This is a genomic window from Achromobacter sp. UBA5777 (assembly GCF_002418565.1).
Taxonomy (GTDB): domain Bacteria; phylum Pseudomonadota; class Gammaproteobacteria; order Burkholderiales; family Burkholderiaceae_B; genus Achromobacter; species Achromobacter animicus.
The window spans coordinates 4,245-119,587 of sequence record NZ_DIEJ01000135.1 but is presented as its reverse complement, the minus strand read 5'-3'; the positions used below and the strand labels follow the sequence as shown (position 1 = coordinate 119,587).

92 protein-coding genes, 2 tRNA genes and 1 pseudogene (2 of these 95 cut by a window edge) are annotated in these 115,343 nt (G+C 62.8%); 41 read left to right on the top strand and 54 right to left on the bottom strand.

Annotation, left to right across the window (positions count from 1 at the left end; all coding sequences use genetic code 11):
* From B3446_RS10505 to B3446_RS10475, 7 genes are all read left to right on the top strand, one after another.
* Positions 1-342, top strand: partial view of an aromatic ring-hydroxylating oxygenase subunit alpha gene (locus B3446_RS10505; RefSeq protein WP_175137953.1) — the 3' portion only. 1,017 nt of this gene lie to the left of the window's left edge; only the last 342 of its 1,359 coding nucleotides appear in the window; its start codon lies beyond the left edge, outside the window; the stop codon is at positions 340-342.
* Positions 339-908, top strand: coding sequence for a 3-phenylpropionate/cinnamic acid dioxygenase subunit beta (locus tag B3446_RS10500; protein ID WP_291380720.1), 570 nt, complete (start codon positions 339-341; stop codon positions 906-908). The genes B3446_RS10505 and B3446_RS10500 overlap by 4 nt, the downstream gene beginning before the upstream one ends.
* A gap of 105 nt (positions 909-1,013) precedes the next feature.
* Entirely contained in the window at positions 1,014-2,006 is a 993-nt protein-coding gene (locus B3446_RS10495) for a Bug family tripartite tricarboxylate transporter substrate binding protein (protein WP_291380718.1), read from the top strand.
* Positions 2,007-2,011: 5 nt separating this feature from the next.
* Positions 2,012-3,205, top strand: coding sequence for an FAD-dependent oxidoreductase (locus B3446_RS10490; RefSeq protein WP_291380716.1), 1,194 nt, complete (start codon positions 2,012-2,014; stop codon positions 3,203-3,205).
* 19 nt (positions 3,206-3,224) lie between these two features.
* On the top strand, positions 3,225-3,551 hold the full coding sequence (locus B3446_RS10485; RefSeq protein ID WP_056324760.1) for a 2Fe-2S iron-sulfur cluster-binding protein: 327 nt from the start codon (positions 3,225-3,227) through the stop codon (positions 3,549-3,551).
* A gap of 45 nt (positions 3,552-3,596) precedes the next feature.
* Positions 3,597-3,806, top strand: coding sequence for a hypothetical protein (locus tag B3446_RS10480; RefSeq protein WP_056324762.1), 210 nt, complete (start codon positions 3,597-3,599; stop codon positions 3,804-3,806).
* 17 nt (positions 3,807-3,823) lie between these two features.
* Positions 3,824-4,801: a 2-hydroxyacid dehydrogenase gene (locus B3446_RS10475; protein WP_291380710.1), complete on the top strand. Its 978-nt coding sequence runs from the start codon at positions 3,824-3,826 to the stop codon at positions 4,799-4,801.
* Between the two features lie 82 nt (positions 4,802-4,883).
* Here the strand turns inward: B3446_RS10475 and B3446_RS10470 are convergent, their stop codons facing one another.
* Positions 4,884-5,876 (bottom strand): Bug family tripartite tricarboxylate transporter substrate binding protein, encoded by a 993-nt coding sequence (locus tag B3446_RS10470; RefSeq protein ID WP_291380709.1) that lies wholly within the window; start codon positions 5,874-5,876, stop codon positions 4,884-4,886.
* Positions 5,877-6,041: 165 nt separating this feature from the next.
* Positions 6,042-7,058, bottom strand: a complete 1,017-nt coding sequence (locus tag B3446_RS10465) for an amino acid ABC transporter substrate-binding protein (RefSeq protein WP_191578642.1) — start codon at positions 7,056-7,058, stop codon at positions 6,042-6,044.
* Between the two features lie 219 nt (positions 7,059-7,277).
* Between B3446_RS10465 and B3446_RS10460 the strand changes: the two genes are divergently transcribed.
* Both B3446_RS10460 and B3446_RS10455 read left to right on the top strand, forming a co-directional pair.
* Positions 7,278-8,402 (top strand): FUSC family protein, encoded by a 1,125-nt coding sequence (locus tag B3446_RS10460; protein WP_291380706.1) that lies wholly within the window; start codon positions 7,278-7,280, stop codon positions 8,400-8,402.
* 52 nt (positions 8,403-8,454) lie between these two features.
* Entirely contained in the window at positions 8,455-8,676 is a 222-nt protein-coding gene (locus B3446_RS10455) for a hypothetical protein (protein WP_191578640.1), read from the top strand.
* Between the two features lie 49 nt (positions 8,677-8,725).
* Here the strand turns inward: B3446_RS10455 and B3446_RS10450 are convergent, their stop codons facing one another.
* A complete protein-coding gene (locus B3446_RS10450; protein ID WP_191578639.1) occupies positions 8,726-9,658 on the bottom strand; it encodes a LysR family transcriptional regulator in 933 nt (310 codons plus the stop codon).
* Between the two features lie 167 nt (positions 9,659-9,825).
* On the opposite strand from B3446_RS10450, the gene B3446_RS10445 reads away from it, so the two are divergent.
* The 3 genes from B3446_RS10445 to B3446_RS10435 all read left to right on the top strand — a co-directional run bounded on the left by B3446_RS10445 (position 9,826) and on the right by B3446_RS10435 (position 13,685).
* Positions 9,826-10,830: a Bug family tripartite tricarboxylate transporter substrate binding protein gene (locus tag B3446_RS10445; RefSeq protein ID WP_291380703.1), complete on the top strand. Its 1,005-nt coding sequence runs from the start codon at positions 9,826-9,828 to the stop codon at positions 10,828-10,830.
* Positions 10,831-10,863: 33 nt separating this feature from the next.
* Entirely contained in the window at positions 10,864-12,579 is a 1,716-nt protein-coding gene (locus B3446_RS10440) for an N-acyl-D-amino-acid deacylase family protein (protein WP_191578637.1), read from the top strand.
* Positions 12,580-12,710: 131 nt separating this feature from the next.
* Positions 12,711-13,685, top strand: a complete 975-nt coding sequence (locus B3446_RS10435) for a Bug family tripartite tricarboxylate transporter substrate binding protein (RefSeq protein WP_291380700.1) — start codon at positions 12,711-12,713, stop codon at positions 13,683-13,685.
* Positions 13,686-13,763: 78 nt separating this feature from the next.
* Here the strand turns inward: B3446_RS10435 and B3446_RS10430 are convergent, their stop codons facing one another.
* A complete protein-coding gene (locus B3446_RS10430; RefSeq protein WP_291380698.1) occupies positions 13,764-14,759 on the bottom strand; it encodes a LysR family transcriptional regulator in 996 nt (331 codons plus the stop codon).
* A 142-nt stretch (positions 14,760-14,901) separates the two neighbouring features.
* On the opposite strand from B3446_RS10430, the gene B3446_RS10425 reads away from it, so the two are divergent.
* The 3 genes from B3446_RS10425 to B3446_RS10415 are packed head-to-tail and all read left to right on the top strand — an operon-like array spanning position 14,902 to position 17,938.
* A complete protein-coding gene (locus tag B3446_RS10425) occupies positions 14,902-15,690 on the top strand; it encodes a class II aldolase/adducin family protein (RefSeq protein WP_291380696.1) in 789 nt (262 codons plus the stop codon).
* Between the two features lie 10 nt (positions 15,691-15,700).
* Positions 15,701-16,675: a D-2-hydroxyacid dehydrogenase gene (locus tag B3446_RS10420; RefSeq protein ID WP_191578634.1), complete on the top strand. Its 975-nt coding sequence runs from the start codon at positions 15,701-15,703 to the stop codon at positions 16,673-16,675.
* 60 nt (positions 16,676-16,735) lie between these two features.
* Positions 16,736-17,938: a pyridoxal phosphate-dependent aminotransferase gene (locus B3446_RS10415; RefSeq protein ID WP_291380693.1), complete on the top strand. Its 1,203-nt coding sequence runs from the start codon at positions 16,736-16,738 to the stop codon at positions 17,936-17,938.
* Positions 17,939-17,968: 30 nt separating this feature from the next.
* Here the strand turns inward: B3446_RS10415 and B3446_RS10410 are convergent, their stop codons facing one another.
* Positions 17,969-18,961, bottom strand: coding sequence for a LysR substrate-binding domain-containing protein (locus B3446_RS10410; RefSeq protein WP_409558250.1), 993 nt, complete (start codon positions 18,959-18,961; stop codon positions 17,969-17,971).
* A gap of 176 nt (positions 18,962-19,137) precedes the next feature.
* Here B3446_RS10410 and B3446_RS10405 point away from each other — a divergent pair, with 176 nt between their 5' ends.
* The 4 genes from B3446_RS10405 to B3446_RS10390 all read left to right on the top strand — a co-directional run bounded on the left by B3446_RS10405 (position 19,138) and on the right by B3446_RS10390 (position 26,149).
* Positions 19,138-20,367: a metal-dependent hydrolase family protein gene (locus B3446_RS10405; protein WP_175184796.1), complete on the top strand. Its 1,230-nt coding sequence runs from the start codon at positions 19,138-19,140 to the stop codon at positions 20,365-20,367.
* Positions 20,368-20,416: 49 nt separating this feature from the next.
* Positions 20,417-21,772, top strand: coding sequence for an MFS transporter (locus B3446_RS10400; protein WP_291380688.1), 1,356 nt, complete (start codon positions 20,417-20,419; stop codon positions 21,770-21,772).
* Positions 21,769-22,314: a GAF domain-containing protein gene (locus B3446_RS10395; protein WP_239216170.1), complete on the top strand. Its 546-nt coding sequence runs from the start codon at positions 21,769-21,771 to the stop codon at positions 22,312-22,314. Before B3446_RS10400 ends, B3446_RS10395 begins: the two co-directional genes overlap by 4 nt.
* A 313-nt stretch (positions 22,315-22,627) precedes the next feature.
* Positions 22,628-26,149: an autotransporter outer membrane beta-barrel domain-containing protein gene (locus B3446_RS10390; RefSeq protein WP_291380684.1), complete on the top strand. Its 3,522-nt coding sequence runs from the start codon at positions 22,628-22,630 to the stop codon at positions 26,147-26,149.
* A gap of 82 nt (positions 26,150-26,231) precedes the next feature.
* Here the strand turns inward: B3446_RS10390 and B3446_RS10385 are convergent, their stop codons facing one another.
* A complete protein-coding gene (locus B3446_RS10385; RefSeq protein WP_291380682.1) occupies positions 26,232-27,077 on the bottom strand; it encodes a DMT family transporter in 846 nt (281 codons plus the stop codon).
* A gap of 45 nt (positions 27,078-27,122) precedes the next feature.
* Complete coding sequence (locus tag B3446_RS10380; protein ID WP_291380680.1) at positions 27,123-28,016, bottom strand: LysR family transcriptional regulator; 894 nt, start codon at positions 28,014-28,016, stop codon at positions 27,123-27,125.
* Positions 28,017-28,126: 110 nt separating this feature from the next.
* Between B3446_RS10380 and B3446_RS10375 the strand changes: the two genes are divergently transcribed.
* The 3 genes from B3446_RS10375 (at position 28,127) to B3446_RS10365 (ending at position 30,603) form a co-directional block, all read left to right on the top strand.
* Entirely contained in the window at positions 28,127-29,131 is a 1,005-nt protein-coding gene (locus tag B3446_RS10375; RefSeq protein WP_291380678.1) for a Bug family tripartite tricarboxylate transporter substrate binding protein, read from the top strand.
* Between the two features lie 66 nt (positions 29,132-29,197).
* Positions 29,198-29,917 carry a PIG-L deacetylase family protein gene (locus tag B3446_RS10370; RefSeq protein WP_175184790.1) on the top strand — a complete coding sequence of 240 codons (720 nt, stop codon included), beginning with the start codon at positions 29,198-29,200 and terminating at the stop codon, positions 29,915-29,917.
* Entirely contained in the window at positions 29,914-30,603 is a 690-nt protein-coding gene (locus B3446_RS10365; RefSeq protein WP_291380676.1) for a 4-carboxy-4-hydroxy-2-oxoadipate aldolase/oxaloacetate decarboxylase, read from the top strand. The genes B3446_RS10370 and B3446_RS10365 overlap by 4 nt, the downstream gene beginning before the upstream one ends.
* A 14-nt stretch (positions 30,604-30,617) precedes the next feature.
* On the opposite strand, the gene B3446_RS10360 is transcribed toward B3446_RS10365, so the two are convergent.
* A complete protein-coding gene (locus tag B3446_RS10360) occupies positions 30,618-31,268 on the bottom strand; it encodes a hypothetical protein (RefSeq protein ID WP_291380674.1) in 651 nt (216 codons plus the stop codon).
* Between the two features lie 339 nt (positions 31,269-31,607).
* On the opposite strand from B3446_RS10360, the gene B3446_RS10355 reads away from it, so the two are divergent.
* The 3 genes from B3446_RS10355 to B3446_RS10345 are packed head-to-tail and all read left to right on the top strand — an operon-like array spanning position 31,608 to position 35,138.
* Positions 31,608-33,749 carry a TonB-dependent receptor gene (locus B3446_RS10355; RefSeq protein ID WP_291380672.1) on the top strand — a complete coding sequence of 714 codons (2,142 nt, stop codon included), beginning with the start codon at positions 31,608-31,610 and terminating at the stop codon, positions 33,747-33,749.
* A 10-nt stretch (positions 33,750-33,759) separates the two neighbouring features.
* Positions 33,760-34,929 carry a PepSY-associated TM helix domain-containing protein gene (locus tag B3446_RS10350; protein WP_291380670.1) on the top strand — a complete coding sequence of 390 codons (1,170 nt, stop codon included), beginning with the start codon at positions 33,760-33,762 and terminating at the stop codon, positions 34,927-34,929.
* A complete protein-coding gene (locus tag B3446_RS10345) occupies positions 34,926-35,138 on the top strand; it encodes a hypothetical protein (RefSeq protein ID WP_291380668.1) in 213 nt (70 codons plus the stop codon). Before B3446_RS10350 ends, B3446_RS10345 begins: the two co-directional genes overlap by 4 nt.
* 30 nt (positions 35,139-35,168) lie before the next feature.
* Here the strand turns inward: B3446_RS10345 and B3446_RS10340 are convergent, their stop codons facing one another.
* The 3 genes from B3446_RS10340 to B3446_RS10330 form a co-directional block, all read right to left on the bottom strand.
* On the bottom strand, positions 35,169-35,798 hold the full coding sequence (locus B3446_RS10340) for an HAD family hydrolase (protein ID WP_291380666.1): 630 nt from the start codon (positions 35,796-35,798) through the stop codon (positions 35,169-35,171).
* A gap of 151 nt (positions 35,799-35,949) precedes the next feature.
* Positions 35,950-36,705 (bottom strand): hypothetical protein, encoded by a 756-nt coding sequence (locus tag B3446_RS10335; protein ID WP_291380664.1) that lies wholly within the window; start codon positions 36,703-36,705, stop codon positions 35,950-35,952.
* Between the two features lie 405 nt (positions 36,706-37,110).
* A complete protein-coding gene (locus B3446_RS10330) occupies positions 37,111-39,273 on the bottom strand; it encodes a LamG-like jellyroll fold domain-containing protein (protein ID WP_291380662.1) in 2,163 nt (720 codons plus the stop codon).
* Between the two features lie 4,401 nt (positions 39,274-43,674).
* Here B3446_RS10330 and B3446_RS10325 point away from each other — a divergent pair.
* Positions 43,675-44,321, top strand: a pseudogene (locus tag B3446_RS10325) (TraI domain-containing protein); the annotation flags it as partial.
* Positions 44,322-44,324: 3 nt separating this feature from the next.
* Here the strand turns inward: B3446_RS10325 and B3446_RS10320 are convergent.
* The 19 genes from B3446_RS10320 to B3446_RS10230 all read right to left on the bottom strand — a co-directional run bounded on the left by B3446_RS10320 (position 44,325) and on the right by B3446_RS10230 (position 74,816).
* The gene (locus B3446_RS10320) at positions 44,325-47,330 is read right to left on the bottom strand and encodes a type III restriction-modification system endonuclease (RefSeq protein WP_291380660.1); all 3,006 of its coding nucleotides are present in this window, start codon (positions 47,328-47,330) and stop codon (positions 44,325-44,327) included.
* Positions 47,331-47,340: 10 nt separating this feature from the next.
* Complete coding sequence (locus tag B3446_RS10315; protein WP_291380658.1) at positions 47,341-49,305, bottom strand: site-specific DNA-methyltransferase; 1,965 nt, start codon at positions 49,303-49,305, stop codon at positions 47,341-47,343.
* A 26-nt stretch (positions 49,306-49,331) separates the two neighbouring features.
* Positions 49,332-50,141: a DUF4391 domain-containing protein gene (locus B3446_RS10310; RefSeq protein WP_291380796.1), complete on the bottom strand. Its 810-nt coding sequence runs from the start codon at positions 50,139-50,141 to the stop codon at positions 49,332-49,334.
* Positions 50,141-51,925 carry a DUF262 domain-containing protein gene (locus B3446_RS10305; RefSeq protein WP_291380656.1) on the bottom strand — a complete coding sequence of 595 codons (1,785 nt, stop codon included), beginning with the start codon at positions 51,923-51,925 and terminating at the stop codon, positions 50,141-50,143. Before B3446_RS10305 ends, B3446_RS10310 begins: the two co-directional genes overlap by 1 nt.
* 14 nt (positions 51,926-51,939) lie before the next feature.
* Complete coding sequence (locus B3446_RS10300) at positions 51,940-55,173, bottom strand: helicase-related protein (RefSeq protein WP_291380654.1); 3,234 nt, start codon at positions 55,171-55,173, stop codon at positions 51,940-51,942.
* A 718-nt stretch (positions 55,174-55,891) separates the two neighbouring features.
* On the bottom strand, positions 55,892-56,842 hold the full coding sequence (locus tag B3446_RS10295) for a hypothetical protein (protein ID WP_291380652.1): 951 nt from the start codon (positions 56,840-56,842) through the stop codon (positions 55,892-55,894).
* A gap of 94 nt (positions 56,843-56,936) precedes the next feature.
* Positions 56,937-57,884: a hypothetical protein gene (locus B3446_RS10290; RefSeq protein ID WP_291380650.1), complete on the bottom strand. Its 948-nt coding sequence runs from the start codon at positions 57,882-57,884 to the stop codon at positions 56,937-56,939.
* Positions 57,877-61,080, bottom strand: a complete 3,204-nt coding sequence (locus tag B3446_RS10285) for a UvrD-helicase domain-containing protein (RefSeq protein ID WP_291380648.1) — start codon at positions 61,078-61,080, stop codon at positions 57,877-57,879. The genes B3446_RS10290 and B3446_RS10285 overlap by 8 nt, the downstream gene beginning before the upstream one ends.
* Positions 61,081-61,082: 2 nt before the next feature.
* Positions 61,083-63,776 (bottom strand): PD-(D/E)XK nuclease family protein, encoded by a 2,694-nt coding sequence (locus B3446_RS10280; protein WP_291380646.1) that lies wholly within the window; start codon positions 63,774-63,776, stop codon positions 61,083-61,085.
* 73 nt (positions 63,777-63,849) lie between these two features.
* Entirely contained in the window at positions 63,850-65,505 is a 1,656-nt protein-coding gene (locus B3446_RS10275; RefSeq protein ID WP_291380644.1) for an ATP-binding domain-containing protein, read from the bottom strand.
* A gap of 532 nt (positions 65,506-66,037) precedes the next feature.
* Positions 66,038-66,187, bottom strand: coding sequence for a hypothetical protein (locus B3446_RS10270; protein ID WP_291380642.1), 150 nt, complete (start codon positions 66,185-66,187; stop codon positions 66,038-66,040).
* A 100-nt stretch (positions 66,188-66,287) separates the two neighbouring features.
* A complete protein-coding gene (locus tag B3446_RS10265) occupies positions 66,288-67,313 on the bottom strand; it encodes a helix-turn-helix transcriptional regulator (RefSeq protein ID WP_291380640.1) in 1,026 nt (341 codons plus the stop codon).
* A gap of 133 nt (positions 67,314-67,446) precedes the next feature.
* On the bottom strand, positions 67,447-68,175 hold the full coding sequence (locus B3446_RS10260; protein ID WP_291380638.1) for a hypothetical protein: 729 nt from the start codon (positions 68,173-68,175) through the stop codon (positions 67,447-67,449).
* Positions 68,176-68,682: 507 nt separating this feature from the next.
* A complete protein-coding gene (locus B3446_RS10255) occupies positions 68,683-70,254 on the bottom strand; it encodes a GTPase (RefSeq protein ID WP_291380636.1) in 1,572 nt (523 codons plus the stop codon).
* On the bottom strand, positions 70,232-72,007 hold the full coding sequence (locus B3446_RS10250) for a GTPase (RefSeq protein ID WP_291380634.1): 1,776 nt from the start codon (positions 72,005-72,007) through the stop codon (positions 70,232-70,234). The genes B3446_RS10255 and B3446_RS10250 overlap by 23 nt, the downstream gene beginning before the upstream one ends.
* A 24-nt stretch (positions 72,008-72,031) precedes the next feature.
* On the bottom strand, positions 72,032-72,538 hold the full coding sequence (locus B3446_RS10245) for a hypothetical protein (protein ID WP_291380632.1): 507 nt from the start codon (positions 72,536-72,538) through the stop codon (positions 72,032-72,034).
* Between the two features lies 1 nt (position 72,539).
* On the bottom strand, positions 72,540-73,376 hold the full coding sequence (locus tag B3446_RS10240) for a GTPase (protein ID WP_291380630.1): 837 nt from the start codon (positions 73,374-73,376) through the stop codon (positions 72,540-72,542).
* A gap of 116 nt (positions 73,377-73,492) precedes the next feature.
* The gene (locus B3446_RS10235; RefSeq protein ID WP_291380628.1) at positions 73,493-74,236 is read right to left on the bottom strand and encodes a ubiquinol-cytochrome C chaperone family protein; all 744 of its coding nucleotides are present in this window, start codon (positions 74,234-74,236) and stop codon (positions 73,493-73,495) included.
* 49 nt (positions 74,237-74,285) lie between these two features.
* Positions 74,286-74,816: a helix-turn-helix domain-containing protein gene (locus B3446_RS10230; protein ID WP_291380627.1), complete on the bottom strand. Its 531-nt coding sequence runs from the start codon at positions 74,814-74,816 to the stop codon at positions 74,286-74,288.
* A 555-nt stretch (positions 74,817-75,371) separates the two neighbouring features.
* On the opposite strand from B3446_RS10230, the gene B3446_RS10225 reads away from it, so the two are divergent.
* Positions 75,372-75,497 (top strand): hypothetical protein, encoded by a 126-nt coding sequence (locus tag B3446_RS10225; protein WP_291380625.1) that lies wholly within the window; start codon positions 75,372-75,374, stop codon positions 75,495-75,497.
* A gap of 495 nt (positions 75,498-75,992) precedes the next feature.
* On the opposite strand, the gene B3446_RS10215 is transcribed toward B3446_RS10225, so the two are convergent.
* The 4 genes from B3446_RS10215 to B3446_RS10200 all read right to left on the bottom strand — a co-directional run bounded on the left by B3446_RS10215 (position 75,993) and on the right by B3446_RS10200 (position 81,867).
* On the bottom strand, positions 75,993-77,231 hold the full coding sequence (locus B3446_RS10215; protein ID WP_291380623.1) for a type II toxin-antitoxin system HipA family toxin: 1,239 nt from the start codon (positions 77,229-77,231) through the stop codon (positions 75,993-75,995).
* A 1,526-nt stretch (positions 77,232-78,757) separates the two neighbouring features.
* Complete coding sequence (locus B3446_RS10210; RefSeq protein ID WP_291380622.1) at positions 78,758-80,044, bottom strand: tyrosine-type recombinase/integrase; 1,287 nt, start codon at positions 80,042-80,044, stop codon at positions 78,758-78,760.
* 191 nt (positions 80,045-80,235) lie between these two features.
* A tRNA-Leu gene (locus tag B3446_RS10205) sits at positions 80,236-80,320 on the bottom strand.
* 155 nt (positions 80,321-80,475) lie between these two features.
* Entirely contained in the window at positions 80,476-81,867 is a 1,392-nt protein-coding gene (locus B3446_RS10200; RefSeq protein WP_191578656.1) for a uracil-xanthine permease family protein, read from the bottom strand.
* Positions 81,868-82,076: 209 nt separating this feature from the next.
* On the opposite strand from B3446_RS10200, the gene htpG reads away from it, so the two are divergent.
* The 4 genes from htpG to B3446_RS10180 all read left to right on the top strand — a co-directional run bounded on the left by htpG (position 82,077) and on the right by B3446_RS10180 (position 87,111).
* Positions 82,077-83,975 carry a molecular chaperone HtpG gene (gene htpG, locus B3446_RS10195; RefSeq protein WP_291380621.1) on the top strand — a complete coding sequence of 633 codons (1,899 nt, stop codon included), beginning with the start codon at positions 82,077-82,079 and terminating at the stop codon, positions 83,973-83,975.
* Between the two features lie 232 nt (positions 83,976-84,207).
* Entirely contained in the window at positions 84,208-84,459 is a 252-nt protein-coding gene (locus B3446_RS10190; RefSeq protein WP_291380620.1) for a type II toxin-antitoxin system Y4mF family antitoxin, read from the top strand.
* Positions 84,456-85,721, top strand: a complete 1,266-nt coding sequence (locus tag B3446_RS10185) for a type II toxin-antitoxin system HipA family toxin (protein ID WP_291380619.1) — start codon at positions 84,456-84,458, stop codon at positions 85,719-85,721. Before B3446_RS10190 ends, B3446_RS10185 begins: the two co-directional genes overlap by 4 nt.
* 190 nt (positions 85,722-85,911) lie before the next feature.
* The gene (locus B3446_RS10180) at positions 85,912-87,111 is read left to right on the top strand and encodes an MFS transporter (RefSeq protein WP_291380617.1); all 1,200 of its coding nucleotides are present in this window, start codon (positions 85,912-85,914) and stop codon (positions 87,109-87,111) included.
* Positions 87,112-87,324: 213 nt separating this feature from the next.
* On the opposite strand, the gene B3446_RS10175 is transcribed toward B3446_RS10180, so the two are convergent.
* From B3446_RS10175 to B3446_RS10160, 4 genes are read right to left on the bottom strand one after another with little or no spacing between them, the layout of a single operon-like run.
* Positions 87,325-88,635, bottom strand: a complete 1,311-nt coding sequence (locus B3446_RS10175; protein WP_105240757.1) for an MFS transporter — start codon at positions 88,633-88,635, stop codon at positions 87,325-87,327.
* 28 nt (positions 88,636-88,663) lie between these two features.
* Positions 88,664-89,812: a galactonate dehydratase gene (gene dgoD / locus B3446_RS10170; RefSeq protein WP_056559450.1), complete on the bottom strand. Its 1,149-nt coding sequence runs from the start codon at positions 89,810-89,812 to the stop codon at positions 88,664-88,666.
* Positions 89,809-90,462 carry a 2-dehydro-3-deoxy-6-phosphogalactonate aldolase gene (locus B3446_RS10165; RefSeq protein WP_056324859.1) on the bottom strand — a complete coding sequence of 218 codons (654 nt, stop codon included), beginning with the start codon at positions 90,460-90,462 and terminating at the stop codon, positions 89,809-89,811. Before B3446_RS10165 ends, dgoD begins: the two co-directional genes overlap by 4 nt.
* Positions 90,463-90,471: 9 nt before the next feature.
* The gene (locus tag B3446_RS10160; protein ID WP_291380610.1) at positions 90,472-91,479 is read right to left on the bottom strand and encodes a 2-dehydro-3-deoxygalactonokinase; all 1,008 of its coding nucleotides are present in this window, start codon (positions 91,477-91,479) and stop codon (positions 90,472-90,474) included.
* Positions 91,480-91,841: 362 nt separating this feature from the next.
* On the opposite strand from B3446_RS10160, the gene B3446_RS10155 reads away from it, so the two are divergent.
* The gene (locus B3446_RS10155) at positions 91,842-92,663 is read left to right on the top strand and encodes an IclR family transcriptional regulator (protein WP_291380607.1); all 822 of its coding nucleotides are present in this window, start codon (positions 91,842-91,844) and stop codon (positions 92,661-92,663) included.
* A gap of 3 nt (positions 92,664-92,666) precedes the next feature.
* Here the strand turns inward: B3446_RS10155 and B3446_RS28505 are convergent, their stop codons facing one another.
* The 6 genes from B3446_RS28505 to B3446_RS10130 all read right to left on the bottom strand — a co-directional run bounded on the left by B3446_RS28505 (position 92,667) and on the right by B3446_RS10130 (position 97,610).
* Positions 92,667-92,954 carry a PAAR domain-containing protein gene (locus tag B3446_RS28505; protein WP_349680033.1) on the bottom strand — a complete coding sequence of 96 codons (288 nt, stop codon included), beginning with the start codon at positions 92,952-92,954 and terminating at the stop codon, positions 92,667-92,669.
* Positions 92,896-94,917, bottom strand: coding sequence for a hybrid sensor histidine kinase/response regulator (locus tag B3446_RS10150; protein WP_291380606.1), 2,022 nt, complete (start codon positions 94,915-94,917; stop codon positions 92,896-92,898). The genes B3446_RS28505 and B3446_RS10150 overlap by 59 nt, the downstream gene beginning before the upstream one ends.
* Positions 94,918-95,262: 345 nt before the next feature.
* Positions 95,263-95,886 (bottom strand): glutathione S-transferase family protein, encoded by a 624-nt coding sequence (locus B3446_RS10145; RefSeq protein ID WP_175122355.1) that lies wholly within the window; start codon positions 95,884-95,886, stop codon positions 95,263-95,265.
* A gap of 18 nt (positions 95,887-95,904) precedes the next feature.
* A complete protein-coding gene (gene ampD / locus B3446_RS10140; RefSeq protein WP_291380603.1) occupies positions 95,905-96,483 on the bottom strand; it encodes a 1,6-anhydro-N-acetylmuramyl-L-alanine amidase AmpD in 579 nt (192 codons plus the stop codon).
* 16 nt (positions 96,484-96,499) lie between these two features.
* A complete protein-coding gene (locus B3446_RS10135) occupies positions 96,500-96,766 on the bottom strand; it encodes a PP0621 family protein (protein ID WP_291380601.1) in 267 nt (88 codons plus the stop codon).
* Position 96,767: 1 nt separating this feature from the next.
* Entirely contained in the window at positions 96,768-97,610 is an 843-nt protein-coding gene (locus B3446_RS10130) for a cytochrome C assembly family protein (RefSeq protein ID WP_191579035.1), read from the bottom strand.
* A 106-nt stretch (positions 97,611-97,716) separates the two neighbouring features.
* Here B3446_RS10130 and ffh point away from each other — a divergent pair, with 106 nt between their 5' ends.
* Positions 97,717-99,123 (top strand): signal recognition particle protein, encoded by a 1,407-nt coding sequence (gene ffh / locus B3446_RS10125; protein WP_056559422.1) that lies wholly within the window; start codon positions 97,717-97,719, stop codon positions 99,121-99,123.
* A gap of 237 nt (positions 99,124-99,360) precedes the next feature.
* On the opposite strand, the gene lysM is transcribed toward ffh, so the two are convergent.
* The 4 genes from lysM to trmB all read right to left on the bottom strand — a co-directional run bounded on the left by lysM (position 99,361) and on the right by trmB (position 102,100).
* Positions 99,361-99,807 carry a peptidoglycan-binding protein LysM gene (gene lysM, locus B3446_RS10120; RefSeq protein ID WP_175137914.1) on the bottom strand — a complete coding sequence of 149 codons (447 nt, stop codon included), beginning with the start codon at positions 99,805-99,807 and terminating at the stop codon, positions 99,361-99,363.
* A 303-nt stretch (positions 99,808-100,110) separates the two neighbouring features.
* The gene (thiS, locus tag B3446_RS10115) at positions 100,111-100,311 is read right to left on the bottom strand and encodes a sulfur carrier protein ThiS (RefSeq protein ID WP_056559414.1); all 201 of its coding nucleotides are present in this window, start codon (positions 100,309-100,311) and stop codon (positions 100,111-100,113) included.
* A gap of 11 nt (positions 100,312-100,322) precedes the next feature.
* The gene (gene pip / locus B3446_RS10110) at positions 100,323-101,264 is read right to left on the bottom strand and encodes a prolyl aminopeptidase (protein WP_191579036.1); all 942 of its coding nucleotides are present in this window, start codon (positions 101,262-101,264) and stop codon (positions 100,323-100,325) included.
* Positions 101,264-102,100 carry a tRNA (guanosine(46)-N7)-methyltransferase TrmB gene (gene trmB, locus B3446_RS10105; protein WP_224776963.1) on the bottom strand — a complete coding sequence of 279 codons (837 nt, stop codon included), beginning with the start codon at positions 102,098-102,100 and terminating at the stop codon, positions 101,264-101,266. Before trmB ends, pip begins: the two co-directional genes overlap by 1 nt.
* 127 nt (positions 102,101-102,227) lie before the next feature.
* Here trmB and B3446_RS10100 point away from each other — a divergent pair, with 127 nt between their 5' ends.
* The 5 genes from B3446_RS10100 to B3446_RS10080 all read left to right on the top strand — a co-directional run bounded on the left by B3446_RS10100 (position 102,228) and on the right by B3446_RS10080 (position 106,637).
* Positions 102,228-103,124: a LysR substrate-binding domain-containing protein gene (locus tag B3446_RS10100; RefSeq protein WP_175122360.1), complete on the top strand. Its 897-nt coding sequence runs from the start codon at positions 102,228-102,230 to the stop codon at positions 103,122-103,124.
* Between the two features lie 121 nt (positions 103,125-103,245).
* Positions 103,246-104,439, top strand: a complete 1,194-nt coding sequence (locus B3446_RS10095) for a CaiB/BaiF CoA transferase family protein (protein WP_291380588.1) — start codon at positions 103,246-103,248, stop codon at positions 104,437-104,439.
* Positions 104,436-105,389: a hydroxymethylglutaryl-CoA lyase gene (locus B3446_RS10090; protein ID WP_291380586.1), complete on the top strand. Its 954-nt coding sequence runs from the start codon at positions 104,436-104,438 to the stop codon at positions 105,387-105,389. Before B3446_RS10095 ends, B3446_RS10090 begins: the two co-directional genes overlap by 4 nt.
* Before the next feature lie 75 nt (positions 105,390-105,464).
* Positions 105,465-106,451 (top strand): Bug family tripartite tricarboxylate transporter substrate binding protein, encoded by a 987-nt coding sequence (locus B3446_RS10085; RefSeq protein WP_291380584.1) that lies wholly within the window; start codon positions 105,465-105,467, stop codon positions 106,449-106,451.
* A 112-nt stretch (positions 106,452-106,563) separates the two neighbouring features.
* Positions 106,564-106,637, top strand: a tRNA-Gly gene (locus B3446_RS10080).
* Positions 106,638-106,777: 140 nt separating this feature from the next.
* Here B3446_RS10080 and B3446_RS10075 read toward each other — a convergent pair.
* Positions 106,778-107,164: a VOC family protein gene (locus tag B3446_RS10075; RefSeq protein WP_175137908.1), complete on the bottom strand. Its 387-nt coding sequence runs from the start codon at positions 107,162-107,164 to the stop codon at positions 106,778-106,780.
* Between the two features lie 270 nt (positions 107,165-107,434).
* Between B3446_RS10075 and B3446_RS10070 the strand changes: the two genes are divergently transcribed.
* Positions 107,435-108,340, top strand: coding sequence for a LysR family transcriptional regulator (locus B3446_RS10070; protein ID WP_291380581.1), 906 nt, complete (start codon positions 107,435-107,437; stop codon positions 108,338-108,340).
* 103 nt (positions 108,341-108,443) lie between these two features.
* Here the strand turns inward: B3446_RS10070 and B3446_RS10065 are convergent, their stop codons facing one another.
* The 4 genes from B3446_RS10065 to B3446_RS10050 all read right to left on the bottom strand — a co-directional run bounded on the left by B3446_RS10065 (position 108,444) and on the right by B3446_RS10050 (position 112,180).
* Positions 108,444-109,046 carry a hypothetical protein gene (locus B3446_RS10065; protein WP_291380579.1) on the bottom strand — a complete coding sequence of 201 codons (603 nt, stop codon included), beginning with the start codon at positions 109,044-109,046 and terminating at the stop codon, positions 108,444-108,446.
* Between the two features lie 97 nt (positions 109,047-109,143).
* Complete coding sequence (locus B3446_RS10060) at positions 109,144-109,329, bottom strand: hypothetical protein (RefSeq protein ID WP_191579046.1); 186 nt, start codon at positions 109,327-109,329, stop codon at positions 109,144-109,146.
* 49 nt (positions 109,330-109,378) lie between these two features.
* On the bottom strand, positions 109,379-111,223 hold the full coding sequence (locus tag B3446_RS10055) for an ABC transporter ATP-binding protein (RefSeq protein WP_191579047.1): 1,845 nt from the start codon (positions 111,221-111,223) through the stop codon (positions 109,379-109,381).
* A gap of 66 nt (positions 111,224-111,289) precedes the next feature.
* Positions 111,290-112,180, bottom strand: a complete 891-nt coding sequence (locus B3446_RS10050) for a LysR family transcriptional regulator (RefSeq protein WP_291380575.1) — start codon at positions 112,178-112,180, stop codon at positions 111,290-111,292.
* A gap of 100 nt (positions 112,181-112,280) precedes the next feature.
* Between B3446_RS10050 and B3446_RS10045 the strand changes: the two genes are divergently transcribed.
* Together B3446_RS10045 and B3446_RS10040 are read left to right on the top strand one after the other, a co-directional pair.
* A complete protein-coding gene (locus tag B3446_RS10045) occupies positions 112,281-113,441 on the top strand; it encodes an alpha/beta hydrolase (RefSeq protein WP_291380573.1) in 1,161 nt (386 codons plus the stop codon).
* A 188-nt stretch (positions 113,442-113,629) separates the two neighbouring features.
* A complete protein-coding gene (locus B3446_RS10040) occupies positions 113,630-114,769 on the top strand; it encodes an MFS transporter (RefSeq protein ID WP_291380794.1) in 1,140 nt (379 codons plus the stop codon).
* Positions 114,770-114,818: 49 nt separating this feature from the next.
* On the opposite strand, the gene B3446_RS10035 is transcribed toward B3446_RS10040, so the two are convergent.
* On the bottom strand, positions 114,819-115,343 hold the 3' portion of the coding sequence (locus tag B3446_RS10035; RefSeq protein ID WP_422652842.1) for an NAD(P)-dependent oxidoreductase. It continues 141 nt past the right edge of the window; 525 of the gene's 666 nt are visible here — the last part of the coding sequence; its start codon lies beyond the right edge, outside the window — the gene reads right to left on this strand; the stop codon is at positions 114,819-114,821.

The following is a 115,343-nucleotide window of genomic DNA, read 5'->3' as shown; positions in this document are numbered from 1 at the left end:
TACCTGGTGGACAAGGATGCGCCGGAGGCGGTCAAGGAGGCGGCTCGCCATTATTTCCTGCGCTACTCCGGCCCGGGCGGCATGACGGAATCGGACGACATGGAGAACTGGACGGGCGCCACCGAGGCCAGCATGGGCGCGATGTCGCGCGAGCTCTTCTTCAACTACCAGATGGGCGTGGGCCACCGGCAGGACGTGCCCGAGATTCCCGGCTGTGCGGTCAACGGCGAATACACCGAGGAGAACGCCCGAATCTACTACCGGCGTTGGGCGCAGTTCATGAACGGCCTGTCCTGGGATCAACTCATGGCAGGCGCGGTGCGCCTTGAGGAGGCGGCATGAACGCACCCATCGAGAACGCGCCGCCCGTGGAGCAGGACGACAGCGTGGACGACATGCTGCTGTGGTGGGAAGCGCACCGCTTCCTGCACTACGAGGCCGATCTGCTGGACCACCGCGAGTTCGACAAGTGGCTCAGCCTGTTGGACGAGGCCATCACCTATCGCATGCCGCTCACGCGCAACGTTCGCCGCGACGCGATGGCGCAGGAATACTCCGGTAAACAGGATGCCGCGTGGTTCGACGAAGGCATCGACACACTGCGCCAGCGCGTCGCGCAGATCAAGACGGGCATTCACTGGGCCGAAGAGCCGGCCTCACGCGTGTCCCATCTGGTGACCAACATCCGCGTGCTGGACGTGACCCCAGACGAAAACGGAGGCGACCTGGTGCGCGTGCGGTCGCGCTTTTTGATCTATCAGAACCGCCTGCAATCCGAAGTGAATCTGTTCGTGGGCAAGCGCGAGGACGTGCTGCGCAGGCGCGACGGGCGCTTCACGATTCTGTCGCGCGAGATCCACCTGGACCAGAACGTTCTCTTATCGAAGGCGCTGACGATCTTCTTCTAGCGCGCCATTGCCGGAGCCGGCCCGTCTGCCGGCATTCGATGGTTTTCCTTCCACTCGGGGCCTGACCGCCGACAGGACGCGCTCGCCCATACCTGGAGTTGCAGCATGCAAAGACGTACTGTACTGAAGGCCATTGCCGGCGCGGCCGCGATGACGGCGACGGGAATTTCATGGGGCGCCGACGCGGCGTATCCCAGCAAGCCGATCCGCCTGATCGTGCCGTATCCGCCGGGCGGCGTCACGGACGTGGCCGGTCGCCTGGCCGGCGAGATCCTCACCCGCACGTTCGGCCAACCGGTGGTGGTGGAAAACCGGCCGGGCGCGAACGGCATGATCGGCAGCCAGCAGGTGGCGTCCGCACCGGCGGACGGCTACACGCTGCTGCTCAACGGCCTGGGCGGCATGGTGTTGCCGATGGCCACGGTGACCGGCCTGCCGCTGGACACGGCGCGCGCCTTCACGCCGATTGCGCAGATGGCCGAATTCATCAACGTGCTGATCGTGCGGGCGGACTCGCCGATCCGCAGCGTCGACGACCTGATCGCCACGGCGCGCAAGCGCAGCAAGGACGGCCTGAACTATGGGTCCAACGGCATCGGCTCGTCGGTGCATCTGACCACTGCGTTTTTCGCGCAGCACACGGGCACCAACCTGCTGCACGTGCCGTACAAGGGCAGCGGCGAGATGCTGGTGGACGTGGTGAACGGCAACCTGGACTTCAGCTTCAGCAACCTGCCGCCGGTGATGGGCCTGATCCGCAAGGGATCGATTCGCCCGATTGCGGTGACCAGCAGCTATCGCAGCAAGCAGCTGCCCGACGTGCCGACGATGGCCGAGCAGGGCGTGGCGGACTTCGACGTGACGAGCTGGCTGGGCGTGTACGGCCCCGCCGGGATGCCGCCCGATATCGTGCAGAAGATCAGCGCCGCCTTGCAGGAAGGTATGGCGCAACCCCAGTCGGTGGAAACCTTGACCGCCGCCGGCTTTGAGCCCAAGCCGAGAGGGGCGGATGCTTTTGCTGAGCTGAACCGGGCCGAGCTGACGCGCTGGAAGCAGGTGGCGACAAAAGCCAGCATTTCCCTGAAATTCGGAGCGTGATCATCATGGAAACCTCATCTGCCCCGCACCGTGTCCACACGGCGATCATCGGCGCGGGGCATGCGGGCGTCGAATGCGCGTGGGCGTTGCGCGCCGCGGGCGTTGAAGGCGATATCGCGCTCTTCGGCGCGGAAACGCATGCGCCTTACGAACGGCCGCCGCTTTCCAAAGCCCTGCTGACCGGCTCGACCAGCGCCGAGCGCATCGCGTTGCGCGCGGGCAGCGCGTACGAGAAGTCGCGAGTGATCGTGGCGGCAGGCGATCCGGTGGCCGCCATCGACACGGCGGCGCACATGTTGCGCACGGCGTCGGGCCGCGTAGTGGCCTATGAACACTGCGTGCTTGCCACCGGCGCCAGCGCGCGTGGCATTGCCGAGGTGGCAGGCGAGCAGGTGTTTGCGGTGCGCGGCCTGGACGACGCGCATCGGCTGCGCGAGGCGCTGCGGCCTGGCGTCCGCCTGCTCGTCGTGGGCGCGGGCTATCTGGGACTGGAGGCTGCGTGTTCAGCGCGCAAGCTGGGCGCCGAGGTATTGGTGCTGGAACAGGGCGGCAACGTGATGGCGGGCAAGGTGTCCGAATCCACTGCCACGCGCATCGGCGACCTGCACCGCGAGGCCGGCATCGAAATCCGCCACGGCGCGGCGGTGCGGCGCTGGGAACGCACGGCGACGGGTTGGCGCGCCCATCTGGCCAGCGGAGAGTCCATCGACGCTGAACTCGTGCTGGTGTCCATCGGCGCGGTTGCCGAGACGGCGCTTGCCGAAGCCGCGGGCCTGATCTGCCTGGACGGCGTGGTCGTGGATGAATGCTGCCGGACCTCGGCGCCCGACGTCTACGCCATTGGCGATTGCGCCAGCGCCTTTCGCGGAGAGTTGCAGCGTTATGCCCGCATCGAAAGCGTGCAGAACGCGCTGGCGCAGGCGCGCACGGCGGCGGCGACCATTGCCGGCAAGGCCCCGCCAGCGGCGCGTCCGCCCACCTTCTGGTCCGAACAGCAGGGCCGCCGCCTGCAGATGGCCGGCCTGATTGATCCGGCCGCGCCTTGCCGTGACGTCCTGCTGCCCACCGCCAAAGGCTGGCTGGTCGAGCGATACCAGCATGGCCGACTGGCCGCGATCGAAGCGGTCGACAGCCCCGTGGAATTCATCAAGGGCGTGCCGCGCATCGGCGCGCCCGAAGCGGTTGCGGCCGCTGTGTAAACGAACCCCTGGAGACAACATGCCCGTAGCGATATTTGAATTGCCAGATGGCGCCGAACAGGTGCTGGACGTGCCCGATGACTGGTCGCTGATGGAAGCCGCGCGGCGCGATGGCCTGGAAGGCATCGTCGCCGAATGCGGTGGCGGCGCCATCTGCGGCACCTGCCACGTGCAGGTGGACGCGGATTGGCACGCGCGGCTGGAGCCGCCCGGCATGGCCGAGGAAGCGCTGCTGGAAGTCGTGCCCGAGCGCTGCCCGACCAGCCGACTGTCCTGTCAGGTCATCATGACGCCCGAGCTGGACGGCATCCGCGTGCGCGTGCCGTCATCGCAGCTTGAACTGTAGCCGCGGCGGCGGAACCCCAAGGAGCGACCTTCAAGGAGCCACGGCATGGCCGACAACAAATCCATCAACCTCGTCGATCTGCAACCCGGCGTGCGCGTGCGCATGGCGGGCGGCGCGTTGGCCGAGATCGTCGAGAACCCGCAAGACGGCTTCTGGCTGATCGTCCGTTACCTGGACCATCCTGCCGAGCCCGCGCTGGTCGACGCCGGAGAGCAACAGGTGTTTGCCACCGACGTCGAAGCAATCGAACCCTGACCCCACTGGAGCCCCCCATGAATCAAAAGCCCAAAGTCATCGTCTCCGCGCCCGTGCCGCCGGACCTGCGCGAACGCCTCGCCGAGCAATGCGAAATCGTTGAAGTGCCCACCGGACAGAATCCGGCCGAGGTGCTGGGTGCAGACGAGCGCGCGCAGATCGAAGGCATGGTGTGCACCGTGCGCACCAAGGTCGATCAGGCGTTGCTGGATGCGTTGCCCGCGCTGAAGGTCAGCTCGAACTTCGCCGTGGGGTTCGATAACGTCGACCTGGCGGCAGCGACGCGGCGCAAGGTGCTGATCTGCAATACGCCGGGTGTGCTGGATGGCGCGGTGGCTGATGTGACCATCGGCCTGATGCTGTGCCTGTCGCGCAACCTGGTGGCGGGCGATGCCTTCGTGCGCAGCGGCGCGTGGACCAAGGGCGCCTTTCCGCTGACGCGCGACATCCGCGGCAAGACGCTGGGCCTCTTGGGCATGGGCCGCATCGGCCGTGTCGTGGCGCGCGCGGCGCAGGCCTTCGACATGAAGGTGATCTATCACAACCGCCGCGAGGATCCGCAGGCCGAAGGCCTGGCCACCTATGTGGATCGCGATGAACTTTTCAAGACGTCTGACGTGTTGAGCGTACACATTCCGCTGTCCGCCGAGACGCGCCATTCCATCGGCAAGCGGGAGCTTGAACTGATGAAGCCCACGGCGTACCTCATCAACACCGCGCGCGGACCCGTTATCGACGAAGCCGCACTGGTCGAAGCGCTGCGCGCCGGCACCATTGCGGGCGCGGGGCTGGACGTGATGGAGCAGGAACCGCTGCCGGCAGACAGCCCGTTGTGCGCCTTGCCGAACGTGGTGCTGCAGGCCCACGTGGGCAGCGCCACGCACGAAACGCGTCGCGCGATGATCGATCTGGCGGTGGCCAATCTGATGGATGCGCTGGGCGGCCAGAAGCCGCAGGCCATGGTCAACGCCGAGGTCTGGCAGGCGCGCGCCTGACGGCACTGCGCCGATAGACGCGGCCCCGCCAGGATGGGGCTGACGAGGCGGGACCCGCGCATGCGGCCGGTCCCGCCTTTTCCTATTTCCCGCCGTAATCCACCACGATTCCCGCCTGCTGCGCGACCTCGCTCCAGCGCTTGAACTCCGCCTTGGAGAACGCCTGGAACTGCGCGGCGTCGCGCAACTTGGGTTCAAAACCGGCGTTGATGATGCGGTTCTGGTATTCCGGCGCGGCCAGCCCGGTGACGATGGTGTTCGACAACTGCGCGATGATTGCCGGGTCGACCTGTGCGGGCGCATACATGCCCAACCAGCTCGTCACGTCGAAATCCTTCATGCCCTGTTCCTGCATCGTCGGCACGTTGGGCAACTGCCGCGCGCGGTAGGCGCTGGTCACCGCCAGCGCCTTCAGACGCTTGCCGTCCACCATCGGCAGCGTGGGCGGCAGATTCATGAAACAGAGGTCCAGATCGCCGTTGGCCGTACCCACCAGCGCCTCGCTGGCGCCCTTGTACGGCACGTGATCGAACTTCAGGCCCGTGCGCATGGCAAAGAGTTCGGCCGTCATCTGTGACGAACTGCCGACGCCGTTGCTGCCGTAAAGCGGCTTGCGCTTCGTGGCGCGCAGGTAGTCGATCAGCTCCGGCACCGTATTGGCGGGATGGTCCACGCGCACGACGAGCGCGTTGACGAACTCGGCCACCTGGGCGATGGGAAGCAGTGCGGTGGGGATGTCGATGGGCAGCCCGCGCAGGGTGGCGGGGGGCAGCACGTTGTGGCCCAGGCCCCCGGTGGTCAGGGTGTAGCCGTCAGGCTTGGAGGCGGCGGCGGCCTGCATGCCGATGACGCCACCGGCGCCGGCGCGGTTTTCGATGACCACGCTCTGGCCGTACTTGGCATAGAGCAGGTCGCCGACCAGCCGTCCCGCAAGATCGGTGGCGCTGCCTGGGGTGGATGAGACGATGATCTTGATGACGCGGGACGGATACGCCCCGTTCTGTGCCCAGCTTGCGCCGGTCAGGTGCAGGCCGGCGGCGGCCCCCATCAGCTTCAACGCACTGCGACGTTTCATGACGACTTCCCCTTGGGTTATAGACCTACTGCTTCACGTGCTGCTCCAAAAATGTGATCCGGACTTTGTACGATAAACATATTTCTCGTACGGTACGGGGCACACAAGCGCACGCAAATTGCGGCTAACCCTAGGGGAGTCGTTGCGGGCCTTGCGGCCCGTTTTTTAGCGCACCGGCCAGCCGTACATCAGGCCGCCGTTGCGGTACGAGGCGTTAAGCCCGCGTTCCAGTTTCAGCGGGCTGTTGGGGCCCAGGTTCTTCTCGAAGCTTTCGCCGTAATTGCCGACGGTCTTGATGATGTTGTAGGCCCACTTGTCGTCCACGCCCAGGTTCTTGCCCATGCCCGGCGTCACGCCCAGCAGGCGCTGGATGTTCGGGTTGGTGCTTTTCAGCATCTCGTCCACGTTCTTGGACGTGACGCCGTATTCCTCGGCTTCCAGCATGGCGTTCATGGTCCAGCGGACCAGGTTGAACCACTGCTCGTCACCCTGGCGGACCATGGGGCCGAGCGGTTCCTTCGAAAAGTTCTCCGGCAGGATGTCGTACTTTTCCGGGTTTTCCAGGTTGCTGCGCGCCGCGGCGAGCTGCGACTTGTCGCCGGTGAACGCATCGCAACGGCCGACGGCGAAGGCGCGGATGATCTCGTCCAGGCGCTCGACGACGACCGGCTTGAAGTTGACGTTCTGCGAGCGGAACCAGTCGGCCAGGTTCAGTTCGGTGGTGGTGCCCGGCTGCACGCACACGGTGGCGCCTTCCAGTTCCTTGGCGCTTTTCACGCCCAGGGACTTGTTCACCATGATGCCCTGGCTGTCGTAGTAGTTGACGCCCACGCCGATCAGGCCCAGCGTCGTGTCGCGCGTCAGCGTCAGGGTGGTGTTGCGGGTCAGCACGTCGACTTCGCCGGATTGCAGGGCAGTGAAGCGCTGCACGGCGCTGATCGCCTGGATCTTGGCCTTGGACGCGTCGCCGAACAGGGCGATGGCCAGCGCGCGGCACAGGTCCACGTCCAGGCCGATCCAGCCGCCCTTGCTGTCGTTCACGGAAAAGCCCGCGACGCCCGTGGATACGCCGCAATGGACAAAGCCCTTGCTCTTGACCGCGTCGAAGGTCGCGCCGGCATGGGCGGTCCAGGACGAGATGAACAAGGCGGTTCCTGCCGCAGCCAGTTTGAGTGCTTTCATGGTGTCTCCGCGCAGCGTTGCGCATGTTTATCGCTCAGCCGAAGGCTGAAGTGCGGCGCATAGTACCAGTGGGTCCGGGAGGGAGAATCGGGGAATTCCCCTTAAATCCGAGTGGCGGAATTTGATGCGGAATAGAATCGGGCATGCGCGGCCCATCGCGCCGCGATTGCCCGCGGCCGTCGGCGGGCCGAATACGCCAGACCGCAACCACGCCCGCCTATGAAACAACACGACGATTCCGCTGCGCCGGACGACCGCCCGAGGCGCCCGTTCGCCTTCGTCAAGGACCAGCTGCACGGCACGTGGACCGAGCTGACCCGGGTGAACGCCAGCGACCGTCCCTGGGAAATGCCGCTGGCCGCGGCGCTGTCGTCGGGCCTGCCGCTGATGGTGGGCGCGTACTTCGGCCGCATGGACTACGGGCTGATGTCCAGCCTGGGCGGCATGGTGTTCCTGAGCCTGCCCAACGCCTCGCTGCAGATCCGCATGATGATGCTGCTGGCCGCGTCGTTCGGCATGGTGGCCTGCTACGCGCTGGGCGCGTTGACGCAGTTCTGGCCGACCGCCACCATCGCGGCGCTGACGGTGATAGCCATGGTGGTGAACATGGTGTGCCGTTGCTATCGCCTGGGACCGCCGGGCAGCCTGTTCTTCATCATGGCCACGGCGATTGCCGCGTACACGCCAGGCACCGTCCACGACGTGCCGCTGCGCGTGGGCATGGTGGCGCTGGGCTGCCTGGTTGCGTGCCTGGTGGCTTTTGCGTATTCGCTGCACATGACGCGCGTCGCGCCGCCGCCCGCGCCCATGGATCTGCCCAAGCCGACCTTCGATTTCGTGGTCTACGACTCGGTGATCATCGGCCTTTTCGTCGGTATCTCTTTGCTGGTGGCCGAACTGCTGCAGCTTCAACGGCCCTATTGGGTGCCGGTGAGCTGCCTGGCGATCATCCAGGGCGCCAGCCTTCGCGCGGCGTGGAGCCGGCAGATGCACCGCATCCTGGGCACGGCGGTCGGCCTGTGCGTGGCGTGGGCGCTGCTCAGCCTGCCGCTCAACGTCTGGACGCTGAGCCTGGTGATGATGGCGCTGTCCTTCGGCATCGAGACGCTGGTGGTGCGGCACTACGCCAGTGCGGTGGTGCTGATCACGCCCTTGACCATCTTCCTGGCCGAGGCGCCGCATCTGGGGCAGGGCTATCCCATCGACGTCATTGAGGCGCGCTTTGTGGACACGGTGCTCGGCGCCCTCATCGGCGTGCTGGGCGCGGTGCTGCTGCACAACCAGCGCATCCGTCCCGTGCTGTCGCGATGGATGCGGGCGGTGCTGCCCCGCCGGGTGAATTGACGCCGCCGCGTCAACGCGGCAGCATGGGCTTTCCGAAACCCTGGAGGCACTCATGGATTGTTCTGTCGAAGGTAAGGTCGCGTTCGCCGACGGCCAGTCGTATCACTTCGCGACCGTGGACGCGGCGCTCGCATTCGCGGAATGCGTCAAAACCAGCCAAAATCCAGCGCAGTGCGCCGCCACGCACGGCAGCACCAGTCAGGTCAAGCTTGAGGACGTAGCCGCGCAGGAAGACGCCGAGCGGCGCGAGCAGGATCCGGGGGCGGGTGTGTGAATCGCCTGGTGCGGCGCGGGTGAATGACATCCGCGCCGTCGCGCAGGGGTCAGTCCGCCGCCCCGTCAGCCCCTTCGCCCGCCAGATACGCCTGCACCAATGTGATGATCCGTTCCGCGGTTGGCGACAAGCTGCGGCGGGCGCGGTGGATAACGCTGTAGGTCAGGGGGCCGGACGCCGGATACGGCAGCGGCAAGGGCACGAGCGTCCCTTGCGCCAGCTCGGCGACGATGGCCTCGCGCGTGCAGAACAGCACCACATCGCTCCCCACGGCCACGTCGCGCAGCGCGCTGACGCTATCGCACTCGAAGGCAATCGGCAGTTCATCCACGCCGGCCACTTGATATAGCTTTGCCAGATACTCTCGCGCGCGTTGCGGCAGGTCGGTGGCAGCCAGCCGATATTGCGCCAGGGCGGCACGTAACTTTGGTTTTCGTACCGATTGCAGCGGATGCCCGGCCCGCACGAAAAGACCGCCGTGCTGCGGTGGCAGCGCACGCACGATGAAGTCCGCCGGCGGCGGCAGGCTGTGCGTCACGGCCACGGCAAAGTCCAGCTTGTCCTGCAACAGCTTGTCCAGCAGACGCTGCCAGCTTTCGATTTCCACATGCACGCTCAAACCCGGATGATCGCGTGCCAGGCGGACCAGCAGCGGCGACAGAAACCCCGCCGCCGGAAAGGCCCCGACCCCGAAGCTGACGCGTCCCGTGTCGTGGCCCCTCATCAATTCGGCCTCGCGCCGAAGGGCGAGAACATCGCCCAGGATGCGGCGCGAACGATCGAGCACCATTTTTCCCGCCTGCGTTGGCGTCACGCCGATCGACGCGCGATCCACCAGCACCAGGCCCAACGTCTCTTCAAGGGACTGGATGCTGCGCGTCAGCGCCGACTGCGTCAGATGCAGCCGCTGGGCCGCCCGCGAGAAGTGCCGCTCTTCGGCAAGGACGGAAAAGTGCTGGAGCGAACGTATCGTCAGGCCCATGTATTTTTCTCATCGGAATTGCGCCAAATATGCAATTGATTCGGGTCAGCTGCAAGACTAAAACAGCTTGACCACGGGCCGGCAGCAAATGTTGCAAGCACCCGGGAAAACACCATACAGAGCGATGCGCGGCCCCGCGACACGCCAACCTCGCAGGAGGAGACAACATGAACCGCAAGCCGATATTCCATCTGGCGGGCTGGGCCGCCGCGCTGAGCATGCTGGCCTGTACGGCGGCCGTCGCGGCGCCGTCGCCGCAACCCGACGCCTGGCCTGCTTCGGGCAAGCCGATACGCATGGTCGTGCCGTTTCCGGCGGGGTCAGGGTCGGATTCGCTGGCGCGCATGCTGGCGGCCAAGGTGTCGCAGCAGACCGGCGCTTCAGTCATCATCGACAACAAGCCGGGTGCGGGCACGATGATCGGAGCGCAGGACGTGGCGCGCGCCAAGCCGGACGGCTATACGCTGCTGTACACCATCGTGGTCACGCACACGCAGAATCCGCATCTCTACAAAAAGCTGCCGTACGACCCGGTCAAGGACTTCACACCGGTCCTGCAGGCGGTCAGGTCGGCCACCGTGCTGGTCGCCAACAACAACGCGCCGTTCTCCACAACCGCCGAGCTGATTGCCTACGCCAAAGCGAACCCCGGAAAACTGAACTACGCCTCGTACAGCGCCGGATCGACCTCGCACCTGAATGGCGAGATTCTCAAGATGAAGACGGGCACCGACATCGTCCACGTGCCTTACAAGGGCACCGCCGACGCCAGCCGTGCGCTCTTGGCGGGTGACGTGCAGGTCTACTTCGACGGCACCGCCACGGCGGTCGAGAACGCCCGCGCGGGCAAGGTCAAGCTGCTGGGGCCGGCGACGGACCGGCGCCTGAGCGTGCTGCCCGAACTGCCGACGCTGGAAGAGCAGGGGATCGAGGGCCTGAACATCGTGGGCTGGCAAGGCATCTTCGGTCCGGGCGACATGCCGCCCGCCCTGGCCGAGCGCGTGGCCCAGGTGTTTCGCGCGGCGCTGGAAACCCCGGAAATCACCCAGACCATCCTGTCGCAAGGCAACGAGGTCAGCGGCGCCGGGCCGAAGGAGTTCTCGGCCATCGTGCAGCGCGACAGCGCACGGTGGGGCGACGTGATCCGCCGGATCGGACTGGTATTGGAATAAGGCAGACGGGCCCGTGGGTCCCAGGAGACGACAATGCACGATGTAGTGATACGCGGCGGCACGCTGGTCGACGGTTCGGGCGCCAGCGCCCAGGTGGGCGACCTTGCCATCGACGGCGGCAGGATCGTACAGGCCGGCGGCAAGGCGGGCGCCGCGCGGCGAGAGATCGACGCGGCGGGCGCGCTGGTGACGCCGGGCTGGGTCGACATCCACACCCATTACGACGGCCAGGCGACATGGGACCCGTACCTCAGCCCGTCGACATGGCATGGCGTCACCACCGCCATCATGGGCAACTGCGGGGTGGGCTTTGCGCCGGTGAAGCCCGACCGGCGCGAATGGCTGATCAAGGTGATGGAGGGCGTCGAGGACATTCCGGGCTCGGTGCTGTCGGAAGGCATCGAATGGGATTGGGAAACCTTCCCCGAGTACCTGGATGCGCTGGATCGGCGGCCGAAGGCGCTGGACATCGGGGCGCAGATTCCGCATAGCGCGGTGCGCGCGTACGTGATGGGCGATCGCGCCATTCATCACGATGAGGCCTCGCCCGCCGATCTGCTGGCCATGCGCGAGGTCGTGCGCGCCGCATTGCAGGCGGGCGCGGTCGGCTTCTCGACATCGCGGACCTTCCTGCACAAGTACGACGAGCGCAAGTATCCCCCCGGCACGTTCGCCACCGGCGAAGAAATCAGCGCGCTGGGATCCGTTATGGGCGAGGTCGGCCACGGCGTGTTCCAGATGACGGCCAACCATCCCGCGATGGAGGGCGAGATCCCCTGGCTGGAACAGCTTGCCCGCCACAATCGTCTGCCGGTGCTGTTCAACCTGCAGCAGACTGACGGCGCGCCGGACGTCTGGAAGCAGATCGTGCGCACGCTGGACAAGGCGCGCGATGAAGGCGTGCCGCTCATGGCGGGCATCAGCGGCCGGCCGCTGGGCATCCTGTTCTCCTGGCAGAGCTCGTTGCATCCCTTCATCGCCCATCCGACCTATCAGGCGCTGCACGCGCTGCCCCTGCCGGAAAAGCTCGCGCAGCTGCGCGATCCGCAGGTGCGCCAGAAAATCATGAGCGAGCAGCGCGGCCTGCTGGACCGCCGGGCCGAGACCTTGTTCAGCAGCTTTCACAAAATCTACCGGCTGGGCCAGGATCCCGATTACGAGCCGCTGCCCGAAGACAGCGTCGCGGCCATGGCGGCGCGCACCGGGCGCCCGCCGTTGGAACTGGTGTACGACCTGATGCTGGAGAACGAGGGCCGGGCGATTCTCTACTATCCGTCCTTCAACTACTCATACGAAAACCTCGATCACCTGCACCAGCTGATGCAGCACGCCAACACGGTGAACAGCCTGTCCGACGGCGGCGCGCATTGCGGCTACATCTGCGATGTCAGCATGCCGACCTTCATGCTCAGCCACTGGACCCGAGACCGCCGCCGAGGTCCGCTCCTGCCGCTTGAACACGTGGTACGGCGGCAGACGCGCGACACTGCGCTGGTGTACGGGTTGCACGATCGCGGGCTGTTGCAGCCGGGATTCAAGGCCGACATCAACGTCATCGACCCGGATGCGCTGAAGGTGCATTGCCCGGAAATGGTGTTCGACCTGCCTGGGGGCGGGCGCAGGCTGGTGCAGCGTGCCGATGGCTACGCGGCCACGCTGGTCAATGGCCTGCCTATCTTCGCGCACGGCCAGGCGACGGGCGAGTTGCCGGGCAAGCTGCTGCGGGGCGCCGCTACACAACGGACCTGAGCATCCGGGCATTCCCGAATATATTGGTTGCTCCGATTAATCCACTGGAATTTCTCATTTGTGGCGCAGGATTGCGCTCCCTATGATCGGCAGGGTTGCTTCACCGGCAACACGAGAATCAAGGGGAAAAAATGAAAAAGTGGAAACTGGCCGGCGCGGCGCTGGCCGTCATGTCTTGCGCGGCCACGGCGTCAGCCGCTGAGCCCGCCTATCCGAAAGGCCCGGTCACGCTGGTTGTTCCGTTCGCGCCGGGCGGGTCGACCGACGTGATCGGACGGCTGCTGGCCGAGCGGCTGGCGGTGGCGCTCAAGCAGCCGGTGGTGGTTGAAAACCGCTCCGGTGCGGGCGGCAACATCGGCGCGGCCATGGTGGCCAAGTCCGCACCCGATGGCCAGACACTGCTTTTTGGCACGACGGGCATCCTGGCCATCAACGAGTTCCTGTACAGCAACCCGGGCTACAAAGCCGACCGGGACCTCAAGCCGGTGGCGTACACCGCGTCCATCAGCAATGTGCTGATCGTGAACAACGACCTGCCGGTGTCCAGCGTGGACGACCTGATCAAGCTGGCCAAGGCCAACCCCGGCAAGTATTCCTTCGCGTCGTCGGGCGCGGGCAGCTCCACCCACCTGTCCGGCGAACTGTTCAAGAACATGGCGGGCGTCGACCTGATGCACGTGCCCTACAAGGGCAGCGGCCAGGCGCTGGTGGATCTGGTGGGCGGCCAGATCAACATGATCTTCGACAATGCCCCGTCGGCCGTGCCGCTGGCGCAATCCGGCAAGGTCAAGGCGCTGGCCGTGACCAGCACCAAGCCGCTGTCGGTCTTGCCGGGCGTGCCGCCGCTGACCGAGGCGGGCCTGAAAGGGTACGAGTCCTTGTCCTGGACCGGCGTGGTCGTGCCCGCCGGCACGCCGCAGTCCGTGGTGGACCGGCTCAACAAGGAAGTCAACGCGATCCTGGCCGACGAGGGCGTGCGCAAGAAGCTCACCGAATTGGGCGCGCAGGCCACGGGCGGCTCGCCCCAGGACTTCAGCGCGCACATCGAAGCCGAGCGCGCCAAATGGGGCAAGCTGGTGAAGGAAGCGAAGATCGCCGCGCAGTAGCCACCGGCTTTGGGTGTCCACCACCCGTGCACAAGGAGTCAGACACCGGTGGTGGATTTCGTAGGACTGTTTCCGGTGTCAGACACCAGCAGACGCGGTCTTCCTGGTCCTTTTTCCCGACACCTTTACCCCCGCCGGAACGGGCTTTTCGTTGATCACGTCCCGCATGTACTGCAGGAACAGCTCGGAACTCGCCGACAGCGACCGCAATCGGCGCGTGATCAAACAGACCTCGCGCGATAACCGGGGCGAACTCAATTCCCGAAACACGAACGTCCCCGGTTCGCACCCGCGCATCTGCGGCGGCGCGATGGAGCTGGCCGCCAGCGCCGGCAGGATCGAATAGCGGCCGCCGCCGCGCAGGATGGCGTGCAATGACGAGGTGCGCGACACCTCGTCATGCTGCTGCTCGAAAAATCCCGGCTTGCCCGCGTGTGCGCGCAGGAATGCGCCGATGCCCGTGTCTTCAGTGAAACCGACGTACTCGGCCGGGTCCAGGTCTGCCCACTTCAGCGGCCGGGCGCCTTGCGCGTACGGATACGACGCCGCGCAGATCACGCCGTAGCGGTCCTCGAACAGTGGCGTGTAGACCAGCTCGTCAAAGCCATGGTGCGAGGTCGAAATCGCAAAATCGATGTCGCCGTTGGCGATCATCTTTTCCACCTGTTCCGAGCCGGCATCGTGCAGCGAGAACGTGATCTTGGGATAGGCCTGCCGGAACGCCGCGATGGCGTCGCCGAGGAAATAGTTGGTGACCGACGCCACCACCGCGATACGCACATGCCCCTGACGGCCTTGCGACAGGGCTTCCAGGTCGCTCAGCGCGCCGTCGAACTGGCTGAGGATGCGTTCGGCCTCGGCCTTGAAGCGAGCGGCCTCTGGCGTCATCGCCACGCGCCGCGTGCTGCGGTCGAACAGCTTGACCCCCACTGCGTCCTCGAACTGCTGAATCGTCGCTGTCAGCGATGACTGCGTAAGGAACAGTTGCGACGCGGCCACGGTGAACGAACCCGTGTTGGCCACTGCCACGAAGCTGCGGAAGTGCCGCAGGGTGATGCTGCGTTTGGTCGTCATGCTCCGCACCGATCGATATATTGGTGAAACCGAATAATAAGCAAAAACCAACAATTTGTAGTGAAGAAAACCGCGCTCTAGAATTTCTGTCGACCTGGCGCGTTGCGCCGTCGTCACGGCACGAAACAGGGAGCGAAGTGAAATGAACACGGCGGGCGTATTGCAGATCGAATCGATGCGGGACCGGTGTTCCGACGCGGAGTGGCAGGCGCGGGTCGACCTGGCCGCCTGCTATCGGCTGGTGCACCTGTATGGCATGTCCGACATGATGGCCAACCACATCTCGGCGCGGGTGCCTGGGGAAGACGGCGCGTTCCTGATCAACGCCTACGGCATGATGTACGAAGAAATCACCGCGTCCAGCCTGATCAAGGTGGACCATGCCGGCGCGGTGCTGTCCAAACCCGATTTCGGCACGCTAGGCTACGGCGTGAACAAGGCCGGCTACGTGATTCATAGCGCGATCCATGCCGCGCGACCCGAGGTGGCGTGCGTGATCCACACCCATAGTTGGGCGTCGATGGCGGTGTCGGCGCTGGAGTGCGGCCTTTTGCCGCTCACCCAGACCGCCATGCGTTTTCTGAAGATCGGCTACCACGACTACCAGGGCGTCGTTCTGGACCTGGCCGAACAGGAATCCCTGACCGCCGACCTGGGCGGCGGCGAAGCGCTCATCCTGCGTAACCATGGCGCGCTGACGGTGGGCAACAGCGTGGGCGAAGCCTTCAATTGGATGCACCGGCTGGAACTGGCCTGCCGCACGCAGCTTGCGGCGATGGCCGCCAACTCGCCGCTGGCTCGCGTGGCCGAACCGGTGCTGCAGGAGACCTGGAACAACTATCAGCCCGGCACGCGGCGCCCATATGGCGTCATGGAGTGGCCCGCGTTGCTACGCAAGCTGTACCGCATGGATCCGTCGTTCCGAACCTGAGACCGCCCACATGAGCACACAACACCCCTTGCGCATCCTCATGTCCGCATCGACCCGGGACCGGATCGGCGACGCCGTTGCCCAGGCCTTGGAAGGCCGCCCGTTCGAACCCGTCGTTGCGGCGCAGACGCACGGCAAAGAGCCGGTGGACGTGGACGTCGCGTTCATCTCGCGCGACGTGACCGGCCTGTCGACGAAGCATCGCGTCCTGGAACCCCTTGAGGCTTTCTACGTCACGCTGCGCCGGTCGCCCAAGCTGGCCTGGGTGCACGTGCATTCGGCAGGCGCCGACCGGCCGATCTTTGGGGAATTGACGTCGCGCGGCGTGCGCGTCACCACCTCGACCGGCGCCAACGCGCAGGTGGTGGCCCAGACCGCGCTGGCCGCGATCCTGTCGTTGGCGCGCGAGTTTCCGCGTCTGTTCGACGCCCAGCGCGCGCGGACCTGGACGCCGCTGATCGGGGGGCTGCTGCCGCGCGACCTGGCCGGCCAGACCGCCGTGATCGTGGGCTGGGGGCCGATCGGCCAGACACTTGCCGGGTATCTGCGGATGCTGGGCCTGAACGTCATCGCCGTGCGCAGCGCGGCCACGCCGTCCGCCGATGGCGTCGAGACCTATGCCTTCGAGGACCTGGCGCGCATTGCCGGCCGCGCCGACTGGCTGGTGCTGGCCTGCCCCTTGAGCGATCGCACACGCGGTCTGGTAAGCGCCCGTGTGCTCGCCGCCATGGCGCCGCACGCGCGTCTGGTCAACGTGGCGCGCGGCGAGATCGTGGCTGAAGCCGATCTGATCGAAGCCCTGCGCGCCAAGACGCTGGCCGGCGCCTATCTGGACGTGTTCGAACACGAACCGCTGGATGCCGAGTCGCCCTTATGGACGCTTCCGAATGTCTTCGCCACGCCGCATTCGGCGGGCCACTCGGATGGCAACGAGGCGCGCGTCGACCGGATATTTCTTGATCATCTGCGGCAATGGCGGCAGTGACGCCCGCCTGATTCCGTTCGCAGTCCACCGCTTGCGACCCCCCAACATCCAGGACCCTTCATGATCCAGACCGCCGCGCGCATCCAGCGCATCAAACCTTCGCCCAGTTCCATGGCGGGCCAGCGCGCCCGCGAGCTGCGCGCCACCGGCCGCGACATCGTCGCGCTGACGGCCGGCGAGCCTGACTTCGATACGCCCGACAACGTCACGCAGGCCGTCGTGCGCGCGATGGCGCAGTCGCGCACCAAGTACACCGACGTGGGCGGCACGCCTGAACTGAAAGCCGCGATCCGCGAGAAGTTCCGCCGCGACAATGGCCTGGACTACGCCACCGGCGAAATCATTGTCGGCAACGGCGGCAAGCAGATCATCTTCAACGCGCTGCTCGCCACCGTCGAAGAGGGCGACGAGGTCATCGTACCCACGCCGTACTGGGTGTCGTACCCCGATATCGTGCTGCTTGCGGGCGGCACGCCGGTCTTCGTGGCCTGCCCGCCCGCGAAGGGGTTCAAGCTGCAGCCTGCCGACCTGGACAAGGCGATCACGCCGCGCACGCGCTGGGTGATCCTGAACGGGCCCAACAACCCGAGCGGCGCGGCGTATTCGCGCGAAGAGCTGCTGGCGCTGGCCGAAGTGCTGCGACGCCATCCGCACGTCTGGCTGATGACCGACGACATCTACGAGCACATCCTGTATGACGGCCGGCAGTTCGCCACCATGGCGCAGGCGGCCTCCGACCTCAAGGCGCGCACGCTGACCATCAACGGCGTGTCCAAGGCCTATGCGATGACCGGCTGGCGCATCGGTTACGGGGCGGCGCCGGCCGACCTGATCAAAGCGATGACCAAGCTGCAGTCGCAGAGCACATCCAATCCCTCTTCGATCAGCCAGGCGGCCGCGCAGGAAGCGTTGTCGGGGCCGCAGGATTTCATGGCCGAACGAACCCGCATCTTCCAAGCGCGCCGCGACATGATCGTGGCCAGCCTGAACCGCATCGATGGCATCGACTGCCATGTGCCGGAAGGCGCGTTCTACGTGTTTCCGTCGTGCGAAGGGTTGCTGGGCAGGACGACGCCCGCGGGCAGGCAGCTAAAGACCGACGAGGACTTCATCATGTACCTGCTGGACGAGGAGAACCTGGCGGTGCTGCAAGGCGCGGCGTACGGCGTGTCCCCGTTCTTCCGGATCTCGTACGCGGCGTCGATGGAACAGTTGGAAGAGGGTTGCGCGCGCATCAAGCGCGCCTGCGCGAAGCTGGGATAAGCCGTGGGCGCGGGCGTTGACCCCCGGTGACTAGGCAGCCGCCCCGCAATACGGGCAGTCGGACTCGCCGGGCGGTACAGGGGCCGTCCGCCCGGGGGCCGGCTTTCCCGCAGCGGGCCGCGCGTGAGCGGGCATGGCGGTCGAGGCCTCCCCGCCGTGCTCGCCATGAAAACACTCGTGCGCCAGCCACTGGCTCAGCCGCTCGTAGCTTTCCATGTTGCTGCGCCAGTTCGGCGCGCAAAGATAATAGCCAAGCGGGCTTTCAAAGGTGCGATCGAAAATGTCCACCAGTTGCCCGGTGGCCAATTCCTTTTCGATCAGGCAGTGCGGCATCAGCGCCACGCCAAAGCCGGACGACGCGGCCTGGATAATCATCGAAAACAGATTGAAGCCGGGGCCAAAACGGGCGCGGTCATAATCGCCCAGGTACGTCGAAAACCAGTATTCCCAGGACAGCGGAATCTCGATGTGCTGCAGCAGCGTGCACTGCTTGATGTCTTCCAGGCTGCTGATCGGATGCTGGTCCAGGTATTCCCGCGAGCACACCAGGCGGGTTTCGCGTCCAGTCAGGTACTTGGCGGCGCCGTCGTGCCAGTCGCCGTATCCATACTGAATGGAGGCATCGAAATCCAGCTCGGTGCTTTTGTAATCCGCGACGCTGTAACGCACGAAATTGATGGAGATGTCCGGGTTGACCTCGCGAAACGTCTTCAATCGCGGAAACAGCCATTGCGCCGCAAAGGTGGGCGCGGCCGAGACGTTCAGGGATTTTGCGGACTGCTGCGTCGCCATGACCTGCGACGTGGCGCTTTCCAGCGTATGCAACGCCGGCCGGATCAAGCTGAGATACGTGGCGCCCATGCGCGTCAGCTGCAACCCGTTCGTACCCCGAATGAACAGCGCGTGGCCCAGATAGCTTTCCAGCGTGGCGATATGCCGGCTGATGGCGCTTTGCGTGACGAACAGTTCCTTGCCCGCCTTCGAGAAAGACAGATGCCGTGCGGCCGCGGAAAACGCGTTCAATTCGGACAGGGTGGGGCAGCGGCGTCTCATAGGGGGGTATGAGTAAAGCTCATAAGGCTCTTCAAATTTGTGTCGAACGCATAGGGGGAGACCCGGTATCGGACCCCGGAATTGTACCGGTAGAGTTCGGCATGCCGCGATTTCCCGGCGTTTTGAACTGTTTACGTGGTCGATTTATGAATCCGGTTGTCATCAAGAATTGCAGGATCCTCAATACCCGAACCTTGGCCCTCGAAGCCGCCTCGACCGTGCTGGTCGAGGATGGGGTCATCACCCGCATCGCCGCCGACGCAACGGCGCCGGCCGATGCGCAGGTGGTGGATGCCAAGGGCATGACCTTGATGCCCGGCATGATCGACTGCCACGTGCACGTGGTGGCATCGTCGTTCAACCTGGGCCGCGTCGCGGCCCTGCCCAACGCGCTGGCGCTGCTGCGCGCGCTGCCCATCATGCAGGGCATGCTGGACCGCGGCTTCACCTCGGTGCGTGACGCCGGCGGCGCGGACTGGGCGCTGGCGCAGGCCGTGCTGGACGGCACCATCGATGGCCCGCGTCTCTTCTGCTCGGGCAAGGCCCTGTCGCAGACCGGCGGCCACGGCGACTTCCGCCAGCGTAACGACGAACTGGATCCCTGCCCGTGCTCGGTCAAGATCGGCAACATCGGCCGCGTGGTCGACGGCGTCGACAACTGCCGCCTGGCCGTACGCGAGGAAATCCTCAAGGGCGCCACGCAGATCAAGGTCATGGCGTCCGGCGGCGTGGCTTCGCCCAACGATCCCATCCAGAACCTGGGCTTCTCCGAAGCCGAGCTGATCGCCATTGTGGAAGAGGCCAGCAACGCCAACACCTACGTGATGGCCCACGCCTACACCCCGCGCGCCATCACGCGTGCCGTGCGCTGCGGCGTGCGCACCATCGAGCACGGCAACCTCGTCGACCGCGAGGCGGCCGAGGTCATGAAGGAACACGGCGCCTACATGGTGCCCACGCTGATCACCTACGAAGGCCTGGCCAATGACGGCGAGCGCTATGGCCTGCCGCTGGACTCGGTCAAGAAGATCGCCACCGTGCGCACGCAAGGCCTGACCGCGCTGGAGATCCTGGACGAAGTGGGCGTGAAGATGGGCTACGGCAGCGACCTGCTGGGCGAAACCCACTACATGCAGTCCGATGAACTTGTGCTGCGCAGCCGCGTGCTGGGCAACGCCAAGGTCATCCAGCAAGCCACGCTGATCGGCGCCGAGATCCTGAACCAGGAAGGCCTGCTGGGCGAAGTCTGCGAAGGCGCCTACGCCGACCTGCTGCTGATCGACGGCAATCCGCTGGACGACATCGAACTGCTGACCAAGCCAGACTCGATCAAGCTCATCATGAACCGCGGCCTGCTGCACAAGAACGCCTGCTGACGTTCGCCCGCTTCGTTCCCCTCTTCTTTACTCCGGAATTTCCCCCATCATGTTTTCCGTATCCGACCGCCTGGAGCGGTTGCCCTTCAGCAGCTTTCATTTCCGGCTGCTGATGATCGGCGGCCTCGGGCTCGCCTTCGAAGCGCTGGACGCCGGCATCATCGCCTTCATCATTCCCTCGCTGCGCACGCAGTGGGGCCTGACCACCGGCCAGATCGGCTGGATCGCCAGCAGCACCTATGTCGGCTTCCTGGTCGGGGCGCTGTTCTCCGGCATCCTGGGCGACCGCTACGGCCGCAAGAAGATCATGATGTGGGCGCTGCTGCTGTTCTGCGTCGCCACGTTCTTCAACGCCTTTGCCCGCAACTATCACGAGTTCTACATCCTGCGCATGATTGCCGGCATCGGCATGGGCGCTGAAGGCGCCATCATCGCGCCGTACCTGGCCGAATTCGTCAGCAGTAAGTATCGCGGCCGCTTCACCGGCGCGCTGGCAGGCTTCTTCTCGTTTGGTTTCGTGATGTCGGCGCTCTTGGGCTACTTCATCGTGCCGATGAGCGACGACGGCTGGCGCTGGATCATGATCATCGCCTCCGTGCCTGTCGTGTTCCTGCTGTGGTGGCGCAAGTCGCTGTTCGAATCGCCGCGCTGGCTTGAACACACCGGCCAGACCGCTGAGGCCAATCGCATCTGCGAAGCCATCGAAGCCAAAGTCTTGAAAAGCACCGGCCGCCCGCTGCCCACGCCCGTGGCCACGCGCAAAGCCGCGGCCACTAGCGCGCCGCAGCAGACCGCGATGGCCAAGCTGGCGCAGCTGTTCTCGCAGGAATACCTGGGCACGACCGTGCTGGTGTGGGTGTTCTGGATCACGGTGCTGTTCTGCTACTACGCCTTCCTGGTGTGGATTCCCAGCTTGCTGGTCGAGCGCGGTTTCACCATCACCAAGAGCTTTTCGTACACCATCCTGATCTACCTGTCGCAGATCCCCGGCTATTTCTCGGCCGCGTATTTCAACGACAAGATCGGCCGCAAGTACACCATCCTGGCCTACATGCTGCTGTCGTGCCTGTCCGCGCTGGGCCTGGCGCTGGCCAGCGGCGAACAACAGATCATCATGCTGAGCATGCTGCTGTCCTTCGGCATGAATGGCGTGATCGCCGGCCAGTACACGTACACCGCCGAGATCTATCCCACGTCGATCCGTGCGACCGGCATGGGCGCGGCCTCGGCCTTTGCCCGCATCGGCTCCATCGCATCGCCGACCATCGTCGGCGTCGCGTACCCGGTCCTGGGTTTTGCCGGCGTGTTCGCGATGATGACCGCCATTCTGCTGGTCGGCGGCCTGGGCATCCTGTTCTACGGCAAGAACACGCGTGGCGTCGTGCTCGAGGAGATCAACGCATGACGAAGGCCTCCGCATTCCGGCCGCTGGCCGGGCACGCGCGCGATCTGGCGCTGGCTGCGGACCGGCAGGCGCAGTGGAGCGTGATCTCCAACCTGCTTCACGCCTGCTTTGGCCACAAGCTGTTCACCGCGTTGCTGTACCTGCAGGACCACCGGCTGATGAAGCGTCTGCATACGTCGGACGAATCGATCAGCCCGCTCGGCGGCTTCAAAGCCACGGGAAACGGTCCTTGGTCGCGGCTGGTGCTGGAAGAAGGGCGGCTGTATGTCGCCAGCAATGAAGACGATGTGCGCACCGTGTTCTCCGAGGCGCCGATGCTGATCGAACGCGGGCTGCAATCGGCGTTCAACATTCCAGTGCGGCATGAAGGGCGTGTGATCGGCTCGCTGAACATGCTGGCTGGGCGCCATGCCTATGACGACATCGATCCGGACCTTGCGGCGGTTGTTGCCGGGCTGTGCGCGCCGGTCTTCATCGAAGAGATGAAGGACGCGGCGTCCGCGGCAGCAAGCGTGGACCGGTCTGCACTGGACAGCGTGTGATGGTTTGAATTGAGTATCCGTCCCGGTGCGGGACTGGGTTTGCGGGCTGCTTGCCGGAGCGGCCCGTTTTTTTTGGGATTGCCTCGCGTGGCAATCCCTTTTTTTTGCGCATTGTTGCGGTATTGGTCCGAATTGTTGCGTGCTACTGCATTTTTGCAAGGGGGGGACCGAGTTTTAGAAATTGTTCGATGGGCGAGGTTGCGTAGCGTCAAGAGAATGGTCGCTTTTTTCCGTGGCGGTTGTGCGGTGCTGCAATTGGCCAGCATCTGGCTGTTCGCATCTCCAAAGCCGCGCACGGTTTACGGAGCTCGCAATGCACTTCCCCCTTTCCCCGATTGTCGCGGCGATTCTCGCCGCTACGATCCCGGCCTTTCCCTTGATGGCGTCGGCGGCGCCGACAGCGCCCATCGTTGTCGATGACCCGTTGGGCAACACGTCATTGTTGTTGTTTCCCGGCTGGAGCGCCACGGTCAGCACCGGAGAGGCAATCCGCGTCAACGGACCGGGCAATAGCGTGGAGGCAAATGGCGTCACGCTGATCGGAGAAGCCGACGGCCGGGGTGCGCACGCCCAGGGCGGCGGGATGATCACGCTCACGGATAGTTCGGTTCATACGCAAGACGGCGCCGCATTGTCCGCGTCCGGGGCCAGTAGTCTGGCGAGCGCGACCAACTCCCAGCTCTCCTCGATGGCAACCACGGTTCGCGCGGTGGATGGCGGCCGCATCGAGCTGAACGGCACAAGCGTGTCCGGGTCAGGCGGGTTCGAAGCGACGACGCATGTGAGCGGAGGGCGCCTCATCGCAAAGAATCTTGAGATCACCAGCGTGGCTCGCAATGGGATCGAAAGCTATGTGGTGCGCGCGCAATCGGGCGCGAACGTCCAGTTTAAAGATGTCATTTTTTCCAGCGTGGACGAAGTTGGCGCCGCAAGGACCGCGCTCATCTCGGTGCAGGACGCTGACTTCTCGATGACCAATAGCCACACCAAGGCAGGAATCGTACAGGGCGGTGCCTCGTCTCTGCATGTGTCAGGCAACTCCGTGGCGACCGTGAAGGGAAGCGTCATCGAGGGCGCCATTACCGCATCTGACGGTGCAACCCTGGACATCTTCGACACGGTCTTGGCAGGGCCCAACAGCGTCTTCATTGGGGTGTACTTGTTGGGCAACGTGGCATCCACCGCGTTACTCGATAACGTGACGATTGGTAGCGAGGCCGTCGCAGTCACTGACGGTGTCGTCGCGCGGGCCAACCATGTGATCAACGCTAAGGACGTGGATATTCACGCCAGCCGGTTCGGGGTTCGCACTGTCAACGGATCGGCGCAGGTTCAAGGGGGCACGCTGCGTGCAGGACAAGCCGGCCTGTATGCGCTTTCGGAGGATGACACGGCGCCATCGACGATTGCCGCCGTCAGCACGCATGTGCTGGCCGAAGCCACCAATGCGGTAGGGGCGAGCGCCGCCCAACGCGGTGCCCACGTTTCGCTGGATGGCGTCACGGTGGACGTGTCCGGCACAGGGGGAATGGCGCTCCGGGCCACCGACGGGGCGCGCATCGACGCTGTCCATTCCCAATTGAATGGCCAGTCCACAAACGCGACCGGCGTGCAGTTGCTTGGAAGCATTGGCGCCGGCGACACGGCTGTTTCGCTGAGCGACACGCAAGTCATGATGACGGGTCAAAACGCAAACGGCGTGCAGAGCGTGCGCTACGAGCCGCAGGGCGCCAACTCGCTCGTGCTGTCGAACGGCAGCGACCTTCAGACCCACGATGGTGTGGGGTTTCTCGTCAGGGGTGGAGATCACGACATCACCGTTCAGAACGCGACCGTGGTGGCCCGAGCCGGGGGCGACGACGCCAGCGGCATCCTGCTTAGAACGCAGGCGACTCCCAACGCGGGAATCATCCCCGGGCAACCGTACCAGACGCAACGCGTCACCCTGAACGCCACGGACGCGCTCCTGACGGGCGACGTGCTGACTTCCGACAGCGGCCGCGTCGACATCGGTCTGGCGAGCAGCAGTGAGTGGACCGGCGCGGTGCGCGCGGGGCAGGGTTCGGTCGACAGTGTCTCGATAGACGGCAGCAGCGTCTGGAACATGCGCGGCGATTCCGCCGTGAAGACTCTGACCAACGCGGGCGTCGTGCGGTTCGTGTCTCCCGATGCGCAATCTGGATTCAAGACGCTTACCGTCTCCGACTACATCGGCGGCGGCACCTTGGTCATGAACACCCATTTGGGTGACGATACGTCCCTGACCGACCGGCTCGTCGTGGACGGCGGGGCCGTGACGGGAGCCACCGGTCTGCGTATCTTGAACGCCGGCGGCGCAGGCGCGTTGACTACTCAAGGCATCCGGCTTGTGCAGGCCGTCAACGGCGCAACGATTGCAGGTGATGCCTTTCATCTGGACGCGGACTCGACTGGCTTCCGGGACACGACCAATAGCCTGGCTATGAACGGCTACGACTATTTTCTGGTGCAGGGTGGGACGGGCGGCGTTGCGTCCGATTGGTATTTGACCTCCACGACGTCGCCGGGAAGTGGCGTTGAGACGCCTCCCGGCAGCGGTACCGAAACGCCGCCGGGCAGCGGTACTGAGACGCCTCCTGGCAGCGGTACTGAGACGCCTCCTGGCAGCGGAACCGAAACGCCGCCGGGCAGCGGTACGGAAACGCCGCCGGGCAGCGGCACTGAGACGCCTCCTGGTAGCGGAACCGAAACGCCGCCGGGCAGCGGCACCGAGACGCCTCCTGGCAGCGGCACTGAGACGCCTCCCGGGAGCGGTACGGAATCGCCTCCCGGCAGCGGTGGTGGTTCCCCCGGGTCTGGCGCGGGCAATATGAAGAACGTCTCACCGGAGAACGGCGTGCATATCGGCAACCAGTTCGCGGCGACACGGATGTTCGTACATCGCCTGGCGGATCGGACCGTGGCGCAATCGTCGGCGGGCCAAGTAACACCCGTCGGTGCATCCCGCCAGTTGTGGGCACGTACCGAGGGCGCGCGGCACACCGGCATGAAACTTCAGCAAGGCCAGGTAAGCATCGACACCGACACCGCCATGCTGCAGATGGGCGCCGACCTGTTGAGCACGCGCCTGGGTCATCAAGGCGTCCTCAAGGCAGGCGTCATGGCGGGCGCGGGCGATGCGCGGACACACGCCACGTCCCAACTCATCCATCCGGGCACTGGCATGTCGACGCGTGTCGATGCCCGCGGCAAGGTCACGGGGTATTCCGTGGGCATCTATGCCACCGCCTACGCCGACGACGCGACCCGACTGGGCGCCTATGCCGATTCATGGTTGCAGTTCGGCCGCTACTCTAACCAGATCAATAGTGAACTGGGCTCGGCCCGATACCGTTCGAACACCTGGACCGCGTCGGTGGAAGCCGGATACGCCCTCAAGCCCTTCGCCGCCGACTCGGCATTGAGTTCGATGGTGGTGGTGCCGCAGGCACAACTGGCCTACACGCGTTACACCGCCCAGGACGCCGACCTGCCCAGCATGACCCTGAAAAACTCGCCCGCCAGTTCAGTCACGTCGCGCGTGGGTGTCCGGGCGTACCCGCTTGGCAACGACGCCGCCACCCCGGTGCGGCCTTACGTCGAAGCAAATTGGCTGCACAACTCGGGCACCGCGAAGGCCAACGTGGGCGCATCGACCTTCCACGCAACGCCGATGCGCGACGCGGCGGAACTGCGAATGGGCGTGACAGGCAATGTGCGGGAGTCGCTGCAGGTCACCGGAGAACTGTTCGGCCAAGCCGGTAACGGCGGTCAGCGTGGCTACGGCGGCATGCTGAACGTCGGGTATCGCTGGTAGCCTTGCACGGGGAAGGGCGGACTGCAATGCGGGCCGTTGATGGCCGCGGCGGTCCGCCTTTCATGTCGACGGGCAAGGCGATTCAAGCCACGCGCTTGTTGAGAATCACCAGCGACACGCCCGCCAGCACGAGCGCGGACGCGGCCACTAGCAAAGCCGTCAGCGGCTCATCCAGAAACAGCGTTCCGCCCAACGCCGCCAGCACCGGGACACTGAGTTGCACGGTGGCGGCGCGCGTCACGTTCAACTGTTTCAGCGCGGCGTACCAGAGGATGTACCCCAGGCCCGACGTCACCGCGCCCGACGCCACGGCATAGGCGGCGCCCGCGGCGTCGAGCCGAACGTGCGACATGACGAACTGCGCAAGCAACAACGCCAGCGCAACCGGCGCCGCACGGATGAAATTCCCCGCTGTTGCCGCCACCGGATTTCGTGCGCCCCGTCCCAGCAGCGAATAAATGCTCCACGCCACGCCGGAAAGAATCATCAGAAATCCGTAGATCATGGGCGGCGCGTCCGTACCGGGCAGCATCAATGCGACAAGCCCGGCAATCGCCAACGCCATGCCAACGCATTGCAGCGGCGCCAATCGTTCGCCAATCGCCAGGCCGTACAGGATCATGCTGATCTGGATCGCCCCAAACAGCAGCAGCGCGCCCGTGCCGGCGGGAATATGCGTGTACGCAAAGGAGAACGCCAGTGCGTACGCCAGCAGCGCCAACGCGCCCGCCCAGGACCCTTCCAGACGCTCGGACTGCCGGCGAAGTGCCAGCACCAGCCATAGCATCAGCGCACCCGACACAACGCGGATGGCGACGAAGGTGGCGGGATCGATCGTCGTCTGTTTGAGCGCGAGGCGGCAAAGCAGGGAATTGCCGGCAAAGGCCAGCATGGCGAAAAGGGTGAGCGCGAAGAGGCGGAGGGTCATGGCGGAGGCCTTTGAATCACCACTGCGATCCGCGGCCCGTGCCGTCTACTGCACGGCCGAAGCGGTCTCGCGGAACCGCTGCACCAGCGGGGAGCCGTCTTCCGAACGATACGCCAGCAGGACCTGGCTTTGGGCGTCTGGCGTATCAAGCTCGCGATAAGCCACGCCCGGAATGCCCGTTTTCATGTAGGTATCGGGGAGGATCGAAATGCCCATCCCCGCCGCGACCAGACCGATGATGGTTGCGCCTTCGCGCGCCTCCTGGCCGACTTGCGGGGCGAAGCCCGCCCGGTTGGCCAGTACGCTCACGTGGTCGAACAGGCCGCAGCCCAGCCCGCGCGGGAACAGGATGAAGGATTCGTCCGCCAGGTCCGTCATCGACAGCGGCGTGTCGCGGCGCGCCAGCGGATGCGATTGCGGGAGGGCGGCCATCAGCCGGTCGGTCCACAGCGGCAGTGTGGCGATGTTGGGCGGGGGCACGAACAGGATGGATGGCCGCAGAAACCCCACGTCGATGTCCTTGGACGCCAGCGCACGCAATTGCTGGCCCGTCGACTGATGGCTCAAGTCCACGCCCACGCCGGGAAAGTCCGTGCGAAAGGCATGCACGATGCGGGGAAAGGCGTCGAACATCGGCACCGATGCCGTGAACGCCACGCGGATTTCCCCGGTTTCTCCCAGCGCCGACTGCCGCACGACTTCGCCGGCGCGTTCCAGATGCGCCAGCGCGCGGCGCGCCTGATCCAGAAACAGCGCGCCCGCCTGCGTCAGTTCCACGCTGCGGCTCGTTCGCGTCAAGAGCGGCGCCCCGAGTTCTTCTTCCAGCGCCTTGATCTGCAGGCTGAGCGGCGGCTGGCTGACGTGCAGCCGGCGCGCGGCCTGGCTGAAGCTCAGTTCCTCGGCGACGGCGACGAAGTAACGCAGTTGGCGGAAATCCATATTGATTTGGAAAGCAAATAGATGGTCTTGAGAAACGGTATTGGACGATATGAGTGTACGCCGCGCATCATTCGGCCATACCAACACGTATAACGACACAGGAGACAACCATGAAGGCTTTTCAGCCCTCCCGGTCCCGCCGCACGTTTGCCGCCGCCGCAGGCGTGGGCGCATTGATCGCCGCCATGCTGGCGCCGCTGCCGGCTGCCGCGCAGGCCAATTTCCCCGACAAGCCGATCCGTATTGTGGTGCCGTACGCCGCCGGCGGTGGCGTGGACATCGTCACCCGCCTCGTCAGCCAAAAAATGGGTGATGCGCTGAAGCAGACGATCATCGTCGAAAACAAACCTGGCGCGGCCACCAATATCGGCATGGACACCGTGGCGCGCGCCCCGGCGGACGGCTACACGCTGCTGACCGCGTCGAACACGCTGGCCGCGAATGGCGCGCTGTTCTCCAAGCTGACCTTCGATCCCGCGCACGACTTCACTCCTGTGGGCGCCATCGGTTATGCACCGCTGGCCGTGGTGGTGCCGGTCGAGTCGTCGTTCAAGACCTTGAAGGATCTGACGGACTATGGTCGTGCGCATCCCGACAAGCTGACCTACGCGTCGGCCGGCAACGGCAGCTCCGGCCATCTGGCAAGCGAACTGCTCAAGCGCGAGAGCGGCATGAAGGCGCTGCATGTGCCGTACAAAGGGGGCTCGCCTGCGGTCACCGACCTGTTGGGGCAGCGGATTTCCTTCATGTCCATCAATCCGCTGGAAGTCGTCTCGCACGTGAAGGCGGGCAAACTGCGCGCACTGGCCGTGCTGGACGATGAGCCGGCAAGCATGCTGCCCGAGGTGCCCACGGTGGTGTCGCAAGGCCTGCCGGGCGCGATGGCCACGGTGTGGTGGGGCTTGATCGGCCCCAAGGATTTGCCGCCCGAGGTCACGGAAAAGCTGAATGCCGCGCTGCAATCCGCATTGAAGGACCCTGCCGTGAAGCAGCGCTTCGGCGAGATGGGCGCGGTTGTCACGCCCGGCACGGACAAGCAGTTTGGCCAGTTCGTCGCGGCGGAAACCACCAAGTGGACCAAGGTCATCAAGGACGCGGGCATCAAGGCTGATTGACCGCGCTCGCGCTGGTACGGGTCCGCAGCGAGGGTCCGGCCGGCAACCATGCATAGAGGAACTGAAATGGAACGGCAAAAGAACGGGCTGGTGGTCAGCGCGCACTCCGCGGATTTCGTCTGGCGCGCGGGCGGCGCCATCGCCCTGTACGCCAAACGCGGCTGGAAAATGACCGTGGTCTGCCTGTCGTTCGGCGAACGCGGCGAATCCGCCAAGCTGTGGAAGCAGCCAGGCATGACGCTGGAGCGCGTGAAGGCCGACCGCCGCGACGAAGCACGTCTGGCGGCCGACATCCTGGGCGCGGATATCCGGTTCATGGACTGCGGCGACTATCCGCTGCGCGTCTCAGACGAGGCGCTTTTTGAACTGGTGGACGTGTACCGCGAACTGCAGCCGGAATTCGTGCTGACGCATTCGCAAAAAGACCCCTACAACTTCGACCATCCGCTTGCCACGCACGTCGCACAGGAAGCTCGCGTGATTGCGCAGGCGCACGGGCACCATCCCGAGCAGGCGGTGCTGGGCGCGCCGCCCGTGTTCCTGTTCGAGCCGCACCAGCCCGAGCAGTGCGAGTGGAAGCCCGAAGTGCTGCTGGATATCTCCGAGGTCTGGGACCAGAAGCGCCGGGCCTTCGAGACCATGGCCGCGCAGGAACACCTGTGGGAGTACTACACCCGCGTTGCCTTGCAGCGCGGCGTGCAGGCTTCGCGCAACTCGAACCTGAAGATCAAGTACGCCGAAGGCTATCAGCGCGTGTTCCCGCAAGTCACCGGAGAGCTGGCATGAGCATCGCCGTCAGGAACATCGACCGCGCCGACAGCACCGTCATCGCACGTCTGGCGTCGGCAGGCGTGGCCACTGCACACGAAGCGCAGCAGCGCACCGGCCTGCTGCAACCCTACCTGCGGCCCGTGTACGCAGGCGCATCCATCGCAGGCAGCGCCGTGACGGTGTTGGCGCAGCCGGGCGACAACTGGATGCTGCACGTTGCGATCGAACTCTGCCGGCCGGGCGATATCGTCGTCGTGGCCTGCGCGTCGTCGAGCGAGGACGGCATGTTCGGAGAACTGCTTGCCACCTCGATGCGCGCACGCGGCGTACAGGGGCTTGTCATCGACGCGGGCTGCCGTGATGTCGCGGCGCTGAAGGACATGCAGTTTCCCGTGTGGTCGAAGTGCATCTCCGCCAAGGGCACGGTCAAGGCGACGCCCGGGTCGGTGAACGTCCCGGTCGTGTGCGCGGGAGCGCTCGTGCAGCCAGGAGATGTCGTCATTGCCGACGACGACGGCGTGTGCATCGTACCGCGCGAGCGTGCGGCGCAGGTTGCCGACGCCTGCGATGCGCGGCTGATCAACGAGACGGCCAAACGCAAGCGCTTGGCCGCCGGGGAACTGGGGCTGGATATCTACGGCATGCGGGAAAAGCTGGCCGCTGCGGGGCTGGTGTACGTGGACCGCAATCCCGGGAGCTGAAACGCCGACGCTGCTTACCGGGTGGTGCAGCTCACCGCATTGCCATACCGGTAGCAGTCCGTGGTGGTGGGCCGCGGATTCATATACGGCATCATCAGCATCATGTTCTGGTCGCGCTGCGCCTGCTGCTGCGCGGCAATCTGCCGGGCCTTGTCCAGCTCTGCCTGCACGGTCTTCTGCGACTCGGTCAGCAGTTTCGCGGCCTTCGTGTTGTAGTCGCCGAAGGTGATCTTCCTTGCCCACAACTGCGCCCGGAGCGACTTGCTGTCGGCCTGCAGGATGTCGAAGATCGCGACAACGCCGCCGGTCGTATAGGCCTTCAGATACGCGCGGCGCATCTCGAAGCACTGCGCCATCACCGGGTCGAAATCGCTGATGGCCTGCTGCTGTGCCGGCGTGGCCAGGCTGGAGTCGGCCAACTGCGCCAACGTCGCGTCCGGCGCCTTCACCGGCAGTTTCGAACGAAGGGGGTCGAGCCGGGTATCGGCCCACGCATTGACGCAAAAGGCCTCAACGTTATCGGAATCCGCTTTCTGCTGGTTGACGCGTTGCCCTTCAGGAAACGCGCACCCGCCCAGAATGCCAGCCATGAACAGCGCGGCAATTGCTCTCATTCTTACCAGTCCGTTAAATACCTTGCGCCTGTCGAACACGCCCTTGCGCAAGTGCCTTGGTGACATCGCAAAGGGGATTCACATCATCACGTCATCCGGGCGCCCGGATGGCACAACGGGGTGGATCATAGGCGATCTCTCCAGAACGGCTGGGCAAAAGCTTGAAACGCCGGCCTCGAGCGACGGATGAGCCCATTTGGATGATGTTTGCGGCGTCCCTGTGCGCCGGAGCCCCATCTGATGCGCCCGCGCCACATCCAGACAAACCCCGTAGCGATGTCGAATAAGAATGCTTATCATGCGCGTTTTACATAAAAGAACGCATGGGGTGGGGCTGTGGGTAAAGCATCGAAAGGCCGTCAAGGCAGGCAGAAGGGCGTCGCTCTAGCCGTGAAGCAGGCATTGGCGGGCAGCGCCGCGCTCTATGCCGCGTCGGTATCGGCGCAGACGCAGGCCCCGGCTCCCGCCGCGATCACCGTTTTGCCCACCGTCACCGTGACCAGTGCGCCGATTGCCCTGGGCGAGGCGCCCGCGCCCATCGCTGGCGGCCTGATCGGCGGCGGCGCCCGCATGGGCATCCTGGGCAACACGTCCGTCATGGACACGCCGTTCAGCGTCACCAGCTATACCGCGCAGACCATCGAGAACGAGCAGGCCCGTTCCGTGGCCGACGTCGCCACCATGGATCCGTCCGTGCGCATGAGCAGCGCGCGTTCCAACATCAACGAAGACCTCACCATCCGCGGCTTCAATGTCCCGACCGCGGACTTCGCGTTCAACGGCATGTTCGGGCTGACGCCGTATTGGCGCGCACCGGTCGAGACCCTGGAACGCGTGGAGATCATCAAGGGCCCGTCCGCGGCGCTTTTCGGCATGACGCCGGGCGGCAGCGTGGGCGGCGTGGTCAACCTGGTGCCCAAGCGCGCGACCGATGAGCCCATCACCCGGCTCACGGGCTCGGTCATGTCCGACTCCGTCTTTGGCGTGCATGCCGACGTCGGCCGCCGCTTCGGCGATGGCAATGCGTTCGGCATCCGCGTGAACGGGATGCTGCGCGACGGCGACACGCCGATCAAGGACCAATCCACGCGCGAAGCGCTCGGCTCGGTTGCACTGGACTATCGCGGTGAACGACTGCGGTCGTCCCTGGACCTGATCTGGCAGAAGGAACGCATCGACAACGTCGTGCGCCAGTTCCAGCTTGGCGACGACCTGACCTCGATTCCCGGGGCGCCCAGTAACAAGAATCCGTATCCCGGCCTGGGCTGGAGCGACGGCCGCAATACCGCGGGCGTCTTCAAGATCGAATACGACATCACCGACAACCTCACCGCCTACGCCGGGTATGGCCAGCGCAAGCTGGACTGGGACGCCTTCGCCGCGAATCCCGTGCTGCAGAACTCGCAGGGCGATTACTCCTTTTTCGGCGGCTGGCAGCGTATGACGGTGGACAGCAAGTCCACCGAGGCCGGCCTGCGCAGCAACTTCAAGACGGGCCCCGTGAGCCACAAGGTCGCCTTCAGCTATACGCTGCTGGACCAGAAGTCCGACCTCGGCTTCAACACCGGTTTCCCGCCCGGCACCTCCAACATCTATGCGGGCAACGTCTTCGACACGCCGTCCATTTCCGGCGTCAGCAATCCGCTGAACCGTTATCAGAGCGTCAAACTGACCAGCTACGCGCTGGCCGACACCCTGGGTTTCATGGACGACCGTCTGCAACTCACTCTGGGGGCGCGCCGCCAGAACGTGCAGGGGCAGAACTACAACTTCACCAATGGCGAGCCCAGCGGCCCGCGCTATGACAAGAGTGCGACCACGCCGCTGGCCGGCGTCGTCTTCAAGGTCCGGCCGGACCTGTCGGTCTATGCCAGCTACGTCGAAGGCCTGTCCCAGGGCGACACCGCGCCCACCAGCGCGGCCATCACCAACCCGGGCGAGACGCTGTCGCCGTTCAAGTCCAAGCAGAAGGAAATCGGCGTCAAGTACAACCTGAACGACACCATGCTGGCCACCGTCGCGCTGTTTGAGCTGACGCGGCCCAGCTCCGGCATCTCTGGCAACACCTTCGGGGAGTTCGGCGAACAGCGCAACCGCGGCGTCGAAGCCAGCTTTGCCGGCGAAGTCACCAAGGGCGTGCGCCTGTTGGGCGGCATCAGCTATATCGACGCCGTCATCAATAAGGCCACCACGCCCGACCTGCAGGGCAACAAGGCCATCGGTGTGCCTGACTGGCAATTCAACCTGGGCGCCGAGTGGGATACCCCCTTCGTCCCCGGCTTGACGGTGTTGGGCCGCGTCATCTACACGGACAGGACGTATGCCAACGCCGACAACAGCCTGTCGGTGCCAAGCTGGACCCGCGTCGACGCCGGCGCCCGCTACGAAACCAAGATCAGCGGCACCCCCGTCACCTTCCGCTTCAACGTCGAGAATCTGTTCAACCGGAACTACTGGGGCACCGCCACGGCCGGTTATCTGTTCGTAGGCTCGCCGCGCACCTACACGTTCTCGACCAGCATCGCCTTCTAAGGAGGACGATATGTCCACGCAAGCCTGGTCATGGATACACAAGTGGAGCAGTCTGATCTGCACGGTCTTCATGCTGCTGCTGTGTCTGACCGGGCTGCCCCTGATCTTTCACGAAGAGATCGAGCACCTGTCGGGCGTGGTCGAAGCGCCGCCCATGCCCGCCGGCACCCCCAACGCCAGCATGGACCAGATCGCCCAGACCGCGCTGGAACGCCGGCCGGGCGAAGTCATCCGCTACATGTTCTGGGACCAGGACGAGCATCCCGACATTACGTATGTCTCGATGGCCAGCGCCGTCGACGCCCCGCCCGAGGAGAACAACGCGGTCGTCATCGATTCGCGCACGGCCAAGGTCCTGGAGGAGCCGGCCACCGACGAAGGCTTCATGTACGTCATGCTCAAGCTGCATACGGACATGTTCGCCGGCCTGCCGGGCATGCTGTTCCTGGGCGCAATGGGCCTCTTGATGGTGGTCGCCATCGTGTCCGGGGTGGTGCTGTATTACCCCTTCATGCGACGCCTGAAGTTCGGCGCGCTGCGCATCCAGCGCAGCTCCCGCGTCAAATGGCTGGACTGGCACAACCTGCTGGGCATCGTCACCGTGGTGTGGCTGCTGGTTGTTGGCATCACGGGCAGCATCAATACATTGAATCGCGTTGTGCTGAGCCTATGGCAGATGGACCAGATGGCGGAAATGACCGCGCCATTTCGCGGCCTGCCGCCGGTTACGCAACCCGCACACCTGGAAGACTCCATCCGCACCGCGCGTGCCGCGGTGCCCGACATGGCGGTGAGCCTGGTGGCGTTTCCCGGGACGATGTTCTCCAGTCCGCACCATTACACGTTCTTCATGAAGGGCAACACGCCTGTGACCTCGCGCCTGCTCAAGCCGGCGCTGGTGGATGCGACGAATGGAGAGTTGACCGACACGCGCGAGATGCCTTGGTATGTAAAGACTCTGTTCCTCTCGCAGCCGCTGCATTTTGGGGATTACGGCGGCTTGCCGTTGAAGATCCTCTGGGCGGTGCTGGATCTGTTTGCGATCGTGGTGCTGGGTAGCGGTTTGTACTTGTGGCTGCGCAAGCCCAAGGCTGCGACGGCTGCCAAGCCCTTAACCGATGATGCTGCCGAAGCCGCCAATGCGCTGCGTCAGAGTGACCGTCAGGAGGCCGCGCAATGAACAGGACGAGCAAAGCGCGCGGCGCGCGCACCGAACACCTGCAGTCGGCTGGCGAGGTGTTCCGCGCGCCCATCTGGCTGGGCGTGGCGTCGGTGGTGGGGCTGGTGTCTGCGCTGCTGGGCGATGGGGTGTGGGATGGCGTGTCGTGGTTGGCGATCTTTGCGCCGATCGGGGCGGTGTGGTGGGCCTGGCGGGGGCGGGGCGGGTGAAGTCTCCTTCATCTGGCCGCCGGCCGCTCGTCAGTGGCGCGCGGCCATCAGCGTAAGCACGTCGCTTAGCGATTGAACGGCGTCCGCTGACTTTGACGTGGCCGTGTGCCGGTCAAGGTGATAGCCGTGAATGCCGAATTTTCGTGGCCCGATCATGTCGGCCTCGATGGTGTCGCCGATCATCAGAACTTCATCGGGCCGGCACGCAATGCCATCACAAAGGTATTGGTAGATCTCGGCTTGCGGCTTCACGGCGCCGGCTTCGTACGACCACGCGCAGAAGTCCGGCCGAATGGGCAGCAAGTCCAGCACCGGCGGCCCATACGGCGCCGCCAGGTTTGAGCAGAGCGCGACCTTGATGCCGCGTTCCTGCAATGCAAGCAACGTCGGCGTGGCATCCGCGAAAAGCGAGATGGATTGAATCTCTTCACGCAATTCGGCTTCAAGCGCGTTCAGGTCTGCATCGCTGACCACTCCGCCAAACAGGCTGGCGGCCTGTCGCAGGTCGATCGGATTGCTCATCGCGCGGACCCCGTCGTCGCGCTGGCGCGGACGACCCGCTTCATGCAGCAATCGGACGAGCTTGCGGAACGGTCGGGTCGGCCGTTCGATGTGGACCAAGGTTCCAAATACGTCGAATGCCACGGCCTTGATTGCCATTGAACCTCCTACGCCAATGAGGCTTTCCGGTGATTGGCCGGACCGTGATGTCCGACCTGTCTGCGACGGATTCTAGCGGCAAAACTTCCGGCGGCTTGCTGGATACCTTGGTCTTCGGAGGAGCAGGGAGACAGGAGCACCGGGTAAGGGGCTACCCGTCACGCCCGATCGTGACGAATATGCCGTCGGCTTCGTTCAGTCGGGAACCCGCCGGCAGGATCATTACCGACACGTCATCAGGCAGGTGAGACGCCAGCGCTTTCAGGCGTTCGCTGACGACGCTCTCCAACGAATCGCGGCGTGACTCTGCGGACACCGCAAGGCTTACCCCAACCTTGTTCCAGCTTTCCCAGGATTCCGGCGCTTGCCGGTATGCCACTGTCGTCCATTCCGATGGGTTGATGACGGTGCCGTCCGCCAACCGTGGGGGCGCATCGCTCCAGGCTTCCAGCTTCTCACGTGTCGCGCCGGAGTAGATCCACGCATGGGGCGGGCGAATTCCCTGGGTGGGCCGGGCGGAAATATCCAGTTTGGCGGCCAGCGCCTCCAATGCCTGATCGGTGGACAGCTTGGCTTCCTTAAGTCGGGCGGGATCGATCGACAGCCATAGCTGGATGGGTTCCGGCACATTGCTCCAGACCTGGGTGATGGTTTGGCTATCGCCAACAACACGACCGATCTTGTCAGCCACCAGTTGTTGCAGCTCGGGCTTGCTGAGACGCGGACTGGCAACCAGCAGGTAGAGATCCGCGCTGGGAACGGCGCCCCACACGAGGGCCGGCGGCTGGACGGCGTCTGATGGCGTTGCCTGCGCGGCATTTGCGGGCACGTGGAGGCAGAGGGCCAATGCGGCAAGCCAATTGCAGCGCATGGGACGAAAACGGTACATCCAGGTCATCAGAGGCATAGGTTTTTAGTTATTCGAATGGCGGCAAATCCCACACGCGATGGTCACGAGTAGAGATTTAACGGACATGATCATTGTCTCGACCGGTCCACCGAAGCGCCATGTCGCGCTCCTGACGGATCTGACGGTTGAGGTTCGGGATTATCCCAGACGGCAAAAACCCGCAGAGCGCGAGCTGGTGCGGGTTTGAGGTACTACCTGATATCAGTCCAGGCAGGTGTCTGGTGCCCGGCGGCCGGAATCGACTAGGCACGCCTGTCTTGCGCCTGGGTTACTCGCCTTTCTCTGCGCGAACAAAATGATCAAGGCAAGAATGATGATGAGCATAAACGAACCGACGTCGATATCTAACGCGCTCACTCGCTCACGCGCCGCGGCAAAGGCCGGCCGCGGCGCGTGCGCCTATCAACGCCGACGCGCGGTCAGCCAGTCGATCGGCTGTAGCGCCTGGCCGACGATACGGATCTCGCCGACGCTGCCAAAGAAGCCATCAGCCCGCGCACCGTCCCACGAACCGGCGCCGACGATCCACGGCATATTGGCCGCCAACGTCGCCAGGCCGCGAGCGCCTGAGGTGTTGCGCAGAACCGGCGCGCCTTCCACGTACAGGATGGTTTCGTGCGTGGTGTCATCGTTCACCACGGCAACGTGCATCCACTTGTCGGGGATGATCTCGCCAGACCAGTTTGCCTTGGGACTACGCGTTCCGGTATCGTCCGGCACCACTTCCCACTGGATTTCGCGCAGGCTCGACACGGCAAACAGCAGCGGCGGGGATTCGGGGTCTCCGCCCGAAAAGCCCGCCAGATCGCCGCGCTTGCCGTCACGCGTCATGATGTTCATCCACGCGTGCTTGGACGCGACCCAGTCGCGGTCGATCTTGATGAAGGCTTCCACCGTGTAGCCGTCGGTCGCGGTTTCACCGTTGATGATGGCCGCGGCATCCGTCGTGAAGTAGCTCATGCGAGCCGTGTTCTTGTCGGTGTTCAGGAAGCGCACCGAGCCGGGCGCGGCCGACAGGTAATGGTGATCGTCGGACCAGACCACATCGCCCACCTGCGCACCGGCCACCCCGTCGATATTCAGCGGCGCGCGCCGCATCGGGTTCAGACCTGCGCGGTCCGCGATCACCTCGCCCACCGGCACCGGCTGCCCATTGGTGCCGCCAAAGAAGCGCCAGTGCGCCAGCGTGCCTTGCACCTGCGGATAATCATCCGGATCGGCGGCGGGCTTCTGCTCGGCGGCGATGGGATCCGTGTAGTTCGCCAGAATCAATGCGCGCGCCTGGTCGATCAGCGCGGTGTGCGACGGCGTAGCCGCCTTGAATTCCTTGTTGAAGCCGCCAAAGCGCTTCGCAAAATCCATCTTGATGGTGAACTGCTCGTTCGCGCCGGTCAGAATGGCCTGGTCAAACGTGTTGAGCGTGTTCTTCGGCTTCTGCGGCACCCAAGGCGAGAACGACAGCACCCGGATCTCGTTGTTGCTGAGGTCGAATTCGTACAGCCGCATCAGGCCATTGCCGCCCTGATAAGCCATCTGATAATCCACCACCATTTCCTCGACCGCGTTTCCAAACGCATTGGTCTTGGTCAGATGCGCGGCGCCGTGATAGTGGCCGTTCAGCGTCATGAAGATCTGATCGTTGTCGCGGATCAGCTTGTCCCACAGCATCAGGCCGTAGGGCACTTCCAAGGGCGTGACGCCATCCTTGTCGATGTTCAGCAACTGGTGATTGACCAGAATCACCGGCAGCGTCGGGTTCGTGCGAATGACCTGGTTGGCCCAGTTCAATGCGTCATCGGAGATGCGCCACGACAGCGACAGCACCATGAACTTTTGGCCCTCGGCTTCGAACACGTGATACTCGTGGAAGCCGCTAGGATCGCGGCCGCCAAACGTCGCCTGGTTCTTGGCGCGATCGGCACTGAAGGTTTTCAAATAGGGCTCGTTGGCCAGATTGCGCTGCGCGTCCGTGGCGCTGGCCTGGCTGCTGGCGTCGACGTAGTCGCGGTCCAGGATCACGTCGTGGTTGCCGGCCAGAATCGAGTACGGGACCTTGGCGTCTTCCAAAATCGCCATGGCGGCATCGGCCACTTTCCATTGATCCGGTTTGCCCTGTTGATCGACGACGTCGCCCAAGTGGATCAGGAACGGAATGCCCAGCGACTTCGAATGATCGGCCACCCACTGCGTCTGCGCCTTGAACGGCTCGCTGCCGTATTTGCGCATGAACTGCTGGTTTTCGGCGTCGGTTGCGTAGCGCGAGTAGAACTGGGTGTCCGGCAGCACTGCTACTGCGAAGCTGGAGATGTTGACGGGTTGGGGTTGCGGTTCGGGTTGGGGCTGCGGTTGGGGTTGCGGTTGCGTGCCAGGCGTGTCGGGCGACGTGATGTCGTCCTCATCGTCGTCGCTGGAGCAGGCAGACAGCAGCAGCGATCCGCCTACGGGCAGCAGCGTGGCACCAAAGCCGGCCTTGAGCAGACTGCGACGACGCGGATCGGCGTCGGTCGGCAGTGCCGCGAGTTTATTGGCAACCTCAAGTTTGCCGTCGTGCTTGTCGTTCGCCATCTGTGCTGCCCTTCAGAAAAAGCGGGAAGCTTAGGTAGGGCGGATGACGGGATGATGAATGTTGGCGGGGGATTTTTTTGAATGGTTTGGGGGGCGTGCGGACTCTTGTCGACACCACTGTTTAGAGGCTGACGCGCGACTGAAAGCGATCAGGGTTGTCTGGTCACCAAGACCAAGTCCAACGAGAAACTGGAGGGCAAGCTCACTGCGGCTTCTTTAAAGCTCAGTGTGGACTTTGGCGCGGTGCCCGCATGCGCCACGTCGGCTTAGCGATATACGCGACCGTGGCTCTGACCCAGACGGCGAGCGAAACTCAGCTGGCAGCTAGGGGGCTACTTTCGTGGAGAACAACGCTTTGAAGGGGAATTTGCAGAGATAAGCGCTTTTGCAGCGCCACACGCATGGAATTCGTGGTGCCCGGGGCCTGCACACCAAAATGCTCTCAGGGCCTTATTCTAAGCGGGTCTCGGGGAAGGCGCCAGTCTGAGGGAACGTGCTGGGGACATCCTTCTTCCAAATTTCTGACGCTCTATCTCGACGAGGCAGGTTTCTTCCAGATGTGATCGGTTTTGCCTTGAGCACTCATGGGGTGCATGGTTTCATTGACTCATCGCAACTCACCCAGTCAGACCATGTCATCCACCAAGCGCCCCGCCCCTCGCAAACCCCGGACGTTCCCTGATGCCGAGCTACTGAACCGGGCCGACTTGATGTGCGGCTTGGATATCACTAAGTCTACGCTGCACCGTTGGGTGGACGATGGATACTTGCCCGCGCCGCACAAGCTCGGCACTACGCCGTACTGGCGCAGGGAAACAATCATGTCTTGGATCGACGCCAAGTGCCCTGCAATGACATTCACCGTCGAGTAACAGTCACCCTAAAACGAAAGGCCCGCTCTGGCAGGAGTGGGCCTTTCTTCGCATGGCAGCTAAGTCATGCTGGTGCGGACTCAGAAGACGGGAGCTTTTATGTCGTATGGCAATTCTACCGATGGCGATTGGCCGCTCGCAAGCAGTTCTGGTCGAAGCTTGCGACCTATCGCAGCCAAGAGGTTGGCTGCCAACTCGGCGCCAGCATGGGCTAAATCCTGGGGGGCAGCCGCCATCGAGATGGTTGCCGAAATCTCGCGCAAGGCCCACGCCGATCATGTGCAAGCTGCAGCAGAGAGGAGGGCGGCCACCGAAAGCCAGGCAGTAGTCCATGCTCAACGTACTAGCAAGCAAACAGGACGCAGAGAGAAATCCGAGCGGTCAGATTCGGTCTTCGCGCTGCATCGGTGTCTGACGGCGCTCGGACGCAGTAGGAAGATGGTCGACACGGCGCGAGCCGTTATGGCCTTTCACGACAGCATTCGCGCGAGCGGATTCAGGACAGCAGTGCTTAAGTCCTTCGATACCGAGGGCAATCCTATGTTCGGCCGTACCCGTCGCTACTGCAACACGCACCATCGCCTACGTTGCGTGAGAGCGGTTCAACGGAACGACGCCCTGGCGCGCGATGCCTTTGCCAAAAGTCGCGGCATCAAAGTAGACCTCAACGCCGCCTTTCGCCGGCAGCTACAAAGCAGAGTGGCAGCCTACTACTCCCGAGCTCTAGCCGGGATCGTTGCGGGCCAATGTGCCGGGCTGAAGGTCTACACAATGACGCTGACGCTTGATCGGAAGTGGCACGGTCGACCGCTAGCGGACCAGTTCAAAGAACTGAAGCGGGCCTGCAAGGCGCTGGCCGATCGGCTGCGCCGTGCAGGTATCCATTGGGAGTATGTGAAGGCTGTCGGCACCCATAGGGCCACTCTTTGCCCGCACTTGCACTTGATTGTCTCCTTGCGGCCAGGCACATACAGAACGTTTCGTCGGCATGTGCGGGAGTGCTTTCCAGGACTCCGCGGCGTCCATATGAGGCAGGTTTACGACGCTGCTGGGGCCGCGAGCTATCTGCCACGAGTTGCAGGATCTAGATGGATCCGTGACTCGTACGGTTTGCCGTGAAGCCAGAAGCAGATCGGTGAGTTTCTCTGTCGGTTGGCCTGCCGCTGCAGAACGCAACGGGCCCGCTTTTCGCGCGCACGTTGCGTTGAAAACCAACCAAGGGGACGCAAACAACCGTCCACGGTTGCGGCGGTGGGTATTTGCTCCGATACCGCCACTTAAGGCGGAAAAGAGTTGCTCCGAATTGATTTCGCGTCAATCTGAATTCTCTGGGTGAAGTATTTCGACAGGCTGGGCCTGCTTACGTGCCACCTGAATCGCCCCAGGAGGCCCTCGCATCCGATCCGCTCGGAGCGGTTTCACGCGTGAAACTCCGACCTCAGTCACAAGAGTCGGTGTTTTCGCGGAGTCGCGCGATAACGCCATATCGAACCGGCCAGTAGTTAGGTTCTACCTGGGGGCGATGGGTTTCACGCATCAAACCGCCCGACAGGCCATATCGATTCGACCGGTAGTTTGCTCTTTGCTGTAGCGGATGAGTTTCACGCGTGAAACTTCAGAGCACCAAGGAAGTCCGATCAACTTACCTGGTTTCACGCGTGAAATTGGCCTGTGGTCACGGCACGTAGATGCGCTCGATACCCTATCCTTCGCTGTCCGGAATGAACAAATCATCGTCGTCCGGCGGCCGAATGGCGGAATGTGCGCAAATGTCCTCTAAGGCTGCACGGGGCGTCAGGCTGTCTAGGTAAAGCAAGCCTCGCTGGGTGCATTCCTTCCGGGCTGCGGCTACCGTAATGCTGTCTCAACACGCGACTGGTCTAAGTGGATTGCGCCGCCAAATCCTTTTATCCGGAGTCCGCGGAGTTGTTCCGGGGGGCAGAGTGATTGGCGAGCAAACGCAGTATGGCAAGGTCGACTCTGAGTATCGAGCAGTCGGCCGTGCGGGAAATGTACGGGTGATCTGAGATGGCCCGAGCATCGGCGCCAATTTGCTCAGGTAGGGTGACGGCGGCATGACGACGATCCGGGCAATCTAGTGGACGGTGCGATGCGAGTCATCGAGCGCATCTTCATTGCAGAACGGAAGACCTGTTTAGTTTCCCCTAGACGGACGGGAGGGCGGTGCAGCGGCTGTGCGGTGGGGCTTGGCCTCGCCTCTTCCTCCTTCCGGGACACTTCAGCCATCGCTTGATCGTGTGGAATGGAAGGCCAAGGGTCATCAACAATCGCTTAGAACTTGGCGCGGAACCAGCGGCCGTAGCGGCGCGCCGACTCTTCACTCTCGAATTCAGAGATGATCGGGGAGAAGGCAGTGCTCATGGCATGCTTTAAATGATGTTGCATTCCAAGCGATAGATACAAGGCCAATCAATATGGCCTCAATCGGGTGCAGCGTGCCCTTGACCCTCGGCATGGTCACCTGCTTGAAGAATAGTGCGGCAAATTGCATCGCGAGCAATCTGCGGTGGCACCGAGCCCACGGGTGAGAAAACATTAAAAGTGCCTACTGTTGCTTTCCCTTGCTTTTGCGTGCGGCCTGCGATCCCATTGGCAAACTGATAAAAGCCAATTCGGCTAGTTTGAACAATGTAATTAACAGGGCAAACTTGGAAAATTGACTACTTTCATTCGGGAGCTGTAATCCAGTTTTCACCCGCGACATTACGTTTTCTTCCAGAATTAAACACGCAACCGCTAGCGAGGACGAACACAAGGCTCCGGCGGAATTTGATGGACATTCAAGGGAATCTCTGGGGAGCGGTAAGGAAACAGCTGTAATCGCGCTCTCACATTGAATATAGTTGATCCATCGGCAATCTCGCTTGTGTGTTCAGGCCGTTGGGGTTGCCAGCTTTGCTCCTCGGGGTGCACTGGTTCTGACGAGCGCGAGCTCGACCCCTGTTGGGTCGCCCGACCGGAGCCATGTGGACTACGAAGTCGATCCGTCCGATTAAGACGAAGTGCCAGCCCGTCAAATTGTCTGGAATCGGCGCACTAGCCTCACAGCTGTGAGAGACGTCAGAACATAATAAATCCGAAAATTAATTTCGCTGTCGGTTCAAAATTCAGCAGAGGCGGTTGGTTTACATTTGTTGTCTAGATTAATTATGGCTACATTACACTGGTGGTACCACAAGTGGAGTTGCGGTCCCAAGCAGAGAGGCGAACCGTAAACGTAGTAAATCAGCTGAATCAAACGCACAACCAACCTGAAAATTCAGACGCTATCGAACGCGATTCGGAAGGGGATGAGGATGAAAGCTATACCACGTCGCTGACCCTTGCAACGCCGTCCCAGCACCCCGCCAGATCAAGAACAAGACGCGAGATTTGTACCGCTCTTACGTTAAAACTCTGCGCAAGAAATTCCTCCCGGTGTTGCCCTATGCTCATTTGATGGATGTGCAGCCCATTGATCTCGTTGGCTACTCTCAATAGGCGTAGCGCACGGGGTGCTGATCGCTGCAACGGCCAGGTGCACCAGCCTTACCGCTTCCGCTACCGCGAAGATCGCGAATATCAGCTCCACAGCGCCGCGACAGGACTGCTGTATCGGTAACTGCTCGACCGCGATCTGCTGGACTGGCTCAGTGGCTATCCGTCCCTGTGGCCACCGCTGCTCTACCTACTGGCCGGGCAGTGCGAGTACGCCGGGGCGCTGGGCGAGCTGGTCGTACGGGCAGACCGCGCCTCTGTCGCCCAGGAGCTGGGCGGCGATTCCGCGCGCGCGATGGCCGCGCCCAAGCACTCGCTCCAACACAAGCTGGTCAAGGGGCTGCGCTACCTGCTCAAAGACGAGCTGAAACTGAACCAGCCCGAAGCCTCCGACGGCTGGCTCACCGAGGATGCAATATGGCTGGTGGGCAAGACAATCTCGGGCAAGCTGCGAGCGCACCAGGTGTCCCAAGGCGTCGATGGCATCCCAGCGAACAACATCGTCGTGCAACGTGCTCCAGGGCCACGGCATGTTGTAACCGACGCCCGATGGGAAAGCGATCTGGCGCGCGACCGTGACCAGTTTGACCGGCTGGCCCCACTCGCTCACCCTGTTGCGGCTTGCACCTGCGCTGATTTGGGAGCCTGGAGAGCGGCCAGCGTCGTTCGCCGGGTCGGGACCTACCCCTTTGCCGCCTCGGTCAAAAGATCGTCAACCGAGCGCGCAACCACATACCGGGCAGGGTTCTCACCGACCCCCAGTGCAGTGAAATGCGCCTTGCCGCATTCGATCTTGGCGCTTTCCTTGTCGCGCAGGTCATCGGTGAACAGGCTGCTCTTGGTTTCCACCAAAAAGTACAGGTGCTGAGTGCCGTCTTCTTCCACCAATACGGCCCAGTCGGGGTTGTAGGTGCCCAGCGGCGTAGGCACTTTGAACCAGCCTGGCAGCTTGGCGTAGAGCTTGATGGCGTCGTTCTTCTCCAGCCCATCGGCGAAGTCCCGCTCGGTGGTCGAGTCGTACACCACGTGCTCGTAGATCGACTTCTGCGTATCCAGCAGCATGTTTTTGAGATAGCCGGTGAGCTCTTCCTTCTCGAACAGCTCTTGCGCATAGACGTGTTGGTCGCCGAGCTTTTGGTACTTGATGCCATCGACCAGGGCCAAACGCTTGCAGCGGTTGATGATTTCGGCGGTCAATTCGATGAACTGCTGCGGATTGCGCTTGAAGTCGTCCAAGCGTCCGCTTCTCGTCAGGATGCTGACGATGGTGCGCCTGGTGAGTTGGGTGCGATTTTGCAGGTCGGTCAGCAAATCCGGCAGCTCGATATCAGCCTCGTCCAGCACCACAGTCGCCGCGCCCACTTTCTCCGTCGCGGCGACACCCGCCTTGCCGATAGAGATGTCGGCCTTGCGCCATTGCAGCCGTGCCTTGGCGATCACCGGGGCCTTCTGCAAGGCTGCGATGCAATCCATCACCAGCTTGGCGTTATCGAACTGCACGCGGTACGTTGTCTGGTGCTTGATGCGGTCCCACAGTGCCTTGAACTCGTCGCTCAGATAAACGGCCTTGCCATCTTTGCCCTTGCGCAGCGGCACTTGCCTGCGCTCATCGGCATTCTTGATGTCGAGCCGGCCCGACACCTTGCGCAGCACTTCGGCAATCTGGCTCTTTTGCGCATCGAACTCAGCTGGCAGTTCCAAGGTGCCGTTCTTCAGCGCCGTTTTCAGTGAATCCTGTACCTTGCCCTTGGCATCGATATGGCCGGCGGCTTTCAGGTGCTCCCACAGTGCCTTCGATTGCTCCATGCCCAGCGGTGCGGCATGCCCATCAGCGCCGGTCACGGCAATGGCGGCAAATTGGTGCTGCTCCACGATGCCAAAGCGGATGCCCGTGTCTTTCTCGATTTCCTTCTGCAGGTTCTCGGCAAACTGTTCATAGTTTTCCGTGGCCACCACAGTCAGGGTGTTGACCTCGAAGCCGCGTACCCGCTCGCCATCCTGGTTGACGCACAAGCGCAGGCCGCGGCCAATGGTCTGGCGGCGCTCGCGCTCGGTCTGAATGTCGCGCAAGGTGCAAATCTGGAACACGTTGGGGTTGTCCCAGCCTTCCTTGAGCGCGGAGTGGGAGAAGATGAACTTCAGCGGCGTGCGGAAGGACAGCAGCTTCTCCTTCTCCTTCATGATCAGGTTGAAGGCCCGCTCGGCGTTCTCCCGGTTGCCCGCATTGTTCTCGGCGGTGTCGGTCCAGCCACCCTTCTTGTCGATGGAGAAATAGCCGTTGTGCACCTCCTCGGCGGCGGACGCCAGGTCGATCTCGGCAAACAGGCTCTGGTAGGCCGGCAACTTGGCGGCACGGCGATATTCCTCCTCGAACATCTGTGCATACACGCCCTTGACCGGCTGGCCGTCCGCATCGTATTGACGGTACTTGTCCACCGCGTCGATGAAGAACAGGCTCAACACCTTGATCCCCAATGGGCGCAGGTGCTTTTCCTTGTCCAGGTGTTCCTTGATCGTGCGGCGAATCATCTCGCGTTGCACGGCCAGCGCATCCACATCACCGTGGGCCTGGCCAGGCTGCAAGAACACTTCGCCACCGGGGTAGCGCAGCTCCATGAACTCTTCGCCCTTCGCCGTATTGATCTCGCCCACCCGAAAATCGGCGTAGATCGCGCGGCCATCGGCGCTCTGCTGGAGGTCGTCGCCATCGCTGACCGTCACCTCAACCCGCTGCACGCAAGTGGCGGCCCGTTTATCCAGCTCGACCTTGGCGCTGATGCGGCCACGCTTGTTTTCCACCTTCACCAGGCGCACGAAAGGCGTGTTGTGCGCATCCTCAACCGTGGCCGATGCCACCTCGATCTGCTTGACCAGCTTGCGCTCATAGGCATCCACGGCATCCAGGCGGAACACCATGTGGTGCTTGTCCACATGGGTGGCGGAATAGCGCAGCGTGCAGAGCGGGTTCATGGCGTCCAGTGCTTCCTTGCCACGGCCTTCCAGGCCGCCGTCCACGCTTTGCGGTTCATCCACGATGATGATCGGCCGGGTTGCCTTGATCAGGTCGATGGGCTTCTCGCCGCCGGTTTTCTCGCTCTCTTTGTAGAGGTTGTTCACATCCTTCTTGTTGATGGCGCCCACCGTCACCACCATGATCTGGATGTTGGCGCTAGTGGCGAAGTTGCGCGCCGGCCCGGGCTTGGCCGAGTCGTACAGGAAGTAATCGAAAGGCACGCCCGCATACAACCCCTTGAAGTGATCCTCGGTGATTTGCAGGGTTTTGTAAACGCCTTCCTTGATCGCCACTGAAGGGACCACGATTACGAACTTGGTGAAGCCGTAACGCTTGTTCAGCTCGAAAATCGAGCGCAGGTACACATAGGTCTTGCCGGTGCCGGTCTCCATTTCCACCGTGAAGTCGCCGGACGTCAGAGAGCCAGAAGGCGGCAGGCCACCACGCAACTGAATGTCAGCCAGATTCTTGAGCAGCTCGTCGTCGAGCAGGGTCAATCGGTTGCCGATGCCAAGGTCGGACTGCGCCACGCCCAGTGACATCTGAGCTTCATCGGGCAGCTTCATGGTCACCGTGAATTCGGTGCGGCAGACCTCCTGACCACGGAAAAGATCGCATACGGCGTCAATGGCCTGCATCTGGTAGTCGAGGTTGGGCTCGAAGTGCAGTTTCATGGCAAGCCCCTTACAAACTGCGCACGTTCTGGATGCCGTGCTGCTCCAGAATGGCGGCGAGGTTGGTTTTGGCCACGTCATCGGCAAAGGCGCTGTCGCGGAACACGCATGTGGTGTCACCGGCGGGGGCAAGCTCCTTGTGCCAGGCGATGATGCCTTGGGCGAGTGACTCCACCTGCTCACGGGTGATTTTTTCAGCCAAACAAGCCAGCAGCACGCCGCCGCCCACGGCATGCACGTCAAGCCCTTCGATACTGCGCCTTTCGATGGGCACGCACAGGTCGAGGCCAAGTTTGAGCAGCAATTCATAAAGCACATCAGCCTCGCTGCGGCCTTCAAGTAGGTGATCCTGATGATCGAACAGCGTGGCTTCCAGATCATCAGGCTTCGGATTCCAAGCGCGGATGTTGGAAGTACCTAGTTTGAAGACGCGGAAGCCGGTGTCGCCTTGCCAGTCGGGGTTGTCAGCTTTGACTTTGGCTCCGGCACGACGCAACCGTTCCTTAGTCAATTCGGCAATGTTGCGAGGTTTTCCGAGTTGGTCGCAAAGCTCAGCAGCCACTTTTTGATCTTTGTTCCCCCGATCAAGTGGCTCTGGTAGTTGCACCAGCACACAACGACGATTGCCACCATCAGCAGCGTTTTGTGCCATAACAGCATGACCAGTCGAACCAGAACCAGAAAAGAAATCGCAAACAATATCACTTCCCCGCGATGCCAAACGAGTGATCGCTGCTAACAGCTTAGTGGGCTTAGGAAACGAAAATGGTGACTCACCTTCAAAAAGACGTTGCAACTCTTGAGTTCCGAGAGTTGCTGTACCGTACGTCGGACCGTCAAACCAAGACGTCGATACTTCTCCTAAATCCTTTTTTTCTTCATAAAAAACCTTCAGCTGTGGCCTGGACTCTCCTGTCCGTCCAAAAACGATCCGGTTATCTGCCAAAAGTTCTAGAAACCTTCTTTCTTCCATCCGCCAACAGCGCCCACGGGGCGGCCAAAATTCCTCACCCGTCACCGGATTTTTGATCGCGTAGGTAAGATTTTCCCTAATATTCGGAGCATCAAATGGGTCAGCCTTCCACTTACCTCGCGAATCATTATCCGGATTATCATATCTCGATACATCCAGTGGCAGCGGATAGGCGGCAAAACTATCCATGTCAAACCACCTATCGGCATTGCTTTCCTTCAATCGCCGCTCTGTATGCCGCCGATTACGTGCATAAGCTACTAAATACTCATGCTGAACACTAAGATCAGTATCATTTTGAACTGATGTCCGGGATTGCCATGGAATCTGAGCGAAGAAATTCTCCTCACCGAAAATATCATTGCAGATAATTTTCAATGCCTGCACCTCAGAGTCATCAATACTAATAAATACAATCCCATCTTTCTTAAGTAAGTCTCTCGCCAAAATTAGTCTTGGATAGATCATATTCAGCCAGTCCGTATGAAACCGCCCACTGGCTTCGGTATTGCTGCTGATCTTCTGCCCGCCCTCGACTTGGCCGGTCAATTCCAGATAGTTTTTGATGTTGTCCTGAAAATTATCCGGATACACAAAGTCCTTGCCAGTGTTGTACGGTGGGTCGATATAGATCAGCTTGACCTTGCCGGCATAGCTTTTTTGCAGGAGCTTGAGCACTTCGAGGTTGTCGCCCTCAATCATCAGGTTCCGGGTGGACTCCCAGTCCACACTGTCTTCCGGGCAGGGGCGCAGGGTGCCGGTGCTGGGCGTGAGCGCCAGTTGCCGCGCGCGGCGCTTGCCATGCCAGTTGAGGCCGTACTTCTCATCAGCATCGGTGACGCTGGCATCACCCACCAGCGCCTTGAGCACGTCCACATTCACGGCCACGCCGTTCGCGCCTTCGGTAATCAATTCCGGGAACAGCGCCTTGAGCTGTTCGATATTGCCCGCCACCAGGTCGGCGGATTGGGCTTCTGGGCTGGCGGCCGTGATTTTCTCCATGGTCTTCTCCATCACTCGTTCAATCTTCAAAGCTGTTGTTGTGCAGCGGCCAGTTCGGCCTGGATGCGCTTGAGCGTCAGGTTCAGTTCCACCTGACGCGCCAGTTGTTTTTCTTTGGCCGCCTCGGCCCGCAGGCGACTGATTTCGCCTGCCAGCCGCTGGCAATAAGCCAATGCTTGCCGCCGCGCGGCGGCCTGTTCCGGGGTTGCTGCGGCTCGATAAATCCGTGTCCGCCGCGCGGCGTGCAGGGCCTGCACGCATACGATCCAGCCCTCATAGAGGGCATGTAGCGATGCTTGGGGCTGACGCGAAACTGCAAGCGACTGCATGAAATCCCGCTCGATGTGGGAAGCCACCTTCGCATCAAATCCAGGTGTGCCATCGGCTGCTTGAAACAGCGAGGCCGACACCAGATCGCCATCGAGCACGATCTTGCCCGCTTCGTTCTGCGCCCAGCGCTTATGCGCCAGCGAGAGGGTCATTGTTGGCCCTTCAGCCCGTTTTTCTTCCAGCAGCAACAGCACCGGATAAGGCACGGCCCGGTGCACCAGTTCTGCAAGGCGTGAAAGGCGGGCTGGCTTGTTGGCTCCGCGCAAGTTGACAGCCAGAACCGCGACCTCTAGATATTCGCGCTGCGTATCGCGGTACTCGGGCACGCCGATGGTGTTGGGCTTGAGGGCGGCCAGCCACTGGATGTCTTCAATCGCATCGGAGATCAAGCGCTTGTCAGACGCCGTGGGCGCACCGTTCTCCAGCAACAGTTTCTTGGGCACGCGCTGATCCACCCGCGCGCTATCCGGGAGACTCAGGGCGCTGACGACATCCGACCCGTTCATCACGAGAGTGCCGCTCCAAATGCCTTGACCGTTTCCTCGCTGTCGCGCCCGGCAATGGCTTTGCCCATGGCCTGCTCGATCAGCTTCAACAGTGCGGTGGCGCGTTGGCGGACAAACGCATCGAAGTCGTCCGAGCGCAGCGCAGGCACCGGAATCACGTGGGAGAGTAGAAACTCGTCCAGGCTATCGGGGGCCACCTGCTTGGCTTTCTGGATGCGGGCGAGGTACACGCTGGGCGCATCCCCGCTGATGAAACGATTGGTGCCAGCGGCCAGAGGGGCCTTGTTGACCACGTTGTTCCATTTCTCCTTGGGCAATTTCTGCTTTTCGCACCAGGCACGGGGGAACACATGGTGAATGTCGATGGCGTTGTTGAAGTAGCTGTTGAGGTCTATCGGCGTACCGCTGACGAAATCCCGACCACCGTGTTTCATGAGCAAGGCGGCCAGCCCCTTGTAGGCGGCTGCGAGGCGGCTTTGCAGGGACAGCAGGCGCGTCGGCGCAAAGTTGGCGTCGCGCACCGTGCGCGGTTCGCTGCCGCCTTCGACCCAGGCAATCACATCCTGGATGTCCATGCCAAAACGGGTTTCGTTGGCGCCGCCGTACAGCTCGCCCAGAACACCGCTCCAGTACCAGCGCAGCAGCTTTTGCTTGACGCCATGTTGCGTCGTGCGGTCTGCCAGGTGCGCGCAGATGGCCGACAACGGGACAAGCTGCGTGGCATAAGGCAGGCTTCGGTCGTCGAAGATTTTTTCCTCTGCCAGCAACTCGGCAGCCCGCTTGAAGCCTTTCTCCAAATCGGATTCCAGCGCCTTGAAGTCCGCCAGCGGCAACTTCAGCACGTCGGCACGCTTGCAACTGACGGATGTGCCAAGCGCTTTGTGCCGCCGATAGCTGGCCAGCAGCGTGACTGCGGTGAGAAAGCTGGTGCCATCCACCGCCGTGAGCACATCGTGCTTGGCGGTCAGTCGCTCCTGCCGCGCATCCCAGTCATCGCGCAGGTTGAATTCATCCGCTGCGAAGGTGGCGGTCATCAACTCAAACACCGTCAGCGTGACACCACCGGTATTGACCTTCTCGAAGACTTGGCACACGGCTTCACGTGGCGTGTCCTGGGTCAGTTCGATGGCGGGCACCTTGAACTGTTGGAAGCGCAGCCAGATTTCGTTGCGAAACCTCTGCATGAACTGCATGGCTTCCGCTGCGAACTGATGGTGCGCGCTGAAGCCGCTTTCCCAGGCCATGAACCCTTGGATGTCGAATAACAATGCCACGGGAAAGAGCCGCTGGCTGTACTGCTGGTCTGGCGTACTGACGTCCAGATCGACCTTTCGGCCGAAATCCGACGTGACTTGCAGCGTCTCTGGCACCGAGAGTACGGCATCTTCACGGTCCGCCGATTCATCCAGGCATTTGCTCATGTCGAGGAAATAAAGGCGACGAATATCCGCGCCTTTCTCCGTGCGTGTCGGCACCGGCTGGCCGCTGCGCAGCGCCAGGTACATGGAGGTCAGGCGTTGCTGACCATCAAGCACGAGGGTCTTTGGAGCAGGCGCAGGCTGCAGGTTTACACCGGCAAACAAGCGGGGCTTGAATGGCACGCCGCCTGCTTCCAGAAACATGACCGCGCCAATCGGGTAGGAGAGCGAGAGGCTCGCGATCAACGACCGAATATGGTTGTCGTCCCACACCCAGCCGCGTTGGAAGTCAGGAAGCTGGATTTGCCCCGATGCAATTCCATCGAGGACATCTTTCAATGCAGGTTCGGCGGTGCGAAAGCTCATGCTGGTCCTCGTAATCAAATACTTTGCTGATCGGGCAGCACAACGAGGAATGCGACCACCTCAAAATCGCCGCTGCCGGCGAACTCGCCTTTCATGGCGTGGGTGCTACCGGGCGTGAACAGGCTGGCCACGGCCCGTTCCTCTTGCTTCCCGGCGACGGAGGCCACCGCCGCCGCGAGCAGCTTCTGGGCGTGGCGCATGTCCTCGCCGCCTTTGGTTGCTTTGTCGAAACGTGCGCAGGCACTGTCATCTGGCCGTTCGCGCCCCAGTGCCAAGCGCTTGAGGCGATCCAGGATGCGCTTGGCCTGCGGGTACGGCAGCAACACGGTGCCGTCATCGCTGACATGCACCAGGTAGTGCGGTGCGAGCGGGTAGTCGGACGTCGTGGCGGGCTTTGCTGCCGGGCCGCAGGCTTGCAGGCAGAAGATCACGCCGGGCGGAATGTCGGCATCCAGCGTGGTGGTGACCGCATAAGCACCCAACGGCTGGGTGTCCAGCTTGCCGGGGTGCGCTTTCAGGTACTGCGCCAGGTCGATGCGGAAGTCAGTCAGGGTAAGGTCGGTGATAGCCACGCCAGTCGACAGGTCTTCCATGTCGATCACCGTGTCCTGCAGCTTGAGCAGTTGCTTGCGCCGGTACTCCAGGTCGTTCATGGCGTTGCCGGACTGCTGCACGATCAGGTTTTCTTCGCCTGTGGCCGAGACATCGAGCAGCACCATGCGGCCGCTGACGCGCTGCTCCAGGTTGATGTATTCCTCCAGCTCCATGTTGGGCCAGAAGTTCACGAGCTGGATGCGCTGGTTGGGCGAGCCGATGCGGTCGATACGCCCAAAGCGCTGGATGATGCGCACCGGGTTCCAATGGATGTCGTAGTTGATCAGCCAGTCGCAATCTTGGAGGTTCTGCCCCTCGGAGATGCAGTCGGTGGCGATCAGCAGGTCGATTTCGCCTTCATCCGCCAGGTCTTGCGGGCGCTCCTTGGAGCGCGGCGCGAAGGCCGACAGCACGTCGCCCATGCGCTTACTTAAGCCCGGCATGGTGGTTTGAATGCCGGCGCTGCCTGTGACGACCGCCGAATGCACACCCAGCGTGTCCCTGGCCCAGGGGGCAAGTTGGGCGTAGAGATAGTGCGCCGTGTCCGAGAAGGCGGTGAACACGATGATCTTGCGGTTTGCTTTGCCATCGTGTGTGTTGATGGGTTGGGCGCATTTGCGGGCAATCATGTCGCGCAGCGCTGCCAGCTTGGCATCACGCCCGGCATCCACTTGGCGCGCTGCTGCCAGCAGGGTCGCCAGGCGGTTACGGTCTTCCAGTAGATCCTGCTTCCAGCGAATCAGATCTACATCCCCCAGCAGCACTTTGACCTTGCGCCCGACCAGCAAGGCCTCGAACGCCGGGTCGTCGATATCGACGTCGGCAATGTCGATTTCCTCCAGCGCTTCGGCATGGGATTCGATGCGTGCCAGTGTGTTCTCTACATCCTTGAGTTGGCGCTGCACGGTGAGGGTGAAGGCCGACACACAACTTTCCATGCGTTTGAGCACGTTCACGCGCAGAAGGTGGATCAGGCTTTCTTCACGATCCGCCTGGCGGAAGAAACTTTCGCCGCCACGCACCTGAGTGCTGTACTTGGCGTCGTAGGCGGCCTGCTTGTGGGGCACCACATAGCGCAGCGGCGCGTAGCTGGCGAGGGTGAGCCGACGGATTTCCTGGTTGATGTCGCGGATAGCACGGAACTCGCCCGCAAGGTCCACGTCAGCCTTGATGTTGATGGGCGGCAGTCGGTCGGGGAAGCGGCCGGTCTCGCTGGTGCCGTAATACTTCTCCACATGCCGCCTGGAGCGGGCAATGGTGAGATGGTCCAATAGGGTGAAGTAGTCGAACCCCAGCATTTCTACCAACTGACTGGGGGTCTTATCAGCTTCGTCCAGCGCCAGCCAGCGATTGAATTGCGCCTGTGCCTTGCGGGTCGTGGCTTCGATGCTGGGGATGCCATGTTCCATCAGGGCGGCGTCGTCGCCTTCGGTGGCAAAGGAAATCTGATTGCGCAGGTCGGCCAGGCGGTTGTTCACCGGTGTGGCGGAGAGCATTAGCACGCGGGTCTTGACGCCTTCACGGATGATGCGTCGCATCAAGCGGTCGTAGCGTGATTCCTTACCCTTGTGCGTAGCCTTGTTGCGGAAGTTGTGCGACTCGTCGATCACTACCAGGTCGTAGTTGCCCCAGTTCACATGAGACAGGTCGATGTCACCCGACAGGCCACCATCACGAGACAGATCGGTGTGGTTGAGCACGTCGTAGTTGAACCGATCAGCCGCAAGGATGTTGCGTTTGTCGTTGGCCTTGTAGAGCGTCCAGTTGTCGCGCAGGCGTTTGGGCGCCAGCACCAGCACGCGGTCGTTGCGCAGCTCGTGATATTTGATGATGGCCAGGGCTTCGAAGGTTTTGCCCAGCCCCACGCTGTCGGCGATGATGCAACCACCGAAGCGACTCAGCTTGTCGATGGCACCCACCACACCATCGCGCTGAAACTTGAAGAGCTTCTTCCACACTACGGTATTGCGAATGCCGGTGGCGGACTTGACGATGCGCTCTTCGTCCATCTCGTCACCGCTGCCCTGAAACAGGTGGTGCAACATCAAGGTGTAGATGGTGAAGGGATCGCGATGCTCACCCAGGGCCTGCAGTGCTTGAAGAACGGACGCGCTCTCGTTGCGCTGGCCTTTGGAGTCGGTGGCAGCAGCACTTTGCAAGCCCGACCACTGATGATCAAACCATTGGGCGAGCTGCGCGGCTTCGTCGGCCGTTTCTGATGCCTGGATCAGGTTCAGCGGGTTGCCCGGCGTCAGGCCAAGGCCAGACGTGTTGAAGGCAAAAGAACCCAGAATCACTTGCGCAGGCGCGCCGTCCGGTCCGCGCATAACGGCAGCCCCTTGCGGCACCGATTTCGATGCCCGCCGAAGCTCCACTTTGTCATTGATCCATTTCGCGCATTGATTGGCTAACCAACGTGCCTGCAGACGATTGCGCGCAGCGCGGTCACCCTCCGTACCCAAGAGTTCAAGCGCCTCGTTATCAGGAGGCACGATCAATTGGATTCGATCCAGAGCGGACAACGCCTCCCGGACTTCTGCAAAGGCGTAGAGAGAAACAGAAGGCGTTACACAGTCGAGTCGGTTGCCGTGCTTGAGGTGGGGCCTTATCAAGTCGATGACGCGCTGTGTTCCGGTGTTTTTGATTAGCTTCATGAACGCCTTCGCTCACTTCTGACTATTTTTGCGCGAGGCTTAAACACCTCTGCATACTCGTAGTTCGTGGTGCGAGAGATTTCGTGCCGACGCGCCACTTCCGAGACCTGCATGTCAGGATCGCGTAAACGGGCTTTGATCTCTCTCACTTAATTCTCGCCCTGCGTTGGCTTGTGTCTACCGACCCGATCTCGGGAACGAGCGGTATCCAACCTGCTTAAGCGCGTCGTTGCGATCCAGATGCTAATCATCGTAGACACGCAAACGTACCCTACATGTTGATTCTTGGGCGCAATCAGGACGTTGAAAATTGACGGAGATATTAACACTCGTTGATGAATCTTCACGATGGCAAAATTCGGTGTTCAGCTGTCCAGAAAACCGCTGCTTGATGGTCAAATTTCGAGCTGAATGTCATTCTGCAGGTAAATAACAGGAGGGAGATCGTGGGTAGAGAGAAACTCGAGCTCGTGTTTGCGAACAGCACGCAGCCGTGCCTCCGCACGGCTCGCCTGAGGCGAGAGTGGAAGTTGGTTTGCGGCCAAACCCTAGGCCGGTAGGGTTTCGTCCGCCGTCATATGCATCGGCTCCGGAACGTAAACCGCGGTTGTCTTGCAAGCCTGAAACTCAGGACACGCCTATTCTCTACGCATCCATCAAAGATGGCGCGGATATATCGCCTCGATTTTTGCAGCGACTCGCGGCATCGCTTTTTCTTTCAAGCCGCCTCAGCCACTGCAGCGACCTCTGGTAGCTGCCCAAATCGCGCCAGCATCTCTGCGATGAAGTCTTGTGCAATTTCAGTGATCGAGATTTTGAACAGCAACATCTCCGTTTGCACCAGGGGACGATCATCTTGCCAGAGCTGCCGGTGGGCCTCGGCCATTAGTTCGAGGTAATAGGCATAGGCATCCTGGCCGGGTACCACCGCCGTGTTCAACCAAGCCCTGAGGGGATCATCCTTGCTTGTGTTACCTACGCTCACGGCCATTAGCTCATCCCGTGCAGGACACGCGCTTCCGTAACGTCCCAACCAGGCAAAGGCGGCTGCGCTCTCAGCGTCGAGACTCGCAAGCAACCCGTTTCTACCCGGTGGCACGGGCAACACCGGAGCATTCACGGCTCGGATAAAGTGGATCGCGTCCAAAGCAAAAGCGATGCGCGCGTCGTAAATCAATGCCCAATCGTTCCACACGAATGAAAGCCATTTTGACCAGCTAGCGATTCCACCGAATTTGTACAACCCGCGCCTGATTCGCGGCCGAACCGCCGAACGAAGGCTTTCGTGATCAACAACCGCGTCGAATCCGGTTTCGATATCGGTGAACCGAGAGGCGTACTCTTCAATCGTTTCCTCATCATTTCCATTCAACCCACCCCAGTCGGAAATCACGAATTTGGCAAGATCGGCCAGTTCCTGAACACGGGGTGCCCCTTTCTTCCCGGCCTGGATCTCGCGCGATCGCTGGGCGACCGCCTGTCGCAACTCCAAGGTTTCAGCGAAACCTCCGCCAAATTCACGGTCGGAGAGCAAGCCGCGGGCCCGCGCCGCAGCTATGCAGCTCTCCGTCATACCCCAGTTATAGTCGTCCAGGCGATGACGGTAAGCCGATAAGTACGTAGCCACTTCATGGCCAAATGCGACTGCTTGCGAGGTTGTAGGCTTCATTTTCCTTTTCATCCGTTCATCACTATCTCGTTCCCGAAACACGTCGGCGATCGTCCTTTGCTTACGCTTGCAGCCCGACTAAGCGGGTGCCGGCCTAACCCGGCATGACGCTGAACACCGGCACCAGGCTGCTCATCTCATGGGGCGCGCTTGCCTTGCATACGGACATGTGGTGATTCTTGTCATGCAGCTTGATACTCGCGCTTATCGTGTCTCGACCGACCGCGGCTATGAGCGTGTTGTGTACGAGCATGTCGAGCTGCCGCGACGCCAAATCCACACGAGCGCCGCGACCCAATCCGGGGAGTACCCAGATCAGACGGTTATTGCTGACTTCAACGCTCCCACCGCGTATCTCCATCTCTGCAGCGAGTAGCTCCTCCAACAGCAACGCGGTGCTCGTACCGTGCTTCACATGCTTCAAGGCGGCGCGAACCGCTTCGCCTAGGTTGTCGAACTGCAGCTTCTCTGCGAATTCTCGGGAGCCCGTTGCCTTGTTCATGTACCAGATCTCAGGGCTCTCCACCGCAGCGATTCCCTTCCAGTCCTCGCGCCAACCATCCTCCAGACCGAAGGCCTCGTCTTCGCTGATGCAAGCCAGCATCCGTATGACGATGGCGCGGACCGCAGCATCAACTTGACCGTCTGGCTGCACCATGGGGCCGTACACGACGTGCTTTCCGCGCACGAGAAAGATCCAGTGGTTGCCGTTGGTGACGGCCCCCATCATCCCGGGCTTGAGATAACAATCGATAAGGTCCGGATGCAGTTTCCTAGCGAACTTTTTTGCCTCAATCAACCAGACAGGACGGGATCCCTGCACGATGGCGATGTCCGCCGACAACCGTTTATTCGGGCCGTTCGGCTGGGAGTATTCATAGAAGGCTTCCAGGCCGCTGATTTCCAATGCGGCATCCGTCACCGGACAGATCAACCGATACATCGCCCACCGTTCGGATGGCTGCGGTCGAATCGGCTTCTCGCCGAACGACGTATCGAGCTCTTGCTGGCCCGAGGCACTGCTTTTTATGAACTTATTCATGAGCTGCAGAAATCTGCACAGCGCGAGCGGCAACGGGCAAAAATAGCCAGCACTCACGCACGGCCTCTCCTGACGCGGCCTCGACGGCGCGAGCGTAGGCCTCCAGTTGTCCGCCGTGCGTCGCGGCCAGGCGCTCGCCGTCCGCGACGCCGCGCGGGTCGGCCTTGTGATCGATTAGGATCCGGCCAGCTCCCACACGGATCAGCAGATCGATCTGGCCGCGTATAACGGTGCCGTCCGGACGCGGCACCTGAATCGGCAGTTCCGCCTGGGCAGTGCCGTCGGGCCACTTCGACTGCCACCAGTTCTGAAAGGCCTCCACCTGGAAGCGGACTGCCTCCGGCGTCACGGCGCCATGGACGCCCCAGCGGATCAGGACCTCCCTGATGTGTTCATCGCTGATGGGACGCGACGGATCCGCCACCGAGCAAGCGATGCAGCCATGCAGCGCCGAACCCAGCGCAGCCATGTCGGTGTCGGACTGCACAACGATCCGTTTGCCTACGTCCTCCACCTTCACCGCCCGATGCTGTCCTGTCTGGGCGGCGCTGGGCGCAAACCAGAGCCGTTCAAAAGACTGGGGCTGGCGCGCGTCGAAGTAAAGCATGGCCCGTGCAGCCGGCGCGGGCGGTGCGTCGAGTGACTCGTCGAAGTCCCAGGCTTTCGTTTCGCGGACGACCGTCTGGTCGTCCGCCACGAATGCGCCCGCCGGCCCCCAGAGCTTGGCCGCCGCGTCGATCTCATCGAGCCACTGGCAGGGCGGGGTATCGCCCGCCGCCTTGGTCTCGCCGACAAGAGCGAGCAAGTCGCGCGCGCGGGTGAGGGCGACATACAGCAGGCGTGTGTTCTCCGAGCGCGCCTGCTCGGCCACGAGCTTGCCGGTTTCTGAGGCCTCTGCATCGGCGATGACCTGCACGGCAGACCTAAAGGGATTGACCCAATGATGGATGTAGCGGTTGGCCAGAGGGTTTGTCGCGTCAAAAGTACCGATCGTCCGGGAACGCACGTTCCATAGATCCGTGCGGTAGCCGTGATCCAGGCCGATCACGATCACCATCGGCCATTCCAGGCCCTTGGCCGCATGGAAGGTCATGACTTCGACCGCCCCATGGGCGGCGGCCGCGCGCCCGTCCGCCCCATCGGCCACCAGTTCCTGGAACCAAAGCAACATCCCGTTGATCGTCGCCGGTTGTCGCGAGCCCAGACAAGCCTCCTCGTACTGTTGTGCCAACGCCAACAGCGCTTCAATGTTGGCGATACGAACCTGCGCCTCGCGCTCCGCCGCCGACCACTGGTGTGCCAAGCGCGCAACGCCGGACTCGGCTTTTGCCAGCCGCAGCGCTTCACGCGGCGTGAGCGACACCAGGGACGGCCGCAAGCTGGCCAGCCTGGCGATCAGCGGATGAGCGTCCGCTCTCTCCGCCTTCCATGCCGACACCGAGGGGGAAGTCTCGCCGTCTCCGTCCGCAGCTATCCCGGCAAGGAACTGCAAGCGGTCCTGCAGCCAGTCTTCCGGCCTGACCGAACCCGTCAGCCCGAAAATCATGGCCGTGGCCACCGTATCCGAGGCGTCCTGCAAACGGCGCAGGCAGGCCAGTACCAACTGAACCTCGGGAGTCGAGATCAAGCCGGGCCGAGTCGCCGCCGCGGCAATGCCCCAGCGGCTCAGTGCATCGACCGCGGACTTGATATGGTCATTCTTGCGGCACAGCACGGCGATATCGCTGGCTTGCAACGGACGCTCCTGGCCCGTGGCCTTGTCGGCAATCAGGATGCCGCGCCCCAGCAGCTCCGACACCGCGGGTCCCAAGGCTTTCAGCGAAATTGAACGTTTCCCGGGTTCCGTCACGAATGACCAGTTCAAAAGCTGAGGCTGTCCGACAAGCGGCTTGCGCATCGGCCTGAGCGCGGTTTCGGAGGCCGGTGCGGGGCGGAAGGCCGGCACGAACACCTCGTTGGCCAGGCCCACCAACCCCGGGGTGGACCGGTACGAATCCGACAACGGTGTACCCATCGTGCCGCCCCAGCCTTCCACGGAATCGAGGATCTGCTGAATGAGTGTCGAATCCGTGCCGCGAAAGCCATAGATGGCTTGCTTGGGGTCGCCTACCCATATCGAGCTTTTGGCCAGCTTCGCCAACTCTACGAAGATGGCCAATTGAAGCGGATTCGTGTCCTGGAACTCGTCGACCAGCACGAGATCGAGTTCCCCTGCGAGCGCTTCACGCACCAGGGTGCTGCTTTGCAAGGCTCGCAGCAGCAAGACCTCTTGATCCGTGAAGTCGACCACGCCAAGTTCCCGCTTGGCATCGGCAAAGGCTTGCAAGGCACGTCCCGCCAGGTCGAACACCGTACAAAGATAGTTCCGCACATCATCGTGAAACCGGTCATGGGTAGGATGGCGTGCCGCGATATCTTGAAGGTCCTCCACGATATTGGCCTGCTTGGCGCCAGCTTTCAGTTTCGACAGCTGCTGCCAGGCGTTCCAGGAAAGCTGCCCGCGAGCGAGCCCGCTGCGAGCAGTCGTGATGCTCTCGATCGCGTCGTTCAGAACCTTGGTATTGACGCCCGCGTCTTGCGCCTGCTTGAGTTCGCGCTCCGCGTGTTCAAGCGCCGCACTCAGGACGGCATCGTGATCGCCCTGCGGGCGCGGCCAGCACGCCAGCATGGCGTCCGCGTTGCGCGGCCCCATCGCGGCCAGTTCTTTCGGACTGAGGTTGTTGGAGCGCGCCGCGTTCATGATCGCGTGCAGCGTGGCCGTCACCGCGTCATCCTTCAGGTCCAGTCGCGCGCCCAGCTGCGCCAGATTCTCGACGTCGCTCGCATCCTGAACGCCTTCCACAGCCACGCGCACAAGGCGGCGGCCTTCGTCTTCGGTCAGCACCGCCTGATCCGGCGAGATGCCGAGTTCAAAGCAGAATCGCTGAATCAAGCGCCCGCAGACGCTATTGACTGTACCGATGCTCGCCTGCCCCAGCGCGGCGGCCAGATCGAGCCGCCGCCGGTTCAACAACGTCGACCTCGCGCGCTCGCGCAACTCCGAGGCAGCCTTGACCGTGAAGGTGGTGGCCAGGATCGCTGCTGGCCGCGCAGCGCCGCTTCGCAGACGGTCCGCCAGCAAGTGAGTCAGGTAATAGGTCTTTCCGCTGCCCGCCCCGGCGCGGACGAATTCCACATTCATATTCTTCTGATCCATGGTTATTCCCTGGTGCCGAACAGCGCCGTGTAATCGCCATGCCACGGCGCGGTTTCGCCCAGCGGCAGGCAATCTTCCGGAGATGGTTCCGGTTCTGGATAGAGTCCCTTTTCGATCACGTCAACACGGCCTTCCTGCCACTGCCGCACCCGCCAAGCCCAGGTGGCTCTGGCCTGCATGACGAGCTCCGACGCATTGATGCCGTTCTTTGCACTGATGACACGGGCTTGTGGGCCGAAGACGTCTGGCGTAGCGGTCAACAGCAGAGCCTCACGGAACGTGAAATAGCCCACCGCGGCAGGCAGCGCGCCGAGTTCCTGCCGGATCATTTCGCCATACAATGCCAGTTGCAGGTAGGTGCCGTCGGACAGCGCTTGCCGATAGCGCTTCGCGCCCGTCCATTTGAGATCGAGCGCGGCGGTCCTGCCATCGGCAAGATGCAACAACAGGTCGGTAGCGCCGTTGAGACGCAACGCACCGAGCATGCCAGCCAGCGGCCGCTCGGCCTCGACGCGGACGACGCCGGCATGCGCCATATGCTGCAGCAACACCCACAGGCCGTGACGCATGGTGTTCTTGAACTGAAAGAGCGCGGCGCTGTTGCCCGGCGCAAGCAACGGCATGCCTTCCTGTTCAAGCAATCTTGCCAACTCCGGCTCCAGCCACGCTTCCAATTGGGCCTGGCTCCAGGATGGCGCATCATCGTTGACGAAGAGGGTCTCCATCAAGCGGTGCGAGAGGTTGCCGAGCAAGCGGCCATCCTTCGCGACCACCGTAGCCCGCCCAGTACGCAGACCGGCCGCATACTTCAACACGGCGATCGCCGGGTTGTTGAAATGAAGATCCAATGACGTGTAAGACTGCGAGGGCAGGCGTGTCGGAAGCGGATAGGTGGCCCGCCATGGCGCATCCGTGTCCAACTCCCAGACGCCTTGCGCGCGTTGCAATGGCAGAGGCGCGACCTGCCTCAACTGGTCGCGCACCATTGGATGCTCTTCGAGCTGCGATGCGACCAACGCAGGCGCGAGCAAGGCGATAAGCTGCCATGCCGGATGGTATTCCGCCGGTGCCGGCGGCAAGACCATAATCAGGCGATCCGCAGCAGTCAGCAGCGGCCGCATCCACAACGCGGCCAGGCTGCCCATGGCGAACGCCTGGTCCACAAGCTCGACCCCGCCCGCTTCCAGCGCCTCGATTTCAGGACGGCTCCACGGATGTCCCGCAGGCAGCTTCGGAGCGGAAGGCATCCACCAAATGACTTCGGCGACCGGCCCCAGGGCGCAGGCTTCGGGCGCCGTGGCGCTGAGCATGCAAGCCGCCTCGGCCACGGCCAGGCTATTGCCGCAGGCCGTGGTCGCCTGAGCGCATAGCTGTTCGAGCAACCGGGGCTTGACGTGCTTTACCCCGTCCCGCTGCAGCGACTGGAGGCCGCTAAGTGTCCCCGCGCATTGGCTCAGGGCCGCGCCAAGATCGCGCGCCACCGCGTCGGTAGGCATGAGGTGCAGCAAACGGCCGCGCAGCGCCTGCGCCAGCAGTTTGACCCGTTCGATTGGATAGTCAATGGGCGCGCCGAGGGCTCGCGGATGGCGGGGCGACTCAAGCCAGACGCGGATGTGTTGCTCCAGTTCCTCACGAAGTTCGGTCGGAGTCTCGGCCAGCAGGCTTTCGCGCGCTTTGACCCACTCGGTCCCACCGATACCCGGATGCTCTGAAAAGACCGCGCCGAACGCGCGACGCGCCGAAGCCCGGAACGGGCCGATCGGATGCATGAGGAAATCCAGCACGCGCGCAGGTTCGAGAGGATCCCAGAAGGTCTCGAAGATCAGCGGCAACGCCAGCAAAGCTGGGCGCAAAGCACTGGACTCGTCAAAACCGCAGGCCGGTGCGCCGTTGACACGCAAGGTATCGTCGACTGAAGCGCCGTGCTGCTCACTGACCAAGAGCATCTGTGCCTGCCCGGCATGATAGTGATGAGCTAGCCATTGCTCCGCGGTTTCGCACGTGTGGGGACGAAGCACGACAATCGAGCCATCGCTACCGTCGATATCCGGCTGCGCCGTGAACGATTGGTTAAGCGACACCGCATCCGACACGGCGCGTTGCAGACGCCCCAGTTGCGTATGCGGCTCGGCCGCAGGAACCAAGACGCTTCCATTGACAACCGGAAATCGGGCCAGCAGCCTACGCCACAAGGGCGGAAAGAGCTTGCAGTCCTCCAACAGTACGATCTCGCCGACCGGTACGCTGCGCTCATCGAGCCGGCGCCGGACAGCGAGCAGGCGATCGCCTTCTCCGGGGGGCAACAAGCCGGCCGCCGCGGCTTCGACGACGGCCATGTCCGACAAGCGAGACGGCCATCCGGCTGCCGCTGCGCCCGTCCATCCCCCAAGAATCCATTCGTCGCGCCATTGCAGGAGCCGGGCCGCGGTGCCGATCTCATCGGCCGCCAAACTGTCGTGAAAAAACCTGTCCGGCCCATCGGATTGACGCAACGCCAGCAGGAAAGCCGCAGTCCGTTCTGCCACACTGACTGGCAATGACGACAGGCCGAGCCAGGTTTCCAACATCGCAAGAAAAGCCTGGCGCCCCACGGTTGCGCGTCCGAGCGACGCCCCGGGGTGAGGGCCTTGCCACTGCTCGATATGCAGGCCCAGGGTAATTCTCAACGCTGCCGTAGTGCCTTGTTGCTCTTGCATTTCGTTCGCTCTTTGGTCATAGGTGCGGATTGGGGGTAACTGGCTACCTCCACGGAAGCCGCCACGGGATTGATCACGCCGGAGTCGGGCAGACGTCGAGGCGTTCGAGCAATCTCGCCGCCGCCCGCTCGGACATGACCAAGACCAGCTTCATCGAGGCGCGCGTCGCGCCTACGAACAAGCGGCGAACTTCGTCATCGCCCAGCATTTCGAAATCGATTTCCGCCATCACGACTGCTGGCGCGGACTGCCCCTTGAAACGGTGCACGGTATCCGTCACCAGCGTGCCTTCGGAATACTGCGGCCTGCCTTCACCGTCGTAGGTGCCAAGAAATTTTCTCAACGCATAGGAACCCAATTGATCATAGGAAAGGATGCGAGAGCTCTCCCTTCCCCGATAACTGAGAAGCGCAATATCCGTCGTCGCGAACCCGGCCGATTGGCACAGGCGCACACCTTCTTTGACTTGGTCGAGCAATTGCGCGCCAGTCTCGTAGGTAAGGAATTCCACGTCGTGGCCCGCGACGGGCGATGCCGGCACGACCTCCACGCCGTCCGGGACCAATGCTTGAAGCAATTGGACGACAGGGCGTGGACTGCGGAAATTCATGTCTGCTCGCAGGCGTATCCAACCCGGCAGTTCCACGCCGGCATGGCGATAGAGCTTCTGCATCGGATCTTCGAGCCACAGAATGCGGGCATCATCGCGGGCATGGCGCAGAATCAGCTCAAACCATTCGGCCTTGATGTCCTGCCCCTCATCGATGATGACCGTGTCGAAGATCAAATCCGCCGAGACCGCCAGTTCCCGGCAGGCGTTGACCAATTGCTCGAAGGCCATGGCCGCATTGAAGTCAGGCACAGACCCCGACTGTCTTACCATGCGTACGCACAGCATGTGGAACGTGCACACCACGCCGCCAGCCGGCACGATCGCGGCAATGTGATCTGCCAGGGGCCGATTGAAGCAGAGATATAGCGGCCTGCGTCCGGCTTCGATTGCGGCGCGGTACTCGGCCAGCGCCAACTGCGTCTTTCCAGAGCCGGCCGTGCCGCTCACGTGCAGTCGAAAGGGCGTCATGTCGATCTGCCGGGCCCAATACGCCAGGCCGCTGGACACGCGGGTGACCAGGGCCTTGGCCTGCCCCACCAAGGCGCTGGCATCCGCCTCCAGTTGTATGACGTCGCAGAGAAACCGATGCACCTGCGCGTACAGCTGACCCGCGATGCCTGCAGGGAGAATCTGCTGAATCACTGTACACAATGCGTCGCGTCGACTTGCGTCAACGATACGCTCGGACATCACGCCCACCGTTTGCGGCGTCTTGCACAAATAGTCGGGGCAATAGAGCAGATGCTCAATCTCGATGTAAGCACCATTCAAGACCCGTGCCAGCTTGCCTCGCAGGCTGTTCACCGTGCGGCCCATCTGTGCGGGTACCGATTTCAGTTTGCCGCCGCCATAGTTCTTGGCCAGCCCATCAGGCGTCTCTTCCAATAGCCCGCATTTCTGCTCGATGAGCATCATGTGTCCGGCCTGGTTGACGATGACGAAATCGACTTCGCCGTGGATGGCGTGGGATCGTTCGATATTGGTCCAATGCACGGCGTGATACACCGTATATTCATCCGGCAAACCCCGCGCCAACGACTCCAGCGTCTCGAATTCCCGACGCATCGCGCCAATGGCGTCCATGGTCTGCCAACCATCCGGTACGATACGCGCCATGTTGCGAAGCTCCTTTGCAGGCGAAATTGGCGGGCAGGGTCCGGGAAAAAGTACAGGGCGTCAGCCTGAAGAACGGGCCGCCTCATTGCCAGAAGGATCTGCCCAGCCAAAATCAACATGTTGATTTAATTGTACGCATTTGAATACATATGCGTCAGCATACCCTATCCCGCATTTTTTTTGATTGCGGTCTGATTGCCGCTTTAACGGATAGTGGGCCACGGCCCGGGACCGAGTCGAGAAGCGTGGCGAAATCCTTCCGCTTTATCCTGAACTAAGGAGGCGTTTCAGCCGGCTCGCAATCAGCGCTGGCGTCGAAGGCGCGATGCATCGCAATTGCGTTGATTGGCATTTTGGACAGTAGGCCGCAGCATCCCTCCCAACGACAAGCGCGTCACTGGTGGGCGCAAATGTCTGTGCCCAATTGCATTCGGTGCAGATCAGGTTGAACGACCGGGGACGGACAGGCATGCTGCGATTGCAGGAAAAAATAGGGTGAAATACTTAGGAAAATGCGAGCTTGCACCTAGGCTCAATCATTTCTCGCGCAGGCGCCTTCTGCCGCATCTCGCCTGACAGCCTCAATATATCTGCCCAGGATTGTCGTGCTTAACACACCCGTCACGAAAACGATAGCGAATGCAGCCAAGTGTTCCAGGGGCGTGGCGTTGCTGTTGATCATGTGAATTCCAGGATAGGCAAAATCGGCAGCCCGATGACTGCCGCACCGTGACCAGAATAAAAAGCGATCGGGACATTACGTGTCTCGATTACCCACTCGTTCACGCACCCGCTGCATAAAGCGCCGCAAGCGTTTCGGCTTCGTCGGCCATTTCCTCGCGCAGCTTTGCCGGCCCCAATACCTCGACATTCGGGCCAAACGCTCTCAGCCACCAACGCAGGCGCTTGCTGAGCAAGACCGTCCCCCTGACCCGCAGTTCCGATCCGACGTATTCCGCCACTTGATCATCGGACAGGGGAGATTCGATCAGGTGATTGCCAGCGCCGCTGAGAAATCGCAACTCGAGTTTGATGGTGCCCTCCACCATGAAGTCGAACTGCCGCTGATGTTTCACATACTCGGCCAAGCTGAATCCCCGGGGATAGGCGAATATCTCTGGCAGCATGTTTGCACTGACCACTCTGTCAAGCCGGTACATGGCAGGCTTGGAATAGCCGACAATGGCGGCGACCAGATAAATCACCCCGCCCACCTCGACCAATCCCAACGGGTCGATAGTCTTCGTCGTTTCCTGATCTCCTTTGGACCGAACGCGATAAACCACTTCGAGTCTCTGCTCGAAAAATAGCGCACGGGAAACGGTAGAAAAGGTGTTTGAGTCTATGGCCGGATGCTGCAAGGCAAAGGCTCCGCTCTCTACCTCGACCTTATCCACCCATTTTCGATAGCGGCGCTCACTGTCGCTCTGAGATGCGCCCAGCCGTTTCTCGGCAGTGTCGAACAAGGAGGAAAGCGACTCGGAAACCAGCGACGGAATCTGGCGGGATGAAAAGCGTTTCAAAGTTTGCAGCGCCAGCGCTTGTTCATGCGTCATCAAGCCGGCCGACCTGGCGGCCAGACCGCTGGCGCCGGCCCGCCGGCGCCAGACCAGCGCCGTGCCACGCTTTTCGGACTCCACCAGCTGTTGGTCAAGCATCTTCTGCAATGTGCGCAGAACGGTCTTGACGACGGGAGGCTCGGGATATGACCGGCACAACTCCCGGTGTATTTCCGGCGTACTCATGAAGTGCCCGTCTTGCTCGGCGTCCTTCAAGACGTGAAATATATTGGCGACCAGCGCGGGCATGTGGAAACTCACTTGCTTCGATATGAAGTTGCTACGATAACAAACTGCGATTTACCAGAAGTGTCATCGCCCTGCGCGGGCCGACGCGTGAACTCCCGGATGCAGAAGTCGCGGTGAAAATAATCAGCCAGATTTAATCGAGCGCTGGCCAGGAGAAACCCAGCAAGGCATCCACGCGCATCGCCCCATCCAGAGTCATGGGCACGCCAACCATAGGCTGCACCTCGTGCAAACCCGCTTCGACTATCGTGCGCTGCAACTTATGCTCAGGAACGCCGGCGACGGCGAGCGCTGCGGGTTGCATCAACAGCGCATTCAAGGCTTCGCGCAGCACCTCGGAAAAGCCCTCGGTGGTCTCCTCAAAACCAAGAACGGCAAGAAGATTGGCCTCGGCGAACTTGCGCGTCGCGCGCCACGCAGGCACTGTCTTGTAGCCCTCTGCACGGGTCCACTCCAGCGCCGCCAGCGCCCGTACTGCCGTTTGTACGGCGCACGCCAACGGCTTGTCCGCCGCCATGACCCACACACCCTTGCGAACAGCGGGCAACTGACTGACCCGGCCACGGCACAATGCCAAGGCCGTCACGCCTTGCTCACGGGCCTGACGCATGGCCTCGATCGGGCCAAAAGCATTCCAGACGGCCAGCCCTTTTCCCGTCAATGCGGCAAAGTCCACGAGATGCAGCGACAGCGCGCCGTGCGGCGCGTCCGTGTCCGCGTGCCAATCAAAGACTGGCATTTCCTCGGCAAGCTGCCGCCCAAGCAAGGCAACATCCTCCGCAGGTATCCCCCAGCCGTGCAGGGCGACAACGGGGCGATTGGATACGGTATGAATTCCACGGATTGCTGTCGAGTCCGACACTGCGCCTCCATTTGAGTTGGGAGTACGCAGTTTGGATGGAGGTCAGGACTTTAGCTGTCCCGAAGGCCGAATTGGGAGGGATTTACTTGTCAGGCCCATTGAGGCGCGCGGGATAGTGCGCAGAAATAGATATTCGCGGTGCGTGTCTCAATGGGGCATCGTGGTCTTCGAGATGATCCGAACGTGATCGGCATCGAAGGCGATTGCAGTCAGCCGGCCGAACGCGCGCCGCTAATCGAAGAGTTTGGCTGTCCGCGTACTGTGGAGGTATCCTGACTTTGTCCGACCACCATGAAGTTTCGGCGAACGCGCTACCCGGGCGGCCGCTTTGCCAGATTAGCAAGGAGGAACGTCCGGACAACTTCTACCGTTGTCAAACGGGCCGCTAACGGCTAGCGCCGCCCTGGGCCGCGCTGTTGTTAGGTTTCAAATTACAAGTAAGGTAGAAGGACAATTACAGAGGTTTACGGCAGAAATGGCGCCAGAACGGCACCCTGGCGCCGCCGCTTATTGCGATGCGACGACCGGATCAAAGCGAACGGATCGAAATTGCCGGGTCAAGTCATCCCAGAGTCCCCGATCCTGTGCAATGGCACCGCCTTGTCTGGCAAGTTCATCGCGTTGCTTCTGCAGAGGTTGTAGCACCTCAACTTCGATTGCGGTCAATACTTCGTCCAGATTGGCCTGCAAACCGGCCGCGATTTGAGCGTGAACCTCGTTGACCCATTGATTGCGCTGCAGGGCTGCATTCTCCGCCCCTGCGTTGTTCCGTTGCTCCTCGTGGTGTGCGACACCGATTTCCAGAAGACCTATCGCTACCTGAATCCACGGTCCTGCCTTGCCTGCCCACTTGTCCAGCGTCTTACCCCACCGACCTTTCAAGCCTGGGATTTTGAGCTTGCGGCCGTACTCCATCATCAAGCGTAAGTTTTTTTCGTTGGCCGTTCTCTTGACGCCATCGATCAGCGATTGCTTGATCCTTTCCTGGAACGCCGATGAGTCGCCTTTGTCTTTGCCTACTTCAGGCGCGGCAATACCTGCGACTCGCAGGGATTCTTTCAGGGCGCGATCCAGACTTTCTCGGATGTCGCGCTGCAACCGTTGCTGGACTTTGTCGGCTACGGCATCGGCAATCTTCGTGACGCCGGAGATAATTGCCTGCTCGTCCCTTGCATCGTCGAACACAGCAGCGATTTCGGTTCGCCGCAGATCCAATTCAGCGCGAACGCCTGCATCGGTGTTGTTGCGTAGGATACGGAACTCGCGCCGCAGATGCTCCAATTGCAGGGCTACCTGCTTGGCATCGTCCAGATCTGCGGTCTGTGCGTCGATGCTTTGGTTAACGGGTTCCAGCAATGTTCGCTCGATAATGCCCAGGGTGCTTTCGAGACGCTTTTCATCTTGGTCGAATTGATAGAGCCAATTGGCAAACCGCACGGTGAAGTCGTCATAGCCGGAGTATGCCTGCAACGCGAGCTTGCCCGCCAGGCGGGCCCGCATCGCGACGTCCGCGTTGATGAATACGACCGGCACCCTTGCCAGATCATTTGATGCGATGCCGCGCTTTTTGGCGTAGGCGAGCAAAGTGCTGTTTAAACTTGCCCGGATGTTGTTTATCGCTTCCGGTGCGTCGTCCTGGTAGTTGACCAGTAGGAACAGCGGGCGTTGCTGTTCCAGCAGGTCGAAGATGCGGCGCATGACATCGTCGGCATCTTGGTCTTCCTGCCGCAGTAGGAATAGCACCAGGTCGACGCGTTGCAATTGTGCGAGGCTGACTTCCTCATGTTCGATGGGCGCATTGACGCCTGGGGTGTCGAGCAGAACATGACCGTCCCAATCGTAGGGGTCGACATGGTCCGTCGTGGGAACGTCCCCGACCTTGGCCAACTCGCTACCCAACAGTGCGTTAATCAGCGTGCTTTTTCCGGCGTTGTAGGCGCCGAACAGCATGACATGTATTTTGTGTTCGGCGACCTTGCCCAACAGGCCGTTGGTGATTTGTTCGGAGTCGGAAAGATATTTGCGGGCGATGGGCTGCGCTTGTAGCAGCAACGCCTCATATTGCTTGAACGGAGTCATGCTGGAGAGTTTCCTTCAATGTAACCAGGGTTTTCGTGTGCGTAGTGACGATATCTTCAAGGCGGGCCGCTTCACGTTCCACGGCCTTGATGGACGACCTGCACTCCTCCACGACCCCCGCAATCAACGGGGGTAACCTTTTTTTGATGTCGGTATTCAGAGCGTCAAGCAAGCTTGCATAACTACTGCCGACTTTGCGACGCTGGATTTCGGTCTCCTCGAAATATTCGCCGCCCTTGCTTCCTGCCCAGGCGCCGAGCAAACCGCCCAAAAGGGCGCCGACGCCCGCGCCGACGACCGTGCCAACGCCGGGGAGAACGGCGCTACCAATGAGGGCCCCGAGTTCGCCGCCGCCCCAGCCACCCGCGCCGCCGGCCGCGACGCTGGCTGCCGTTTTCTTCGCAGCCCCTTTGTGCACGGTGAAGTCGATGGATACATCCTCATATCCGGCCTTTCCGTCCGGTTGCATGTCGGCGATCACGTCGTTCATCGCGGCACTGTAGTCACTTAGGGCTGGCTGGAGATGTTCCGCCATTACCTTAGCCGACAGTTCCGAAACCCCACGATAGACCGCCTTGATGTCCTGGGTTGTCTTGTGCGCTTCAAGTATGCCCGGCAACCCGCTGGCTACCTCCGCCAAGATGCTGGAATTCAGCCTTGGCAGGTCGGTCTCTAGACTCCAAGCGGCGTCGCGGGCCAAGCGCCGCAGGGTTTCAAGTTGCGGCAAGACCTTCTCGCGCAATGAACCAAGGACATTCTCGTCCAGGTAATGAACCATCAATTGGCCGGCTTTTTTGCGCTTGTAGGCCAGCGCCTCCCGCGTTAGGGCAATCAGATTCTCGTAGAGGCGTTCGAAACCGGCCTGCGCCAAAGCACCGTCTTCCCGCGCATCCTGCCGCGCGGCGTAAACCGAGATGGAAGCCGGCTCACGCAGCAATACCCCGTCGAACCCAGACTGTGCCAACTTTTGCAGCGTACGCTTCTTGACGTCCGACTCTTGTTCTGCGCGGTTCGCAGGGCTTTTGTTGCAGAGAATACTAACGATCTGGTCGTCGACCTGATCCACGACGTAACGGTCGCTGCGGGTAATGACGGGCAGCAAAGGCTTGCCACTTTGTAACTCGCGGTTCAGCGCATCGAGTTCCTGCACTTGCCCAGGCGAGGTGGAGCTGGTCAGCCACAGCACAGCATCGGCACTGTCCGTAAAGTGCCTTGTCAGATCGCCGTTTTCCACAGTCACGGAATGCAGGCCAGGGGTGTCCAGCACGATCAGTTTTTCGCCCAGGCGTACCCCCTGTATGCGCGCGGTTGTCTCCGTGGCACCTTCCTTGAAGCGCTCCGAGGTATCGACGACGTGGTTTTCTTCCAAGAAGAAGTACTGTACAGCCTGCTCCCGTTCGAGGAAACGGTCGGCCAGGAAGTTTGCGAACGAGCTCTTGCCTGCATTGACCTTGCCAAACACCAGAAAAATGGCCTTATCGCCGAAGGAGGCGCTCAGTCTTTCCATAGGGCCACGCTCACCCCATTTACGCGACCACTCGTCCATGCAAGCCTGGACCTGGACGTGCAAGGCTTCGACCTCACGGGCCAACGCGCTCGCTTGCTTTAGGCCTTCGATGGTGGCGGGCTTTGCATTCAGGGCCTGAAATAAGTCGTCCCGCCAGTCGGCCAATTGGGCGAGATAGCCTTCCATGTCTTCAACGAGGTAGTCGTATTTGGCGATTTCCTCGATGAACTGTTGTTCTTTGCTCATGCTGTGCTGCGCTTTTTGTAGGTATCAGGCGAACTTCGCTAACTTGGCAACCTCAATATCGACGGAGATGGCGCACTGTAGCGTCGAAGTGGTCTCGTCGATTTCGGCAGCCAAGGATTCCATGGCTGCAGTTTTCATGTAGCGATCCATCAGGGTTTTCTCGATTGAGCCAATGACCTCGGCCTCTGAGCCACCCACTTTGCTTTCTTCGGTCGCAGACATCCCGACCGGAAATGTCCAACCGGCTAAGAGGCTCGCCCAAGCTCTAGGCGACAAAGCCTCAACGATGGATTCCAACTCGCTCTCTTCGAGAATGACGCCTTTTTTTTCCAAGAACAATTTCAGGGTGGCTGCGGCTTCCTCTCGGGCCAGCTTCCGACGGGCACGCAGTTCCCTGGCCCGGATCGCGGCAGCGCTTTCGGCATTCGAATTGGATAGGGGGGCTGAACTGCTGGAGTCCTCAGTAACCGTGTCGTAGATTTTTTTACCAACCCAAACCACTCCTACACCGAGCAAATATGGCCAAACCATATCAAGCCTCCGCCAATTTCTTGGACAGTGATTGGATGAGCGCGCCGAGCTCATATTTAAAGGCGTCTTGTGCGGCCGACTGCTGTCTGTGTAAAGCGGAGGACTTCGTTTCCTGTTTTTGCCGTACTAAGGCGACGTCCGCTGAAAATGACTGAGCCGCGGCGGCGATCTCGTGTGACCGGCGTTGCGCGATTTTGGCGATGGTCACAGTCAAAATTTCTCGAAAAAATGGAACACCACTAGTGTTCACCAACAAGCTCTTAGCGCCTTTTTGCCCCTGTTGATAAAGCGAAGACGAAACCGGGAAAATCTCCATACCTGGGGTTTGACTCTGAATCCGGCTCATGACCTCCTCAACATCTTTCTGGCTTGCCAATTGGTCGGTTTGGGTCAGCACGAAAAGGGTCTGGCGTTGCGAAGCAGCATCGTCTTCACGCAACTGCTGCAGAAAACTCAACTCGGATTGATCCAGTTCCCCTTCCTTGGCAGCGTGAACGAAAAGGCGCGCATCCGATTCCAGCCAAGCACCCTGTAAGGCCAGCCTGTCGTCTTCCGAGGCCACGTCGGCGTCCAGCCCCGGAGTATCCACCCAGCGCACTTCACTGTGGACAACATCGTCCAACTTCACTGTCTGCCGGCTATCGGACACCACAAAGATGTCCTGGCCGATCAGAGCGTTAAGCAATTGGCTTTTGCCATGGTTGTACTTGCCAATCACAGCAACAGTGGGTAAGCGCGCTGCGTCCATCAAAACCGTGAATCGATCTATGTCCTGCCTTCGCTCAGGCAGCATGAGTGATAGACCTTTTATCAGCGTTGCTTGTCTGCTGGTTTTCATCGTCACATTTCAAAGTTTGTTTCACAATTGGTAAAAATCATACTGTTAGTTACTGTGTGACTCAATGTGCATCGCGGTAGTGACCCCACTTGCATAGGTATTTATAAGCCGTGACGTCAGCCCAGCGATGTACCGCATTCGCTGCAGAATTTCGCGCCCTTTTTGGTCACTGTGTTGCATGTGGGGCAGGCTGTAGTGGTGCGCGCAAGAATTGCTTTCTGACGCATGTAGGCGATCTGTACTACGCACGGCACGGTGACGCGATAGGCGGGGCTGCCTAGGTCCGCCATGGTCCAAATCCCAGTCAGCACCCAGCCCACGGGCCCAAGCATCAACCCCATGGTTCGTGTCAACATGACATTTGCGGCGAGTGGCAAGCCGCGGCCAAGTACGGCACGCGCAATCGCATTGGCCACGATGAGGGCCATTTGGTAGGCGGCAAATCCCGCTAGACGACTCGCTGCCAAGGCGGCGGCAACCGCAGCGGGTGCCATGCCAGACATTTCGCCGATGCCCATATCGCTCAAGACTTTTTGGCGTTCTTCCGCAGTCATGCGTTCCAGGGCCTGAGTGAACAACTTCTGCATGATGTCGGTTTCGATAGTGACCACAGGAGTGGACTTCTCGGTGCGAATCTTCAAGTGGTCTGCGACGTCGCGTACCAGTTCGGAGTATTCGACGCCGCCGCCCCGGAAAAGGTTGACAAACGTGTTGCCGCCGAAAGCGCGAATCTCTTGCGCAATAACAGATCGATCAGAGTTGCTGTAGTCGCCTTTCCGCTTGCAGGCAACCAAGCGCTTGCAGACGTCACCATCCAGCATGAGGCGGCCCTCGCCCTTGTCAGTGAGGTAGTCCGTCAAGACATCGAGGTCTCCTACGTCTGCAATCTGCAAAAGGTCGTTCAGTCCATTAGTTACGTTCATTGTCATCAACTTGTTGATTGTTGGCGCTGAGCCCAGCGCAAAGGTAGAGTAGGAATTGGTGGGATTCGGTTGGAAGGTGCCTTAGCGGGGGGAGGGCACACGTCGTTCGGATGCTACGGCGCATGTCTGCCTGCAGTTCTTCTACTTCATGTGCGTTCCTCTCGTCGCTCTCGTTATTGTTCTCGAGATACATAGGTACGGGAGTGACGCCCAGCTGTTTCGCGACCGCATAGCCGGCGATTGCTTGATCGACGGCGCTTGCAAGCGACGATTGGCCGACACTGCTGCTTTCAAATGAAAGTTTCGGGTTCCGGAGCTGTGCTGCCCACTGTGCCAAGCGCCTCCAGTCATTAGGCCGCATCAGCAAATAGGCGGGCGGCAGATTTAGTGCCTCGGCTAATCGACAAAGCGTCCTTAGATCGGGATTGGCGGGAAAGTCTGCGACTTCATTGGCCAGATATTTATTGAGCGTCGAGCGAGCCACTCCAGCTCGGCCAATTAGCTCCTTCTGCTTCATGCGTATTGGGCGGCCGTCTTCCGCTTCACTTCCTACACGCATGGCCCGGTTTAGAGCATCTCGAAAGCTTGCGCGAGTCGAATCGAAAGTACGTGAGCCCGCTTTTGGGGTCTTACGCGTTGTTTCCCGCGTCGGTGCATCCACCTTGTGTATCTCCGTAGTCGGCGTTGTTAGCGTGAGCCGAACTTTATCGATCGTGTCACACCTTGTATCGCTATTACGTCCGGGAAAACGGACATCTTTAGGTGGAAGCCCTGTGAAGTCCGCTCTGACGGACAAATGGTTATCTATTGATCGAAGATCACGGGCTTATGAGGGCGTGCGCATACTTAATTGACGCTAGAGCGTTGCTAAGGCATTCGAAGCCTTTCGCAAATGGAAGCACTCTCGCTGAAGGAAATGGCTAGCACTCGCGCGCGCCCTGCGCGAGTGATTCGGGAGATCGCTAAAGCTGCTGGAACCGGCGGGATGGTCTTGGGCGGGGATCAGATCTGCGCGATCGCATTGGCCGGTGCCGAGCTCGATTAGCTGGTACAAGCCTTCTCGCACCTGGTCATGGCTCAAGAGGTCCGGGCTCAGGCGGCAGACTTTGGCGACGTGCTGCGGAGCACGTTCATGATGCTGGAAATGGGCAACGCCGGTCGCGGCCAGTTCTTCACGCCGTACGAGTATCGCGCCTGATGGGCAATATGACGATGGGCAACGGCCAGGACCTAGTCGACAAGACGGGCGTGCAGAGCGGGGGTCTCAAACGTGTCACTCCGAATACCGCGGTCGGCGGATTCTGCAGGGACAACTTGAGGCTCCCAAGTAAATGACACATTGGCTTTGTGTCCGACCCGTCAATCCGCTCAGACACCGAGACATCTGTCGGGTTTGTCGGATCTGTTAAACCTGTTCGCGTTTGAAGGAGCTCGTGCCGAGTCCTGGTTAGGCATCACCTTTGGCGGATGCGCCTGAGCGTGCCGAAAGGAGACATGGTGTTCATTCAGCAGACCAAATACGGTACAGACTGTCGAAGTCCCCTCTTGCTCTTGAGCGCCGTCAGTGGAGTCGACAGGGACACGGACGCGTCCACGGCGCCGATGCCTTCCGCTGGGTGTTCGATGAAGTGGTCCGTCGTTGCATGGCTGCGCGCCTAGTCAAAGTTGATTGGCAACGCTCCTTGCGGACCGCTCACCCACGGCTCACCTTGAGTGCGGTCGAACTTGCGTTCGGAGCAATATGAGCGCAGCCGATCGACCAAAGCTCCAGCATTCTTACGAGCCTTTTAGCGGTCGAGGCGGAGCAGCCGGCATGACAGAATTTCCCCACTTCCAGACTGACGCTGGAAATCGCCGCACACAGCCGTCCGTACCAGTTCTGCATCTCTACGGACGAAACGCCGCAAAGGTGCGCGAGGGAGTCGAGATCGGCCTGACGCGGCCAGCGCCGCGTCCCTCGCAATGTGAGTGCCATGCCATCCAGTGCATCGCCGTCGTTGGCACGTGGAGCATAGGCTCCCATGGTTAGCATGTCGTAGGTAGGAGATAGCTGCGGGCGCGAGCCGGGCGAGTAGATCACGCCAAAATTCTTGAGATGCGCGTCGCCATTGCGAATTGCCGACGCTAGAACGTATTGGCCAAAAAGGTTTGAGCAGCTCAGGACTGCCGCTTCGGGTGCAACTGTGCTACGGATGATGTGTACCACTCGTTCAATCGAACTCGCGTACTTGTCCCGTGCAGGCAGCCCCCGCAGGGAGCATGCGTCTTCAAACTGAAGCGCTGTACCGTCTGCGGTGACGTCGAAGCGTTTGACGTACAGATGTTCTCGATCGGAGGATAGCATGGTCGTCGCGGTCGGAAGCCCCATGCGCCTAGAGACTTCCATGCCAAAGAACTCAAGCACGGTTAGCTCGGGGTGATCGGCATCATTGGTTTTGACGATCCAGAGGGGTTCCGACGAGGACGAATCTTGACTTGGTGCAGAGCTGAGGTACTTAGGGAAGCCACCCGAGATGCCGGGCAGGTTCCCGATGGCGACTCTATCCAAATCGGCCAAGCAAGACGCTTCGAAGTCGGCGCCCGCATAAATCAGTTCAAGAGGGCGAGCTCTGGGGAGCTCGCAGTGGGGAACTAGGCGGAGATTGCCGATTCGCTTCTGGCCGCTGGCCAACAGCATGTCCATCTCGGATGCGTGCATGCCTTCGTTGTCCAGACGCTTTTCGAGCAATCGTTCCAGAAATCCCTCTGGATAAGAAACTTGGAATATCGGGAACAGCGTTGTGCTCTTCCATTCTCGCTGGGTCATGGGCATGCCGATAGCGAGCGCATGCTTGGCGGGCACCGAGGGCGCATAAGTGAACGTGAAATGGTCCTGGTCATCGCGATCAAGAACCCCTAGCAGGACGTCCCGGAAGAAGACATCAATCTGCATGGTTGTTGCCTCCAGCATAGGATTGGACAGGCCGTGACGGGTAGCGGGTAGCGTACGCGTTGGCAAGGCTGAGCAGTCATAGTTTTGTTTTCGCCGCATAGCTCAAATGCCACAAAGGACGTCCGACTCGCTCGGCGACGTGGATGAAACGCAAATCGCATCAAGATCCTCGCAGAATACGCCACCGCCATTCCAGCCAATTCCACAGCGAACCTACCATATTTGGTGTCTCCGGTTCCTTGGCGTGGAGGCGTAGTCAGTCGCCAGCTAATCGATGATTTCCTGGGGGCAACATCGCCAATTCCGCAGCGAACCTACAACCTGATGTGCCAGCGATCGCAGTCTAGAGGTGCTGTTAGCCACTTCCAAACCGTGCAAGCCAGAGATTCTCTAGTCAACGCCGCAGCCGACCCACCACTTTTGGTGTGGCGGGTTCCGTGGTCCGGAGGCGTAGTCAGTCGCATGCCAATCGATGATTTTCAGAGGCAACATCGCCAGTTCCGCAGCGAACTTATGACCTGCTATGCCAGCGGCCGCAGTCCGGGGGGGCTGCCAGTCACTTCAAAACGGTGCCTGCCGGCCAGAGGCTCTCGCGCTAACGCCGCAGCAAACCCACCACTTTGCGGGTAGTCAAGCCGCGAAATATCTTCATGAATGAGAAGACGGCGTCGCAGATTTGCCACTGATGCACTGTTACACACATTGGGCCTGCCGCTCTATGAGCGAGGTGGTAGGTTTGCTGCGGAGTTGGAAATTGCCCTGATTTCTCCCTTTGAAAGGAGTCGATCAGAGCCTTGTGTTTGTATAGGCTATACAGACAGGCCATCACAAACACGGCCTTTTCAGCGCGTCTTTTAGAGGCCTTTCCTTGTTCAATCGAGCCTTGCTGGACCTTGCGGAGAGCTCCACAGCACCCTAGTGCTTTTCTGTGGCTTAGCGCCTTAGAGCGCTCCCTTCCTTTGCGTCGATTGAACCGATTTCCTGCCGAAAAAGCCCTAACCATGAACGAACACTCTAATCGACTAGATACGTTGAAGAAGCAATTCCCTCGCGTGCTTCAGAACGCCAATCTTCCGTGGGGGCTGGAATGCGGTCCCGGCTGGGATGGGTTGCTCGCGGACCTACTCTTCCGTATCGACACTATTCTGACCGAGTATCCCGCTTGCACGGCGAACGTCGTGCAGATCAAGGAAAAGTTCGGTGCCTTGCGGTTCTATTGCCAAGTTGATGGCGAGGACGATGCTAGGCGAGACGCAGCGGCCGAGGCTATTTCGCGGGTGATCCGCCACGCCGAACACGTCAGCGCTGAAACGTGCGAGAACTGCGGACAGCCTAGCTCGATACAGGACGCCGGGCTTCTAACAACAGTCTGTCCTAAGTGCACTAGTCGATGAAAGCTGGTCGCCAAGACCCCTGGACCAACGACTCCGAGGGGGGCTTCAGACCCAGAGTACAGAAGCCTTAATGTTGAAAAAATCCCGTTCAGGTGTAGGCAGGGCCTAGGAACGGCCCTGGCGATACGGTCATCAGGCCGCTAGTCGAAGTGCAGGAGTCGTCTTCCCGTCGCGCAGACCATCAAGGTAGTCTGCCCAAGCCTGCACCATCGCCAATCTCTGCGTCAGGAACTGAGTGCGGTCATAACTTGTGCCCAGTTCTTCTCGCGTTTTGTGGGCAAGGTGCCGTTCCACTACATCCCTGTTCCATTCCAGTCGCTCGACTAGCAGTGTGCGCGCCATAGCTCTGAAGCCGTGGCCCGTAATCTCTGTACGCGTGTCATAACCCAGCGCTCTGAGAGCCGAGTTCACCGTGTTTTCCGAGATGGTCCGAGTTGCATCGCTGCGTCTGGCTGCCGGCTTGAACACGAAGCCGGACGGCCCTGTGACCTGATGCAGGTTACGCAGGATCTCGAGCGCCTGCTTCGAAAGCGGGACCAAATGAGTTGGTGTTTGTTCGTGTTCCTTGTCCACGCGACGCAGCTTCATGATCTCAGCTGGACACGTCCAAACGCCCGTCTCGAAATCGATCTGATTCCAGCTCATCCTGCGCACTTGGCCGGGGCGCTGGAAGACAAGCGGCATGATCTCCAACAGAGATTTCGTGATGAAATTCCCCCGATACTCTTTGAGGTCGCGTAGCAACTGCCCAACGGCTTCGGGCTTCAAAATCGTAGCGAAGTTCGTTGTGCGATAAACCGGCAGGTCCATCTGGGTCACTGCCATAAAGTTTGCCGCTGGCACGATCATTTCGTTGCGTACGGCGAATGCATACATCCGTTTGAGGTGTGTGCGCAGCTCTCCTGCCGTCTCGCGCGTTTCCACGGCCACAGCCATTAGCAAGCCGTGGACCTCTGGAGGGGATACCAGGTGCAAAGGCCGTGCGCCCAACTTCGGGAGCAGGTGGAGTTCGATCATTCGCAGGACCTTGCGCTCGTAATTCGCCGACCACTTTCCCAGCACTGCGGCTTCTTTATGCCAGGCGCGTGCCACGGTCTCCATAGTGTCAATAGCGCGGCGTTTGGCAACCGTGACCTGCTCGATGCGGTGGATCTTCGGGTCGACCTTGGCGGACAGCAGCTGTCGCTGCTCCCCGGCACGCTCTCGCGCTAGAGCAAGTGGCACGTCCGTTAGCCGCCCGAGGCTGAGCTTGCCCTTGCGGCCTCCTGGAGCCGTAAAGCGGAATAGCCAATCCCGGCTGACTGTGCCGTCGGATCGTAGCCGCAGCCGTAGGTAAAGGCCGCCGCCGTCGCTCAAAAGGGTTTCTTGTTTGCCAGGCGGGATCAAGGCTGCCGCGCATTGCTTGGCCGTAAGCTTCATATGCTCTCCAGAAATGGGTGTACCCACGGGGATTTCAGGGAGCATTTTGGGTACACGCCAGGGAACCCAGAAACTCGGGCTTCGGTGTACCCCAGCGGGAATCTATGGGACTCGCTGGGAATTTTGTCTAGCGCTAACTCGCTGATGTAAAAGCGAATTTGTTGGCTATGGGCCTTGCTGGGAAGGCCAGATGGTGCCCGGGGCCGGAATCGAACCGGCACGCCTTGCGGCGGGGGATTTTGAGTCCCCTGCGTCTACCAATTTCACCACCCGGGCTAGGGGGTCGCGAGCGCGTCCAGATGACGGCTGCGGGAGATGCGAAGACCGCGATTATATGCGGTCTTTGGGATCTTGTCAGGCGACGGCTGGGCGAGCCTGCCGTCCAAGGGGCACGCCGGGGCTGCTAATCCCCGACCGCACCCCCACAATCCTCACTTCTTCTCAGGCAAGAACCAGTTCATCACTAACGCGCAGATCCCGCCGGTAGCGACGCCCGATTCCAGCACGCTTTTCACCGAGTGGGGCAGATGCGACAGGATTTCCGGCACTTGCGACACCCCCAGGCCGAGCGCCAAAGACACGGCGATGATGAGCAACGCCCGGCGGTCCAGTTGGATGCCCGCCAGGATGTTGATCCCAGACGCGGCCACCGCGCCGAACATCACCATGGCTGCGCCGCCCAGGACGGGTTCGGGCACGGCTTGCAGGACGCCGGCTACAACCGGGAACAGGCCCAGCAGAATCAGCATGCCGGCAATCCAAACGCCGACATGGCGGCTGGCAATACCGGTCAATTGAATGACGCCATTGTTCTGCGCAAACACCGAGCTGGGAAACGTATTGAATACGCCTGCCAGCAGCGAGTTCGCGCCGTTGACCAGCACGCCGCCCTTGATGCGCTGCATCCAGAGCGGACCTTCAACCGGCTGCTTCGACACCTTGCTGGTGGCAGTGACGTCGCCAATCGCTTCCAGGGACGTGACCAGATAAATGATCAGCATCGGCACGAACAAGGCCCACGAGAAACCCAGACCAAAGTGCAGCGGAACCGGAACCTGGAAGACGGCGGCTTCGCGGGCGCCGGTGAAATCCAGACGTCCCATATAGGCAGCGGCGATGTAGCCGACGGCCAGCGCCAAGACCAGCGCCGTGCTGCGAATCCACACCACCGGCACGCGGTTGAGCAGGATGATGGTGCCCAGGACGAGGCCGGACAGGGTCAGGTTCTCGGCGCTGGCGAAGGTGCCGTTGGCCATGGCGCCGAACCCGCCACCCATGCTGATGAGGCCGACCTTGATGAGCGTCAGGCCGATCAGCAGCACGACGATGCCGGTGACGAGCGGGGTGATGAGGCGTTTGACGAAGGGCAGGATGCGGCTGATGCCCATTTCAACAAAGGACCCGGCGATGACGACGCCAAAGATCGCGGCCATGACGGCTTCGACCGGCGTGCCTTGCTTGACCATGACCGACCCGCCGGCGATCAGCGGGCCGACGAAGTTGAAGCTCGTGCCCTGCACGATGAGCAACCCGGCGCCCAGGGGGCCGAAACGCTTGCATTGAACGTAGGTGGCGATGCCGGAGATCACCAGCGACATGGAAACGATCAGGGTGGTGTCGCGGCTGCTGACGCCCAGGGCCTGGCAGATGAGCAGGCCGGGGGTGACGATGGGGACCAGGATGGCCAGCAGGTGCTGCAGGGCGGCGACGAAGGCGACGGGAGGCGCGGGGCGGTCGTCGGGGCCGTAGACCAGGTCGTGACTGGTGTCGGCGTCATCGGACGCGCCGTGGGGGGCGGGTTGGGTCAGGGAGGCGGGTTGCATGGCGGGAGGGCCGGCCGGGGAGGGGGTAGGTGAGAAAAGTGCGGGATTTTACCGGGGACAGCCGCCTGTCAGGTTGCTTCTCCGCCACCCCGGTCTTGAAAAGTTCCCATTGGCCCCCACATCAGTAGGGTTTCCGGGCGGCCGCGCGGGCGCATCGCCCCAGCCGACCGAGATTTGTCCCTAATTTATTTTCTGAGCCACGTAGAACTATGAGCCAAACCGCCACGAATTCCGCGTCCGAAACCCTGGGGTTCCAGGCCGAGGTGAAGCAACTGCTTCATCTGATGATCCATTCGCTGTACAGCAACAAGGAAATCTTCCTGCGCGAGCTGGTGTCGAACGCGTCGGACGCCTGCGACAAGCTGCGCTTCGAAGCCATCGACCAGCCGGAATTGCTGGAAGGCAACGGCGAACTGGCCATCACGGTCAGCTACGACAAGGCCGCCCGCACCATCACGATCTCCGACAACGGAATCGGCCTGTCGCGCGAAGAAGCGGTGGCCAACCTGGGCACGATCGCCCGCTCGGGCACGCGCGAGTTCTTCTCGCAACTGACCGGCGACAAGCAGAAGGATGCGCAGCTCATCGGCCAGTTCGGCGTGGGCTTTTATTCGTCGTTCATCGTGGCGGACAAGGTCACTGTGGTGAGCCGCCGCGCCGGTTCCGCGGACGCGATCCAGTGGGAATCGGACGGCCAAGGCGAGTTCACGATTGCCGCCGCTGAAAAGGCCGGCCGCGGCACGGACGTGACGCTGCACCTGCGCGCCGACGAAGACGAACTCCTGAACGGCTGGAAGCTGCGCGAAATTCTGCGCCGCTATTCGGACCACATCTCGCTGCCGATCCGCATGGCGAAGGAAGAGTGGGATCAGGAGAAGGGCGAGCAGGTCAAGACCGACGAACTGGAAACGGTGAACCAGGCGAACGCGCTGTGGGCCCGCAACAAGTCCGAGGTGACGGAAGATCAGTACCGCGAGTTCTACAAGACGGTCTCGCACGACTACGATGATCCGCTTGCGTGGACGCACAACCGCGTTGAAGGCCGCAGCGAGTACACGCAACTGCTGTACGTGCCCAAGCACGCGCCCATGGACATGTGGGACCGCGACGGCCGCCATGGCGTGAAGCTGTACGTCAAGCGCGTCTTCATCATGGACGACGCCGATCAGCTTCTGCCGTCGTACCTGCGCTTTGTGCGCGGCGTGATCGATTCGGCGGACCTGCCGCTGAACGTGTCGCGCGAAATCCTGCAGGAAAGCCGCGACGTGCGCGCCATCCGCGAAGGTTCCGCCAAGCGGATCCTGTCGCTGCTGGAAGACCTGGCCGAGAACAAGCCGGAAGACTACGCGACGTTCTGGTCGGAGTTTGGTCAGGTGCTGAAGGAAGGGGCGGGCGAGGACTCGGCCAATCTTGAGCGCATCGCCAAGTTGATGCGTTTTGCGTCGACGAATTCCGGTGATCAGGCGCAGACGGTGTCGTTTGCCGACTACGTGTCGCGCATGAAGGAAGGCCAGGACAAGATCTACTACGTTACGGCGGACACCTTCGCCGCGGCCAGCAACAGCCCGCATCTGGAAATCTTCCGCAAGAAGGGCATCGAAGTCCTGCTGCTGTCGGATCGCGTTGACGAGTGGATGCTGTCGTACCTGCGCGAATTCGACGGCAAGTCGCTGGTGTCGGTGGCCAAGGGTGGCCTCGATCTGGCGGAACTGGCCGACGAGGAAGAAAAGAAGCACCAGGCCGAAGTGGCCGAGGACTTCAAACCGCTGGTCGAGCGTCTGCAAAAGACGCTGGAAGACCAGGTCAAGGAAGTGCGCGTGACGCTGCGTCTGGTGGATTCGCCGGCGTGCGTGGTGGTGGGCCAGAATGAACTCAGCCCGCACCTGTTGCGCATGCTGAAGGCCGCAGGCCAGGAAGCGCCGAACGTGAAGCCGGTGCTGGAGATCAACCCCGAGCATCCGCTGCTGGCGCGTATTCGTGCCGCGGAAGATGGCGAGTTCGATCAGTGGGCGCGTCTGCTGCTCGATCAGGCGCTGTTGGCCGAGGGCGCGCAGATTGCGGACCCGGCGGCGTTTGTGAAGCGGTTGAATGCGCTGCTGCTGAAGTAAGCGGCGGGGTGGTTCAACAGAGAGGGCGTCCGAAAGGACGCCCTTTTTGTCGTGGATTCCCGAGCGGTAATGTCTTCCCCGAAATGACGCGTCATGAGCCAAAATATTACCGTACGGTAAGAATTTCGTATTTTGCGCCTACATTGGCCGAAAAATTCCCGATCGGGAAAATTTTGTCGTCGCTGCCCGAAAATTTGGTTAAACTTCCCGAGCGGTAAAAACGGAGGTCGCTATGGGTACAAAAGTAGACGCCTTTCCAGTGACAGTGCAGTCTTCGGCCGAACTGGGCGAATTGGTGAAAACCGTCCGGCGTTCTCAAGGTTTGCTGCAAGCGGATCTGGCCGGGTTGTCCGGAACGGGCAATCGCTTCGTGGTGGATCTGGAGCGGGGCAAGCCCACGCTGCAATTGCAGAAGGTGCTGGATACGCTGGACCTGCTCGGCTTGGAAGTGCAGATCGCGCCTAAGCGCGTGAGGCTCCCATGATCAACGCCGACGCACTCGATCTCTACCAGGATGGTCAGAAAGTCGGGCGGCTGTTCGATGAGCAGCCGTTGCGCTTTGTCTATGACGACGCGTGGCTGAGCCATCGGGACGCGCGTCCGATTTCGCCATCGATACCGCTTCTGCATGGCGACCAATCGAGCGAGGCCGTCCACTCTTTCTTCGAAAACCTGCTGCCCGAAGGTCACGTGCGCCAGTTCCTGCAGGCCAGCCGGCATGCGACGACGGTGTTCGGACTGCTGCGCAGCGTGGGCGGCGACACCGCCAGCGGATTGACGATATTGCCGCAAGGGGAAGCGCCCAAGCCCGCTCATTATCGGCGCGTTACTTGGGCGGACATTGCCGCGCGTCTGAAGCAAACGGGCGTGCCGGCGCTGGTAGCCGAGAACGAGGAAGGAACCCGGATTTCGCTGGCCGGCGCGCAGGACAAGCTTCTGCTGACCGTATTGCCCGACGGATCGCCCGCGCTGCCCGAAGGCGCGGCGCCGTCCACGCACATACTCAAGCCGGATATCCGCGGGCTGGATGGTGTGTGGGCATCGGCGCTGAACGAGACGCTGGTCATGCAACTAGCGGCACGACTTGGATTGGGCGTGGCGCACGCCGGTTATCAACCGGATACACGCGCATGTCTGATTCAGCGCTATGACCGTGTACCGGATGGACAAGGCGGATTGCAGCGGTTGCATCAATTGGATCTATGCCAGCTCGCGGGCAAGCCCTCGAACGTGAAATACGAATCGTATGGTGGTCCGACGTTGGCGGATTGCCGCAAGCTGCTGGCAGCCACGGGTGTCGGGGGGCCGGACGTAAAGCGTTTTCTGCAGTGGATTCTGTTCAATCTGCTGGTGGGCAACAACGACAGCCACGCGAAGAATCTGTCCGTGCTCCTGAATGACGACGGGAAATACGTTCTGGCGCCGTTCTACGATTTGATGTGCACGGCGATCTACCCGGGGTTGAGTGCGCGGTTCGTATTCGCCATTGGCGGGGAAGACAAACCGGGCGCCATTGGCAAGGGCGAACTGGATGCCATGGCGACCGAGCTGGGTTTCAATCCACGCTATGTCGCTACGGTCGCGAAATCCCTCGTGGAAGCATTGCCCGATGCGATGGAGCAGGTGAAGGCCAGTTTGTGGGGCGAGGCACGGTTGGGAACCGAACGGACGCTCCTGGAGCGTCTGACGCAATGGATCACGTCGAACACGCGCAAGCACGCGAAGCGCTGGGGATTGCAAACCTGAAGACGCGTCTGGGGGGATCGTGCCCCGACGGATTAATGACCTGAAGTCAAAAGTGTTTGCCCGCTAGACGCCTTTTTCTGCAAGTATCCGGCCGTCATACTGCACGCCTGTCTATCCGATGCGCCGGCCATTTCAGGCCGGGCGCGCCCCAGGAAGTCCCTGCCGGCGCCGTCGAACCCAAGGAACTTGCATGAATCCCCAAGAAACCCAGCCGGTGAAGGCCGGCCCGCCGTTGTTGGCGCTTGCCGTCGGTGCGTTTGGCATCGGCGTGACCGAGTTCTCCCCCATGGGCCTGTTGCCCGTCATCGCCGAGGGGGTGAACGTGTCCATCCCCAGCGCGGGCATGCTGGTCAGCGCCTACGCGATCGGCGTGATGGTCGGCGCACCGCTGATGACGCTGGCGTTCTCGCGGTGGTCGCGGCGCAAGGCGCTGATCCTGCTGATGGCGATCTTTACCATCGGCAATATCCTGTCGGCGCTGTCGCCCAACTACACGACGCTGCTGCTGGCCCGCCTGGTGACCAGCCTGAACCACGGCGCGTTCTTTGGCCTGGGCTCGCTGGTGGCCGCCAGCGTGGTGCCTCGGCACAAGCAGGCCAGTGCGGTGGCGACGATGTTCATGGGCCTGACCATCGCCAACGTGGGCGGGGTGCCGGCCGCGACGTGGCTGGGACAGACGATCGGTTGGCGGATGTCGTTCTTTGCGACGGCGGTGCTGGGCCTGATTGCGATGCTGTCGCTGTGGCTGGCGTTGCCTGCGGGTGAGGCCGGGCGTCGTCCCAACGTGCGTCATGAGCTGGCGGTGCTGCGCAGCCCCGCCGTGTTGCTGGCCCTGCTGACGACGGTGCTGGGTGCGGGGGCGATGTTCACGCTGTACACGTACATCGCGCCGACGCTGGCCGAGATCACTGGCGCGTCGCCGGCGTTCGTGACGGGCATGCTGGTGCTGATCGGTCTGGGCTTCACGCTGGGCAACGGCGTGGGCGGGCGCATGGCCGACCGCTCGCTCGATGGCACGCTGATCTTCTTCCTGGTGCTGGTCATCGTGGACCTGCTGGCGTTTCCGTGGCTGGCCTCGACGCCGGTCGGTGCGGCGATCGCGCTCCTGATCTTCGGTATCGCGACGTTCGCGGTGGTGCCGCCGCTGCAGATGGGCGTGATGCGCGCCGCGACGGATGCGCCGGGGTTGGCCTCGTCGATGAACGTGGGCGCGTTCAACCTGGGCAACGCGGTGGGCGCGGCGGCCGGGGGCGCGGTGATTTCGGCGGGCATGGGCTACGCGGCGGTGCCGATTGCCGGCGCGGTGATCGCCGCCGCTGGTCTGGCGCTGGTGCTGGTGCAGCGCGCCGGAAACGTGCGGCGGCGCAAGCTGGCGGTGCAGGGCTGCTGAGGTTTCGGCCTGCGGGCCGCCAATGAAATGCCCCGGCGGACATGGATCCGCCGGGGCTTTTGTTTGCCGTGAGCATCGCAGCCGGACTGGCACGGTCAGGATTTCGCGTGATCAGACGGAAGAACAAGCTGCGCCAGATTCCCCCATATGAAAAAGGGCGTCCCGCAGGACGCCCCTTCATTCAAAGCCAGCGTTCAAATCCAGGCCGATCCATCAAGCCTCGATCCGCTCCACTTTCCCGACCAGCAAGATATACGACAGCGCGCCCAGCAACGCCAGCGACGACACGTACACGATCGCCGGCGCAAAGCTGTCCTTGGACACCAGCAAGCCAATCACGATGGGCGTGCAGATCGACGACAGGTTGCCGACGAAGTTGAACACGCCGCCTGTCAGGCCCAGGAGGCGAACCGGGGCCAGCGTGGACACGAGCGACCACGTGATCGACGCCAGACCGTTGCCAAAGAACGCCACGGCGAGGAAGAAGATGACCCACGGCGTGGAGTCCGTGAAGTTCGCGCCGATCATGGACGTGGAGATCAACAGGCCCAGGATGATGGGCAGCTTCCGCGCCATGCCGACCGTCGCGCCGCGGCGGATCAGGAAGTCGGACAGCACGCCCGAGCACAGCACTCCGATGAAGGCGGCCAGGAACGGCACCGACGCCAGGAAGCCGGACTTGATGAAGTCCATGCCGCGGTACTTGACCAGATACGTGGGGAACCAGGTCAGGAAGAACCACAGCGTGGAGGTCAGGCAGAACTGGCCGAGGTACACGCCCCACAGCTTTCGCTTGCTCATGACCAGGCCCAGGTCGTTCCAGTTGAACGGGGCCTTCTTTTCGCGCACGCGCGTGTCCAGGTCGACGACGCCGCCGCCTTGCTGAATCAGCTCGATCTCCGCCGCGTTGGCGCCTTTGAACTGGCGCGGTTCGCGGTAGATCATGAACCACAGCACGCCCCAGATGATGCCCAGGAGACCGGTGCTGACGAACACCATGTGCCAGCCGTAATGATGCTGCAGCCAGGCCAGCACCGGCGTCAGGAACGCCAGGCCGACGAACTGGCCCGACGTGTAAAAGCCGATGGCGGTGGCGCGTTCGCGTTCCGGGAACCACGTGGTGACGACGCGATTGTTGATGGGATAGGCCGGGGCTTCCAGCGCGCCCACGGCCAGGCGCAGGACGAACAGGATGACGAAGCTGCCGGCAAAGCCCATGAAGAACGTGGCCGCGGACCACAGGATCAGCGCGGCGGCGTACAGCACGCGGGGGGACACGCGGTCCACCAGCCAGCCGCCGGGAATCTGCATGGCGGCGTAGGTCCAGCCGAAGGCCGACAGGATCAGGCCTTCATGCCAGGTGTCCAGGCCGAACTCGTCCTTGAGGGCGGGGGCGGCGATGGACAGGTTGCTGCGGTCCAGGTAGTTGATGACGACGGTGATGAACAGCATCACCATGATGATGTAGCGGCTGCGGGTCGGGCGCTGGGCGCCTTGCAGGCCGGCTTGGGCGGCGGTGGACAATGGAGTCTCCTCTCTCTCTTTTATCGGCTTACCACTCGGCGAAGCTGCCGTCGGCGTGACGCCAGATGGGGTTGCGCCAGCGGTGGCCCACTGCGGCGCGTTCCTTGACGTATTCCTCGTTCACTTCGATGCCCAGGCCCGGCCCTTGCGGGATCGCGACCATGCCGTCCTCGTACGCGAAGACCTCGCGGTTGCTGACGTAGTCGAGCAGGTCATTGGCGGCGTTGTAGTGGATGCCCAGGCTCTGCTCCTGGATGAACGCGTTGTAGCAGCCGGCGTCGATCTGCAGGCAGGTGGCCAGCGCGATGGGGCCGAGCGGGCAGTGCAGGGCCAGCGCGACGTCATAGGCTTCGGCCATCGCGGCGATCTTGCGCGTTTCGGTGATGCCGCCGGCGTGCGACGGGTCGGGTTGGATGATGTCGACGTAGCCTTCGGACAGCACGCGCTTGAAGTCCCAGCGCGAGAACAGGCGCTCGCCCAGCGCAATGGGTGTGGACGTCAGCGGCGCTAGTTCCTTCAGCGCTTCGTAGTGTTCGCTCAGCACGGGCTCCTCGATGAACATGAGCTTGAACGGATCAAGTTCCTTCATCAGCACCTTGGCCATGGGCTTGTGGACGCGGCCGTGGAAGTCCACGCCGATGCCCACGTTGGGGCCGACGGCGTCGCGCACGGCGGCCACGTTCTCCAGGCACTTCTCGACCTTGTCGAACGAGTCGATGTATTGCAGTTCTTCGGTGCCGTTCATCTTGACGGCGGTGAAGCCACGCTCGACGGCGCTCTTGGCGGCCGCGGCGGTGTCGGCGGGACGGTCGCCGCCGATCCACGAGTACACGCGGATGCGGTCGCGCACGTTGCCGCCCAGAAGTTGCGACACGGGCACGCCAAGGTGCTTGCCCTTGATGTCCCACAGTGCCTGATCGATACCGGCCAGCGCGCTCATGTGGATGGCGCCGCCGCGGTAGAAGCCGCCGCGGTACAGGACCGTCCAGTGGTCTTCGATGTTGCGCGGATCCTTGCCGATCAGGTAGTCGGACAGTTCCTCGACGGCGGCCGCAACCGAATGCGCACGGCCTTCGACGACGGGCTCGCCCCAGCCGACGATGCCTTCGTCCGTTTCAATCTTCAGGAAGCACCACCGGGGCGGCACGATGTAGGTGGTGAGCTTGGTGATCTTCATGCTTGTGTCTCCTGGGCAGGATAGGCGCGTTGCCAGGCCGCGACGAAAGCGCGCGCGTTCTGGCCGGTTGCTTCGGCCGACAGGCCGGGTTTGTACAAGGCGGAGCCCAGGCCGAAGCCGCTGGCGCCCGCCTGGGCGTAATTCGAAAGGTTGTCGGGCGTGATGCCGCCGACGGGAACCAGTGCGATCGGCGGGCGCATTACCGCGCGCCAGGCCTTGAGCACGGCCGGGCCGAGCTGCTCGGCCGGGAACATTTTCAGCACGTCGGCGCCGGCAGCCAGCGCGGCAAAGGCCTCGGTGGGCGTGGCGACGCCGGGGCAGGACGCCATGCCCAGCTTCTTGGCCTGACGGATGACGGCGGGATCGCTGTGCGGCATGACGATGAGTTCGCCGCCAGCCTGCTGGATGCGCGCGCAGTCGTCGGGATTGAGGACGGTGCCGGCGCCGATGAGGCAGTCGGTGGGCAGCGCGGCGCGCATGGCGCGGATGCTGTCCAGCGGATCCGGCGAATTCAGCGGCACTTCGATCAGCCGGAAGCCCGCGTCGTACAGCGCTTGCCCGACGGGTTCGGCTTCGGCGGGCGTGATGCCGCGCAGGATGGCGATCAGGCCGCAGTGGGCCATGGCGGTTTGCAGACCGGGATGGTTCATCGAAGGTTCCTAGGCGGGGATCGGGGTGGAAGGAGACACAAGCCCGGCACAGATGGCCAGGTGCCACAGGCCGCGCTCGGTGGCGTTCTGCGCCTGCTCGGGCGCGCCCAGGCCGTAATGCTGCATGGCCAGGAGGTAGCGCTTGCACAGCGCGGGCTCGCCGCACAGCACGATGTGAGGCAGTTCGCCCTGCTGGCGCAGCATCTCGGCCAGCGCGGCGACTTCATGGCCGATCAAGAGGCCCGACAGGTAGTCGGCCTGCGATTCAGGCGCGAGTTCGCCAGTCAGGCCCAGCGCGCGCGTGCTGAAGATCGTGGACATCACGCCCGCCCGGCCAGCCGGCGCGCCTGCGACTTTCACGCCGCGCTCAAAGGCGGCCATGTCGGCATTGGGGGCGTCGGCCATCGTGCGGCCCAGAATGGTGTGACCGCGCAGCGCCGCGTAGACCTCGCCGGTCATGAAGGTGTCGAAGTGGGTGACGCGGCCGCGGCGCGCGTTGACCCATTTGGAGTGCGTGCCGGGCAATCCGATGAGCACGCTGTCGGCATTGGCACTGGCTTCGTCGGCCATCACGCCGAAGACCTGGGTCTCTTCTCCGCGCATCACGTTGGGCAGGCCGTGGCGCTGGATGAGGCCGGGCACGATGTGCACGGGCGTGCCGCCGGGGCGTTCCACCACGGTCAGCAACGTGCCGATGCGTTCCAGGTCGACGGGCACGTCCAGGTAGGCGGCTTCCTTCCAGCCCTGCGCGCTGCCGACCATGCCGCAGGCAATGACGGGCAGGGAGGGCTCGGCGCGCAGCCAGTCGCCGCATGCCTGATCAAAAGCCAGTTCAAAGCCGGACAGGGTGGTGGTGGCGGCGCCGTCCTGCGGCGGTTGCGGCAGGCGCATGATGCCCCAGGGCAGATGGCGCGTATCGAGCGTACGGCCCGTGGCGTCCAGGCGATAGGCGCGAAGTGAAGAGGTTCCCCAATCCAGCGCGATGAGAGCCGCACGGGCGGGCGATCCGGTATTCATCAGAGTCTGTCTCGTCTCTGGCCGCGCATCCGGCTGCCGTCGTTGCGCCGTCATGCGCGCGGGACTGGGCGGAGTGGTCGCGGACCTTGTTGTCTGAAAATCTGCCGTGCGCACGCGCGGGAGGCGCGCGGTGCACGATGGCAAAAATTCTAGTTCAGCGCTTGAAAAATCTCAAAATATAGAATTAAATCCCACATACAGGGAATCGCGGATGCTTTTGGGTTGCGCTTTCAATGGGCATCCGAAGTGACTTGTTCGCGCGGCGAAGCGTCGTGGATCCCCGCTTTACCCACGCATCCGTGCCGCGGCGCCGGGTATGCTTGCCGATCTTTCCCACCGCGCCGCAACTTTGCCTTTGCAACATGACTGCCACCACACTGCCCCCGGAGCAACCCGCCACGCTTGACCCCGATGCCGCCGCGCCCGCCGGCACGCAGACGCTGATGCGCGGTCTTGCCGTGGTGCAGGCGGTGGCCGATGGCGCGCGCGACCTGAAGGAAATCTGCGCGCGCATCGGGGTGGCGCGTAGCACGACGCACCGGCTGGCGAGCTGTCTTGTGCAAGAGCGCTACCTTCGCGCACTGCCGGGCGTGGGCTACGTGCTGGGGCCCAAGTTGATCGAGCTGGGCTTTCAGGCGCGCGAGGCCTTTCCGCTGGCGACGCTGGCGCGTCCCTATCTGGACAGCCTGGCCGACATGACCGGCGACACGATCCACCTGGCCGTGCGCGACAACAATGACGTGCTGTACCTGGAGAAGATTCCGGGCAAAAAGGGATTGGAGATGCGATCGCGGGTCGGCCACCGTATGCCGCTCGCCGCGACCGGCGTGGGCAAGGCGTTGCTGCTGGACGCGGACGAGCCGCAGTGGAAAGCGCTGCATCGCGTCGGCGGGCCGGTGTCGTCGCGCGCGCCCGGCGGACAGCAAGGCTGGGAGGCGTTCCGCGACCGTATGCGCGATTACGCGTCGCAGGGTTATGCGTTCGACCTGGAAGACAACGAGCCTTCGATCCGCTGCGTGGCAGCGCCCGTGCGCGATGCTTCCAGCGGCATCGTCGCCGCCATCAGTGTGTCGAGCACCGTGCCCTATATGTCGCTGGAGCGCATGCGCGAGATGGTGCCGGTGGTGCAGGGCGCGGCTGCGGGGATTTCGGCCGAGATGGGATGGAAGGTTGAGCGGGGCTGAGGGCTACTCAGGGGGATGATCGCGGGTGAGCAGACGGGCGCCGCACGCCGTCATCATGCCGTGCAGCGCCACCGGGATGCCATTGACCTTGTATGTAGCGCTTCCCTCCACGATGGGGAAGACGCCCTTGCACTTGGGGCATGAAACTCGATGGCCGACGCCGGCCATGGGTCTGCCGTCGAGGTTTGCGGATGATTCCTGGCGGCGCGGACGTGCTGCGCCTCGCGCATCGCTACCTTGCGCCGCCGCGGTGCTCGATGGTCGACAGCATCTCCAGCAACACGTCCATATCCACCGGCTTGACCAGATGCGCGTCGAAGCCGGCTTCTATCGATGCTCGGCGGTCTTCTTCCTGCCCCCAACCGCTAAGCGCGAGAATCGTTGCGCGCTGGCCCCAGTCCAGGGTGCGGATGTGGCGGCAGGCCTCGTGGCCGTTCATGCCGGGCATGCCGATGTCCATGAGGATCACTTGCGGTCTGACCTGCTCGCCCACGGTGATGGCTTCTTCGCCGTCGTACGCAGCGGTGACGTCGTGGCCTTCAATGGCGAGCACCGCAACCAGGGACTCGACCGCATCGCGGTTGTCATCGACAACGAGCACCTTGCTTGCCACTGGCGACAGCGCGCCGGCGGGGAGTTGCGGCGCCACCTCCTGAATGTCGGTGACCGGCAGCCGCACGACGAATGCGCTGCCTTTGCCTTGACCGTCGCTGTGCGCGCGCACCGTGCCGTCGTGCATCTCGACAAGGCGTTTGACGAGCATCAGGCCGATGCCCAGTCCGCCCTGCGCGCGTTCCAGCGTTCGGTCGACCTGCGTGAACATCTCGAAGATACGGTCGAGCTGATCCGGCGGAATGCCCGACCCGTTGTCGCGGACCGTGATGTCGACGCTGTCCTTGCCGGGCTCGACGAAGAGTTCGATGTCACCACCGGGTGGCGTGTATTTGGCCGCGTTGGACAGGAGGTTGCCGAAGACCTGTGTCAGGCGTTCGGCATCGCCGTGCAGCATGATCTGCGCGTCGGGCTGCACCAGTCTCAGCCGGTGGCCGTGCTGTTCCAAGGCAGGCTTGCACGACTCGACGGCATGCTGCAGAACGGAGTCGAGCGTGAGGGCGGTCAGCCGAAGTTCAAGCTTGCCGCGATTGATGCGGTTGACGTCGAGCAGGTCGTCGACCAGCCGGACCAGCTGGCGCAGCTGGCGGTCCATCACTTCGCGGGCGCGCGCCGTCATGCCGGGGTCGCGTTCGGCGCGCTTCAGCACTTCCAGCATGTTGCGCAGCGCGGCCAGCGGATTGCGCAGCTCGTGGGCCAGCACGGCAAGGAACTCATCCTTGTGCCGCCGTTCGCGCGCCAGTTCGGACTCCGCGATATGGCGTTCCAGCAGTTCGGCGGCCTGCCGCGCCAGCAGGTCGATGTAGCGCAAGGCTTCGGGTGTGGGGCCGCCGGGCCAGCGGTAATGGTTGTTGAGCATGCCCAGCAGCTGGCCGCTGCGGCTGAGCAGCGGCGTGCATTGGATCGACCGGATGTTGTCTTCCATGACGATCTCAAGCCCCAGCGTGCCTTGCAGATCCGTCAGTTGCTCGACATCGGGCACGACCAGCCGTTCCAGGTGCTGGGCGGCTTCGGCGCAGCTTGCGACCCAGCCGTCTTCCGCGAAGTGTTCGACCAGGCGCGCGCTCAGGCCCTGGTGCACGGCGATGCGCAGCGTGTTCTTTGCCGGATCGAAGATCTGGATGTTGCCCTTGTCCGTTCCGGAAATGTCGGCGGCCGCGGCCAGGATCTTCTTGAGCAGCGGTTCGAATTCGCCGGGGCCGACAAGTTCGGCGCTCAGTGCCTGCAGCCGGGATAGCGCGTTGACCTCGTTGCGCAGATCCGCCGCGGCGCGGTCGCGTTCCACGACGATGCTGGTGGCTAGCGCGCCGAACTCGGCGACGCGCTGTTCCCACGGCGTGCAATGACGCACCTGCGGCAGGCAGAGCAGAAACCAGCCGACCGGCGTGCCGTCAGGCGCCATCGCGGCACGCGCGTGGCAGGCGTGGATGCCGTTGTCGCGGCAGATGGTGCGCCAGGACTCGGCCCACGCCGTCGACTGCTCGATGTCTTCGCTCTCGACCGGGTTGCCCCGCCGGATTGCTGGATCGTCCGTCGCAAAGAGCGCCTCGTGGATCGGCAGGCCGCGCAGGGGGCAGACGATCGAGGCGGGGAGATGGGTGGAATAGGCGTCGCCCACGGTGACACGATCGGAGCCGGTCAACAGGACGCATGCCCGGCTGCCGGGCGCCAGGCGGCAGACGGCTTCAGTAAGCGCTTCCAGGCACGACCCCGTGGGGGCTCCCGAAGCGACGAGGAGCAGAAGCTGCCGCTGTTCTTGGTCCAGGGCAGCTTGGCTCGCGGAATCTGGCGGCTCGTGGGTCAAGTGCAACTCCTCTTCTTGCGACGCCTTGGCGGCGGCCGTCCCCCATCAGGGCGGGGAATTGAAACGAGGCGCTCAAGGCAAGGGCCAAGGCGCCTCAGAGGCTTCAAATAATTGCACGAATCGCGCAGAAGGAATGTTGCAATTTGTCCCGGTTGTGGCGGGGCGTGACGGCCCCCCGTCCGGTTACTCCAGCGGCAGGGTCAGGACGCCTTGCGGAGCGGGGCGCATCATGACGCGCCGATACCACGCGGACAGCGCGGGCGTGTCGGGCCGCTCGATGGGCAGGGCCAGCCAGCGGTGCGCGGCGGCGACAAGCGCGATGTCGCCCATGGTGAGGTGACGCCCAGCGATGAACTCGCGGCCTTGCAGGGCCTGGTCCAGGATCAGCGCACGGGCGTTGGAGCGTTTGATCGAATTTTCGATGGCGGCCTTGTCACGCTTGTCTTCCGGGGTGCGGATCAGGCCCAGAAAGGCCGGCCCCATAGCCGGCTGCCATTCGGTCGCCTGCCAGTCCATCCAGCGGTCCGCATCGGCGCGCAGGCAGACGTCCTCGGGCCACAGCGTGCCCACGCCGTAGCGCGCCGCCAGGTAGCGGACGATGGCGTTGGATTCCCACAAGATGAAGCCGCCGTCGTCGATGACGGGGACAAGGCGGTTGGGATTGAGCTTGGCCGCGTAATCGGCGGTGTCGACCACGCCGAACGGGCCACCGGCCTGGACAAAGGTATGCGGCAGGGCCAGCTCGCGTACGGCCAGCATCACTTTCTGAACGTTGACGGAGGTCAGGCGTCCCCAGATCTTCAACATAGCCAATCCTTCTAAGGGTCAGGCCGGCGGCAGGTGCCGCCGCGCAAAGCCGCTGTCGCGCCCGAAGCGCGTCCAGTCGAATGCCGGCCCGGGATCGGTCTTGCGCCCCGGGGCGATATGTTCGTGTCCCTGGGCGGCAACCAGGGGATAGCGCGCGCGCAGGGTGTGGGTCAGCCGGCGCAGCGACGCGTACTGTTCGCCAGTGTAGGGCAGCGTGTCCGTGCCTTCCAGTTCAATGCCGATGGAAAAATCGTTGCAACGCTCGCGGCCGGCGAAGCGCGACACGCCAGCGTGCCAGGCACGCCGGTCCGTCGAGACGAATTGCACGATGCGGCCGTCGCGGCGGATGAAAAAGTGCGCCGACACGCGCAGGCCGCGCAGGCGTTCCAGCCAGGGGTGCGAGCGGTAATCGAGCGTATTCAGGAAGAGGCCTGCGACCTCAGGTCCGCCAAATTGGCCTGGCGGCAGGCTGATGTTGTGCAGGACCAGAAGCGAGACCTGCTCGCCCGCGGGGCGCGCGTCGCAGTTGGGCGACCGCATCAGGGTAATGCCCGGTGCCGGCGCCAGCCAGCCATGTCGATCCAGGAACAAAGGCATAGGGAGGGAGAGACGATCAGCGCTTTGCGGGGCCCAGGCGGGCGTGGTCGGGGCTGCACCAGGTCTGGCCGTTTTGCAGCAGGGCCTCGGAGCGGGGCAGATGGATGCCGCAATGGGCGCAGCGCACCATCGATTCGATGGCGGGCGGGGGCTGCGCGCCCTGCGCCTTTTTCTTCTGGCCGCCTTGCGCGTCGGCCTGGCGCTGTGCGGCCATGCGGCCGGCAATGCGGGCGACAAACAGAACCAGGATGGTCAGAACGATCCAGAACAGCAACTTGCCCACGTCAGCCTCGATGCAGAATCATTTCCAGCACGAACCGGCTGCCGGTGTAGGCCAGAATCAAAAAACCAAAACCCGTCAGGGTCCAGCGCAGCGCGACGCGGCCGCGCCAGCCCCAGATATGCCGGCCGGCCAGCAGCACGCCGAAGGTCAGCCAGGACAGCAGGGTGAAGACAGTTTTGTGGTCGAACGGCAGGATCTTGCCGGTCAGCTTCATGGAGGCGACCGAGCCCGAGCCCACCGCCAACGTCAGCACGACAAAGCCAATCCAGATGATGCGGAAAAGCAGCTGCTCCTGCACCAGCAGCGGCGGCTGCGAATCGAGCACGCGCCCGATGATGCTGCGTTCGGCGGGGGCGTCCAGGGGACGGTGCAGGTGGCGGTCCAGCAGGGCCATCATCATGGCGTGCAAGGCGGCGATGGTGATCAGACCGTAGGCCGCCAGGGCGATCAAGAGGTGCACGCGCAGCCAGGGATCGTCGGCATGGGGCACGAACTGCCCCTGCGGGAAGATGGCGGCAAGGCCGCTGGCGATGGCGGCGGCGGGCAGCAGCAGCAATTGCAGGCCGTCGATGCGTACCAGCAGGCTTTCCAGCCAGAACACCACCATGCCCAGCCAGATGGCGGCGGACAGGGCCAGCGCCCATCCAATGAAAAGATGCTGGGATCCCAGCATCGATTGTTGCAGCCCGATTCCATGGAGAACCAGCGCGCCCAGCAGGCACAGACGGGCAATTTTGCCGGTCTGTTCCACTTCCCCGGCGCCGGCCAGGCGGATCCAAAGCGACCCCCCGAGCACCGCGTACGCCAAGGCAGCCGCTGTGTGAAATACAATGCCGAGTGACATAGAAACCGTTGTCTGGATGGGGCCTTGGGGTGCGCGTCACCCGAAAGCGCAGAATCCGCGCCTGCGGCCACCGTTCAATCAACTAGTTTAAGCGGAAACGCCTCTCATGCTCGATAACCTAACTCAACGCCTGTCGCGCGTCGTCAAGACGCTGCGCGGGGAAGCCCGCCTGACCGAGGCCAATACGCAGGAGATGCTGCGCGAAGTGCGCATGGCGCTGCTGGAAGCCGACGTCGCGCTGCCGGTCGTTCGCGACTTTGTCGCGCGGGTGAAGGAAAAGGCGCTGGGCGAAGAAGTCGCCGGCAGCCTCAGCCCGGGCCAGGCGCTCGTCGGCGTCGTCAACAAGGAACTGACTGCCCTCATGGGCGGTGACCTTGGCGCAGACGCCAACGAACTGTCGCTGGCCGTCCAGCCGCCCGCCGTGATCCTGATGGCGGGCCTGCAGGGCGCCGGCAAGACCACCACCACCGGCAAGCTCGCACGCTGGCTCAGCGAAGGGCAGCACACGCAGCACGGCCGCAAGACCGGCAAGAAAAAGGTGCTGGTGGTGTCCGCCGACGTGTACCGTCCGGCCGCTATCGACCAGTTGAAGAGCGTGGCCGCGCAGGTCGGCGTGGATTTCCTGCCGTCCGATCCCAGCCAGAAGCCCGAAGACATCGCGCGCGGCGCGGTGGATCACGCCCGCCGCCATCATTACGACGTGCTGATCCTGGACACAGCCGGCCGCCTGGGTATCGACGAGGCCATGATGCGCGAGATCCGCGCGCTGCATGACCTGGTCAAGCCGGTGGAAACGCTGTTCGTGGTGGACGCGATGCAGGGCCAGGATGCGGTAAACACCGCGCGCGCCTTTGCCGACGCGCTACCCCTGACCGGCGTCGTGCTGACCAAGCTGGATGGCGACGCGCGCGGCGGCGCGGCCCTGTCGGTGCGCCATGTCACCGGCAAGCCGCTCAAGTTTGTCGGCGTGTCGGAAAAGCTGGATGGCCTCGAGCCGTTCTACCCCGACCGCATGGCGCAGCGCGTGCTGGGCATGGGCGACATCGTCTCGCTCGTGGAGCAGGCGCAGAAGAACATCGATATCGCCGAAGCGCAGAAACTTGCGTCCAAGATCAAGTCGGGCAACAAGTTCGACCTGAACGACTTCCGCGATCAGCTTGGCCAGGTCAAGAAGCTGGGCGACATGGGCTCGCTGCTGGAAAAGCTGCCGGCTCAGTTTCAGCAGGCCGCAGGCCAGTTGCAGGGCGGCCAGGCGGAAAAGCAGCTGCGCCGCACGGAAGGCATCCTGAATTCGATGACGGCCGCCGAACGCGCCAAGCCCGAACTGATCAAGGCCTCGCGCAAGCGCCGCATCGCCGCCGGTTCGGGTGTGCCGGTTCAGGAGGTCAATCGTCTGCTGGCTCAGTTTGAGCAGATGCAGGGCATGATGAAGCAGATGAAAAAGGGCGGCATGGCAAAGATGATGCGCGCCATGGGCGGCATGAAAGGGCTGGGCCGTTTCGGGATGAAGTAGGAAAAGGCCCCCACGCCGCACTCGCTTCGCTCGCTTGCTGCCCCCCGAGGGGGCTGCCCCGCCTTCGGACGGCCGGGCGGCGGGGCGGCTTTTCTAGCGCAGGCTGTAAGTTCGGGGTCAAAAAAATGGCCAGACATTGCGTCTGGCCAAGCAATCGCGGCAGGCAGGGGGCGCCGCGCCGCGACACAAGCCGGAGAACGCATGGGTGTCCTCCGGATTGTTTGAATTCGGTGCCGCTTACGACAGCGGCGGGATGCGCAGCACCTGACCCGGGTAGATCTTGTCGGGGCTGGTGAGCATGGGCTTGTTGGCTTCGAAGATCAGGGTGTTCTTGGCGCCCTGGCCCTTGCCGTATTGCGCTTCGGCGATCTTCCACAGGTTGTCGCCCTTTTGCACGGTGTACATCTTGGCTTCCGGCGCGGCCTGTTTGACCTGCAGCTGATTGTCCACCGCGGCCACGCCGACGGTGTTGCCCAGCGCCAGTGAAATCTTCTCGGCGTCTTCCGTGCTCAACGCCTGGCCCGCGACCGTGACCTTGTCGCCGTCCACCGTGATTTGCAGGCCATCCGCGTTCAGGCCGTGCTTATCCAGCTCTTTCTTCAATTCCTCTGCCGTCGCGGCCTTGGCCTCGCTGGCGCCGAAGAGTTTTTCTCCAACGTCCTTGATGAAATTGAGCAGACCCATAGCGTTTCCTTTATCGATATTGCGGTGAGAAAACCTGTGCTCTCGAAGGCGCCTGTCCGGTTGAAGGCGGCGCGATAGAAACGATTATGACTCGCACATTTGCCCTACGACGAGGGGTTGTGGTGTAACAGGTTGCTAGCCTCTTGCCAGACTACGCAACAATGCTGGCACCTTCGCAGGACGTTGGTATCCGGGGGCGTAAGCTCCCTCGTGCGTGGGGCGGCATGCAAAAAGGCCGCTGGGTGTCAGCGGCCTTAAAGGGGGTGTCGCGATGCGGCGCCGGAGCGTTGCGGTGACCGTAGTTCAGCCGCCGCCCACCGCGACCACGATTTCGATCTGATCGCCGTCCGACAACGCCGTCTGCGCGTGCTGGCTCTTGGGCACGATTTCGCCGTTGCGTTCGACGGCCACGCGCTTGCCCGCATAGCCCAGCGTTTCGAGCAATTCGTTGACCGTGGTGTCCAGCGGGAACTCGCGGGCGTCTCCGTTCAGGGTGATGTGCATGTCAGGGCTCCTCACTGTTTGGCGTAGGCGTCGGTGGCGGCGATCAGGCGCGCCAGCGTGCCGGGTTCGTCGAAGGCGTGGCCGGCATCGGGCACCAGATGAAACTGCGCTTCCGGCCACGCGCGGTGCAGGTCCCACGCGGTGCGCGCGGGCGTGCAGACGTCGTAGCGGCCCTGCACGATGGTGCCGGGGATGCCGCGCAGCTTCTGCGCGTCGCGGATCAACTGGCCTTCTTCCATGAAGCCGGCGTTGAAGAAATAGTGGTTCTCGATGCGCGCAAAGGCCAGCGCTGCGCGGTCCGCGGCGTGGCTTTGCTGATGGCGCGGGCTGGGCAGCAGCGTGATGGTGCTGTCTTCCCATTTGCTCCAGGCCTTGGCGGCGCGCAGTTGCTCGGCGGGGTCGTTGCCCGTCAGGCGCTTGTGGTACGCGGAGACCAGGTCGCCGCGCTCGGCCTCGGGGATCGGCGCCAGGTATTCTTCCCAGCGGTCCGGAAACAGCCACGATGCGCCTTCCTGGTAGAACCATTGGATCTCGGCGCGGCGCAGGCCGAAGATGCCGCGCAGCACCAATTCGCTGGTGTGCGCCGGGTGCGTCTCGGAATAGGCCAGCGCCAGCGTCGATCCCCAGGATCCGCCAAACACCAGCCACTTCTCGGCGCCCATGACTTCCGTGCGCAGTCGCTCGATGTCGGCGACCAGATGCCACGTGGTGTTGTTGTCCAGGCTGGCGTGCGGATGCGAACGGCCGCAGCCGCGCTGATCAAACAGCAGCACGTTGTAGCGTTGCGGATCGAACAACTGCCGGTGCACCGGCGAGCAGCCGCTGCCGGGTCCGCCATGCAGGAAGACGGCGGGCTTGCCGTTGGGGTTGCCGCACATTTCCCAATAGATCTGGTGACCGTCTCCGGTGTCCAGCATGCCTTGGCGGTAGGGTTCGATCGGCGGATAGAGCATCAGGCGGCTCGCTTGAAGATCAGGTCCCAGACACCGTGGCCCAGGCGCAGGCCGCGTGTCTCGAATTTGGTGAGGGGGCGGTAGTCAGGTCGCGGCGCGTAGCCGTCGACGGTGTTCTTCAGGAGCGGTTCGCCGCTCAGCACTTCCAGCATCTGCACCGCGTAGTCTTCCCAGTCGGTGGCGCAGTGGATGTAGCCGCCGGGCGCGATGCGGCTGGCCAGCAGCGAGATGAACGTAGGCTGGATCAGGCGGCGCTTGTGATGGCGCTTCTTGGGCCACGGATCCGGAAAGTAGATGTGCACGCCGGCCAGGGAGTCGGGGGCGATCATGTCGCGCACCACTTCAACGGCGTCGTGCTGGATGATGCGCAGGTTCTGGATGCTGGAGTCTTCGATGCGGCGCAGCAGCGATCCGACGCCCGCGTTGAACACTTCCACGCCCAGGAAGTTGTCGCCAGGCCGGGCCAGCGCGATCTTTTCGGTGGTTTCACCCATGCCGAAGCCGATCTCCAGCACCGTCGGGGCCTGCCGTCCGAAGGCGGCGGCCGGATCCAGGCGGCGGGGGGCGTAGGGAAGGGACCATTGGCCCATCAGGCGCTCCAGCGCGGCAAGCTGGCCCTGGGTGATGTGGCCGCGGCGATGGACGAAGCTGCGGATGTGGGCGGCGCCCGGGCTGTTGGGCGCATACGCGGCGCTGGCCAGCGCGGCCTGGGTTTCCGGGGAAACGGGGGCGGGCGCGGCGTCGGCGGCGGGCGAGGCGGAAGGACTCACGCCCGGCTTGGCGGGCGCGTCTGCGGCGGTGTCCGCAGGGTTGTTCGGGGGGGTGTTCGTATTCATAGGCGGGATTGTAGTGGCAGGCCTGCTCGCGCGGGGCCAGTCATGGTGACTAAAACAGGGACACATTTATCCCGGTCGCCTGCGGCTATAGTTCCAGCCCGGTTTCCCTGTGCCGTAGACTCTTTTCATGAACTTTGCCCGGATCGACCTCGTCACGCTTGCCCTGTTTGTTTCCGTGGCGCGCCAGGGGAGCATCTCGGCCGGCGCGCGCCAGTCGCATCTGGCGGTGGGCGCGGCCAGCAAGCGCATTTCCGACCTGGAAGCCGCGTTGGGTTCGCCCCTGCTGTTTCGCAATGCCGCTGGGGTGGAGCTGACCGACGCCGGGCAGGCGTGTCTGGTGCACGCGCTGCGCGTGCTGCAGGAAGTCGAGCAGATGGCCGGCGCGCTGTCCGACTTTGCGCAGGGGGTGCGAGGACAGGTGCGCATCGCGGCAAACACCTCGTCGCTGACCCAGTTCCTGCCCGAGGACCTGGCCGCCTTCATGGACGAGCATCCCGCCGTGCGCATCGACCTGGAAGAGCAGAACAGCAGCGACATCGTCACCGCCGTGCTGGAGAACCGCGCGGACATCGGCGTCTTTGCCGACCGCACGCTGGCAGACGGTCTTGCCACCTTCCCGTATCGTCTGGACGAGCTGGTGCTGATCGTGCCGCAGCGCCATCCGTTGGCCGCGGAGCCACAAGTCGCCTTCGCGGACACGCTGGCCTACGACTACGTCGGCCTGCCGCCCGCGACGTCGCTGGCGACCCGGCTGTCGGAAGAAAGCGGCCGGATGGGCCGGGCGATGCGGCTGCGCATTCAGGTGCGCAGTTTTGATGCCATCTGCCGCATGGTGGCGGCCACGCGTGGCGTGGGCATCCTGCCGCGCATCGCCGCCGAGCCGCACGCGCGGTCCATGCCGATCCGCCTGATTCCGCTGACCGACGAGTGGGCGCGCCGCTGGCTGCTGCTGGGCGTGCGCGATGCGGATACGCTGACCGTGGCCGCGCGGCTGCTGCTGGCCCACCTGCGCGGCGAGGGCTGAGGGTTAGCCCGGGGTTTCTCGTTCCGGGAATGCCCCTTTCCCCGATTGTCCATTCCGCTCCCCGGCGCTTTGCGCGCACACTGCCGTCCATCACTACCGTAAGACGCGCCTGGGAGGCGATATGGCAGGGCAGATTCTTGCCGGCATTCGTGTGCTGGAACTGGGACAACTCATTGCTGGGCCTTTTGCGGCCAAGACGCTGGCGGACTTTGGCGCGCAGGTCATCAAGATCGAGCCGCCGGGCCAGGGCGATCCGCTGCGCAAATGGCGTCTGCTGCACGAGGGCACCTCGGTGTGGTGGGAGGCGCAATCGCGCAATAAACAGTCGGTCTGCGTGGACCTGCGCCAGCAGGAAGGCCAGGACATCGTGCGCATGCTGGCGCGCGAGGCCGACGTGCTGATCGAAAACTTCCGCCCCGGCACCCTGGAAAAATGGGGCCTGTCATGGGAAGCCCTGCACGAACTGAATCCCCGCCTGATCATGTTGCGCATTTCGGGCTACGGCCAGACCGGCCCCAAGGCGCGCGAACCCGGCTTTGCCGCGATCGGCGAAGCCATGGCGGGCCTGCGCTATCTGAACGGCGAGCCGGGCCGCGCGCCGGTGCGCGCCGGGCTGTCGCTGGGCGACACCATTGCCGGCCTGCACGGCGCGCTGGGCGTGATGCTGGCGCTGTATCAACGCGATGCGCGCGGCGGCGTGGGGCAGGTGATCGACACCGCGCTGTATGAAAGCCTGTTCAACCTCAGCGAGAGCCTGCTGCCCGAATATTCGGTGTTCGGCGCCGTGCGTGAGCCCGCCGGCGCGTCGCTGCCCGGCATTGCGCCGTCCAATGCCTACCCGTGTCAGGACGGCTACGTGCTCATCGCGGGCAACGGCGATGCCATCTACACCCGCCTGATGGCGCGCATCGGCCGCGACGACCTGGGACAGGATCCGGCGCTGGCGCACAACGACGGCCGCGCGCGCCGCGTGGAAGAAATCGATGCCGCCATCGGCGCGTGGACGCAGGAACGGCAGATCGACGACGTGCTGGCCGCGATGCTGGAAGCGGGCGTGCCCGCCGGCCGCATCTATTCCATCGCCGACATTGCCAAGGATCCGCACTACCGCGCCCGCAACGCCATCACCTCAATGGAATCCGCGGCGGGCGTGCCGGTGGAAATGCCCGCCGTGTTCCCGTACCTGTCGTCCAACCCCGGCGCGGTGCGCGAACGCGCGCCGACGCTGGGCGAACACACCGACACGGTGCTCGCGTCGGCGGGCCTGACCGAAGAACAGCGTGCCGCGTTGCGCGCCAAGGGAGTGATTGCATGAACCACGGACCCGCCCGCATCGAGATCAACGAGGTCGGGCCGCGCGACGGCCTGCAGATCGAGAAGACCATGGTCTCCACGGACGACAAGGTCGCCTTCGTGGACGCGCTGTCCGACTGCGGCTTTGCCCGCATCGAGGTCACCAGCTTCACGTCCCCTAAAGCCATTCCCGCGCTGGCCGACGCCGTTGACGTGATGCGCCGCATCCGCCGCCGTCCCGGCGTGATCTATACCGCGCTGGTCCCGAACGTGCGCGGGCTGGAGCGCGCACTCGAGGCCGGCACCGACGAGATGAACCTCGTCATGTCGTGCAGCGAGACGCACAACCGCGCCAACCTGCGCATGACGCGCGATCAGTCGTTTGCCGAGCTGTCGCAGGTGCTGGCTGCCGCCGCAAAGGCCGGCGCGTCGTGCAACGTGTCGTTGTCGACCGCGTTTGGCTGTCCGTTCGACGGCGATGTGCCGGCCGACACCGTGCTGGAACTGGCCACGCGTCTGGTCGATGCGGGCGCAGCCGGCATCACGCTGTGCGACACGACGGGCATGGCGTTTCCGACGCAAGTGGCTACGCTGTGCGAACAGGCGGCTGCGCGCCTGCCGGCCACGGCGCTGACTGTACACCTGCACAACACGCGCGGCATGGCGCTGGCCAACGCCATCGCGGCCTGGCAGACCGGCATCACCCGCTTTGACGCCGCGGCGGGCGGACTGGGCGGATGCCCTTACGCGCCGGGCGCCAGCGGCAACGTCAACACCGAAGAGCTGGTCCACATGTTTGCTTGCATGGACGTGGAGACCGGCGTGTCGCTGGAGCCGCTGCTGGCCATCGTGCGCAGCCTGCCCGGCCTGGTCCAGCGCGATCTGTCCAACGCATTGCTGCAGGCGGGACCGAGGCTGGCCCTGCATGCGCCGCCCGCGTGGCTGGCCGAACGGTTTCCGGCCGATGCCTGATTGATTGGTCCTTTCCAAGCAGTACCTGCTGTACCCGAACCACCCACAGATAAAACAATACCCAGGAGACAACGCATGGCCTCTTTCCGCCTGCCCACCGCACTGCGCGTCAGCGCCGCCTTCGCCCTGATCACCTCCGCCGGCGCCGCCAGCGCGCAGGCCGATTTCCCCAACCGTCCCGTCACGCTGATCGTGTCTGCCGCGCCCGGCGGCACCACCGACATCGCCGCCCGCCTGATTGCGCAGCCCTTGGGCGCGGCGCTGGGCCAGAGCGTCGTCGTCGAGAACAAGCCCGGCGCCTCGGGCGGCATCGCCGCGCAGGCCGTGGCGCGCGCCAAGCCGGACGGCTACACGCTGCTGCTGCAATATTCGGGCTTTCAGGTCATCACCCCGCATGTGACGCCCGCCGCCGGCTGGGATCCCATCAAGGACTTCGCCCCGGTCGCCAACGTGCTGTCCGCGCCGCAAGTCGTGGTCGTGCGTCCCGATCTGCCCATCAAGTCCTTGAAGGAACTGGTCGCGTACGCCAAGGCCAACCCGGGCAAGTTGAACTACGCGTCGTCGGGCAACGGGTCGCTGCAGCAGGTCGCCACCGAACTGCTCAACCAGATGGCCGGCACGCAGATCACGCACATCCCGTACAAGGGCACCGGCCCCGCGCTGAATGATCTCTTGGGCGGCGCTGTCGACATGACGATCACCACGCCGCCGCCGCTGCTGGGCCAGATCGCCGCGGGCAAGCTGCGCGCGTTGGCGGTCACGGGCAATGCCCGCCTGCCGTCGCTGCCCGACGTGCCCACGGCCGCCGAAGCCGGTTACCCCGACCTGATCGTCTCGTCGTGGTTCGCCATGTACGCACCCAAGGACACGCCCGCGCCGGTCGTCGACAAGATCGCGGGCGAAATCCAGAAGATCATGAAGACCGACGAGTTCCGCAAGAAGGCGGCCGAGCAGGGCGCCGAGGCGATCTTCATGGGGCCGAAGGAACTGGGCGCCTACACGCAGACCGAGCTGGACCGCTGGGGCAAGGTGGTCAAGGCCGCGAACATCACGGCGAATTGATGGCGGCGGGTTTTTGGTCGAAGGGGGCGGGCATTTTTGACCCGCCCCGACCGAAAAAACCCGCGCTATAATCGCGGCTCTGCCCGGCCCACGGCTGCGGCACGACACCCGAGCGGGTGTAGTTCAATGGTAGAACGGCAGCTTCCCAAGCTTCATACGAGGGTTCGATTCCCTTCACCCGCTCCATCAATCCCAGCAAGTTCCCTTCTGCGACGCTGATCACTTGATTCTGCTGCGTCGGCATTCATTCTCTGCATCGATTCAACGCATTGCCCGAGGATGTCCGCGTTCACCTGCGCTGGGGCATTCCCAAGTGCGCCCTGCGGTCAAGCGACGCGGTGACAAACGGCCTCGATGTTGTAGCCGTCGGGGTCCAGGATGAAGGCGCCGTAATAGTGGGGGTGGTAATGCGTGCGCAAGCCGGGCGGGCCGTTGTCGCGGCCGCCGGCCGCCAAGGCGGCGCGATGGAACGCGTCGACCGCTTCGCGGCTGCGGGCGCGGAAGGCCACATGCACGCGCGGCGCGCAGGGCGTGCCCTCATGTATCCAGAATTCACCACCGGGGTTGTTCTCGTTGTCGGGTTCACCGACGCCGAAGCCCATGTCGGTCTCGAACGTCTTGCGTGCCACATAGCCCAGCGCCGCCAGCGCGCTCAGGTAAAACGCGCGGCTGCGCTCGAAGTCGCTCACATGGATCGTGATGTGGTCCAACATGCAACGCTCCTCCAACAAGGTGGCCCATCGGGCCGGAACGATCAGCATAGGCCATCAGGGCGGAGGACAGGGTGGTGATTCGCAAGGTGGCGTGATTGGAGGGAGCCGGCGCGGGAGGCGCTCGCACCTGCGCCATCCCGCCATCGACAAACAGACCGACGCCATTGACGAAGCTTGCCAATCGATCTCCAAAATAATGCATAACTCTGGAAAGATTGAAACGACTATGCGTGTTTGTGGATAATCGCTTCATCTCAAGGAGTCTTCGGCATGGATCAATTGACAGCGATTCGCGGGTTTGCGCGCGTGGTGGAGGCGGGCAGTTTCACGTGGGCAGCGGATTCGCTGGATATGCCCAATGCCACGCTTAGCAAGATCGTGCAGGACCTGGAGGCGCACCTTGGCGTGCGCCTGCTTCAGCGAACGACGCGGCGCGTCACGGTTACGCCGGAAGGCCGCGAATACTACGAAAAGACGTTGCGCATCGTGCGCGACCTGGAAGACATCGACGGCTCGTTCAATGCCGTGCAAGGCCGGCCGAAAGGGCACCTGCGCATCGACGTGGGGGGCTCGACCGCGAGCGACGTGCTGATCCCCGCAATCTCGGATTTTCTGACGCGCTATCCCGACATCCGGATCGATTTCGGAGTGTCGGACCGCCCCGTCAATCTGATCAGCGACAACGTCGACTGCGTGATCCGCGGCGGCCCGCTCGATGATTCTTCACTGGTGGCGCGGCAGATCGGTACCGCCGATCTGATCACCTGCGCCACGCCGAGATATCTCAAGCAGTTCGGCACGCCTGCCTATCCGGATGAGTTGAAGAACGGCCACAAGCTGGTCAGCTACCTGTCGCCGCAGAACGGCCGCGCCTTTCCGTTCCGCTTTGAACGCGATGGCGAAAAGACGGAGATCAAGGTCGAGCATCGCGTCGGCGTCAATGAAAGCAACGCGCATCTGGCGGCGGCGCTGGCGGGCTTGGGGATTGTCCAGACGTTCACCTATGCGGCAGGCCCCGCGTTGCAGAGCGGGGCGCTTGTCGAAATTCTGAAACCGTGGCGGCCCCAGCCTTATCCCTTTCACGTGGTGTACCCGCATAACCGGCACGTCACGCATCGGCTGCGCGTGTTTATTGATTGGCTTGTGGCGAACCTGCCCGCGCGCCTCAAAGGATGAAGGGCAGGTGCTGGTCCACCCAAGCCCTCATCGAAGATGTCATGGTGGGAAAGGCGCACCCCGTCAACACGAAGCGCGCCCCGTTCAGCGTTGCTGATACGCGTTAGAAGCTGGGCTTTCTGGACTGGCTGCGCTGCACATACTCGATCCGCGCATTCATCCAGGCCGGGTCGTGCATCTGGATGCTGACGCCGCTGTATTTCAATACCGCCTGCGACAGGTCCGTCGAGCAGCCCATGCCGGGGTTCGTGCTGGGTTTGGTGCACCATTCCATGTTCAGGTCGTTGGGATAGTTCGACTGGCGGCCGTATTTTTCCAGCACGGCTTTGCCCATGGCTTGCTTGTTGGCCGGCGTCCAAGGCAGTTCATAGCGGATCTGCGACACCGCCAGCGGCCGCTGCTTGTCGACAGGAACGCGCGGCTCGAAGTGGACGATGAAGCTGACGCCATCTTTGTCGTAGCTGAAGTTCATCGGCATCTTGGTGATCGTGACGGGGTTGTTCGTCGCGTAGCCGATCCGGATGTCCTTCTTGCCAACATTGAAGTTCTTGGCGGTGGCGGCGAGGGCTTCGTCGAAGTCCATGCCTGTCTTGACGCCAGCGACATCAAACGTGCGGGCGTCGACCGAACGGGGGGACGCGGCATTTGCGGGAGCAACGACGACGGCGGTCAGCGCGGAAATGAGGAGTGCAGCTTTCAACTTCAAAATAAAGATCCTTTTCGAATAGCGCGGGGATTATCCGATCGGGTCTTTATTGTGTCCCTAATAAATTGCAACCAAACTTGTCATCGGGGCAATTTATTTAAAGGCTGAAGGCCAGGACAAAGCCCAGCAGGGCAACGGTCATCAGCGCGCCCGCGGCGGCCGCGGACGGGCGGTGATCCGGGCCGGAGCCGTTGTCCTTGAACCGGAAGGGCTGTTTGATGCTGATGTACGCGCTGGCAGTCAGGGCGACCGCCGCGACTGCGCCGGCGATGTAGGCGAGCATCTGAACTCCTGGATCAATGAAACGGCCGGGCGCGCGCCCGGCCATCAACTCAAACCGGCTGGCTCGGATCCTCCGCCAGGAACCCCCCGCTCTGATGCCGCCACAGGCGTGCGTACACGCCATTCATTGCCAGCAGTTCCGCATGGCTGCCCTGTTCGATGATCTGGCCTTGATCCATCACGATAAGCCGGTCCATCGCGGCGATGGTCGAGAGGCGGTGCGCGATGGCGATGACAGTCTTGCCCTGCATGACTTCGTCCAGGCTTTCCTGAATGGCGGCTTCCACTTCTGAATCCAGCGCGCTGGTGGCCTCGTCCAGCAGCAGGATGGGCGCGTTCTTGAGCATGACGCGGGCGATCGCGATGCGCTGGCGCTGGCCGCCCGACAGCTTGACGCCGCGTTCGCCGACGAGCGTGTCGTAGCCGGTGTTGCCGTGCGAGTCGCTGAGCTGCCGGATGAAGTCGTCGGCCTGTGCGCGGGCCGCGGCGGCGCGGATTTCTTCGCGGCTGGCGTCGGGGCGGCCATAGGCGATGTTGTCGCAGATGGAGCGGTGCAGAAGCGATGTGTCCTGCGTGACCATCCCGATGGCGCTGCGCAGGCTGTCCTGCGTGACCTTCGAGATGTCCTGGCCATCGATGCGGATGTGTCCCCGTTCGACGTCGTAGAAGCGCAGCAGCAGGTTGATGAGCGTGGATTTGCCGGCGCCGGATCGTCCGACCAGGCCGATCTTTTCGCCGGGGCGCACGGTGAGGGTCAGGCCGTCGAGGACCTGGCGCTCGTTGTTGTAGTTGAAATAGACGTCGTCGAACTGGACTTCGCCTTGCGTGACTTGCAGGGTGGCGGCGTTGGGCGCGTCCTGCACCTTCGGGACGTGGGTCAGGGTGGCGATGCCGTCCTGCACGGTGCCGATGTTCTCGAACAGCGAGGTCATCTGCCACATGATCCAGTGCGACATGCCGTTCACGCGCAGCGCCATGGCGGTCACGGCGGCGACTGCGCCGGTGCCGACTTCGTTGCCATGCCACAACCACAGCGCGTAGCCGCCGGCCGCGAGGATCAGCGCCGACACCAGCGCCTGATTGACGATTTCGAACTGGCTGACCAGACGCATCTGGCGGTAGCCGGTTTCCTTGAAGTCCTCCATGGCGGCGCGCGCAAAGCGGGCCTCGCGGTTGGTGTGCGAGAAGAGCTTGACGGTGGTGATGTTGGTGTAGGCGTCGGTGACGCGTCCGGTCATGGACGAGCGGGCATGCGCCTGCTCCTTGCCGACCTTGCCCAGCCGCGGCACGAAATACATCATGGCCAGGCCGTAGAGCGCCATCCAGCCGATGAAGGGCAGCATCAGACGCCAGTCGAAGCCCCCGGCCAGGGCGACGATGGTGACGAAGTAGACAGCGATGCCGAGCACGATTTCGCAGAAGGTGAGCAGCACTTCGCGCACGGCAAGCGCGGTCTGCATGACCTTGGTGGTGACGCGGCCGGCAAATTCATCCGAGAAGAACGACAGGCTCTGCCGCAGCATCATGCGGTGAAAGTCCCAGCGCAGGCGCAGCGGCAGGTTGATGGCCAGGACCTGATGCTGGATCAGCGTGCGTAGCGCGACGACGCCAACGCTGACGCACAGCACGATGGCGATGCCCCACAGGACCTGGCGTTCGTGCGCAGACGCGGCCTCGCCCGCTTTCCAGGCGGTGAGCATGTCGACGACCTGACCCAGAAAGGCGAAGAGCCACGCTTCGTAGATGGAAACCGCCGCGCTCAGGATCGCCAGCGCGGCGATGTAGCGGCGCGAACCGTGCGTGCAGAACCACAGGAACGCGAAGAATCCTGTGGGAGGCGGGGGGACGTTCTCGGAAGGGAACGGATTGAGCTGGCTTTCAAATCTGCGGAACAAGGCAGAGACTCCAAATTCACGAATTAATGCGAGGCGGCCGTGCGGCGGACCCGGCAGGGTGATACCTCAGCGATATTTCAGGGCGTCGACAAAGGCGGAAAAGGCGGGCGAGGCCTGGCGCCTGTTGGGGTAATACAGGTGAAAGCCCTGAAACGTCGGGCACCAGTCTCCCAGGACTTCCTTGAGCCGGCCATCGGCCAGGTACGGCGCGACAAGTTGCTCGGGCACGTAGGCCAGACCGATACCGTCCACGGCCGCGTTGAGCACATGCATGATGCTGTTGAAAACCAGCTGGCCCTCGACCTTGACGGTGAAGGCCTGGCCGTTCTTCTCGAATTCCCAAGCGTAGACCGGACCGGATGGCCGATGCCGGATGTTGACGCAGGGCAGGCCGGTCAGGTCATGCGGCGTGGCGGGCGCCGCGTGCCGCGTGAAGTACGCAGGCGATCCTACCACCATCAGCCGCCAGTCCGGGCCGATGCGCACGGCGATCATGTCCTTGCTGATCGCTTCGCCCAGCCGGATCCCGGCGTCGAACCGCTCCTCGACCACGTTGGTGAACCCGTAATCCACGTATAGCTCCAGGGTGATGTCCGGATAGTCCGTGAGGAACGTGGCCAGCATCGGCCGCAGGCACAGTTCGATGGAGTCGTCGGTGCAGGTGATGCGAAGCTTGCCGCGCGGCTTGTCGCGCAGTTCACCCAGCGCGTCGACCTCGATGGCGATCTGGTCGAAGAGCGGCGCGATGGCGCGCATCAGGCGCTCGCCGGCTTCGGTGGGCGCAACGTTGCGCGTGGTGCGGGACAAGAGGCGCACGCCCAGGCGTTCCTCGAGCGAGCGCATGGTGTGGCTCAGCGCGGAAGGGGTGAGACCCAGCTTGCCCGCGGCCTTGGTGAAGCTCTGGTCGCGGGCGACAGCCAGGAAGGCCTGCAGGTCATTGATCTTGGGAGGTGCCATTGCTGAATTTTTCTCACAGGTGCATAAAGATTACACCCCCTAATCAGGCCGCGGGGCTTGCGTCAACATCTGGGCATTGATTTTCAAGGGATTTTCCGCCGTGACCCAGACCACCGATTTCAGCGCCTCCGCCCTTCAATTCCCTACGGAAGACGGCGGACGCCGCGCCTTCATCAAGGCCGCCGGCGGCATTGCCGCGTTGGGTCTGCTTTCCACCAGCGCGTCGCCGGTGCTGGCCGCGCAGGGCGGCGCGAGCGGCAGCAGCGCGGTGCCGGCGTCGCCCGGTGCGCCGGCTGACGCGGACAACTTCTACAAGAGCGACAAGGTGCAGGTGCAGCGCGTCACGTTCAAGACGCAGTACGGCGTGGCGGTGACGGGCAATCTGGTGACGCCGAATGAATTGGCCCGCGACGGCCAGGCGCCCGCGGTCATCGTCGGCCACCCGATGGGGGCGGTGAAGGAGCAGAGCGCGATGCTGTACGCGCAGAAGCTGGCGGAACGCGGCTTTGTCACGCTGGCGATCGACCTGCCGTACTGGGGCGAAAGCGAAGGCGAGCCGCGCAACCTGGTCGCGCCGGAACTGTATGCCGAAGCCTTCAGCGCCGCCGTCGATTATCTGGGCGTCGGCGGACTGGTGCATCGCGAGCGTATCGGCGTGCTGGGCATTTGCGGCAGTGGCGGCTTCGCGATCAGTGCGGCAAAGATGGATCCGCGCCTGAAGGCGATTGCGACGGTCAGCATGTACGACATGGGCGCCGTGACGCGCAATGGCCTGAAACACAGTCTGACGCTGGATCAGCGGAAGGCGTTGCTGGCGAAAGCGGCGGCGCAGCGGTATGAGGAGTACGCCAGCGGCCAGGGGCAGTTTCTGAACTACCTGCCAGCGAGGCTTGGCGCGGATGCGGATGCGGATGCGGTGACGCAGGAATTCTGGGATTTCTACCGCACGCCGCGTGGCATCGCCATCCCGGCGGGGCGCACGTTGGAACAGACGCAGAACCGGATGCTGACCAGCGAAGTGCGGTTCGTGAATTTCTATCCGTTCAACGACATTGCGTCGATCTCGCCGCGCCCGTTGCTGTTCATCACGGGTGACACCGCGCACTCCCGGGAGTTCAGCGAAGACGCCTATGCCAAGGCGGCCGAGCCGAAGGAGCTGGCCTGGGTGGCCGGCGCCGGCCACGTGGACCTGTATGACCGCGTGGGGCTGATTCCCTGGGACAAGCTGGACGGGTTCTTCCGCCAGCATCTGGCGGCCTGAGGCTGGCAGGTCCTGATCTTGCAACGTCCCGCGCCGCGCACCGCTTCAGCGGGTGCGCGGCCGCTTCCGTTGCGCCAACAATCCTTGAACTCTCAATGACTAGCACTGCAATTGAATCCACAAAGGGCCAGATTGACGCCCAGGGCGGGGTGCCCGCACAGCCGGCCTCATGGAGCGCCGTCCTGGCAATGTCCGTGTGCGCGTTCGCGCTGGTTGCCTCCGAATTCCTGCCCGTCAGCCTGCTGACGCCGATGGCGTCCGACTTGCACGTGACAGAGGGCATGGCGGGGCAAGGCATCGCCATTTCCGGCGCGTTCGCCGTGGTGACGAGCCTGTTCATTTCGGCGCTGGCGGGCAGCCTGAACCGCAAGACGCTGCTGCTTGGCCTGACGGCGGCCATGGGGCTGTCGGGCGCCATCGTGGCGGTGGCGGGCAATTACCTGGTCTACATGACGGGCCGCGCGCTCATCGGCGTGGTGATCGGCGGCTTCTGGTCGATGTCGGCGGCGACGGCGATCCGGCTGGTGCCGCCCGCTCAGGTGCCGCGCGCGCTGGCGATCCTGAATGGTGGCAATGCGCTGGCGACCGTCGTGGCGGCGCCATTGGGCGCCTATCTGGGCTCGGTCATCGGCTGGCGCGGCGCGTTTCTGTGCCTGGTGCCGGTGGCGCTGATGGCGCTTGCCTGGCAGTGGCTGACGCTGCCATCTATGCCGGCCGGGCCGCGCGCCGCCGGCGCGAATGGCGTGTTCAAGGTCTTCACGCTGTTCAAGCGCCGGCATGTGGCCATCGGCATGGCGGCCAGCAGCCTGTTCTTCATGGGGCAGTTCGCGCTGTTCACGTATGTGCGGCCGTTCCTGGAGACCATGACGCGCATTCAAGTGCCGGCGTTGTCGCTCGTGCTGCTTGCCATCGGCGTGGCCGGGTTGGTTGGCACGGTGCTGATCGGCCGCGTGCTGCAGCGGGGGTTCTATCAGACACTGATCGCCATTCCGCTGTTCATGGCGGCGATCGCGATGGGCCTCATCGCGTTTGGTCACTGGATGCCGGCTGTCGTGGGGCTGCTGGCGTTGTGGGGCCTGACGGCGACGGCGGCGCCCGTGGGCTGGTGGGCCTGGGTGGCCAAGACGTTTCCGCACGACGCGGAAGCCGGCGGCGGGTTGTTGGTGGCCGTGGTGCAGATGGCCATCGCGCTGGGATCCACCGTGGGCGGCGTGCTGTTCGATCAAAGTGGATACCAGAGCACGTTCGTTGCAAGCGCCGTGCTGCTGGTTGGCGGGGCCGTGCTCGCGGGAATGACGGCGCGCACGCGGCCGGGCGTGGCGGGATGAGGGGGCTGGATCGGGACGCGAATGTGGCGTTGCCACGAACCCGCCGCGATCAGCGGGCCCTAGCTACGCCCAACTCCGACGCGTGACGCGCAAGCCAGCGCCGGAACTGATCCGCGAAGCAGTCGACGACCCGGTCCTCGTGGCCGAGCGATGCGGCGCTGTTGTGCGGGCTGATCCACACCGACGGCAGCGACCATAGCGGCGACGCCTGCGGCAGCGGTTCTTCCGTAAAGGTGTCGAGATAAGCACCCGCCAGACGTCCCGCAGCCAGCGCGTCAGTCAGCGCGATTTCATCGACCAGCTCGCCGCGCGCGACATTGACGATGCGCGCGCTGCTTGGCAGCAGCGCCAGCCGGTGCGCATCGATGATGCCGGCGGTCTCGGCATTCAACGGCAGGGCGAGTACCAGCCAGTCGCAATGGGGCAGGGCGTCGTCCAGCTGCGCCATGCTGATGACGTCGTCAAAGCCGATCAGCGCCCCGGCACGCCGCCGAACGGCCGTCGTGCGCAGGCCCAACGCGGCGCACAAGCGCCCGATCTCCTGCCCAATGGCGCCCGCGCCCAGCACCAGCAC

Excerpts from the sequence above, each read along its gene's own strand:
- B3446_RS10500 (WP_291380720.1), top strand. The coding sequence starts at position 339 with ATGAACGCACCCATCGAGAACGCGCCGCCCGTGGAGCAGGACGACAGC.
- B3446_RS10495 (WP_291380718.1), top strand. The coding sequence starts at position 1,014 with ATGCAAAGACGTACTGTACTGAAGGCCATTGCCGGCGCGGCCGCGATG.
- B3446_RS10490 (WP_291380716.1), top strand. The coding sequence starts at position 2,012 with ATGGAAACCTCATCTGCCCCGCACCGTGTCCACACGGCGATCATCGGC.
- B3446_RS10485 (WP_056324760.1), top strand. The coding sequence starts at position 3,225 with ATGCCCGTAGCGATATTTGAATTGCCAGATGGCGCCGAACAGGTGCTG.
- B3446_RS10480 (WP_056324762.1), top strand. The coding sequence starts at position 3,597 with ATGGCCGACAACAAATCCATCAACCTCGTCGATCTGCAACCCGGCGTG.
- B3446_RS10475 (WP_291380710.1), top strand. The coding sequence starts at position 3,824 with ATGAATCAAAAGCCCAAAGTCATCGTCTCCGCGCCCGTGCCGCCGGAC.
- B3446_RS10470 (WP_291380709.1), bottom strand. The coding sequence starts at position 5,876 with ATGAAACGTCGCAGTGCGTTGAAGCTGATGGGGGCCGCCGCCGGCCTG.
- B3446_RS10465 (WP_191578642.1), bottom strand. The coding sequence starts at position 7,058 with ATGAAAGCACTCAAACTGGCTGCGGCAGGAACCGCCTTGTTCATCTCG.
- B3446_RS10460 (WP_291380706.1), top strand. The coding sequence starts at position 7,278 with ATGAAACAACACGACGATTCCGCTGCGCCGGACGACCGCCCGAGGCGC.
- B3446_RS10455 (WP_191578640.1), top strand. The coding sequence starts at position 8,455 with ATGGATTGTTCTGTCGAAGGTAAGGTCGCGTTCGCCGACGGCCAGTCG.
- B3446_RS10450 (WP_191578639.1), bottom strand. The coding sequence starts at position 9,658 with ATGGGCCTGACGATACGTTCGCTCCAGCACTTTTCCGTCCTTGCCGAA.
- B3446_RS10445 (WP_291380703.1), top strand. The coding sequence starts at position 9,826 with ATGAACCGCAAGCCGATATTCCATCTGGCGGGCTGGGCCGCCGCGCTG.
- B3446_RS10440 (WP_191578637.1), top strand. The coding sequence starts at position 10,864 with ATGCACGATGTAGTGATACGCGGCGGCACGCTGGTCGACGGTTCGGGC.
- B3446_RS10435 (WP_291380700.1), top strand. The coding sequence starts at position 12,711 with ATGAAAAAGTGGAAACTGGCCGGCGCGGCGCTGGCCGTCATGTCTTGC.
- B3446_RS10430 (WP_291380698.1), bottom strand. The coding sequence starts at position 14,759 with ATGACGACCAAACGCAGCATCACCCTGCGGCACTTCCGCAGCTTCGTG.
- B3446_RS10425 (WP_291380696.1), top strand. The coding sequence starts at position 14,902 with ATGAACACGGCGGGCGTATTGCAGATCGAATCGATGCGGGACCGGTGT.
- B3446_RS10420 (WP_191578634.1), top strand. The coding sequence starts at position 15,701 with ATGAGCACACAACACCCCTTGCGCATCCTCATGTCCGCATCGACCCGG.
- B3446_RS10415 (WP_291380693.1), top strand. The coding sequence starts at position 16,736 with ATGATCCAGACCGCCGCGCGCATCCAGCGCATCAAACCTTCGCCCAGT.
- B3446_RS10405 (WP_175184796.1), top strand. The coding sequence starts at position 19,138 with ATGAATCCGGTTGTCATCAAGAATTGCAGGATCCTCAATACCCGAACC.
- B3446_RS10400 (WP_291380688.1), top strand. The coding sequence starts at position 20,417 with ATGTTTTCCGTATCCGACCGCCTGGAGCGGTTGCCCTTCAGCAGCTTT.
- B3446_RS10395 (WP_239216170.1), top strand. The coding sequence starts at position 21,769 with ATGACGAAGGCCTCCGCATTCCGGCCGCTGGCCGGGCACGCGCGCGAT.
- B3446_RS10390 (WP_291380684.1), top strand. The coding sequence starts at position 22,628 with ATGCACTTCCCCCTTTCCCCGATTGTCGCGGCGATTCTCGCCGCTACG.
- B3446_RS10385 (WP_291380682.1), bottom strand. The coding sequence starts at position 27,077 with ATGACCCTCCGCCTCTTCGCGCTCACCCTTTTCGCCATGCTGGCCTTT.
- B3446_RS10380 (WP_291380680.1), bottom strand. The coding sequence starts at position 28,016 with ATGGATTTCCGCCAACTGCGTTACTTCGTCGCCGTCGCCGAGGAACTG.
- B3446_RS10375 (WP_291380678.1), top strand. The coding sequence starts at position 28,127 with ATGAAGGCTTTTCAGCCCTCCCGGTCCCGCCGCACGTTTGCCGCCGCC.
- B3446_RS10370 (WP_175184790.1), top strand. The coding sequence starts at position 29,198 with ATGGAACGGCAAAAGAACGGGCTGGTGGTCAGCGCGCACTCCGCGGAT.
- B3446_RS10365 (WP_291380676.1), top strand. The coding sequence starts at position 29,914 with ATGAGCATCGCCGTCAGGAACATCGACCGCGCCGACAGCACCGTCATC.
- B3446_RS10350 (WP_291380670.1), top strand. The coding sequence starts at position 33,760 with ATGTCCACGCAAGCCTGGTCATGGATACACAAGTGGAGCAGTCTGATC.
- B3446_RS10345 (WP_291380668.1), top strand. The coding sequence starts at position 34,926 with ATGAACAGGACGAGCAAAGCGCGCGGCGCGCGCACCGAACACCTGCAG.
- B3446_RS10340 (WP_291380666.1), bottom strand. The coding sequence starts at position 35,798 with ATGGCAATCAAGGCCGTGGCATTCGACGTATTTGGAACCTTGGTCCAC.
- B3446_RS10335 (WP_291380664.1), bottom strand. The coding sequence starts at position 36,705 with ATGCCTCTGATGACCTGGATGTACCGTTTTCGTCCCATGCGCTGCAAT.
- B3446_RS10330 (WP_291380662.1), bottom strand. The coding sequence starts at position 39,273 with ATGGCGAACGACAAGCACGACGGCAAACTTGAGGTTGCCAATAAACTC.
- B3446_RS10320 (WP_291380660.1), bottom strand. The coding sequence starts at position 47,330 with ATGAAACTGCACTTCGAGCCCAACCTCGACTACCAGATGCAGGCCATT.
- B3446_RS10315 (WP_291380658.1), bottom strand. The coding sequence starts at position 49,305 with ATGGAGAAAATCACGGCCGCCAGCCCAGAAGCCCAATCCGCCGACCTG.
- B3446_RS10310 (WP_291380796.1), bottom strand. The coding sequence starts at position 50,141 with ATGAACGGGTCGGATGTCGTCAGCGCCCTGAGTCTCCCGGATAGCGCG.
- B3446_RS10305 (WP_291380656.1), bottom strand. The coding sequence starts at position 51,925 with ATGAGCTTTCGCACCGCCGAACCTGCATTGAAAGATGTCCTCGATGGA.
- B3446_RS10300 (WP_291380654.1), bottom strand. The coding sequence starts at position 55,173 with ATGAAGCTAATCAAAAACACCGGAACACAGCGCGTCATCGACTTGATA.
- B3446_RS10295 (WP_291380652.1), bottom strand. The coding sequence starts at position 56,842 with ATGAAGCCTACAACCTCGCAAGCAGTCGCATTTGGCCATGAAGTGGCT.
- B3446_RS10290 (WP_291380650.1), bottom strand. The coding sequence starts at position 57,884 with ATGAATAAGTTCATAAAAAGCAGTGCCTCGGGCCAGCAAGAGCTCGAT.
- B3446_RS10285 (WP_291380648.1), bottom strand. The coding sequence starts at position 61,080 with ATGGATCAGAAGAATATGAATGTGGAATTCGTCCGCGCCGGGGCGGGC.
- B3446_RS10280 (WP_291380646.1), bottom strand. The coding sequence starts at position 63,776 with ATGCAAGAGCAACAAGGCACTACGGCAGCGTTGAGAATTACCCTGGGC.
- B3446_RS10275 (WP_291380644.1), bottom strand. The coding sequence starts at position 65,505 with ATGGCGCGTATCGTACCGGATGGTTGGCAGACCATGGACGCCATTGGC.
- B3446_RS10270 (WP_291380642.1), bottom strand. The coding sequence starts at position 66,187 with ATGATCAACAGCAACGCCACGCCCCTGGAACACTTGGCTGCATTCGCT.
- B3446_RS10265 (WP_291380640.1), bottom strand. The coding sequence starts at position 67,313 with ATGCCCGCGCTGGTCGCCAATATATTTCACGTCTTGAAGGACGCCGAG.
- B3446_RS10255 (WP_291380636.1), bottom strand. The coding sequence starts at position 70,254 with ATGACTCCGTTCAAGCAATATGAGGCGTTGCTGCTACAAGCGCAGCCC.
- B3446_RS10250 (WP_291380634.1), bottom strand. The coding sequence starts at position 72,007 with ATGAGCAAAGAACAACAGTTCATCGAGGAAATCGCCAAATACGACTAC.
- B3446_RS10245 (WP_291380632.1), bottom strand. The coding sequence starts at position 72,538 with ATGGTTTGGCCATATTTGCTCGGTGTAGGAGTGGTTTGGGTTGGTAAA.
- B3446_RS10240 (WP_291380630.1), bottom strand. The coding sequence starts at position 73,376 with ATGAAAACCAGCAGACAAGCAACGCTGATAAAAGGTCTATCACTCATG.
- B3446_RS10230 (WP_291380627.1), bottom strand. The coding sequence starts at position 74,816 with ATGAAGCAGAAGGAGCTAATTGGCCGAGCTGGAGTGGCTCGCTCGACG.
- B3446_RS10225 (WP_291380625.1), top strand. The coding sequence starts at position 75,372 with ATGGCTCAAGAGGTCCGGGCTCAGGCGGCAGACTTTGGCGACGTGCTG.
- B3446_RS10215 (WP_291380623.1), bottom strand. The coding sequence starts at position 77,231 with ATGCAGATTGATGTCTTCTTCCGGGACGTCCTGCTAGGGGTTCTTGAT.
- B3446_RS10210 (WP_291380622.1), bottom strand. The coding sequence starts at position 80,044 with ATGAAGCTTACGGCCAAGCAATGCGCGGCAGCCTTGATCCCGCCTGGC.
- B3446_RS10200 (WP_191578656.1), bottom strand. The coding sequence starts at position 81,867 with ATGCAACCCGCCTCCCTGACCCAACCCGCCCCCCACGGCGCGTCCGAT.
- htpG (WP_291380621.1), top strand. The coding sequence starts at position 82,077 with ATGAGCCAAACCGCCACGAATTCCGCGTCCGAAACCCTGGGGTTCCAG.
- B3446_RS10190 (WP_291380620.1), top strand. The coding sequence starts at position 84,208 with ATGGGTACAAAAGTAGACGCCTTTCCAGTGACAGTGCAGTCTTCGGCC.
- B3446_RS10185 (WP_291380619.1), top strand. The coding sequence starts at position 84,456 with ATGATCAACGCCGACGCACTCGATCTCTACCAGGATGGTCAGAAAGTC.
- B3446_RS10180 (WP_291380617.1), top strand. The coding sequence starts at position 85,912 with ATGAATCCCCAAGAAACCCAGCCGGTGAAGGCCGGCCCGCCGTTGTTG.
- dgoD (WP_056559450.1), bottom strand. The coding sequence starts at position 89,812 with ATGAAGATCACCAAGCTCACCACCTACATCGTGCCGCCCCGGTGGTGC.
- B3446_RS10165 (WP_056324859.1), bottom strand. The coding sequence starts at position 90,462 with ATGAACCATCCCGGTCTGCAAACCGCCATGGCCCACTGCGGCCTGATC.
- B3446_RS10160 (WP_291380610.1), bottom strand. The coding sequence starts at position 91,479 with ATGAATACCGGATCGCCCGCCCGTGCGGCTCTCATCGCGCTGGATTGG.
- B3446_RS10155 (WP_291380607.1), top strand. The coding sequence starts at position 91,842 with ATGACTGCCACCACACTGCCCCCGGAGCAACCCGCCACGCTTGACCCC.
- B3446_RS10145 (WP_175122355.1), bottom strand. The coding sequence starts at position 95,886 with ATGTTGAAGATCTGGGGACGCCTGACCTCCGTCAACGTTCAGAAAGTG.
- ampD (WP_291380603.1), bottom strand. The coding sequence starts at position 96,483 with ATGCCTTTGTTCCTGGATCGACATGGCTGGCTGGCGCCGGCACCGGGC.
- B3446_RS10130 (WP_191579035.1), bottom strand. The coding sequence starts at position 97,610 with ATGTCACTCGGCATTGTATTTCACACAGCGGCTGCCTTGGCGTACGCG.
- ffh (WP_056559422.1), top strand. The coding sequence starts at position 97,717 with ATGCTCGATAACCTAACTCAACGCCTGTCGCGCGTCGTCAAGACGCTG.
- lysM (WP_175137914.1), bottom strand. The coding sequence starts at position 99,807 with ATGGGTCTGCTCAATTTCATCAAGGACGTTGGAGAAAAACTCTTCGGC.
- thiS (WP_056559414.1), bottom strand. The coding sequence starts at position 100,311 with ATGCACATCACCCTGAACGGAGACGCCCGCGAGTTCCCGCTGGACACC.
- pip (WP_191579036.1), bottom strand. The coding sequence starts at position 101,264 with ATGCTCTATCCGCCGATCGAACCCTACCGCCAAGGCATGCTGGACACC.
- trmB (WP_224776963.1), bottom strand. The coding sequence starts at position 102,100 with ATGAATACGAACACCCCCCCGAACAACCCTGCGGACACCGCCGCAGAC.
- B3446_RS10100 (WP_175122360.1), top strand. The coding sequence starts at position 102,228 with ATGAACTTTGCCCGGATCGACCTCGTCACGCTTGCCCTGTTTGTTTCC.
- B3446_RS10095 (WP_291380588.1), top strand. The coding sequence starts at position 103,246 with ATGGCAGGGCAGATTCTTGCCGGCATTCGTGTGCTGGAACTGGGACAA.
- B3446_RS10090 (WP_291380586.1), top strand. The coding sequence starts at position 104,436 with ATGAACCACGGACCCGCCCGCATCGAGATCAACGAGGTCGGGCCGCGC.
- B3446_RS10085 (WP_291380584.1), top strand. The coding sequence starts at position 105,465 with ATGGCCTCTTTCCGCCTGCCCACCGCACTGCGCGTCAGCGCCGCCTTC.
- B3446_RS10075 (WP_175137908.1), bottom strand. The coding sequence starts at position 107,164 with ATGTTGGACCACATCACGATCCATGTGAGCGACTTCGAGCGCAGCCGC.
- B3446_RS10070 (WP_291380581.1), top strand. The coding sequence starts at position 107,435 with ATGGATCAATTGACAGCGATTCGCGGGTTTGCGCGCGTGGTGGAGGCG.
- B3446_RS10060 (WP_191579046.1), bottom strand. The coding sequence starts at position 109,329 with ATGCTCGCCTACATCGCCGGCGCAGTCGCGGCGGTCGCCCTGACTGCC.
- B3446_RS10050 (WP_291380575.1), bottom strand. The coding sequence starts at position 112,180 with ATGGCACCTCCCAAGATCAATGACCTGCAGGCCTTCCTGGCTGTCGCC.
- B3446_RS10040 (WP_291380794.1), top strand. The coding sequence starts at position 113,630 with ATGTCCGTGTGCGCGTTCGCGCTGGTTGCCTCCGAATTCCTGCCCGTC.